This window comes from Paenibacillus sp. P5_B5 (assembly GCF_056400365.1).
In genome coordinates, this window is sequence record NZ_JBFULK010000006.1 from 173,015 (window position 1) to 261,683 (window position 88,669).

An 88,669-nucleotide genomic window follows, 5' to 3' on the forward strand; every position below is an offset into this window, starting at 1 on the left:
AGAAGGAATTGCTGCTAAATACCGGAAGCCAATTAACGATGCGATCGTGATGTCAGGTATTTCAGGCTATCTCAATATCTTAGATATTCCAACCTATTCGAAGGAATTAGCTATTCTAGGTTATCGTATAGCTAGGGTAGAATGCCCTCAAGCATTACTGGATAGCTTTAAGGAAGATGAAATCTACTTTGATTTTGAGTTGCCTGGATCAACGCATAATATGCGTGTATCTAATCCCTTTTTTTGCGAAATCAAGCATTCAACAGACCATGCTTATCAAGGATCAGGTTCACTCGAAGTGTTGTTTGATCGCATGACACGTGGTGAGCAATCCAAAATTTATTATAAGCCTTTCTATTCAAGAGATGAATTCAGTGATGAGCGATATTCACCAACGTTCGCACCTAAGGCATATTCTGGTCAGAAAGTTTCGATGAAAATCTATTTGGATCAGTGGAATGGTAATGAAACGATGGGCTTTGCCCCTTATGTACGACTAGCTAAAAGTAAAACAGATCTGCTGCAAGGCTATATCAAGCTTGTTAATAACGAATGGCTGGATGTGGAATTCGAGATTCCTGATTCAGAGGGTGCGTTAATTGATGAAGTCGGTATCGTGCTCGAATCCTATACGCCTGGCAAATTCAAAAGTCTGGGCAGAATCTTTATTGACGAATTTAGAATTCATGGTAAATCGGATTACGCGATCGATTTCAACAAACAAGCGATTAACTTTGGTTGTGTAACGCCTTTTGCTCACAATCATGGGGCATGGAGTCTTGTTGATGGATCGATGTATCTCATGACTGCTGAGCCTAGTGAAGCCTATACAGGTAACTATTTTGCCCGAGATTATACGGTTTCGCTCTCCATAAATCCTCAAAGTGGTGCTTCGCACATGGTTGCGGTTCGTGCACAAGGTGCGATGCGTGGCTACCATGTAGGATTCGACGGAGAAGATCAGATTTCTCTATATCTGAATGATCATGGCTACACGCGGTTAACTGGATGCCAATATGCGTGGAAATTTAATCAAGAATATGAGTTCAAGGTTACCGTGCAAGAAAATACAATTACACTGTGGATTAACGGTGAAGAGCTGCTCAAGTATGAGGATGATACGTTTACTTATGGGATGTATGGGGTGAGTACGATCACAGCGGCAAGAACCTACTACAGTAATATTAGATTGACAGAGATATAGTATGTTTCTTAGTGAAGCGAGAGGACACTTATGAAAATAATAGTTATTGGCAGCGCAAATATGGATATGGTTATGCAGACGAGTCGAGTTCCAGAGATTGGTGAGACGATTATGGGGAACGGATTCTTCCTCGCAAGCGGAGGTAAAGGAGCTAATCAAGCTGTTGCTTGCGCCAAAATGGGTGCAGATACTTGGTTCCTGTCCAAGGTTGGAGATGATGTGTTTGGTCAATCGCTGATGGATAGCCTTGCTGAATTTGGCGTTCACAAGGATTTCATTGCCGTTGAACCAGGCATTAATACGGGTGTTGCTGCGATTACTGTATGTGAGGGCAATAATAGTATAATTCTAGATAGTGGTGCAAATAACAGAGTAACTCCAGCTTATATTAATCACTACAAGGAAGAATTGTTATCTGCGTCAGCCATAATGCTACAACTTGAGATTCCAATGGAGTCTGTGTATGATGCCGTTAACTTGGTCAAAGGTAAAGTGCCAATCTTCTTTAACCCTGCTCCAGCAGTTCCGCTAGATGAAGCGATTCTGCAAGGTATCGACTATTTTACACCTAATGAAATCGAGTGCCGTTTGTATACGGATGTTGACATTCAAAGTGTCGACGATGCCTTTAAAGCACTTGATATATTGCGTGCGAAGGGGATTCGTTATCCTCTCATTACATTAGGGGAAAAGGGACTTGTGTATTATAACGGAACTGAGAATATGTATAAAGAAGGACGTAAAGTCAAAGCAGTAGATACGACGGCAGCAGGCGATACGTTCTCTGGTACACTAGCGGCGATGATCGTGGCAGGCAAAAGTATGGATGAAGCGGTAGATATCGCTCAGTTGGCATCTTCTATAGCGGTAACCCGTCTAGGTGCACAGAATTCCATTCCGTATATTGCCGAGCTTGTTTTCTAAACAAGCTAATGCTTAATTAATGCACAGATTCATGTTATTGAATAAGAAAAAATGAGGGCTATCCCAATGAGTTCATAACTCGAAGGATAGTCCTTTTGCTTTGTTCATGTATTATTTCCCAAAATACTTTACAAAATTCTGAAAATTAAGTATTATAAATATATCGAGTAGATATATCGAATAGATGCATTAGAGGTGATGACATGTTGGAGAATATTATTTTAGGCATTCTGATGGAAGGGGAATTAAGCGGATATGGCATTAAGAAAACGATAGACAGCTCTGTTGGCGTATTTTATACAGCAAGCTATGGTAGTTTGTATCCGGCTTTGGCTAGATTAACGAAAAAAGGCCTAGTCTCTGTGGTAGAAGTAGAAAGCAGTAAGAATAAGAAACTGTATACCATCCTTCCAAGCGGTCGAGCGATGTTCCTTGCATGGCTGGCTGAACCTTTGCATATCTCACTCAATGAGCATCTGCTTAGGATTTTCTTCTACGATTATTTGGATGAGGAGACAAGACGCGAGCGATTAACTGAGTACGAATATATATTAGAGGGTGAAATCAGACGATTGAAAGCAGTCGAGCAGATTGTGTCGGGAGAGCTTAAGCAGATCGAGAATCCTGAACAATATTATTACCGAGTATCGGTTCTATCTTATGGATTACGTCATTTTCAGATGAATAAGAAGTGGATTCAGAATATTAAAGAGAGAAAGGATTTGAATCATGACAACGAATAAGAAACTATCATTTTCAGCAAAAAATCCTATATGGACGGTTACAATTATTGAGGTGCTTGTCCTGCTTGCGATGACTGCAGCTGGAGCTTATGCGACAATCAAGGAGTTAAGCTATACAGCGCCAGTACTTATTGCATTTATACCTATCTCATTAGCAATCATTATCTATTTAACCTGGAAGAAGAAATGGCAATCGATCGGATTTCGCTCCTTAAGAAGTATTAACAAGAGCAATTGGTATTTCTACTTGCCTCTGATCGCAATTCTGATCTTACTTAGTACCAAGGGAATCAAGTCGGTTACCGGGACAGAAGTGATGTATTCCGTTTTTCTCACTTTGTTAGTAGGCTTTGTTGAGGAAACAATCTATCGTGGCCTTATTTTCCGTACCCTATTAAAGAAAAGCATAACAGCAGCAGTCGTAACATCGAGTATTTTGTTCTCTATAACGCATATGCTCAATATGTTATCGGGGCAGAATGCCGCTGATACGATTTTTCAATTGATCTATTCCTTGTTAATCGGTTTAGCTTTGGTTTTATTGGTTGTCAAAATGGATAATATTATCCCTGCTATTCTATTTCACTTTATCCATAATCTACTTCAAGATCAGTTCATAGGAAATCCAAGTACGACGATGCACAATAACATTATCATTTGTATAGTGGTGCTTCTATGTGTGTGGCTGATAATTGACTTAAAAAGAAATAATCAATTGAGGAAATTCAATAAAAATAATCTGAATGCTTAATCAATTATAAATAACTCATGCGATAAAATATCGAATTTGCAGTTTATTTTGTATCTAAGTTGTAGGTAAGTTACAATAGTGGGTAATGTGAATCGCTGTGTGATCAGGCAGTAGTTTTTCTAGAGGGAGAGGACGTACAAAGCATGTTGGAATGGTTTCAAAATATATGGATGATTATGAAAGATATAGATATTGCGCAAGTGGAGTCTTGGCTTCAGCAATATTCTAATTTAGGGCCACTCCCAGGAATTCTATTTCCGTTCATAGAAGCGTTCTTACCGGTATTACCACTAATCGTATTCGTGATGGGTAATGCAGCAGCTTACGGCTTATGGCTTGGATTCCTATATTCTTGGATCGGTGTATGTGCGGGTGCCATTCTGGTTTTCTGGATTGTTCGCTTATTCGGTAAACGATTAAGCATGTACATTCAGAAGCGCATGCCAGGATCGCAGAAATTCTTTCATTGGATAGAGAAGAAGGGCTTTACGCCAATGTTTCTCTTATTCTGTTTTCCCTTCACGCCTTCATCTCTAGTTACTGTCGCGGCTGCGATCAGCACAGTGGAATTTAGTACATTCATTGTTGCGGTCTTGACGGGTAAGTCGGTTATGATCTTCATGATGGCCTTCATTGGTCATGATTGGCAAGGATTTGTTCAGCAACCGTGGCGTATCTTGATTGTCATACTTGTATTTGTTTTACTATGGCTAGCAGGTAAGAAGCTAGAGAAGCGGTATCATCATGAGCCAGCTAATGAAGAGGAAGGTTAATCATAACTTTGTATTCAATTTAGCAGCCTTAGGAGGAGAACATTCAGATGAATTCTTTTGAGAAGAACATAGAAAAATATGCAGAGCTTGTTATAAAGGTAGGGGTGAATATTCAGCCAGGACAGGTCCTGCTAGTGGAATCACCACTCGAGACAGCTGAGTTAACGCGAAAAATCGTACAAAAGGCTTATGAAGCAGGCGCTAAGTATGTACAAGTAGAGTGGAATGATGAAGCAGTTACTAGAGCTCGCTTTGAATATGCACCGGATGATTCATTCGCTTATTATCCGGAGTGGAGCGCATCTATGATGGAGCAATTGGCTGAGTGCGGAGGAGCTTTGCTTAACATTAAGGTTCCAAATCCTGATTTATATGATGGTATTGATATGCACAAGGTTTCCACTGCGACCAAAGCAGCATCAATAGCAAGACAGAAGTTTCAAGGTTATGTTCGCACGAATAAGCTTAGCTGGTGTCTGGTGAAAGCTCCAACTAAGGCATGGGCAGCCAAAGTATTCCCAGAACTCCCTGAAGAAGAGCAGGTTCAAGCGATGTGGGATACCATTTTCAAAATTACGCGTGTAGATAATGATAATCCTATAGCTGCTTGGCATGATCATCTCGAGCAACTAAATAAAGTACAAGATATACTTAATCGCAAAAAATTCACGAAGCTTCATTATAAAGCACCAGGAACGGACTTAACTGTCGAGCTCCCTGAGGGTCATATATGGATGAGTGGCGGTGGTCATAATGAAGAGGGAACCTTCTTCGTAGCTAATATGCCAACGGAAGAAGTATTCACTATGCCGAAGCGGGATGGCGTGAACGGTACGGTTGCAAGTACGAAGCCACTTAATTTGAATGGACGGATCGTGGATAGATTCACACTAACGTTTGAAAATGGCAAAGTCGTTGATTATACAGCGGAAGTCGGTTATGAGCATTTGAAGGATCTTCTGGATACGGATGAAGGAGCTAAGCATCTTGGCGAGGTTGCCCTTGTACCACATGATTCACCGATTTCGAATTTGAATCGAATTTTCTATAATACGGGAGTGGACGAGAATGCTTCTTGCCATTTTGCAGTTGGGAGTGCGTATCCTTTTACCATTGAGAATGGGACTAAGATGTCGCAAGAAGAATTGCTCAGTCGCGGAGGTAATGTAAGCTTGACTCATGTGGACTTCATGATTGGATCGGCTGATTTAGACATTGACGGCGTGTTAGCGGATGGAACGGTTGAACAGGTATTCCGTAAAGGTAACTGGGTTTTCTAATGATATAGATGATAAAGCTAAAAGAAAAGGAACTGGTTTCGTCATTATAAACTGAGAGAAACTAATAAAAACTGCCTTCTGGCGCCAACTTTTATGTAGGTGTCAGGAGGCAGTTTTTTTGGATTAAAGAATTTATAATTTTTAAAGCTCTGTCTGTGGTCTATATACCTCCCCAACTTCGGTCTAGGATGAAATGTCGACCTAAGCCTATTTTGCACAAATAGGAAAGAGTCTAGAATAAGGACATAAGCAAACGACAAAGAAAGTGGTGAGGATAACATGCAAAAGAAAGGAAACACATTAGCAATCGTACTTATCGTACTCGGTGGTTTGTTCTTGTTAAGCAAAATGGGTTTCTTGCTTGGAGGACTGATCGGATATCTGGTGCCAATTGCACTGATCGCCCTAGGTTGTTATGGGATTAAGGTTGGAAACAAATTATTGGGCTCGGTATTTATCATTATTGGAGCACTCTCACTAATTGGCAAATTTTCATATCTGTTTGGCATTATAATCGCAGTATTGTTAATCCTATGGGGCGTGTCAATGTTATTAGGTAAACGCAATTATCACAATCGATATTAAAAAATATTAGAAGGAGGAAGACAACGCATGAATAACAAACTATATCGCTCAACTCGCGATTCGAAGCTAATGGGTCTATGCGCAGGGATTGGTGAATGGCTTAATATTGATGTTACGCTAATTCGGGTATTGTTCGTACTTGGCGTATTCTTTTCCGGATTCACTCTCTTAATACCTTACTTTATCGTAGCATTGGTCGTTCCAAAAGAACCTCTTACTCCATATGGAGCATTTAATTTTGGAGTTGGTCAAGGCCAAGGCTGCTTTGAGCAGAATCAATACAGTTTTAATAATGGCTATAACTCAAATAGTCATCATTCTAATACTAGTAATAAATCATCAGTTGACTCCGTAATGGAAGATGTCGAGAAGAAAGCAATGATAAATGAAATCCAACAACTTCGCGAGAGGCTCGCGAAAATCGAGAAAGGGGAATAATAAAATGGGAGTATTCAAACGTATTAATGATATGACAAAGGCATCGGTGCATGAATTGCTTGATAAGATGGAAAATCCAGTTGTTATGCTGAATCAATATTTGCGTGACATGGAGGAAGAAATTCACGAGGCAGAAGTTATTGTTGCCAAGCAAATGGCAGATGAACGCAATTTGAAACAGCGCTATGATGAAGCAATCCGTATTAGTGCAGAGCGTGAAACTCAGGCAGGACACGCAATTGTGGAAGGTCAAGAGGAATTAGCTCGTAAGCTGCTTGAAGAAAAATTGTACTTCGATCAAAAGATTACAGAGTATCTCGATCTGCATACACAATCGCAAGGCCATGCTCAAGAATTAATGCAACAATTACAAACAATGAAAAATGAGTTCGATCAGCTTTGCAATAAACGAAATGAACTTGCTTCTCGTGCAAAAATAGCTGAAGCACGTAAGCAAATGTCATCCATCCATTCTGTACATACGATTGAAAGCGGCAGTGCTTCTCACGGGTTCCATCGCATGGAAGAAAAGATCATGCAATTGGAAGCTGAAGCAGAAGTTATGCGTGCTCCTTATAGCGCAAGCACCACATCATTCCAACAACCGATTGATGCAGAAAAGCAATTGAAAGTAGACGAACAGTTGGCAGCTTTGAAAGAAAAGTTGAACAATGCCGAATAAAGAAATTGGGTGAAAGGCTCCAGAATACTGGAGTCTTTTTTTGTGATATAGAGCATTTGTTTAAATGAAGTTTACATTCATCCGTTATGCTTTTGTTCAGTGACGAACAAAATTATATTTTCAGATAAAAAGGAGTGGGATTTATGCGTACAGAAACGCCTAAGGGGTCAATTGGAAATTGGCGTAAGTTTGCACATTTAATTAATGAAACAAAGCCTTCTAAACTTATGTTAATAATTGCTTTATTGCTTAGTGTAGGTTCGACGGGGGTATCTCTTGTTATACCGATGTTTACGAAGGGGTTAGTTGATGGATTTACATTATCGAACCTAGAACCAATGCAGATTGTGTTAATAGCAGGGGCATTTATTATACAAGCGATTGCTTCAGGCTTATCGATTTATTTATTGAATGTCATTGGACAACGAGTTGTTGCGAATTTAAGGGATCGATTATGGAGTAAGCTCCTTGTTCTCCCGGTTTCGTATTATGATCAACATAAGACGGGGGAGACGGTCAGTCGTATTACGAATGATACCGGAATTGTGAAGGGATTTATTACGGAGCATCTTGCAAGCTTCTTTACGGGAATTCTATCCGTTGTGGGCTCTTTTATTGTGCTTCTCTATTTGGATTGGAAAATGACAATGATTATGCTCATCATTATTCCAGTTGCAGCGCTTGTGCTATATCCATTAGGTCGTCAAATGTTCAAAATTTCGAAAGGGTTACAAGACGAAACGGCTTCATTCACCTCGCTTCTAAGTCAGGTACTTTCTGAAATTCGATTAGTGAAAGCATCCAATGCAGAAACAAGAGAATATGAGAATGGTAAGCAAGGAATTATGAATTTACGTCGCTTTGGTATTAAAGAGGGTATTGTTCAATCTCTTATTTCTCCTATTATGTCATTTGTATTGATGGCTCTTCTCGTTATTATTATTGGTTATGGTGGATTAAGAGTATCGTCAGGTGCGTTATCAGCAGGTGATTTGGTAGCGTTCATTTTATATTTGATTCAAATTGTTATGCCAATGAGTATGTTGACGATGTTCTTTACCCAACTGCAGAAGGCGATTGGTGCGACCGATTATATGATATCCATTCTGCAAGAGGATGAGGAGGATCATCAAGAAGGTAAATCGGTTATTGATGCAAGTCAGACAATTAGCGTAGAGCATGTTCATTTTGCCTATAATGAAGAGGAGTATATTCTGCGGGACATTAGCTTTACGATAGATCCTGGTAAGGTGACGGCAATTGTAGGACCAAGTGGTGGCGGTAAGACGACGTTGTTCTCTATATTCGAACGCTTCTATGTGCCAACTTCGGGTATAATTAAGTTAGGTAATGAGCCTATTAATGAATTCTCTCTTCATTCTTGGCGTTCACAGATTGGCTATGTATCCCAAGAAAGTCCACTAATTGATGGAACAATTAGAGAAAATATTTGTTATGGTATGGATCGAGAGGTTACACAAGAAGAGCTAGAACATGCGGCAGAGATGGCATATGCTGATATGTTTATCCGCGACATGACAGATGGATATGAGACAGAAGTAGGCGAGCGTGGGGTGAAATTATCTGGTGGTCAACGTCAGCGAATTGCCATTGCAAGAGCACTACTTCGTAATCCACGAATTCTGATGCTGGATGAAGCAACTTCAAGTTTAGATAGCAAATCGGAGATTATTGTTCAGCAGGCACTCAATAACCTGATGAAGGGACGGACGACGATCGTCATTGCACATCGTCTGTCAACAGTAGTAGATGCAGATAAGATTCTATTTATTGAAAAAGGAAAGTTAACGGGCAGTGGATCGCATGAAGAACTATATGATAGCCATGCGATGTATCAAGAGTTTGCTAAGCAACAGCTTCGTATGTACGAGCAAATAAGTTCGTAATAATCCAGGCTGATAGGAAAGGCGGTTAATCTAGTGGTCACTATTCTAATCGTAGACGATGATCCTCATATTCGAGAATTAGTTCGCGTTTTTCTGCACAAGGAAGGTTATCAATCGGTTGAAGCTTCTGATGGTGTGAAAGCATTACAGATACTGGAGCGCACTAAGGCGGATCTAGTCATTCTCGATATAATGATGCCGAATATGGATGGATGGACGTTATGCCGTGAACTCAGGGATCAATACGACATTCCACTTCTGATGCTTACCGCCAAAGGCGAAACCTCACAGAAGATTAAGGGATTTAATCTGGGTACGGATGATTATTTGGTGAAGCCATTCGATCCGCTTGAGCTTGTCGTAAGAGTCAAAGCATTACTGAAGCGATATCAGATCGCGTCTTCCCAGACTGTAACGTTCGGTAATGTTGCAATGAATCGTCAGACTTATGAAGTAACGGTTGGGATGAAGAAATCGGCTTTACCCATGAAAGAGTTTGAACTGCTATTTAAGCTTGGAGGCTATCTGGGCAAAACATTTTCCCGTGAACAGCTGTTAGAGGATATATGGGGTTATGATTTTGAAGGTAATGAGCGAACTCTTGATGTTCATATCAATCGATTACGTGAACGATTCCCGGAAGATAGTAGTTCTTTCAAGATCAAAACCATACGAGGACTCGGGTATCGATTAGAGGTGAAAACATGAGCTTGTCCAAGCTGTGGGAAATCACCAAAATCATTTTTGGCATATTGGTTGCAGCAGGAAGTGCGCTACTAGCTTGGTCAATTGCTTATTGGATTAATCCCTATTTATTTGAAATACTAGGCTGGGAAATAACAGGTTACTGGGCATTCTTATTAGATGGCGTTGTAGCCATGATTCTACTAGCCATTGTAATAGCAATTATGATTCCATTTGCCAAAAACAAGCAGCTCGCTTTCACACAGAAGATCAACGATGCTCTGAGACGAATATCTAAGGGTGATTATGATATTAACATTCAGGCTGAGAAGGACTATGAGCAGGATTATCTTCCTATTATCGAGGGTATTCATGAGATGGCTGGTGAACTTGGGCAAATGGAAAAAATGCGACAGGAGTTCATCTCTAACGTATCCCATGAGATTCAGTCACCACTAACATCGATTCGTGGCTTTGCTCGTGCTTTACAAGAAAACGAGCTAACAGAAGAAGAGCGGAAGCATTATCTACACATCATCGAAATGGAAACAATGAGACTTTCGAAGCTAAGTGATAACTTGCTTAAGCTAACCTCCTTAGAGTCTGATCATCAGAAAGTGGAGCTAACGACATACAGCTTAGACAATCAGATTCGAGCACTCGTACTAGCTTGTGAACCTCAATGGTTGGACAAAAATCTAGAGATGGAATTGAATCTAGAGAAAACGTTGATTACTGCAGATGAGGAGATGCTGAGTCAAGTATGGGTGAATCTCATTCATAACGCTATTAAGTTTACGCCGGAGCGGGGATCAATTACGATTGATTTACGCAAGGAATCGAATTTGATTGAAGTTTGTATCACCGATACAGGGACTGGTATTGAAGAAGAACACATGCCTCATCTTTTCGAACGTTTCTTTAAGGCAGATGATTCAAGAAACAGAGCTCATGGTGGTAACGGGCTCGGATTATCTATTGTCCATAAAATCATTGAACTTCATCACGGATCTATACAAGTTCAAAGTGAACGTGGGTGCGGCACAACATTTAAGATTAAACTGCCTGTAAACTTTGATACCATCTCTTAGGAAGATTTCACTTAGGCGATATGATCTTGAGACTAATAAAACCTTAGCATGGCGAAGAGCTTTGCTAAGGTTTTAAATTGATTAGTAGTTTTCTTGTGCTTGATCCAGGTTAATCGGACCGTTAGGATTTGCTTTAATTTGTCGTAAGATAGCATCGCCTTGTGCTTGCCATGCTTTAAGTCCTTGCCTTGCTGACTGTTTGCCAAGCATGACCTTCTGCAATTCTCTACTACCAGGATTTATGGCGTAGGTTAGATTAGGATTGATTCGATCTAGATTGTAGTAATCATTTTCGAAGAAGCCTGAGGGCTTGATGTCATAAAAAGCTTTAACATTGAAATCAAGCTCATGCTTGTTATTAATTAAACTTTGATAAGCGGGCAATAGATTAGTCGTTCCTGATTTTAATTTAGCCCATTCGGGACCATTAATGAATTTAATGAAATTCCAGGCGTCTTCAGGGTTGGATGCTTTAGCATTGATTGCCATGAGACCAGTCATTTCAACAAAAGGAACAACACCAGGGTATTCTGGATGGCTCGGCATGGTCACAACACCCCAGTCAATTGGTGTATAGTTCGGAATTTGAGCTGCATGCTCATTTACATCCATTAATCGTCTGACTTGATCATAGCTCATAATTGTCATGGCAAGATTGCCTAATCTGAAATTATCATTTGGAAATGGACTTTCCTCATCTAAGTTATCTTGATACTTTCTAGGATTGCTGGGATCTTGAACAGTTGGTATGATTCCATCCTGTTGTAATTGGTACATCTTGCTCCAAGCTTGCTCCCAATTGTCCGAATCTACCGTCATGTGCTCAACTGCTTCATTAAAATAACGCAATTGTAACGGAGTTGTATATACCTCCAATAAATTGAAGGCATCCCGTCTCTTCTGTGTGTTAAATGAGAAACCATATATAGGCTTAGATTCACTGTGGTTGGATACACGTGAAGCTAGTGCGAAAACTTCTTCCCACATCATATGATCATGAGGGAATGGGGCACCAGCATTTGTGAAAATTTGCTTGTTATAAATAAGAGCTGATGAATTAAAGTAGGGTGCTAATGCATAGAATTGTCCATCTGAGTTTAAGCTCTTGATTCCTTCAGAAATAACAGGTACATAATCTGTTGTATCAAACTTATCCTTCTTTATTCGGCTATCGAGTGGTGCTAATAAGTTCTTCTCGAGTAGTTCGCCCAACTGGTTGTAATTCATCATGACGATATCTGGTGGGTTATCGCCTTCCATTAATTCTTGCATGGTGTCAAAAGGCTCTTTGAAATTCTGAATTTGTGAATTTTCATCACTGTTATAATACCTATATTGCTCTGTATCAGATCTAGTGTTTATGATTTCGATCCTCAAATTCGGGTGATTATATTCAAAAATATTCGTATATTGCATGCGGAAATACTCGTCATCTCCGCTAAAGCCATCGCTTGTTGCAATCCGTAGAACACGTTCTGTTGTCTTCTCCCCCGTATTCGCTCCTATGGAGCAAGCAGCGAGTAAGGGAACAACTAATGTACAAGCTAATACGATCGATGTTAATTTTCTCCCCTTCATTTACGCTACCCCTCCAATATATCTCTATTTATCTAAATTGTATTATATTCTAATTAGAAATCATTATCAGTGATTTAGCTAGCATATTAAGTTTCTATGAAATAAAAAACCACTGAAATTATTTTCAGTGGCCTTCTTAATTTATCTTGCAGGAATAGTTATTCCGCCTCCCATATTACCTTGATCTAAGTTAATAGGACCATTCGGATTGGCTTTAATCTGCTGCAAGATCGAGTCCCCTGCTGCTTGCCAAGCTTTGAGACCTTCTCTAGCTGTCTTTTTGCCAGACATGACCTCTTCAAGTTGACTTTGCCCAGGATTCATTGCCATGCGAAGATTTGGCTTTTCACGATAGAGTCTAAAATAATCATTCTCTGAGAAAGTAGATGGCTTAATATTGTAGAAAGCTTCGATATGGAAGTCTGTTCCATCCTTTGGTTTAATATAAGTTTTACGAGCAGGTAACTGATAGGAGCTACCAGATTTTAATTTAGCCCACTCCGGGCTATTAATAAATTTGATTAACTCCCATGCATCTTCTACATTAGTAGATTTGGCGTTGATGCCCATTAACCCGGAGATCGTTACACCTGGAACAACCCCAGGATATTCTGGATGACTGGGCATTGTAACTACATCCCAATCGATTGCGGTATAATTCTTAATTTGAGCGGCATTCTTATTGGCATCAATCAATTGTTCAAGTTGCCAATAGTTCATAACTGACATTCCTATACTACCATTCATGAATCGATCATGAGAGAATGGACCTTGTTCTTGTTGGTCTGGTTGATAATCCTCTCGTGTAGGTGGAGTGACCTTATCTTTCTGTAACTGATAGAGCTTATTCCATACTTTCTCCCACTCGTCAGTATCTACCGTCATCTTCTCTCCAGCGTCATCAAAGTAGCTCAACTGAAGTGGATTCGTATATATATTTAAATCATTAAAAGGATCACCCCATCTTTGTGAGCTGAAGGAAAATCCATATACAGGCTTCTTGCCTTCAGGTTTGGAAACACGTGCAGCTAGTGCAAAAACTTCATCCCATGTCATATTATCCGTAGGGGGCTCTACTCCAGCATCTGCAAAAATCTTCTTATTGTATATGAGTGCTGATGAAGTGAACAGAGGTGCTAATGCATAAATTTTGCCGTCTGGACTCAAGTTTTTGATTCCATCATAAATAACTGGAACATAGTCGGTTGTATCTAATTTATCTTCTGTCATTTTGCTATCAAGTGGAGCTAGTAGATTCTTCTCTAGCATCGCGCCCATTTGGTCATAATTCATTACAACAATATCAGGAGGCGTAGCGCCTTCCATTAACTCTTGCATCGTAACCAAAGGATCTTTGAATGTCTTAGCTTCCTGATCATTACCACCATAATACATGTTGAATTTCTCGTTATCATCCCTTGTAGAAACTATTTCTAGCTTAATGTTCGGATTGTTAAACTCAAAGATATTCGTGAATTGCTGGCGAAAGTATTCATCTTCCCCATTGTAGCCTTCACTTGTTGCAATCCGTAGAACACGTTCTTTCTTATCGTCACTATTAACACCCATCGAGCAAGCAGCAAGTAGTGGGACTACTAGTAAACCTGCCAATGCAATCGATATGAGTTTTCTACCCTTCATTGTCAATATCCTCCTATTAATTAGTATCTATATGAATTCTACACAAAATTACAATGATTCACAAATTTAAAGTTTTTATAAATTTTTTTTATCAAAAAAATACATTCGAAGAAAGAACGTTTGCTGCTGTCACAAGATTGTAAGAAGTGGACTTTATAATTTAATCTATCAAGTTCAAATTCAATTTGAGATGGAGATGCTGACATGTTCATACTGAAAACAGTAGGTCTCAAGAAATATTACAATAAAGACGCGAATCAAGTGAAAGCACTAGATGGAATTGATTTAGAAATCAATGAAGGTGAATTTATTGCGATCATTGGAACATCAGGTAGTGGAAAATCTACTTTATTACATATGTTAGGTGGACTCGACAGAGCGACAAGTGGACAAGTCATTGTTGGTAACAATGATATTTTCCAAATGAATGATGAAGCGCTGACGATTTTTAGAAGAAGAAATATTGGCTTTGTGTTTCAGAACTATAATCTTGTTCCCATTCTAAACGTTTATGAGAATATTGTTCTTCCAATAGAATTGGATGGAAATCAGGTCGATCAACAGTTTATCGAACATATCATTCAAACATTAGGACTTAAGGATAAGCTCAATAGTCTTCCAAATAACTTATCCGGAGGGCAGCAGCAGCGGGTCGCTATAGCTAGAGCGCTTGCCACTAAGCCTTCTATTATTCTAGCAGATGAACCGACAGGAAATCTGGATAGCAAAACAAGCCAGGAGGTTATTGGACTGCTCAAGGTGACTAGTCGTCAATTCAATCAGACGATCGTGATGATTACACATAATGAAGAGATTGCACAGCTTGCAGATCGCATTATTCGCATTGAGGATGGCAAAATAGTCGGAGGTCATGTTTCATGATGTTCCCTAATAACAACAAAAGGGTCATTGCCAAACTGACAAACAGGAGCTTGCAAGTCAACAAAACAAGAAATCGATTTGTTATCTTGGCGATCGTGCTTACGACGTTGCTCATTACGTCTGTTTTCAGCATTGGGATGAGCTATTTGAAGTCAATGGAAAATCAACAATTGAAAATGATGGGGACGCTAGCGCACTCAGCGTTGTCCCATCCAACGACAGAGCAGATTAAGCAGCTTAAACAGCTTGATTATGTCAAAGAGGTAGGGCTTGGGGCAAATGTTGCTCTTGTAGCAAATACACCGGAAATGGGAAATATTTCGTTAAGTTTACATTGGTTTGACCAGAATGAGTGGAACAAGTTTCGTTCACCGATATTAGATGAAATGACGGGGAAATATCCGGAAGCAAAGAACGAGATTCTGGCTCCAACCTGGATTCTGAAAGCAATGGGGATTGATGATCCGACGATCGGAATGGATATTCCTGTGACCTACTTCATGACAGACAAAGATGGTGTAAGGTCAGATGAAATAACTGAAACTTTTGTTCTTAGTGGTTGGTATACCGAATATATGAATATTCGTTCGGGAAATATTGGTGCCCTATTCGTTTCAACCCCGTTTGCTGAATCAAAGGGAGGATATCCCGTTAATTCCGGAGTTGCAGATGTTATTTTTAATAGTGACAAGGACGTACCGACTTTAGCACAGCGTCTTGAGCAGGACATGAAACCAAGTACGGAGCAGAAGGTTAAAGTCATTCCACTCTATGAACAAGATCAAATTGCTGATATGGCGACACTCACAGGGTATATAGGCGTCATTCTGTTTCTTGTGCTTAGCGGATATTTATTAATTTATAATGTGCTCTATATTTCCGTTTCTCGTGATACAAGATTCTATGGACTTCTCAAAACGATCGGTACAACGGCTAAACAAATTAGGAGAATGGTGATCGGTCAAGCTTTAAGACTAGCTTTCATTGGGTTACCCATTGGAATCGCATTAGGGATGCTATTATCATTTGTCATAGTTCCAATGACAATGAGCGTTTCGACATTGAATACCGATGTACAAATTTCATTCAGCCCTGTTATTTTTATTGGAGCTGCAGTATTTGCGTTGATTACCACACTGATTAGTTGCATTAAGCCGGCACGTGCAGCAGGTAAAGTTTCTCCGATTGAAGCGATTCGGTATACGGGTACTAGCATGAAAGCAAAGACAGCTCGAACTAGTTATGGCTCTAAGCTGAACCGAATGGCTTTGCGCAATATTTTTAGAGAAAAGAAACGGGCATTTGTTGTGTTCCTCTCCTTGTTTTTAGGACTTACGACATTTATGACAGTCAATACGCTTGTTCTTAGCATGGATACTGATAATTTTGTAAGCTATTATTTGGAGAATGACTTTGATCTGTATAACAATACGATGTCTTTGGGTTATAAGGGTGATTTCCAAGACAAGATTACAGAAGATCTGGTTAATCAAATCGGACAAATCAATGGTATCCATGATATTCGAAAAACGTATACCAAATCTAAAGTAATAAAATATGACCCTAAAGTATTTGGCAAGCATATTGATGCTTTTGTCAAGGAGACAAAAACAGAACGCCCAAGCGATGAGTTTTTACTTCAAGAGAAGGATATGTTCTATGCAAGGGTGAGCGGAATTGATACGAAGTATGTGGAGGAGTTGAACCAAAATCTAGAAGCTCCAATTGATCTCGAACGGTTCAATAAAGGTGAGATCGCTTTGCTTGGCGCGGATGCAGAAAATTTTAAGCTTGGAGATCGATTTGAGCTGGTCGAGCATTCGAATAGAAGCTTCGAAATTGGCGGATTTGTAGATATGATGTTTCAAGCACCAGGAGCTATGATGGCACCGAATATCTATATAAGTCATGAAGCATTTAAGCAAATAATCGAGAAGCCAGTCATTTATAAGTTGAATATTAGGGCTGAGAAGGACAAACAGTCAGAGATTCTGGATCAGTTAAAAGCGATGATTGCCGGAGATCGAGAATTCTATATGGAGTCAAGATTGGAGACAGCAGAAAGCATGCAATCTGCGAAAATAACGCTATATATCTTAGGCGGAGGAATTGCATTCATCCTTGCTTTTATCGGAATACTCAACTTCATCAATACGATGTATACCAGCGTTCGAGTTAGAAAGCTTGAGTTAGCAGTAATGGAGAGTATCGGCATGACTCGTAAACAATTAAGAAAAATGCTGCTTCTTGAAGGTACTGGTTATGCTGTCATCTCGACAGTGCTAATTGCAACCGTAGGAAGCTTAATCAGCTATGGAGCTTATAAATTGTTCAGCATGGAGGCAACTTATGCGATTTATACATTCCCACTTTTTCCTTTTATCATCGCAATCATTCTTATATTTGCAGTCTGTATGACAGTTCCACTGATCGCTTACAACATGACGAATAAGCTAAGCATCGTTGAACGCTTAAGAGAATCGGATTAATTAAGGAGGGGCATATTCAGATATGCCTCTTCTGCATGTATAATAATAGTGTGGATAAGGGGGAATAGAATGAACACCATCCTAATTGTTGAAGATGATCGGCTTATTAACGAAGGACTTTCATTCATGCTTCAGCAGAAAGACTACAACACGATATCGGCCTATTCCTATCACGAGGGCTGGTCTGCCTTTACCAATAACAAGATTGATCTTATCATCCTGGATATTAATTTACCAGATCAAAGCGGCACTGTACTATGTGAAGAAATTCGCGAATCCTCTCAAGTGCCGATCCTTTTCTTAACCGCTAATGATACTGAGCAGGACATGGTAAGAGGGTTCCGTATAGGTGCAGATGATTACATAGCGAAGCCGTTTAGTATGCTGGTCCTGTTCCAGCGCATCAAAGCGATTTTAAGAAGAAGCAGTACGAATGAGAGCGACAATCTTTATACTTATGCTAATCTAACGATTAATTATGATAAAATGCAAGTTTATAAAAATGGTCAAGAAGTTAAGCTAACAGCTAACGAATATAAGCTTATGGCTATTCTTGTACAGAATAGTGGACAAGTGTTAACCAGGCAAATGATCCTCGAGAAGCTTTGGGATGTGGATGGAAATTTTGTCGATGAGAATACACTGAGTGTGAATGTCAAAAGACTCAGAAATAAGCTTGAGGACGATCCTAAGAACCCTGTCATTATCAAAACGGTTTTTGGAATTGGCTACACTTGGGGTGATTGAACGAATGAAAATGACTTTTTCTAAAATAATGATCACTGCACTAATTGGATTTGTGCTGATGAGCGTAGGCTTTATCACATCCCTCGTCGTAACAAATGCCAATTATCCGATATTATTTGTTAGTATTTTATTTATCGTAATGCTTGCAGCACTATTCATTGGCTATACACTGGCTATTCGCAAGCAAATGAGCATGATATTGAATAAATTGTCTGAAACGATTCAATCCCTCATGAATATGCAAGATCATGTGGTTTTCTCCACATTAGAGGATACGATGCTATCTAAGCTGCAGACGCAGATTATTAAATTGTCGCGTACGCTTCAGGCTCAGAATCAGAGGCATCAAGAAGACAGCGAGGCTGTTAAATCATTGATATCGGATATTTCCCATCAGCTCAAAACACCACTTACAAATTTGAATATGTACTATAACATGCTGCTTGATTCCAAATTGCCTGACGACAAGCGGACTGAATTTACACAGATTGTGCAAACTGAGCTGATCCGTTTGAACTGGCTTATGGATAGTCTGATTAAAATGTCACGGCTCGAAACAGGAATCATCAAGCTGAATATGGAGAGTCAGCCGATAGACAACACAGTGCTTACTGCAATTAAGCAGATATTTCCAAAGGCAAATGATAAACAGATCGAGCTTAGGTTTCACTCTGATCAGACGATTGTAATGAAGCATGATGTTAGGTGGACAGGCGAAGCGATTGTTAATTTACTTGATAATGCGGTGAAATATACGCAGGCACATGGAACGATCGACATCACGATACAGAAATATGAAACGTTCGCACGTATCAATGTGAAGGATAATGGAGCGGGAATAACAGAGCAGGAGATTAACTCTATTTTCCAAAGATTTTATCGCGGTGAGAATGCGAAGCAGACAGAGGGTGTTGGCATCGGACTCTATCTCGTACGCAAAATTGTGACTCAGCAAGGAGGATATATGAAGGTATCCTCTGTGATCGGACATGGCAGCAGCTTTTCCATTTTTATGCCAATAAACTAGAAGTTATTTCACAACCTTACGAACTAACTGATTGAGCACCTCAGAGAGCACCAAGCCCATTGCAATTGAGCCTGAGATCAAGAAAGCTTGTGCGGCTAATTGTAGAGCGATGTTATAGTCGTTCTCGACGAATTTACGCATGGCATTATAAGCCATCCCACCGGGCACAAGTGGAATGATACCTGCAACGCTAAATATAATAACGGGTGTCTTATATATTTTGGCAGCAACCAGAGAAATCAGACCAATGACGAAGGTGGCCGTAAGTGTGGATAGCACTGTAGTGGAGCTGGTCATTTCAAGTAGTACATAGACAATCCAACCGATCATGCCAACGAATCCGCATAGCAGTAGTGATCGTCTAGGGGCACCGAATAGAATGCCGAAGGCTGCAGAAGCAATGAAGCTTGTCACGAGCTGCTCGATAATCATAAGTTGACCTCTTTCATATATCATAAAATGGTAAAAACAAGGGCAATACCGGTTCCAATGGCAAACGCGGTAAGGAATGCTTCTGCTCCTTTGGACAGGCCTGAAACAAGGTGCCCTGCCATTAGGTCTCTAACTGCGTTAGTAATTAGAAGTCCAGGTACGAGTGGCATAACGGAACCTATAATAATTTTGTCAGCATCATTACCTAATCCTACGAAGATAAAGATAAATGCCAATATTCCAATTATGAATGATGCAGATAATTCAGCAAATAGCTTGATTCCCACCCATCGATGAAAATACAGGAAAGCTGAGAAGCCTAAGCCCCCGCAAATCATGGCCGGAAGAAAATCAATCCAACCGCCTTTGAACATAATCGTAAAGCAACCACTTGATAACGCAGCTGCCGCAATTTGGAGCCATATGGGATAGGTGTGCTTAGCAGTCTCCAATTCCTTTAACAGCTGAAACGCCTCTGAAATATTTATTTTTCCGCTCGTTAAATCTCGTGAGATACTGTTGACGGTAGCGATCTTCTCTAAATCAGTTGTACGATCCGTAATCCTGATTAGCTTGGCAGAATCTTTGGCATCGGTGGTGAACATGATCACGGTTGGTGTTACATAGCTATGTGAATATGGTAAGCCAAGTGAGGCTGCAATACGTGTCATCGTATCTTCAACCCGATAAGTTTCTGCTCCGCTCTGTAGCATGACTTTACCAGCGAGGAGGCATATTTCTATCATTTCATATGACTCATTATCTATAGTTGTATCCATCGGAAGCTCCTTCACATTAATGAATATGATGATATCATTGACCTTGTAAATATAGCAATAATTTTGCAAATAGTTAACTCAGGTGTAACACTATTGTGCTACAATTATCTCATATTTAAAGAAGAAAGGCGTGAGATTTTGAAGACGATTATTAATTATGCACATAGAGGTGCTTCTGGTTATTGCCCGGAAAATACGATGGTTGCCTTCTCTAGAGGGCTTGAACTCGGCGCTACAGGAATCGAAACGGATGTTCAAGTTTCTAAAGATGGTCAGCTTGTACTTATTCATGATGAGCTGCTTATGCGGACAACAGGTTCACAGGGTTTAGTCAAAGATTTCGATTTAGATACACTGAGGAGTTTAGATGCAGGCTCTTGGTTTCATCCAGACTTTGCAGGTCAGACCATTCCTACACTGGAAGAATTGTTCGAGCTTGTTAAGCAGAAGGATACCATCCTTAACCTTGAACTTAAGAACGGCGTCATTCAATATCCTGGCATTGAAGAGAAAGTTATCGCAATGATTAGAGAATACGACATGGTGGAACGCATAATTATTTCTAGCTTTAATCACTATTCTTTAGTTCAGTGTAATCGTTTAGCACCAGAGATCCAAACAGGCATTTTATACATGGAAGGCTTATATGAGCCGTGGAAATATGCAGACCAAGTTGGAGCCACTGCATTACATGCGTACAAATACGCAGTTCAACCGGAATTCGTAGCTGAGGCAGCTAATCATGGCAAAATTTATAATCCGTTCACCGTGAACGAGCCGCAAGAAATGAAGCAGTTGATTGCAGCAGGTGTAGCTGGCATCATTACGGATCATCCAGATCGCCTTGCGAATTTGCTCATACCTGTTAAGGGAGTGTGATTTCTATTAAAAAGACATGGTTGCTCGGATTCGGTTTTTTTAGCATAAGCATCACATGGGCTTTATATAACGCGTTTATTCCTTTCTTTCTAGAGCCTTTCATTAAAAGTACAGCGATGATCGGGTTTATGATGACCATTGATAATTATTTTGCTCTATTCCTGCAGCCGTGGATTGGCAATCGAAGTGATCGAACAGATACCAAGTACGGTAGACGTATGCCATATTTATTAATTGGTATGCCGATTGCTGCCGTGTTTATCGCACTAATTCCTTTTCATACAGGGCTAATTACCTTAATCTTATTTATGGTATTGATGAATCTCAGCATGAGCATCTATCGTTCACCGACGATTGCATTAATGCCCGATATTACACCTGATTCACGTAGGACCAAAGCTAACGGAATAATCAATTTAATGGGTGGTTTAGGTTCAATTCTTGCCTTCGGAGTAGGTTCAATTCTATACAAATCGAATCAATCCTTCCCGTTCTTGCTCGCGTCTGTGATTACTTTGCTTTGTATGTTAATCCTGTATAAGAATATTAAAGAAAGACGTGACACGATCACGTACACCGTTTCGGAGAAGAACAAGATTCGTCTTCGTGGGGAGTTAGATCGAACAACGGTATTCCTGCTTGCAGCTGTGTTCTTCTGGTTCGTGGCCTATCAAGGGGTAGAAGCACTCTTTACACTCTATGGTAAGCATCAGCTTGGACTTGAAGAAAGCGTTGCTTCTTTTTCGCTTACATTCTATTCACTAGCTTTCCTTCTATTCGCTATTCCAAGTGGATGGCTCGGAAGTAAGTATGGTAAGAAGAAGATGATTCTTATTGGAGTAAGCGGTTTATTCCTTGTATTCGCTTCAATTCCTTTTGTTGAATCATTGCTGATGCTTAGAATTCTTCTTATTATTGGTGGCGGTTTCTGGGCTTGTATTAACATTAACTCCTATCCGTTTGTCATCTCGACAGGAAGAGAACAGAGTATTGGAACAAGGACGGGACTTTATTATCTGGTGTCTTCGCTAGCAGCGATTAGTTCACCGCCTCTAATTGGACTAATGGTTGATATCTTTGGTTATGCTTCCTTATTCTATTGCGCATCGTTTGGCATGCTGCTTGCACTTGGGTGTTTGTTAATGGTGAAGAACAGCGGCAAGTCCGTAAATACGACGTCGCCGCAGCAAGCTGTTAATCAGTAAATTTGTTTGATTATGAGAATATTCTACATGCCGTTGCCGGATTCTCTTGCTTAAGAGGATTCGGCTTTTGAGTTCTTAATTAAACCGTTTTGATCTATATATAGCCTTGATTAAAGCAGCTAAAGGTATTATGAAATTGATTCATGTTACAATAGGTTTATAAAATGACTGATGGAGGTTAACTATGATACGATTTGGCGTTATTGGAACGAACCGAATTACAGACGAATTCATTAAGGCTGCTCGTGAAATAGATGGGTTTGCTTTGACAGCTGTATACTCTAGGACGGAAGAACGCGGCAAGGAATTTCAAGCTAAGCATGATATTCCTAACCTCTTTATGGATCTGCAGAGTATGGCTAAGAGTGATCAGCTCGATGCTGTGTATATTGCTAGTCCTAATTCGTATCATGCTGAACATGCGATTCTCTGTATGAATCATGGGAAGCATGTGCTATGCGAGAAGCCGATTGCCTCTAACGTTAGAGAGCTTACAGCGATGATCGATGCAGCTAGAAACAATCAAGTCCTACTTATGGAGGCACTTAAATCTACGAAGCTTCCTAACTTCCAGACGATACAAGATAATTTACATAAAATTGGAACGGTTCGTCGTTATTTTGCAAGCTTCTGTCAATATTCATCCCGTTATGATACCTATAAAGAAGGCACTATATTGAATGCTTTTAATCCGATATTCTCTAATGGGTCATTAATGGACATTGGTGTGTATGGTATTTATCCCATGGTGGTTCTGTTCGGTAGACCTGATCAGGTACAAGCAACCGGTATTATGTTAGAGTCAGGCATTGATGGCGAAGGTTCTCTGCTTCTCAAGTATAAGGATATGGATGGGGTAATCATGCATTCCAAAATCGCTAATTCCTATCTTCCGTCTGAAATTCAAGGGGAGAACGGAAGCATCATCATCGATAAAATCAGTCATATGGATAAAATCGAGATTCGCTATAAAGATGGAACCATAGAAGATATTACGCAACCACAAAATCCGAATGGGATGTATCACGAGATCCAGGCATTCATTAACTTACTGGACAGTGGCAAAATAGAATCATCCGCGAATTCTCATGCGAATTCTATGACTACAATGGAAATCATGGATGAGGCAAGAAGACAGATTGGTCTTGTATACCCAGCTGATCGTAAGAAGTAAACTAACTAGTTGACTTTGCACATAAACAATGATGAAATGAAGGAAATAAGAAGGAGGAATATCATGCCAACTATTCAAGTTGAAGGAAAAGGCTCATTCCAAGTTGATGAAGGTACCAAACTTGTTCTTGCCCTTGAGGATCATGGGACAGATATCTTGCATCGTTGTGGTGGGAATGCTAGATGTACAACTTGTCGTGTGGAAATTCTGGAAGGTGATGCAGGTCCTATGGGTGAAGCGGAAGCAACTGTTCGTGAGGCTAAAGGAATAACAGAAGCGAACATAAGGCTTTCTTGCCAAATTCATGTGCATTCAGATCTAACAGTGAAGGCTGTTATGACTGTGTCTGAAAGTGGAATGGATGCAGGTAAGCGTCCAGTGGACTAATCCATATATACATATGGGTTACATAAAACGATCGCTTTTTCTGGAGAAAATCCAGAAAATACGGTCGTTTCTTTTGTCCCTGAGTATAAAGAGATATAATGAAGTAAAACAGCAGTGTGCTGCAGGTTTGAATATAAGAAAAGACGGAGTGATCATTTGAGTAAAAAAAGCGTATGGAACAGAGGGAAACATAATGGTGGAGGTTTAACATCCCCTAAGAAACAAGCTGATTCAGCTAGTTTAAACAAAGACCAAAGTGAAACCAATAATGAAATTAAGAATGAAAATTTAGATAGCCCCATTAATCGTGTCGGGCGGATGAATCGTGAGAATTGGGTTGTTAGACCCGTTCGTGATAAGCGAGATAATTAACGATCATGTAGGAGACTAAGCAATATAGAATTTAAATCTTACTCTATTTATTAAACTTCCTGTGCAAAATAGAAACGATGGTTTATCCACATTTTCAAACGAAAGCAGAACCGATAATGGTTTTGCTTTTTTTAATATATTCTTAACGAAATAGAGTCTTATATATTATCTACTATAAATTATGGTAAAATTAAGAAGATTGAATTATAAATTATGGGGGTTTAACAATTTGATTAGAAAATCGAGTGTTACCATATTAGCAGTTCTCCTGTTAGTTTTGCTCTATCCCTCTCAAATGTTTGCAGCACAGAAAAATCAGATTCAAGGCTATGAACAGGGACATATTACGATTAATTACTTAGGACCTAAAGGAGATATCAGGTCTGAGAAATTGAACACCCTTGTTGTTCGTTCGAATAATCAGATGATGGTCCCTCTAGTTAAAGCAATTTTCTACAAACCAGATAGTTCATTAAAGACAGATGCTCTTTATAAAGGAGAAACTGCAGCAATCCTAGTGACTAATCAATGGGATGATAACAAACTGTATGAATTTTCTTTAGGTATGAAAACAGGAACGATTAAAGATAAGTCTAATAAAAAAATAGGTACTGTAAATCTAAGCGTTGAACCATTTAATGTGACGACATTCGATATTACTTCCCCTCTTACGAATATCGAAGGTGCAACCGATGCGATGGAAGTACCCTTTGTACCACTCGATTTTTTTGACAAAATAGGATATTCTGCTAAATATTCAGGTAGCGGTGGGAATATCGAAGTGAATCTTATACCACCAGGCTATGAGAAAACAGTAGAACAGAATAAAGAGTCTAAACTTTATCCTGTTAGTTTTGGCAATAAGTATGGCTACATGAATGCGCAAGGTAAAGTAGTGATTAAACCACAATTTTATGTGGCACATGAGTTCTCAGAAGGTCTTGCCCCAGTGCAAATCAAGGATAAAATGGGTTATATCAATCAAGAAGGTAAAATAGTGATTGAGCCTCAATTCAATATAGCATTTGGATTTTCGGATGGACTAGCTCCTGTAGATCTCGGTGATCACATGGGTTATATCAATAAGAGTGGCAAGGTAGTTATTGAGCCTGAATTACCAATTGAGTATGCGACAAGTTTTACGAGTGGAGTTGCAGTCGTTACCTTTCACATGGATCAAAGTCATTCACTTATAGATAAGAGAGGAATTATTGTTGTACCACCTATTTTGGACGATATTGGATTCTTTTCGGAAGGAATAGCAAGGGCCGAGGAGAATGGAAGCTATGGATTCATAGACTCCAGTGGTGAATGGATCATTGAGCCGCAATATCAAGATGCACTTGATTTCTCAGAAGCGCTTGCTGCTGTTAAAATCAATGGCAAATGGGGATTTATCGACCGTAGTGCGAACAAGGTAATTGATGCTAAGTATGATGAGGTCTATAATTTCTCTGAAGGTTTAGCTCAAATCAAGTTAAATGGCAAAATTGGATTTATCGATAAGACGGGAAAGACGATTATTCAGCCTCAATTCGATGAAGGATATACCTTTAAAGAAGGACTAGCTTCTGTTAAAAAAGATGGTAAGTGGGGCTATATAGATAAAACAGGAACTATTGTCATTAAACCAGCTCATGAGTGGGCTGAACCGTTTGATGGGAATATTGCCGTGGTTCAGAATGCAGGAGTAAGAACGTATATTGATAAGAAAGGTAATCCTTTCTTACCTCTAAACGATAAGGGACAACCTTATACGTCTGTCTATGTTGCTGGTAATGTAATAGAGGTGAATGGCAAAGTAGTAGATTTACCTGCCGAGCCAATCATGGTGAATGGGAAAACACTTGCACCTGTTAGAGCAATAATGCAAAGTCTTGGCATGGAGCTGAAATGGGATAGTGCTACTAATACAATAACGGGTGTGAAGGGTCAGACGACTGTGATCATGAAGGTCGGAAGCAAGGAAGCGAAGGTTAATGGAAAAGTCGAGATGCTTGATGCTCCACCACAAATTGTTGGCGATAATACCTTTGTCCCTGTTAGTTTCCTTGCTAATAGTATTGGTGCTAACGAAGAGAACGTAGCCTATCCAACAAGTATACCTAGTGGACTTACAATCAAGAGTTTGCTTGGTAATGATTATGCTGTTTACGATAAATACATGGCAGCAAGTGAACGATTAAAGAAAGCACAACAAAAGTTTCCTGCATTCGAAATCACAGGCAGTATTGATCAACGTGATCCGTTCTATGTCTTTGGTGCAACATATAGTGAAACTGCAGACCCAAGCCATGAGGCATTTGTACCAAATTTCAATAACCTAAAGATTGAGAACCCTAATAAGGATCATATTGTTCGAGATAGTTATATTGGTGGAATACATTATTATAAAGGGAAAACCAAAGAAAAAGGTTTATATAAACCCCTGGTTGATGTATATATTTTCGGTGCCGCTCCAAAGGAGCTTGCAGGTGTAATAAATGAGGAAGCAGCGGCCAAAGCTAAATTGATTACTGCCAATGAAGTAAACATTGCTAAGGTCGCATCAAAATACGAAGGAATTATTCAGCAATCACCTAACGACCCAGCTTCATATTTGAATTATGCAACAGCACTTGTTGATCTAAGTGAAATACTGGATGATGCAGGGTATTTACAACAAGCGCAGACGCAAGTTGATAAGGCGACTACTTTGAGTGCAAAAAGTAAAGATATCTATGATTTGATTATCGCTGATCGATATTCTAATGAGCAGCAGCAAATTGAGACTTATAAACGAATTGCACAAATTGATCCTTATCTTATTCTGAGCTATGCTGCTACGAACAATCGCTATGGAATTGCTGCTAAGGCTTTTGAACAGGTTGAGTATTTAGTGGATTATGCAAAGTATTGTGCAAGTAAAGCGAATCAACAATAATAGCAGTATGAATAAGCAACAGTCTACTACAGACTGTTGCTTATTTAAATCTACCAATACTATGCGCATATTCAAGCATCCGAGCATACATGTCGGGTGCTATTGTTTTGAGTGGATAGAACTGGGGATGGCGCGAGTTGACTTCGAGGATCCAGAGATGACCACGCTCATCGTACGCGAAATCAATCCCGAGTTCATACATGTCTGATTTTTTTGAGCTTAGGAATTGAGCTACTTTATAAGCTACTCGATTGACATGTTGTAATCGGGAAATTCTAGTAGTAGTGGATAACCCCAGATGATTGAAGAGATTATTCATAAGCACAATTTTACCACCTTGGTAATAGTTGTTGACGATCATATTAGCTCTGCCTACTTTGGCAAAGGTTCCTGTTACGGTCCAATCTCCTGAAGGCTTACGCTGAATCATCGTACGTAAGTCATAAGTGCGCCCATTTACTTTATCTAATGAAATTCCTTGCTGGATAATGAGCTTTCTCCGAGAGAAGTGCATCAGGTAACGATACAGTTGATCAAAATTTGAGAAGGATTTAACTTGCTGTTTAGTTGTTTGAAGCATGTAGCCAGTTGAACTCTTTTTTACTCTAAAGATACCGATTCCTTGTGAGCCAACATTAGGCTTAATGTATAGCATGGGATAGCGTGCTGCCATTCGTTGTAGGTTGATTTTATTGAAAGAAGTGGTATGTGGAAGCATGGGTTTAATACTATTATTTGACGATAAATAATGATGTGCTAGTAATTTTCCCACAATACGACTACTTCGATAATTTTTATTACTCATTAGATTCACCTCAACATACTCTATGTCCTAATAAGGTGATAGGATTGTGCGGATGGTTATTTTTCTAAAAATGGCAGTGCTGGACAAATTATTTAAAGTGATAATAATTATGTTATGATAGATGTAACGTTTTTTTGGCAAATGAAATAGAATTCTTATCTAATAATTACTGGAGTGGAATCAGTTGGAGAAAGTAACTTTAAAAATCAGTCAAGGTGTATTAAGCGTAGAAGAAATACGAATAGATTCTGATCGTGAGAATGTGTATGTCATGTTCGCTGTGCTTGGGGCAAGTGGAGAATGGGAATTAAGTGTAGGGTCCGCAGAAACTGCATATAAAGACCGTGTATATGTGTCAGTAACGGATCAGTATACACAGCAAGCTGTGATAGCAGAAGCTATTCCTGTGTTGTTAAATGCTCTTGAGATCAAGATGGTCAAACCAGAAGATGCTGATGAACTGACCGCATATACCAACGCACATAGTAAGCTATCCGAAATGTTTGCTCGCTGAGAGAGTTAGGAGAGTAGATCAGGAATGAAGATCGGCTTAGTTCGACATTTTAAGGTCAAAAGAGGATTCCCAGAGAAGCGATTCATAACGGGTCATGAATTCATGCAGTGGGCAGATGAATATGATAAATCCGATATTGAAGTTGGTGAGTCTAACTTAGAAGGAATTAATTGGAATAGATGTCTATCAAGTAATCTACATCGAGCTTCCAAGACGGCTCAGCTCATTTATTCAGGAAAGATTTCGATTACAGATCAATTGAGAGAAATTCGTGTATATCCTATTTCTAAGCAGAAGATGAAGCTGCCCTTTATCGTTTGGATCTTGCTTGTAAGGGTAGCTTGGTTCTTTAATCATAAGTCTCAACTTGAAAGAAAAAGTGATGTTGAAGCGAGGATTAAGGGAATTGTAGATGAAATGTTATCTTACACAGGAGAAGATGTTCTCATTGTAAGTCATGGCGGATTAATGCTTTATTTAAGGAAAGAGCTTATCAAGAGAGGGTTCAGTGGACCCAAGTTAAATGGAACTCCTGTTAACGGCAAGCTATATGTATTTGAAAAATTATAAAACACGCCCATGACTTACGACATGGGCGTGTCTTTCTATTCCTTATTTCGACTGATCGTGAAATTCACAGTACCACCTTTAGCTATAGGGGTTCCGGCTGCAGGTTCTTGATTAATAATAGTTCCACTTGGCTGATCACTATTTTCTTTAGTAAAGTTAAAATGCAGTTTGTTCTCTAATGCTATACGTTTTGCTTCCTTCTCCGTTAATCCAATTAAGTTCGGAGTGGCTATAATCTCTTGATCGGACTCTGCAGTATCACCTACCGAATCATCCTTCGGTACCTCTTCAGATTGTGTACCATCTGATGGCTCGGTTGTTGGCTTCGTTGTCGGTTTTGATGTTTCTGTAGCATTCGGCTCTGTCGGTACTGGTGTAGACTTGTCGTTGGAAGACGGATTAGAAGTCGATTCCACTTTGGTTACTAGATTCTCATTCTTGTTAGGATTGGATGAGGTGAGCAAAGTAAATGTAAGAAATAGAATGCCAATGAAGACGATACCAGCTATCATGATACCTGCAATCAACTTCAATTTATTGCCCCAAGAACGGTTGGACGTTTCCTCATAGGAATCATCCTCGTCATACCCATCATACTGCACATCTTCTGCGAGATTCTTATTCTTGTATGCGTCATACTTGGACTGTGGCTCACGCTGCCTTGTTGATTGTTCATTAGCTCTAGTAGCTTGTTCGTATCTCTTGGGTACTTGTTCATGCTTAGTTACCTGTTCATTCCTCGTGGGTACCTGTTCATGCCTAGTAACTTGTTCGTTCCTCGGGAATACCTGCTCATGTCTAGTTACTTGTTCACGGGTAATTGGTGTTACCAGTGGTTTAATAGAATCAGGAACCTCTAATATATCACGTAAGCCCAAGATAAACGTTAATAAAGAATTATCCCCTCTAAATACGCGCCGAATGAGAGCAGCTAATGCCTCTTGTTGCTTCGCCGTTAAATCTTCAAATGAGCGTAACAATTGGTACTGTACTGACTCTAGTGTTTTGGGAATCACACAGGACTGCGAATGTAATTGATACATTAATAGGCATAGTCCCATAGAACTTGTTTGCTCAGTTTCAGCTTGCGTCCAGTAATTGATAATTTTAAGTTGGTTATCGTTAGTTAACCAGAGATTCTCACCGGTGACGGAGTAACCATATAAATTATCCTCCATTGCTGTGTGCATACTCAGACCAAGCTCATAAATCTTGGAGAGAATTTCCCGAGAGGTAAACGATTGGTGCTGGATGGATTGAATGAGCGGTTTACCCGAATAAGCAGTGAAAACAACATAGACATGACCGTCGATCACACCTGCATTAAGGACATGACAAAAGCTTGTATTATTAAGATGGGAGACTTGACCGATGATACGCTGCAAATCCTCGGTATTTCCATCCTTTTCTTTGTTGAAAATATAAATAATAACATCACGCTGTAAAGATAATTCTTTCCCTGCGTACAAGACTCCATCTAATAGAGTTTGAATCGCATAGGTGAGTTGATATCGATTCCCGATGAGTAATTCCATGCTTCAACTCCTCCTATCTTTTTTTACAATATGTCGTCTATTATGATGGAAAACTAGGTATTTTGCAAAACCTTGATAGAAGAATTGATGTTGAAATAAACGATTTCAATTAAATTGCATGAGAAAAGGGATGGTTATCCCATCCCCAAATCTTAACGTCGATACTGATGCAGTTTCGTTGCAATGTCCGATAAATTTACTTTATTTACTTCGTAAATTAAGTTGATGTAGGATTCAGGGAATCTCTCAATACCGCTGTAAGCACCGCATAATCCGCCTGCCATGGCCCCAATCGTATCGCAATCGCCACCAAGATTAGCAGCTAATAATGCGACACGTACAGGATCTCCTTTAGCATAATAGGAGAGTGCAATTGCGGTAGGGACAGCCTCTGTAGTGGCAACTCCTGCTCCGATTAAATGGTATATTTTCCATCATAAGCTGACTAGGTATTGCCTAGAATTTGCTGCCAGTCATACATAATTACTTTAATATCTGGGGTAGCTCAAATGTCCATAGTCCTGTCCCATTACCGTCAACAGGTCCCCCAGCTACACCAAAATCGTTATCATTGATGATGACGAGCTTATTACCACCAACTAATGTTATGCCTTCAATTTTCTCATATGGATATTGAAATTCTACAGCATCTAGAAGAGTGCGTTTGGTTGGAGTTACGATGTTCTTTGCTTTTAAATCAGCAACGGACATTTGTTCTAATGTTTGGCCTGCTTTAGCGTTGTCGTACTTGCCAGTAACGTTCGTTGATTTACTTAAGTCGATCATATAGATTTTTTTGAGCTGAGCATCTTTACCTGCATTTTTATCACGTTCGTCTACTAATAACATGTTTTCATTCACCACATAGATGTCTGAAATGACGATGTCTGATTGTTTAAGTTTATTGAAATTCTGGACATTTTCAGTGACATATGCGTACTCAGCTTCAACTTGAAGAGTGCTCAAGTTAATTTTGGCAATTCGCAGAACTCTCGAATTATCAACGGATTTATCAGGATTACGAAGTGGACTTTGAATAGCAGTGAACATCCATTTACCATCAGGTGTGATGCTAAGGGCTTCAAGTCCACGATTGGATCTACGCTCACCATAAACAGCAGGTAATGTTTCTTTGAGCGGAACAGCTGGAGATTCTATGCTTGCTGCTAAACCTTTAGGAACAATACGTTGAATTACTGTACCGTCACGCTTGATTTGAACAATCGAAGGGCCGTACTCTTCGGACATCCAGAACGTATCATCGGAAGGATTATAAGCTAGCCCTTCAAGATCAAGACCGTATGGATCAAAATTTAAAGTACTTGTGCCAGTTACATCGTAAGCAGGATCGTCATGGCCCTTCACATTCGGTAGTCCACTGATATATTCATTACCTGTAATAGGGTTAATGCCATTTATTTTGAGTGGAATAGTTTCTAGAATTGTAATTTTGCCGGATTCAATCGAGATTTTATAAATAGTTGGTGTGAATTTAGGTATTGGGAATGTTTTGATATCTTTACCATCGACAGTCATATCGCCGTTAGGACCACGATCAGTTGAAGAATAGAAGACATTGTCAGGATCACCTGGGATATGTAGGAGAGTTGAACCCATACCCATTTTAATACCAGGCTCTAGATCAGGGGCTTGCAATGTGTATTTGCCTGTTAATTGTGGTTTACCTGTAAATGAGATGGTGCTTGTGAATTCATTCCAATCCACATATTGATTGAACATGGAACCAATGGATGCTGCAGATATGTACGTGTGTCCATCTATGCTAACCGGAATGTCTTTGGACTGCTTTACATCACCATTCACATTAAATTGAATCGAACTTGTGTTTCCTGTTACAGTGCTCTGATTGGCTGCATAACTATTGGCTGGATTGATCAGTAAAGCTCCACTTAATATAGCTGCTATAGCAATTTTCTTATTCATATTCTAACGCACCCCTTAAATTGATTTGCCTACCCATCGATTATGTATGATGTAAGTAAACGGATGATTAACGGAGTGTAAAAGGAGTGTGAAATTTAAGATTTGATCCATAAATAAAACACCTCAACCCATAGATTGGGATTGAGGTGCTAGCATTTGTTTATAAAACTTATTCTACAATTAATTTACCAATCATTTTACCGTGATCAGCGCCACACATGATGCCGCATTTGTACTCGAATGTACCTGCTTTGCTTGCTACAAACTCGACAGGTGTATTTTGTTTATCAACAGATACTTTGAATTCTGGAATATCGACGCTATGTGTACCTTTATTATTCACATAGGACAGCTTCACTTTCTGTCCCTTCTTTACTCTAATTTCCTTTTGATCAAATTCGAACGATGTTGCTGTTAGTTTCACTTCGAGTGTAGGTTCGCTAGAAGTAGCAGTTGTATCTCCACCACCGCAAGCTGTAAGGCCCATAGCAACTGCTGCTAGTGAAGTGATAAGTAGGGTTGTTTTTAATTTTCTTGTGATTGAATTTCTCATGTATATAATCCTCCTAAATTTAGAAAATAATTCTAATTATTTATATTATTTAGTTATTTCAAAATAAGTTCGCAGAGTAGGAATAGCTGTCCCTGGGTGATCATCTAAGTAAGTTAACTGAGGTCTCAAATATAAGTTGGGTTGAATTTCTTGCCCTTTATATATACCTGGATAAATATCAATTAGCTGATAGCCTGGATCACCAGTAGCAATGAGTGGTAGCTTGATATTTCCTTGGCTATTAAATCCACAAATGTAACCAATATTCGCATTGTTATAAACAACGTTATACGTATTGTCGTATTCGGTCCAACCAGAGCCTTTGATTGTGATTGTAAATGGTGTACCTGCAGGGCCTGATTTTGGTGAGATATCAACAATAGAAGGTAGAATCTTCAGATAAGTTTGTCCATAAGTTTCTTCTTTGGCTTTAATTTCAATCAGGTGAGGCAATCCGCCTAAATCATCCGGTACAGCAAAATTATAAACAAACTCACCTTGATCGTTCGTTGTCATCTCGCCCGTTCCTAGAGGAAATATCTTCTCTCCAAATCCAGCTTTCGTGACGCGATTACCGACCATTGTATGCCAATTGAATGTAACCTTCTCATTCTTAGGTAGGCCTGTACCTTTCATGACAATCTGTTCGCCAACAATTCCCTCTGATTTATCTAATGTAATCGTAACACCAGATTTATTCACAGGATCAGGAAGCTTGATACCTCCACTTGCAGCTTTGGGTGGAGCTTCTACATAAGTCAGTGAACCTGAGCCGCCTACAGGATTACTATCGGTTACGTTAAAAGTAAAGTATTGTGTATGAATATAATTAATCGCTGATTGTGCTCGGTTTAAATACGGTAAGCCAGAAGAACCACCTTCGATGGTCATCGTATGCTCGCCAACCTTGCCAGTAGCACGCATCTTTCCTGTTGCTCTACCATTCGTTGATACCCCAGTGATCATGCCTGTGTAGGTATTATCATAATTAAGATGCCACAAGCTGCCATACATCTTGGCACTGAGTCCTTCACCATGGATTGTAATTTCTGTTCCAATTGGACCAGATGTAGGTGAAATGGAGAAGAAGGTTTCTACGAAATAGTTAGCTTGAGCTACCTTCTTACCGTCTTGCTGAATCATAACATCATGGTCATCCCCGAATCCTTCTGGAACGACGAACTCACCGTTCCATTTACCGGAAGCATCAGCTTGACCTGAAGCAATCTTCTTTTCTACAGGCTCGTACTTGGTGCCTATATAAGAATAATTGTTCTTGTCAATGTCATAAGAGCCTATCATATCAGACCAGATTAGGTCTAGTGGTTGATTCGGTATTAATCCTTCTGCTTCAATCTTAACCTTGCTTCCAATTCTTCCATTTACTTGATCTAGTTTCATTGTGCCTTGCTTTACTTCGGCAGCACTAGTAACTTCCTTGGTAGTCGAATCTACCTTGGCTGTTGAAGCAAACTCATCTGTACATCCTGATAATAATACGGAAGTTATTACGACCAGCGATAATCCAAAATTCTTATATCGTAATTTGATCTTATTCATAATAAATGATGAATCCTCCTAATGGTATTAGCAATCAATAGCCATGGGTTCGCATGACGAAACTCCGTGAAAGCTCATGCTAAAGTTATTTCTTAGTAGCAGCTTCTAGTGCTTTCTTAGCTTCATCGCCGCCAATAGGAGTACCTGGTGCAACAATGGTCACTTTGGATAGGGATACGTTAAATGGATTGTATTCTGCCTTTTTCTTACCATTCTCAGCGACAATCTTATAATCAAGTGTACCTGTCTGTGCATCCGCCGGAACGTCATAGCCAACAGACCATAGCTGTGTAGCTTCTTCTCCGTGTTTACCTAGAACCATTGGCATTTCCTGACCATTACCAAACACAAGCTTCACATTAGCACTATCCACTAGTTCATTGTTTGAACTATCGGTTACTAATGCACGGAATACGATGCGGTCTCCAGGATGGTAGCGGCTTTGGGCAACACATACGTGACTTAGAAGCGTATCCCCATTTACGACAAGATCACCTTTGACGCTCTTGACACCATCAGAAGCTGCATCTGAGCTACATCCAACTAAAGCACCAGCGAGTAATAATCCAGCAGTTAGATGTGAGATTTTCTTCCTTAACATTTGTACATTCCTCCAAATTAGTTTAATGGTAAATTATTTAATAATTATAATTAATCATTTAATTTTAAGCAATGTATTTATTTTCATTTAATAATTATTGTAATTTATTCAGATAGCTCAAGTGCTGCATCTTAAGGATTGCATAAAGAAAAGTCAGCAACCTGAACGACAGGCTGCTGACTTTTTGACTTTAATACATGCTCTTTATTTATATTCACCTAACAAGTAGTTGTAGAAAGGAGCATCTACCCAGAAATTATAGGATTCAACAGTTACTTTAGGATCAATTTTCTTGAGTCCAGCAACAACATCATCACTTAGCTCTTCTAATGAGAAGGACTGTGCATAGTAGTTTCCTTTGCTAATTTTGTTATTCGTGATCACTTTATACTCTTTTAACTCATTTTGAGAGTAATAGAGTGGTTGCCACCAAGAGGAGGCAATAAGTCCTTGCTCATCTTCGGCATCTTTCTTAGCGTAGGCAGAAATGATCGCATTAAAATCATCTTTCTGCTTAACAGTTTCAAATTCGAATGAAATATCATATTCCTTCGAATAAGCAATAAAGTTACCGTTCTCGATCTGAGTTACATGGTAATCATCAGTTGTAACGGGCTCTCCCCATGCTTTCAAGTAAGTGTAAGCAGATGTTTTAGGCTCTAATTGTACCTTAGCATTAACGCCTTCGCTTCTTAGTAAACCGATCAATTGAAGCGCATGGGTAATGTCAGAGTGACCATAAGTAATCGACAGCTTGGAATCAAAATTAGGCGTGAATCGTTTATCCTTAAGGTTATAGCCCGTGATGAGCTCTTGTTTCAATGCTGTATCGAAGATCTCTCTTAAATCATCAGCAGAGATAATATCTTGTGTGCGATAGGATTCATAGACTTTGGTATAAATATTATCATCTTGAACGAAACCAAGGTAATGCTTGTACTTACCATGGAAGTCTAAGACTTTGCCAAGTAGAGTAGAAGCAGCTTCTGAAGAAATAGGAGCATTTGCTTTAAAGTTAGTGAAGTCTTTGGAAGAAATAATGCTTGTATCTACAGCAACAGCGAGTAGTTGTGCAGCTTGATGACTAAACTGCTCGTAGCTCACATTAATTTTGCTTAATGCAGCACGAATTTTAGCTTCTGGGTATGTAAAGCCAAGCTCTTTGAAATTAGAAGCATTCACAGCAATGATAATAGCATCTAGTTGTGATAGTTTTTTATCCCCATTAAGAGTCGTCTCTGTTAGTATACCTCTAGCGAATAAAGCATTAGCTGCTGTATAGTAAGGGCTGTCTTCTGACAAATCGATTAATTTATTCTCTTTAACTTCTGCATCCAATGCTAGAATTTGATTCACAGCATTTACGAATTCACCTTTAGTTAGTGATTCTGAAAGCGTAAGTTTGTAGTTGTTTAGTAAGTATTGCTTAGATTCGCTTGTAGTTACAGCTTGCGGTGCACTCGTAACAACCTGCTGTGTTGTTTCTGCGAAAGCCTGTTGTGATAATACAGATACACCAGATAATAATAATGCGGATACTACGAGTGATTTTAAGGGTTTGTTCAAATGCTTCAATGTTACCTTCATATTATGTATACCCTCCTAATTTTCAATAATCAAATTGGAATACTTTGGATTAAATAATAATTAGAATATTATACGATTTTTAAGAGTTTGTCAAGAATATCGTAATATATTAGAATACTCGAAATAAGGAAATAAGGACTAGAATTAACTAGTCCTTAGAGTGTCGAGAAACCCTATGTTATTGGAGGGCTTCTTCTCTTTACGTATAAATAGATAAGCAGATTATTTAATTATTTGTTTAATTTACTTTTTTTAGATTTATTTTTTGATTTTGAATTAACGCGAGCAATTCTACCCTTTCTTCCAGAGCTGTTTCTAGGTGTACTCTGAGCGTTAACTTCACAAGATTCTTCTTCTACTTCTCTGACGACACGTACATGTTGAAAGACTGGTACACAGTGGTGCCTAGTAACGATTTCAATAGGATGAATAACGCGTATGATTTGTCGATGACACACATCACGAAAAACCCTCACAGGTGGATCTACAATTGTTTCAGTAGGGCAAATGGGATGACAATTAGACATTTAACAATCAACTCCTTTCTTCACTAAACTCCTCCATAGTATATGGGATATGCATCATTATGCTTGTTCATTTATCCTTGGTTATTGGTTGTTGAGCTCGTTATTTTTACAGATCCTAGATTTTTGGTACAATAGAGTTGCGCATAGCAATAATAAACAACATTGTAAAGGAAGAACATCACACCATGGTATTACTTGAAGATAAGTTAGATATGAAAGCTTGGGCAAGAATCAATAAAGATAAAGTCGGCAAGGGGATACACAAGCCTAGATTCCGAAAGCCCAAAAAATGGGTCGTTCAGAACCGAGTACTGATGTCTGTATTGATGGTTGAAGATGTGAAATTATCCGAATTAGCAACTGAAATGAAAGTATCCACACGTACAGTAGCTGCATGGATTTATCAAGGAATTAAACCAACTGAAGAATATAGAGCCTTTATTTCTTTTAAGTTCGGTTTGCCGCAATGGGTCTTGTTCTACGATGATCAGATGTACGATAGGGTTGCACCGATCACGGATAAGAAATTTAATAAAGGAGTTCTGCTAGGAACTAAGGTTAACCGAGTGCTTACAGGTCTCTTCGCTGTACATAATCTTTCTCCGTCAGAATTCAGTCGGTTAAAAGGAATCGCTCCTGCAACTACTCGAAAATATATGCATATAGGTGCTTATCCCGATTCGCAGTACAGACAAATTTATTGTGATTATTTTGGTTTACCAGAAGAAATCTTATTTTATGAATGTCTATAAAAATGTTAGTAGAAAGCCTTTGAAGCTTGATTTCAAAGGTTTTTTTGTTGTTCAAAATTTTGGTGAGCTTGTATCCATATTGTATAGGCTGTCTGCAAGCAGCGCACAATACGCTAGGCAGCACATCTTTTGGAGTTATGAAAGGAGTAACAGCTTGCCGAATTTGATTGCAATTGGTGTAAGTGTAGGTATTTTATCGGGTATTTGGGCATCTGGTAGCATGTCATTGGGATTGATTACATACGCTGGTTTTTTTGCTTGGTCAAGCTACTTTTCTGCTGGTGGAGGTAAGAAGGGGATGATGAACTCCTTGCCTACTAATCTAAGTGGAGTCGTTTGGGGATATTTAATGGTACAAATGTCAGCTTTATTCGCTATCTTATTTGGAGATACACTTGGTCTCGGAATAGCGGTAGCAATTGGTGCTTGTGGGATGTGCTTGCAATCTAGGTGGAAGGTGCTTGGGTTTATTCCAGGTACTTTTATCGGAAGCTCTACATATTTTGCGACAGGATATCAATTCGTAGGCAGTATCTCGGGACTCATTCTGGGCACAATTTTTGGTTATTTATCTGAAAAGGGTGTATCGCTATTAATTAAACGTCCATAGAAGGTTCTATCTATCTGAATTTAGGGTAATTAAATTAATTTTGGGAAACATTATTAGGTATCAATTAGTTCTATTTTCCATAAAAAGTCTTATTTAAACAAAAGTTCAATTATACATTTACATATGTTCAATGTAGAGGTATATTATTTTTGATACACATAATTTTACAGCATCATTTAATGACCATACCCATACATACATGCATTCATTTATTATTCTTTCCACATAACTAACAAGACTACATCACAAGCTGGAGGAAGAAACATGAATTTTATTTTTGTAATTGTTGGTATTATTTTTGTGTTTGCTGTAGGTTATCTACTTAGCTTAAACCGTAAGGGAATCAAATTTCGGCCGATTATTATGATGCTTATCGCCCAAATTGTTCTAAGCTTTATTATTATGAATACGACAATCGGGCTCACGATCATTAAGTTCATCTCGAATTTATTTGATGCTTTGATGAACTTTGGTATTGGTGGCGTTAATTTTGTGTTCGGTGATTTACAGAATGAAGGTGGAAGTACCTTCTTCTTAAATGTATTACTTCCGATTATTTTCATTTCGATTCTGATTGGGATTTTAAACTTTATTAAAGTACTTCCTTTTATCATTAAATATGTTGGAATCATACTTAGTAAGCTTAACGGTATGGGGAAGCTTGAGAATTATGTGGCGATCTCCGCTGCGTTACTCGGTCAATCCGAGGTATTCCTGACAACCAAAAAGCAGCTGGATGTGGTATCCAATAAGCGACTTTACACCTTATGTACATCAGCAATGAGCGCGGTAAGTGTTGCGATTGTTGGAGCGTACATGACCATGCTAGAGCCGAGGTATGTTGTTGTTGCGATCATATTAAATATTTTCTCTGCATTAATTATCGCAAATATCATTAATCCATATGAGCTCACATCCGAAGAGGATATGGCCGTCATTGATGAAGACAACAAGCATGAGAAAGAATCGTTCTTCCAAATGATTAGTGAAAGTATTATGGATGGCTTTAAGGTAGCGATCATCGTTGGAGCTATGCTAGTTGGCTTCATCGCTTTGATGAATATGATCAACTTTATTTTTGAAATGATCTTCAGTATCTCCTTTCAAGCATTTCTTGGCTACATATTTGCTCCAGTTGCATTTATTATGGGTGTGCCGTGGGGTGAAGCAGTCGAGGCTGGAGGAATTATGGCGACTAAGCTTGTTACGAATGAATTCGTAGCAATGCTTAACTTTCAAGATATTGCGAGCAATCTATCTGACAGAACCATTGCGATTGTATCTGTATTTTTAGTCAGCTTTGCAAACTTCAGTTCAATTGGCATTATTACAGGTGCTGTCAAAGCATTGAATGAGAAGCGAGGGGCCGAAGTAGCTCAGTTTGGTCTCAGACTATTATGCGGTTCTACGCTTGCTTCCGTTTTATCTGCTTCTTTAATTGGCTTGTTCTTATAAAATAAGCTCATGAAGCTCATATAAATTAAGGAGATGATTAAGATGAGAATGGTTGATCTTATTGAGAGCAAACGTGATGGTAGTGCACTTACCAAGCAAGAGATCGATTTTATTATTCAAGGCTATACGGATGGTTCGATTCCGGATTACCAAATGTCATCATTTCTTATGTCTGTATTCTTCCAAGGTATGACACCAGCTGAGACAGCTGATATGACAATGGCAATGGTGAACTCTGGGGATACAATCGATCTATCTGCTATTGAAGGAATTAAAGTGGATAAGCATAGTACTGGCGGTGTTGGTGATACGACAACGATCGTGCTAGCCCCTCTAGTCGCAGCTGTCGGTGTACCAGTAGCTAAACTGTCAGGTCGTGGACTCGGTCATACGGGTGGAACGGTTGATAAATTCGAGTCGATTCCAGGCTTTCAAGCGGAGATTGGGAACGAACAATTCATTAAACAGGTGAACGAAGTTAAGGTTGCTGTAACAGGTCCTACAGGGAACCTTACACCAGCTGATAAGAAAATATATGGTTTGCGAGATGTAACGGGTACGGTTAATTCGATTCCTCTTATGGCTAGCTCGATTATGAGTAAGAAAATCGCTTCTGGATCTGATGCTATCGTTCTGGATGTGAAGGTTGGCGCAGGCGCATTCATGAAGGATCTAGATAGCGCGAAGGATTTAGCTAAAGCGATGGTGGAAATCGGTAATAACGTTGGACGTAACACGATGGCGATTATTTCGGATATGAATCAACCACTTGGCTACGCGATCGGTAATGCACTTGAAGTAAAGGAAGCGATCGATACACTGCGTGGAGAGGGTCCTGAAGATCTGCATGAGTTATGTCTTACACTAGGAAGTCATATGGTCGTGCTAGCTAAGCATGCTGATAGTGTAGAAGCTGCTCGGAATATGCTTGAAGAAGCGATTACTAGTGGAAGCGCGCTACAGAAATTCAAAGATTTCATTCAAGCACAGGGCGGGGACGCATCGATTGTGGATGACCCTAGCAAACTTCCAGCTGCTAAATATCAGATTGAAGTGAAATCCCAAGAGGATGGCTATATCTCCGAGATTGAAGCAGATAGCATTGGTACTGCAGCGATGATCTTAGGTGCTGGTCGGGCGACGAAAGAATCGATCATTGATTTAAGTGTAGGCTTAATGCTGCATAAGAAAATTGGAGATCAAGTAAAGAAGGGTGATGCCCTTGTTACGATTCATAGCAATAGGGAATCTGTCGATGATGTGATCAACCGTATTTATGAATCGTATCGAATTTCGGCTAGTAAAATCGATTATCCGACACTGGTGCATGCAGAAATTCATGCAGAAGGATAGCAACAATATAATTGGAGGGCTTTAACATGAATAAACAACAAATAGCAGGAATGATTGATCATACTCTTCTAAAGGCTGATGCGAGTAAAGAGGCAGTTATTAAACTAGCTGAAGAAGCTAAACAATATCGTTTTGCATCGGTTTGTGTGAATCCAGCTCAAGTAGCAACTGCATATGAAGTGCTTAAAGATACACCTGAAGTTAAGGTGTGTACCGTAATTGGGTTTCCTCTTGGAGCGTCAACTCCTGAAACTAAAGCCTTTGAAACGACGGATGCAATTGCCAAAGGGGCAACGGAAGTCGATATGGTTATTAACATTGGAGCACTCAAAGATAAGGATGACGAGCTTGTAGAGCGTGATATTCGCGCGGTGGTTGAAGCGGCTAAAGGCAAAGCTTTAACCAAGGTCATTATTGAAACCTGTTTATTGACGGATGAAGAGAAGGTACGTGCATGTAAGATATCTGCTCATGCCGGAGCAGATTTTGTTAAGACTTCAACTGGGTTCTCAACAGGTGGTGCTACGAGTACAGATATCGCATTGATGCGTCGAACAGTAGGACCGAATATCGGTGTGAAGGCTTCAGGCGGTGTGCGTAGCTTTGAAGATGTGCAAGCAATGATTGAAGCAGGCGCTTCTCGGATTGGCGCTAGCTCCAGTATTGCGATCGTGAAGGGTGAACAATCGAATTCAAGCTACTAAGAATAGCTACTAAGAATAGATTATCGATAATGCCAAAACGACCCGGAATGGGTCGTTTTTGCTACTTCTTTTATAAGAGAAATTCATACAAATAAGCAATGGAAAACTAGGAGGTCAAGCATGCCTACATTGGATACAAATACACATGAATCTAAGAGAATTGTGTTAATAACTGGAACATCAAGTGGCTTCGGATTATTGACAGCACTAGAATTCGCTCAAAGTGGATTTCATGTGATTGCTACAATGCGTAATCTTGCCCAAAGTGATCGCTTATTGCAGCAAGCTCAGCAATTAGGCTTATCCGAACAGATTGAAGTCATGCAGCTCAATGTGACTGATCATCAGGCTATTCTACATATCGTTTCACAGATTATGGAGAAGCATCAACATATTGATGTGCTTGTTAATAATGCTGGAGTTGCCTATGGTGGATTTATTGAAGAAATACCGATGGAAGACTGGTCCATACAGCTAGAGACCAATTTCTTCGGTTTGGTTGCGGTGACACAAGCGGTTATACCGCATATGCGTGTAAGAAGAGAAGGTAGAATCATTAATATTAGTAGTGTAAGTGGTAGATTCGGATTCCCAGGCTATGCACCTTATGCGGCTTCTAAATTCGCTGTTGAAGGATTCAGTGAATCACTCCGTTTAGAGATGCTTCCATTTGGCATTTATACGGTATTAATTGAACCAGGGTCCTATAATACGGACATCTGGTCCAAAGGATTCGACCAAATCTCATCACGTGCTAGTGAGGAATCTCCTTATCGTCAGAGCCTCGAAGCGATTCTACAATTCTCTCGGCAATCGGCCGAAACCGCAGATGATCCTCGTAAAGTCGCGCAGAAGATTGTACAGGTAGCCAAGATGAAATCACCTAGATTAAGGTACATGCTAGGCAAAGGTTCTTCTCTATCTTTATTAGGCAAAACGCTATTACCATGGAAATGGTTCGAACGAATCGTACTTAAACAACTAAGTAAATAATTTTGGCTCTGAATCAAAATCTGTGCTTGCTAAAGACAGAACCATATGCAGAACGTAGAGGAGGGGACGGATTTGTCCTGGAGAAGCGAAGCGTTCGCCTTTGCCACCGGATTTCTACCGCTATAAGCGGTATACGATCAAGAAATCTGGGGGCAACAGTGATCGTAAGGACAATCCGTCCGCGCAGCGGTCATCTATCGGCATCTTACAATTTTTCAAGCACTGATTTTGGTGTTGAGCCATAATTTTACTGCACATCTATCTATTTTATTAACAAGCATCTGGCATAATTGTTTCTTAAATCAGGTATATATGGTACTAACTCTATTATTTGAGGAGATGGTAGCATGATTTATGAACAGCCAGGTTCAGTAAGCAGTAAAGTAAACTTTCGAAGTCGCTACAATAACTACATAGGAGGAGAATGGGTAGCACCAGTAAGGGGAGAATATTTCTCTAACCCATCACCTGTTAATGGCAAAGTGTTCTGCGAAATCGCTCGGTCAACAGAAGAGGATATTGAGAAGGCACTAGATGCTGCTCATGCTGCTAAGGGAGCGTGGGGGCGTACTTCGCCTGCAGAACGATCACAAATTCTGAATAAAATAGCAGACCGGATGGAAGCTAATTTAGAAATGCTTGCGGTTGCGGAAACTTGGGACAATGGCAAGCCAATTCGAGAATCGCTTGCTGCGGACTTACCACTAGCGATTGATCATTATCGGTATTTTGCCGGTGTAATAAGGGCGCAGGAAGGAACGCTTGCTGAACTGAATGAGAACACAGTTGCTTATCATTTCCATGAACCGCTCGGTGTTGTCGGACAGATTATTCCTTGGAACTTCCCCATCCTAATGTCTACTTGGAAGTTAGCTCCGGCTTTAGCTGCGGGTAACTGCGTTGTCATTAAGCCGGCAGAGCAGACTCCTGCTAGTATTATGGTCTTGATGGAACTCATCGGCGATTTATTGCCTCCAGGTGTAGTCAATGTTGTAAACGGCTTCGGACTTGAAGCGGGTAAGCCCCTTGCCTCAAGTAATAGAATATCCAAGATTGCATTCACTGGCGAGACGACAACAGGACGATTAATTATGCAATATGCTTCAGAGAATATTATTCCTGTGACACTGGAGCTTGGTGGTAAATCGCCAAACGTGTTCTTCGATGATGTGTTTGCTAAGAATGACCAGTTTGCCGATAAGGCACTTGAAGGCTTTACAATGTTTGCGCTCAATCAAGGAGAGGTATGTACTTGTCCGTCACGTGCACTAGTACAGCATAGCTTCTATAGTGATTTTATGGATGCTGCTGTGAAGAGAACAAGACAGGTGAAGCAAGGTAATCCACTGGATACCGATACAATGATTGGTGCTCAGGTATCAACGGACCAACTCGAGAAAATTATGTCCTATATCGATCTAGGTAAACGAGAAGGTGCTCAGCTGCTAACAGGCGGTGAGCGTAATGTATTAGCAGGTGATTTAGCTGAAGGCTATTATGTAACCCCAACCGTATTTGCTGGGAATAATAAGATGCGGATTTTCCAAGAAGAAATTTTCGGACCGGTTGTATCCGTTACTAGCTTTAATGATTATGATGATGCGCTAGCGATTGCCAATGATACTCTGTATGGGTTGGGTGCAGGAGTATGGACACGTGACATGAATACGGCTTATCGAATGGGAAGAGGTATTCAAGCTGGGCGCGTATGGGTTAACTGCTATCATGATTATCCAGCACATGCAGCCTTCGGTGGTTATAAGCAGTCCGGCATCGGACGGGAAAATCATAAAATGATGCTTGGTCATTACCAGCAAACCAAAAACCTGCTTATCAGCTACAGTCCTAATGCGCTTGGGTTCTTCTAAGGTAGCGAATGATAACGGAGCCGAAAGTAGTAGCAACAGAGGCGACGCTTGATCTGATCGAGCGACTTAAGACTAAGTATGGTCCCCTAATGTTTCACCAGTCTGGCGGGTGCTGTGATGGAAGTGCACCGATGTGCTTCATGGCTGGTGAGTTTAAGATAGGTGGTCAGGACGTATACCTCGGTGATATTGGCGCAATGCCATTCTATATGGGTGCTGCCCAATATGAATATTGGAAACATACGCAGCTTATTATCGACGTCGTACCTGGCCGTGGTGGTGGGTTTTCACTAGAAAGTCCAGAAGGAGTTCGATTTCTCACACGCTCGAGATTATTTAGTGAATAGTTTCAATTAAATGGTTTCAATGAGTTATGAAATTGATTCAATAAAATAAAGACGCTCTCAGTTTAATAAGGAGCGTTCTTTTTTTGTGAATAAGAAAGTATAAGTTTTACACCTATACTTTCTTATTTACCTTTAGAAACGCATCCGTTCTATTAGGAAGGCGAAGCCATTTCTTCTTGGACTGAGCGCAAACGAGAAGTGTGACTGGTAGATGTGATATAATAAGCATCGATTCTTCTAATATATATATGTTCAAAGGAGCAAGGCCTAATGAATATTGCTTTTTTTCTATTACCTAAACATGAAGTTGCTTATCTAACTCAACAATTTACACTGCGTCAAACGTTAGAGAAAATGGAGCATCATCGCTACACCTCCATCCCGATTCTGAGTAAAGACGGTAAATATATGGGGACGATTACTGAAGGTGATTTATTATGGTTCTTCAAAAATAATACAGAGCTTTCGCTTGAGAATGCACATCGCTTCCTAATATCTGAAGTTCCGATACAAAGGCCTAATCAATCCGTACGTATAGATGCGAATATGGATGACCTTATTAGTTTAGCTAAAGTTCAGAACTTTGTTCCTGTCGTAGATGATTCGGATATGTTTATCGGAATTGTTAGAAGAAGTGATATTATAGAATATTGTTCTAGCAAAATGTTTAGCTAAGGTTTCTTCTCTATCTTCCTAATTTCCAAATTGACATAATTATTCCAATATTGATAATATAGTTGTGTAGTGATTTGATTACTAGGAGGAAAAGTATTTGAAGAAGAAACTATTTTCTTTTCGCAAAATGCTAGTCACGTCAGTAGCATCTGCAATGTTAATTGCTCCAATGGCAACAGCTGCTGCCGCGGAAACAACGGGTCCTGATCTCAAATTACGGCTTATGGAGACGACTGACATTCATGTGAATGTAGTGAATTACGATTATTACAAAGACAACTTAACCGATGAGTTTGGTTTGGCCAAAACCGCGACTCTTATTAAAAAATACCGCGCAACAGCAAAGAACAGTATGCTCTTTGACAATGGAGACCTCATCCAAGGGAACCCACTCGGTGATGTAATGGCAAAGGTTAAACCACTTAAGGATGGAGAAACACATCCTGTTTTTAAAGCGATGAATCTATTAAATTACGATGTAGGAAATATTGGTAATCATGAATTCAACTACGGGTTAGATTTTCTGGAGCGCAGTCTCAAAGGCTCTAACTTCCCTTATGTGAACTCGAACGTCTATATCGATGATAAAGACACGAATGAGGGTAATGACAAGAACTACTTTGAGCCTTATACTATCCTGGATCGTACCTTTAAAGATGAGAAGGGTGTAGATCAGAAACTCAAAATTGGTGTCATCGGTTTTGTTCCACCCCAAATTTTGAACTGGGACAAGGCGAGTCTAGAAGGTAAAGTGACTACCAAAGGCATTATTGAATCCGCTAATAAATTTATTCCGCAGATGAAGAAGGAAGGCGCAGATTTAATTGTTGCGATTCCTCACTCTGGCTTCGGTCAGGTCGAGAGTGGTACTAGTGATGAGAATGCGGCTTATTTACTAAGTAAAGTACCTGGAATTGATGCAATCCTGTTCGGTCATTCGCATGTGGTGTTCCCGAATGAGAAATTCGTTGGTCCTCAAGGTGTAGATCTTGCCAAAGCAGGTGTGGATCTGAAGAAAGGAACGATTAATGGCGTTCCTGCTGTTGAGCCAGGCTTCTGGGGAGATAATCTTGGTGTCATTGATTTGAGCCTAAACAAGGTTGACGGTAAGTGGAAAGTGATTGATTCTCAATCAAGCGTTATTCCAATTTACGATAAAGCGAATAAGAAGTCACTTGTTGATGCTGATCAAGCAGTTTTAGATGCCGTGAAGTCGGAGCACGAAGCTGCGCTTGAGTATGTACGTGGAGCAGTAGGTAAATCAACCGCGCCGATTAATAGTTATTTTGCACTCATTCAAGATGATCCATCAATTCAGCTCGTCACTAACGCTCAGAAGTGGTACGTAGAGAAGAATATTAAAGGAACTGAACTCGATGGTGTTCCTGTATTATCTGCAGGTGCTCCATTTAAGGCAGGTGGCCGTAATGGTGTAAGTTATTATACGGATATTGCTGCTGGAGATTTAGCAGTTAAGAACATGGCTGACCTTTATGTTTATCCGAATACATTGTACGCGGTGTTGATTACAGGAGATTTGGTTAAAGATTGGCTTGAGCGTTCTGCAGGTCAGTTTAACCAAATTGATCCGAACAAAACAGAAGAGCAGCCTTTAATTAATGACAGCTTCCCAACGTATAACTTTGATGTAATTGATGGTGTGACTTATAAAATTGACGTCACTCAGCCTTCAAAGTTCGATACAGCAGGTAAACTGGTGAATAAAGATGCTAATCGTATTAAAGATCTACAGTATAATGGCAAGCCAATTAACACATCTGATAAATTTATCGTGGTAACGAATAATTATCGTGCAGGTGGTGGCGGTAAATTCCCAGGTGCTGTAGATAAGAATATTGTCATCAGTTCACCTGATGAGAATCGCCAAGTAGTTATCGACTACATAAGTGAGAATGGCACGATTAATCCAGCTGCTGATAATAACTGGTCGTTAGCACCGATTGATGGCAAAGTAAATGTAACTTTTGAAACTTCACCTAATGCCAAACAATATGCAGCTAATAACAGCGCCCTAACGTATATCGATACAAACAAAGAAACTGGATTTGCTAAGTATGCAATAAACACGGGTAAGGTGGAACCAACTAAGCCAACTACACCAGTAGATACCACTACAGATCCTTCAAAGCCTGCCAGTCCACAAGAAATCTATGTTGTTAAAGCCGGCGATGTTCTTTCCAAAATTGCTAAGGTGTATGGACTCGATTGGAGAGAGCTAGCTGAATACAATAAGCTCGCTAATCCTCATTTGATCTTCATTGGGCAACAAATTAAGATTCCAGCTACTAAATAGTTGGACATAAATCACAGCCCCCTAGAAGGATGATCTTCTAGGGGGCTGTTATGTGTTTATGGTTTATTATGGTACACGTATTGATTAAACCTAAATAAGCGTTTTAACTTATCCTGTTGTATAATAAGGAGCGTAGTAGTATTCGTGAAGTCTTGTTAGGAAAGTGAGGTTCCATCTGATATATGCTAAGAAACTTAACGGTATTTGATTTTGAGACAACTGGACTTGATCCACAGAAAGATAGAGTAATTGAAGTAGCAGCGATTCGAGTTATTGATGGAGTTGTAGCGAGTGAGTTTAGAACATTAATTCAATATGACGGTAAACTTGCTCCCAAAATAACGGAGATTACGGGGATTACGGATGAAGATCTACGTTATGGAATGGATGAAGTGACTGCCTTCAAAATATTGAATCGTTATCTCGGAGATAATATTCTAGTTGCACATAACGCAGCCTTTGATCTAGGGTTTCTACATTATACGCTTAAAAGATTAGCAGGCCGGTCATTTAATAATTCCTTTATTGACACGTTAACAATTAGCCGTGATCGCTCTATTTATCCCTATACATTAACTGAAATGTGCAATCGATATAACGTTCCTTTGGATGGTGCCCATCGAGCGCTCAATGATGTGAATGGTTGCTGGAAGCTATTAGAGGCTTTATATAACGAAGGACCAATTGATACATATGTCAATAAGCTCGGTTTCCTAAAGAAATATGGTCCGCCTAAATGGATGCCTGATTATGCAATACCTGTAGGACAAGTCAATGCATATGAGGATAAAATGAAGGGAAATGCATAAATCAAATCATAAGCCAACTATATAATTAGCGACTTTGGAGAGTAGTTCATCTTCAAGGTCGCTTTTTTGTATAGGTTGCATTAAATCTTATATACAGGGAAAACTGGAAAATAATATGAACTGGATAAACGGGAAGGAAAGCAAATATGGAGCTTAAATGGTATCAAAAGACATGGGTGATCGTGCTAATTATCATTTTATTTTTGCCTGCGGGTATCGTATTAGTTGTCATCAATAAGCGGTGGTCCGTTAACAGGCGCATTGTATGGATCGTAATTTCCACGTTAATTTACTTATGGTTGATCTATATAGCTTCACTCGACGGCATTAATATAGGATTTAAATAATCATATACCTCTATAAATTAAATAGCCTAACCGTATGTATCATACGATTAGGCTTCTTTAGGTGTAATGAATTAATTAGCGAAAGTCACGAACCTGTCAACAACACCATCAAGGAAGGTAAGTGTAGGCTCATCTGCAAGTCGACCATCTGAATCAATCTTGTTATGAACAGCTGAAATTAATACTTCATTTCCTCCAAGAGGCATCATTCTCACTGAAAACCCAGGGCTAGCTAGAATTTCGCGCAGATGAAGCTGAGCACGGATTGTTCCGAGCATTCCCATTGTAGCACCAATAATTAAGACGGGCTTACCAGTCATCACCTTATCTACACGTGAGAGCCAGTCAAGTGCATTCTTGAGTACGCTTGGAATGGACCAGTTATATTCAGGAGTAGCAATGAGGACAGCATCGCAACTCGCAATTTGCTTCTTAAAGGCTTGTACTGCTTCGGATGGATTTAATTCGTCATCTTGATTGTAATGTGGTAAGACAGCCAGATCAGCAAATTCAATTTCAAATTTATCTGCATAACGTTCTTGCATGGTTTTGACAATTTTTAAGTTGTATGAATCTTTACGTATACTTCCAACTAGCGCAACTATTCTCATAATATTCACTCCAATTCTTATATGTATCGTAGTAGTTTATTTACTTGTAGTAGTATACCCCTTCTTAATTCATTTGGCTATGTTATAACAATGGAACCATAATTACTATTTGACAATTCAAATGAAAAGACATAAGATAAAAATATACCCCCATGGGTATGTGATAAATTAATAACTACAAGTGTAAATAATAATTGAGCATAACGAAGGAGTGACTTGGAATGTCTGGTTTTAGAAGTCAAATGGCAGATGAAGTATTACAACGGATGTCTAAGGAAAATCTCAATATAGTGGATGTAAGAGAGCTTGATGAATGGGAAAGTGGACATATTCCAGGAGCCAAGCATGTACCGCTCAGCGAATTTGGTGATCATATTGATAAAATTGACGCAACTGTTGAAACGATTATCGTTTGTAGAAGTGGCGGACGAAGTGAAAGAGCTTGTGAGTATTTGGCCCAATCTGGGTACAATGTCGTTAATATGTTAGGTGGCATGAATGCATGGAGAGGCAACATTGTGGAAGGTGATTAATGATGAAGCAATATGAATATGACGTTAATATTAGTAAACGCCTGCGCCGAGTAGAAGGACAAGTACGTGGTGTTCTGCAAATGATGGATGATGGGAAGAATTGCAAAGAAGTTGTTAGTCAATTAACTGCGGTTCGTAATGCGGTGGATAAAGCTATTGCACATATTGTTGCTACGAATCTAAGTCAATGTATTATCGAAGAACAAGGTTCAGAAGAAGATATTAGTAAACTGGTTCAAGCAGCTGTTGAACTGATGATTAAGAGTAGGTGATCAAGAATGTCTTCTAATACCATCATATGGATTCTACTTGCGGTAGTTGTAGTTTTCTTCCTCTATACAAGATTTGGCTCTATTAGAGGCATGCGTAATATGAACGCAGTACAATTTCAAGAGGCATTGCAGAGTCAGCCTAATCGAATGCTGATTGATGTACGTGAGCCAAGTGAATTCAAAGGCGGGCATATTGCTGGTGCTGTTAATTTACCACTCTCTAAATTCGATCAATCCATTACAAATATTTCGCATGATAAGCAGCTCTTTATTTATTGCCAGAGCGGTATGCGTAGCCGGCAAGCGGGCCGGATTCTTAGTAAGAAGGGGTATACCAATCTTGTGAATCTCCAAGGTGGTTTCCTAAGCTGGAAAGGTAAGATAGCTAAATAGATCATTAAGAGAACAGTTTTCTATTCGTAGAAAGCTGTTTTTTATTTGTCATAGAATATTCAAAATTATCAAATAAAATAGTACAATAAGGTTATGGAATATGTTATAGGGAGTTGGACGTATGGTTAACCAGATGGTTTATATAAATATAGTCATTTCTATTTACCTTATCATTGGCATTATTCTAGCTGTTAGGGAGCAAAAGGAACTTAAAGATCTGCTAGAATCAGGTGATCTAGGTATCGATGATTTAAGTATGGAGAAGAATGTATTAAATGAAATGAGAGTTATGCTAGAAGATGTAACGATTCAGAACCACCCCAAGCTAGAAGATTATCGTAGGAAATTCAAGCAATTAGAAGATCGTGTACAGGAAGTAGAACTCAAACGCAATCGACTGAGAATTAGAAATTTACGTTTGGTCGAAAAACTCCGTAATCAGGAACGTGCCCTTGGAGATAAGTTCTGGCGCAGCTTATTTCTCAAAAGAGCGTTCTTATGGTTTCCACAAGGAATTCAAGATTACTATCGAAGAATGAAGAATTAAGAATAGTTGGCGGACGGTCATAAATGGATAACTGTTGAGGGATACCTCAACAGTTTTTTTATTCAGCACAACGAAGGGCAATAGCCGTCGCATGGAACATGCGATCATCATAATGTGCAAGAAGCTAATGTTTAATTTGTGAAGTTTATTTATGCTTCTTATGGAAGGCGGTTAGCTGCATGGCGTTAACAGAGCGGCAACTTATCATTCCAAACGATGGGCGCAGATTACTAGAGAAGGATATATGGAGTAATCAATTTGTGGATGCATTCCTGATTAAACGAGGTGTTAGAGTACCTATTAAGGTGAGATATCGTGGTGGACATACACGGGAATATCCGAAGCGATCTTATGAAATAGTGGATGGATCTACTACAGTTCATTTAAATGCAGAGTATGATGATCCTTCATTAATTCGTAACGCCTTGTCCTTTCAGTTTTTCAATTGGATTGGAGTTCCTTGTTCGAGAACTGCCCATTGTCATTTAATTCTAGATGGACGAAGTGCAGGAGTTTATTTGGAGCTTGAATCGGTTGATCCTAAATTTTTTGCTCACCGACGTATTTCAGTGCGATCTTTGTTTTATGCTGTAAATGACAGGGCAAATTTTAGCTTAATCAATCCGGATACAGGGAAACGCAAGGATACCTTATTTAAAGGGTACGCCCTTGAGATAGGTAATGATATAGATCGACGAAGGTTAATACAGTTCATTTCTAAGTTAAACAAACTAAAAGGCAAATCCTTGTACAATCATTTAACCTCAAGGCTTGATATTGATAACTATCTTCACTGGCTTGCAGGAGCTGTATTTACGGGTAATTATGATGGATTTGATCAGAATTATTCGTTGTATGAACATAGGAATCGTCATGTATTTCGAATTATTCCGTGGGATTATGAAGGTACTTGGGGTCGCAATTGCTTTGGAAAGGTAGTTAGTAGTGATTTGGTTCGAATAACGGGCTATAATCGATTAACCTCAAACCTGCTTAAATACGCAAGTATTCGCAGTAGATATAAAGTTATTCTGAAGGATATCCTGGATCATACATTTCTTGCCGATCGAATTGTGGATAAAGTCAACCAGATGTATGACCAAATTGCTTACTATGTATATAAAGATCGAGATCGTAAATGGTCGACACAAATATTTGCTAAGGAACCGCAGATAATTCGGAACTATATACGGGAGCGTAGAGAGATTATTGCAGAAGATCTTGAACGTTTATAGCTAAATAACAAATGATTTTCTAATTAGAGGTCGCATCTATGGTGCGATTTTCTTGTTTTGTATGATTTTGAAAGGTGATACATATCACCTAAACACACTCTTAATTGGCCTAATTAAGAACTTAATCTAAGAATTTCTGCAAACATACTTGAATTTGTGTTATGAAGGGAGTAATATTAAATTAAAATCTGAAATTTCAGTTTACAGATTACTTAACTACAAAAGCGAAGGGAGGAGAGAGCATGTATGAAATAGAGCATACCGAGCTTTCGGAAAAAGTATATAATTTGCTCAAAAAAATGATTTTAAACCGTGAATTTATTGGCGGGCAAAGGCTTGATCTGAATGACTTATCGCAAAAAATGAACATTAGCCGAACGCCTTTAAAGGATGCTGTTAACCGTTTAGTTCTTGAGGGTTTAATGGAAGTGAAACCTCGGTCGGGGACATTTGTCACGAGCTTGAAAATTTCGGACATCGAGGAAGTTTCTGAAATCCGCTTAATGATTGAGCAGTGGTGTGTATCTCATCTTACTGAGTTGAAAACACAAAAACTTGTTAAAACGCTAGAAGAAATCCTTGAAAAGTTTAAAGAGACATTGGGCGTAAAGCCATTCCCATTTGAGAGTTTTCTTGAACTTGATGTTAGGTTCCATCATGAAATTGTTCAGACTGGGGACAATCAACGTATGGTGGAGCAATATAGGTCAATAAACAGTTTTCTGCATGCGTCAAGAATCTACTTCTTTCAAAGCTATGAGAGGTCTTTTTCCGGTCATGACGAGCACATTGCGATTGTGCAAGCATTAAAGCGTTACGATTTGCAAGAAGCGAGTCAGAAGATAGAAGACCACATTACTACTAGTAAGATCAATATGATTGCTAACTTGCATGAAAATGGAGGGGTCTTATAAATGATTCCCTTTCTATTTTTTACTAAATCTGAAATTTCACATTATAGATTTTAATATTTTATAAAAAGGAGATTAAAACATGAACAATACAAAAGCTACTTCCATTGCAGGTTACGATTTCGATTTCTTGGAGCAGAAATTATATTCAGCCGTGATTGGCGATATTTTGGACGATCTTGGTTACCGGAATCAAACTTTCGGTGCGGGACTACGATTAATTGATCCGAATTTGAAAATAAGCGGGCGCTCTTTCACAGCCCAAGCAACAAAGGTATTTTCGATTCCAGCGGAGCCTTACAAGCTGCAAATGGAAGCCATCGACGCAGTTTCACCAGGTGAAGTATTTGTCGTTTCTACAGGGGCGCCTGATGAAGCTGCTTTCTGGGGTGAGTTGATCGCAACAGCATGTCGAGCACGCGGAGGCAGAGGCGCAATCGTTGATGGTTTAAACCGCGATACAGCCAAAATCATGGAAATGAAATTTCCTTTAGCTGCAAGAGGTCAAGTACCTACGGATTCGAAGGGTAGAGTTAATCTTATATTTTACCAACAGCCGATCGAAATCGATGGAGTAAGGATCCATCCTGGCGATTACGTGTTTGCGGATATCGACGGTATTGTGTTCGTTCCTCAGGATATTGAGGAGGAAGTGATTAAGAAGTCGCTGGAAAAGGTTGAAGGTGAGAATTTGGTAAGGAAGGCCTTACAGGACGGCATGCTATGCACGGAAGCTTTCAAAACCTTTGGAATTTTATAAAAAAATATAGGACTTATTTATTTTATTTTACATAGAGGAGCTGTTGTCATGAAGCTAGGTCTTGGACTATATCGTGATCGATTGACGAAAGACAATTTTCAGTTTGCCAAACAAGCCGGATGTACCCATATCGTTGCTCATTTGGTTGACTATTACAATGGTGTCGAAGGTTTGCCATCTACGGACAAAGACCGTAACATGGGAATTGCAAGGCCAAACGAAGATATATGGTCATATGAAAGCCTGCTAGCCTTAAAGAAATCGATGAATGATGAAGGTTTAGAATTCGAAGCCATCGAAAACTTTAGTCCTGCGGATTGGTACGATATCCTCATGGATGGCCCTAAGAAAAAGGAACAGATCGAGCACTTAAAGCAGATCGTTCGCAACGTTGGGAGAGCTGGAATTCCGATCATAGGGTACAATTTCAGCATTGCTGGAGTTTGGGGACATGTGAACCGGGCTGTCGCCCGTGGGGGAGCCGTCACTGCAACATTCAACCTCCAAGAAGGGCCGGAGCAAACACCAATTCCAAACGGGCAAATCTGGAATATGACATATGATTTTAACGCACCCAAAGGTTTCATCCCCCCGATTTCCTCGGCTGAGCTCTGGGAGAGACTTGATTATTTCCTGAAGGAGCTTGTTCCCGTTGCCGAAGAGGCTGGTGTAAGATTAGCCGCACACCCAGATGATCCACCGATGCCTACAATTCGTGGATATGGCCGTTTAGTGAACCAGCCTCATTTGTATCAGAGACTGCTTGATATCGTCCCAAGCCATAGCAACGCACTAGAGTTCTGCATGGGGACTTTGCAGGAAATGACGGAAGGTAACGTTTATGAAGCCATCGACCAGTACAGTAAGCAGCATGCAATCGGCTATGTGCACTTTCGCAATGTGATCGGCAAAGTGCCAAATTATCAGGAAGTGTTCGTTGACGAGGGAGATATTGATATGGTCAAGGCGCTTCGTATCTTTAAGAAAAATAATTTTGATGGCGTTTTCATTCCTGATCATACGCCACAAATGACGTGCAAAGCACCTTGGCATGCAGGAATGGCGTATGCACTAGGGTATATGAAGGCTGCACTATCAATCGTGAACAACGAATAGAGGATCGGAGGGGAGATCATATGTTTACGGATTTAAAAGGAAAAGTTGCGGTTATAACCGGTGCATCGAAAGGGATTGGGCGTGGGATTGCGCTTCGATTCGGGCAGGAGAAAATGAAGGTCGTTGTTAACTATCATCATGATTCTGAACAGGCCGATATTGTGGTGGAAGAGGTAAAGAAGGCTGGAGGCGACGCAATTTCTGTTCGCGCCGATGTAAGCAAAGAGGATGAGATCAAACGACTTATTATGATGGCTATAGATACATTCGGAAGTCTAGACGTCCTTGTCAATAATGCCGGGATTCAAACTACTTGTCCATCCCATGAATTAAGTCTGGATGATTGGCATAAAGTCATGGATACCAACTTAACCGGCGCCTTCGTTAGCTGTCGTGAAGCCATCAAGTACATGCTAGCGAATAACATTCAAGGGAATATTATTAATGTGTCGAGTGTCCATCAAAAAATTCCAAAGCCGTTCCATGCTCATTATGCTTCCAGCAAAGGCGGGTTAAGGTTGCTAACAGAGACGCTAGCTCTCGAATATGCGCCTCACGGTATCCGTGTGAATACGATCGCACCCGGTGCTATTGCAACGCCTATGAACGAACATATTCTCTCCGACCCGAAGCAAAATGAAGACGTACTTTCGCTGATCCCAATGAATCGAGTAGGCGAACCAAAGCAGATTGCATCTGCAGCAGCATGGTTAGCTTCTGAGGAAGCTAGTTATGTCACCGGAGTTACGCTCTTTGTCGATGGTGGAATGACACTGTACCCATTCTTTTTGAAAGGATAAAATGCAGATGGATTATTACCGTAAGCAAAGAAATTATGGCTGTCGCGTTCATGATCAGTATACCTATATGGGAATGAGGACCGTAGTTTTGGAAAATGAAAGAATACGTCTTTCAATCCTGGTAGATAAAGGGTCAGAGATTTTTGAGTTCTTATTGAAAAGCCGTGATTTGGATTTTATGTGGCTAACAGAAAATGGAGTAGATAATCCAAATAGGTATTTGCCGACATCCCCTGATTCCCAGTCCACTTATATTGACTATTACATGGGTGGATGGCAGGAGATATTTCCGAATGGCGGTGTCAGCAGTTCTTACCTTGGTGCTCAATTTGGTCAACATGGTGAAGTGGCTCATATGCCTTGGTCATACACGATTGAGATGGATACGCCGGATATCGTCTCCGTGACATTTTCAGTTAAAACAAAGAAAGTTCCTTTTAAACTGAGCAAGACGATTACTCTACACGCGAATTCGGCGAAAGTCGTCATTACGGAGGGAATTCAGAACTTAAGCGACGTACCTTTAAGGTATATGTGGGAACAGCATTTGGCTTTCGGTAAGCCTTTTTTAGAACCTGGGTGTAGTATCCGACTGCCCGAGGATATTAAAGTTATTGCTGACGAGCTGGATAATTCCCAGAAACAGACCGCACGAGTAAAACGTGGTATCCATCATGAATGGCCGTGGGTGGAGGAACCATCAGGAAATAGGATAGATCTGTCTATTCTTCCGCCAAAAGGCACCCCGTCAGATATTGTTTATCTGGAAGGATTTCGAGAAACGGGATGGTACCAAGTAGAAAATGCCCAGCTTGGTGCAGCTATTCGTGTGGAGTGGGATGCCAATACGATGCCGTACTTGTGGTATTGGCAGGAATTCGGAAGTATGACAGAATACCCTTGGTTTGGTAGGCATTATAATATTGGGTTAGAGCCCTTTTCGAGCTATCCGACTCATGGATTATCCGAGGCTGTACGCAATGGAACAGCGGGGTATATTCAAGGTGGAGAGACAAAGAAATTTTCGATGTCTGCAACTTTGTTTGAATTGTAGGACTTACGCATGCACTAATCCCTAAGCCGACATTTACATTTACAAATGAAATGTCGGCCAATTTGATTTATTACATATTGCTCATAACCCGCGATTTCATAGGCTGCCGTGAAGCGATCGGATTTATGTTAGAACATAACATAGAGCGTAGTATTATTATCCCGACCTGGACTATATTCTCTAATACGGTACATGTAAAATCCCCATCTTGAGGAAAGACGGGGATTGTTTCATTTACAAGACTGGTAAGTTAAAAATAATGATAACCAGTCCTTGATAGTTGGCTGTATGATCTAATACCTAATGTGTCGACATTCAGTAGTAATCGCTCTATTAAGCAAATAGGTAGATAACAGCTCTTTAAAGGCATTTTTGGAGGTATGTCGAAAATATAATAACTTATACTTTGTCATACTTTAATAAAATGAGGGGCGACTAGGAATGTATGAATATATAATTGATGAACAGTTAACTTTACAAATATTGCAGCCTTCCCATGTGAATGATTTATTTCATTTGACTGATACGAACCGAGAACATTTAAGACCATGGATGCCATGGGTTGATGGTACAAGAACCGTACAGGATTCGGAGGAATTCATCCGATTTACACTGAATAATCATGCGAATAATGCAGGGTTCACAACAGGTATTTTTAAAAATGGTCAATTATGTGGAGTAGTAGGTTTTCATCAACCTAACTTGATCGCACGCCATGTATCAATAGGGTATTGGCTTGGAGAAGATTTTCAGGGCAAGGGAATCATGACCAAAGCATGTCAGACCTTAATTTATTTTGCTTTTGAGGATTGGCATATGAATCGGATAGAAATACGTGTGGATGTTAAGAACGAACGCAGCAGGGCGATTGCGAATCGACTTGGTTTCACTCAAGAAGGTGTGCTAAGAATGATTGATTATGTAAATGAGAATTTTGTTGATATGGCTGTATACTCGCTACTGGCATCTGAGTGGTTAGCTGCTAATCAGGATGTTACAATAGACAACAGTTAACCTCTCGTAATAATTGGAATAAGTATATACATAAGAAGGAGTTTGGATAAATGCTGCTTGAAGTTATCGCAACGACAGTAGATGATGCAAGAATCGCCGCAGAGAGTGGGGCAGATCGGATTGAACTGATCACTGGGTTTATGGAAGGTGGCTTGACGCCAAGTATTGGTTTAATTGAGCAAACGGCACATTGTGTTAACATACCAGTACAAGTTATGGTGAGACCGCATAGTCGCTCATTTGTATATAGCGAAGCTGATTTACAGACAATGATTCGTGATATTAAAGCTATTCGTCAGTATGTCCGAGAAGGCGTAGGTATCGTACTAGGTGTGTTGACGAAGGAGCAGCAGGTTGATACAGCAGCACTTGAGCGCTTACTTGCTGCTGCAGAGGATATGGATGTAACCTTCCACCGTGCATTCGATGAAATTGCAGATCAAGAAGGGGCTTATGAACAATTGACGAACTATTCGCAAATTAAGCGTGTGCTGACATCAGGAGGCAAGCCTAGTGCGCTTCAAGCAATTGATCAGCTTAAACGACTTGAAGGATTGCGTAAGGACTCCCATATATCAATACTCGCTGGTGGAGGAATAAGTGTTGATTCGATTTTCTCATTTATCAGTGAAACAGGTGTACAAGAAATCCATTTGGGTACAGCAGTACGTGGACCACGGGGTGGATTAGATGAAGTAGAGGGTAGTAGAGTGCGCCAAGTGCGAGATCTTCTGGATGGAATTAAATGAACTCAGAACGATTAAAGTTGAAGGAACAAGGGATATTTAGGACAAGAGTGAGGTCAGAAAGACTTTCTGACTTCACGGCGTATTTGCTGAATGAAGGTATAACAAGCGATTCCCTCACATTCTTATGTGTTGGTACAGATCGATCTACAGGAGATGCGATAGGTCCAATTGTCGGTTCGCTGCTTGAGAAAGCGGGTTATTCGAATATCATTGGTACACTTGAGCAGCCATGCGACTCATCGAATCTAGCAGAACGTTTGACAGAGATTCGCCCTGGGCACAAAGTGCTTGCGATAGACGCTTGTTTAGGTCTTCCCTCTTCAGTGGGACAATTTCAAGTAGCAAATGGACCGCTTCTTCCAGGAAAGTCCCTAGGTAAAGGTCTCCCTCCTGTGGGCGATTATAGTATAGCGGCTATTGTTGGCATTGATGGCCCTAAAGCTTATGCTGTTCTACAAACGACCTCACTTTATCGCGTGATGATGATGGCTCAGGCTATTTCGAATGCGATTATTAATGTCATTCCGCCACTTATTGAAATGAAAGATTAATAGAATGATTGATAGCTTGCATTAATTTAGAGGGTGTGATTGCAACATGAGTTACGGTATGCGGGGTGGAGCCTTCAGAGGTCCTTCTGAGAAATTGACTCCTGCTTCAGTTAAAGATGTTTCTCTTAAACGAGTCTGGCGTATGTTTAAAGATTACAAGCGATCACTGTTATTTATTATATTTCTAGCTTTACTTGGTGCTGTTATCGGACTTCTTCCTCCTCTTGTTATGAAAGAAATTATTGATACGGCGATTGTGCAGAGTGACATGCGCTTACTTGCTTGGCTTGCCTTTCTGATGGTGTTTCTTCCTGTGCTTAGTGGTGTACTTGGCGTGTGGCAGAATTATTTAAATACGAAAGTAGCTCAAGCTGTTATGCGAGATCTCCGTATTAGCTTATTTCGTAATTTACAACGTCAGTCCATGGGCTTCTTCACCGCATCGCGTTCTGGTGAAGTGATTCAACGTGTAACTGATGATGTACAGGCAGTTCAAAGTGTTGTTACGAATGTGGTCGTATCTTCAATTACACAGCTAACCATCGTATTAACGACAATTGGCATTTTGTTTGCACTTGATTGGAGACTGGCTATTATCTCGGTCATTATCTTGCCGTTATTCATGTTACCCGTTCGTAAGGTGGCGGGGATTCGCAAGAAACTACGTAATGAAACACAGAAGATTAGGGCGACGATGTCCTCTCAGCTTGGAGAAATATTCGGTGTGTCTGGTGCACTATTAACCCGAATTTTTGGCCGTGAACAAAGTCAGGAACGTGAATTCAGTCAACTTAATGATAGTGTGATGAATCTAGAAGTGAAGTTGAGTCTGATGGGCAGATGGTTTCTCATGTTCGTGACGGTACTTGGACCATTAGGTACCGCACTGATTTATTTATATGGTGGCTACGCTGTTATACAGAAAACGATGACGATCGGTGAAATTGTAGCATTTACAGCGTATTTAGGTAGACTATATGGTCCTTTCGGAACATTGCTGAATCTCAATGTAGAGGTTGGAACATCACTTGGGGTGTTTAAACGTATTTTTGAATATGTGGATATGAAAGCGGATGTAGTTGAAAAGAATCATGCCAGCGATCTGCCTCCAGCGGAAGGCCGTATCACATACCGCAATGTGTCGTTTGCCTATGAGCAAGGCACTAACGTGCTTCATGATATTTCATTAGAAGCATTGCCTGGGGAGATGGTCGCACTCGTGGGCCCTAGTGGTGCAGGTAAATCGACCTTAATTGGGATGATTGCAAGATTATATGATCCAACTCAAGGCGTTGTTGAGATTGATGGTTATGATTTGAAAGGGTTGAAACTACAATCTCTTCGTAGTCAAGTTGCGTATGTTACACAGGAATCATTCCTATTCCATGCTTCAATCCGTGATAATCTAATATTCGCTAAGGAAGATGCAACGCAGGAACAATTGGAAGAGGCTTGCCGCAAAGCCTATATCCATGAACTAATTGCAAGTTTACCAGATGGGTACGATACGATGGTCGGTGAACGTGGTCACCGCATGTCTGGTGGTGAGCGTCAGCGTGTTGCTATAGCACGAGCGATTCTTAAGAATCCACGTGTACTTATCTTGGATGAAGCAACATCACATCTGGATTCAGAATCTGAATCTTATGTACAAGCTGCTCTTCAAGATTTGATGGTCGGACGAACAACACTAGTCATTGCACATCGTTTATCTACCATTTTGGCTGCTGATCAAATTCTAGTACTTGCAGATGGACAAATCGTTGAACAAGGAACACATTTGGGGCTGTTACAACAAGAAGGACTTTACGCTAGACTATTCCATACCCAGTTCGATGGAGGCATAGCAACTTGATCATCAGCCCAAATTCATATAGCATTTATAACGAATGTATGGTGCCCGTTTGTATATAGCATTGAATAAAATTGGAGTTGTTATAGATTGCAGAAGCTGCCTGTTGATTTGATTATAGATGAATTAAGAACCACACTTCGTTTACATGTCAATACGATTCTTGTAGCTCCTCCAGGAGCAGGCAAAACGACGCGAATTCCACTTGCCCTCCTGAATGAGCCGTGGTTGGAAGGTCGGCGTATACTTATGCTTGAGCCTCGTCGTCTAGCGGCAAGGGCTGCTGCTCGGTACATGGCTGTATCTTTAGGTGAAGAGGTAGGACGGACGGTCGGTTACCGGGTCAAGCATGATACGAAAGTGAGTCCGATGACACGAATTGAAGTGATTACTGAAGGGGTACTAACTCGTTTGCTTCAAGCCGACCCTTCATTAGAGGATGTTGGATTAGTTATTCTGGATGAATTCCATGAACGTAGTCTTCATGCGGACTTGGGGCTTGCGCTATGTTTACAATCACAAGCGGTTCTAAGAAACGATTTACGCTTACTTGTCATGTCCGCGACATTAGAAGCCAAATCGGTTGCTGCATTGCTGCATGATGCACCCATCGTAATAAGCGAGGGCCGTACATTTCCAGTGGAGACGAGATATTTGCAGCATCCTGTGAATGGACGGATCGAGACTTCGATTGTCCGTATCGTTCAAGATGCACTTGCTCAGGAACAAGGTGATTTGCTCGTATTCCTGCCCGGAGTAGCAGAGATTAGACGTGTGGAAGCCTTACTTAATCAACTAAGCTTGAAGCCTAATGTTCGTGTGGCTCCGCTGTTTGGAAGCTTATCACAAGAAGCGCAGGATGCTGCGATTGCTCCAGCTAAGCCTGGTGAACGCAAAATTGTCCTTGCGACTTCGATCGCTGAGACAAGCTTAACGGTTAATGGTGTAAGAATTGTAGTAGATAGTGGTCTTATGCGTGTATCGAGGTTCTCGCCTCGGACAGGAATGACTCGACTTGAGACGATTGCGGTATCGAAGGCTTCTGCCGATCAGCGCCGAGGTAGGGCAGGGCGCTTGGAATCAGGCATCTGTTACCGTCTATGGACGGAGCAAGAGGATCGGCAGCTCGTGCCTCATACAACACCTGAGATTAGAGAGGCAGACCTTGTGCCGCTCGCATTAGAGTTAGCAGTTTGGGGAGTTTCTGAGCCAGCTGAGCTAATGTGGCTCGATCCGCCGCCTCAAGCAGCATTCGCGCAAGCTCGTAACCTGCTGCAAGAGCTTGGTGCGCTGGATGGCGGCGGAGCGATTACGCCGCACGGGCGGCGTATGTCCGAGCTTGGCTTGCACCCAAGACTCGCGCATATGCTGCTCAAGGCCGATGAGTTCGGCCTTGGTAGACTTGCGTGCGAGCTCGCAGCGCTACTTAGCGAGCGCGATCTATTGCGCGGCGATGAAGCTGCTGCCGCGGGAGTCGACTTGCGCCTACGCGTCGAGGCGCTTCGTCGTCACCATCACGCTGCACTGAGCAGCGTCCGCGAAGATGCAGCTGTGAAGCGCATCTTCGCGGAGGCGGGTAACTTGCAGCGAGCGCTTGGGATCGCCCCTTCAAGGAGTGGCGATACACCGGATGATGCAGCAGCTTGCGGGCTGCTGCTTAGCTTAGCTTACCCAGATCGTATCGCTCAGCGCCGCACGAGTGGAAGGTTCCTGCTCACTAATGGCCGTGGTGCTGTTATCCCACAATTACAGCAACTCTCTAATGCTCCCTATCTTGTTGCGGCAGAGCTAGATGATCAAGGAGCTGAGAGCCGGATATACCTTGCTGCACCAGTCGATTTAGTTGATCTTAAGCAACAAGCAGACATACGGATTGAAGAACAGTCGATCACCCTGTGGGATCACGCTGCACAAGCTGTACGTGCACGCAAACAAATACGCTTAGGTGCACTTATATTAGAAGAGGTATCACTTAAAGACCCAGACCCTGATTTAGTTATGCATACACTTCTAGAAGGCATATCTGAAGAGGGGGTAGTATTGCTCCCATGGTCAAAGACATCTAACCAATTGAGGCAGCGGCTTCTTTTTATGCACCAACTTGACCAAACGGCTTGGCCAGATGTAACAGACGATGCTTTGCTTGCAACAATGGTTGATTGGCTTGCTCCACATTTGTATGGTTATCGAAGTAGTAATGATCTTAAACGCCTGAACATGGTAGCAATTTTAGAGTCGATGCTTTCGTGGGACCTAAGAAGACAACTAGATGAGTTAGCACCAACGCACATCACTGTGCCAAGTGGCTCGAGGATTGCTGTGGATTATACCGATGTTTCTGCCCCATTACTTGCAGTAAGATTACAGGAAATGTTCGGACTAGAGAAGACTCCTTGTCTTGGTGGAGGGAAGATCCCACTAACGATACATCTGCTATCACCCGCCCAAAGACCTGTACAAGTTACCCGGGATTTAGAGAGTTTCTGGCGAGACGCTTATTTTGAAGTGCGCAAAGATCTAAAAGGTCGTTACCCGAAGCATTATTGGCCGGATAACCCCCTCGAAGCGATACCAACCAATCGCATCCGCCCACGTTCATAGAAGATACATATAACCTATTAACTCCTATTAACTCTTATTATTTCATCACAACATCCCAAATCTGCTTCCCGATTAGTACGACAGTTATCATAATAAACAGCGGCTTCACGTAAGCCGCTCCACGTTTAATAGCTACTCTTGATCCCACAATTGCTCCAACAATCATAGAGAGTCCCATCGGTATTCCATAACTATAAGAGACTGAGCCAAGCATAGCGAACATGACTAATGCCGCAAGGTTCGAGGCAAAATTAAGTACCTTTGCATTGCCTGATGCCCCGACAAAATCGAAACCTAGCAATAGAAAAACAAATATAAGAAAAGAACCTGTACCTGGTCCAAAAAATCCGTCATAGAATCCAATCCCTGTTGATGCAATAACTAAGAGAACAATTTTCTTTGTCGTCACGCCCTCATAAGTTGACTTATTTCCCCAATTTTTCTTCATTAGCGTGTAGATCGTAACTGCAACTAATAGGACGACAACAAGAGGCTTAAGAAATTCAGAAGGAATAGCATTCACGCAAAGTGATCCTAGAGCTGCCCCAATAAAAGGTAATGGGAATAATCGGGCGACTAGACTCAGCTCAATTTTGCCAGATAATAAGAAAGAAGTTGTACTTGTTAGAGATGACATTGTGCTTGCTAGCTTATTGGTTCCTAGTACGAGATTTGGTGGTAACCCAATCGCAAGTAATGCAGGCACGGAAATAAGCCCTCCACCCCCAACCACTGAGTCAATAAAAGCTGCAATGAAGCCTGTTGCAATTAATAAAAGTAGAATTTCTAGAGAAGGTAGTTCCACGCATTGACAGCCTCCAGCCCATATAAGAAGGGTTCCCAAAAATAATAGTCTTCTTGGATTATCATAGGTTAACGCGTTCATGTCAGCAACACTTTTAAAAGCTGTAATCTTTTGCACTTAGTTAATCGACAGCAAGGGCTCTTTAGGCTAATATTTGGATTATAAAGAATGTAGATGGATAAAGGAGGCACTTTATGGGACTAACAGCTGTAGTTGCAGGTGCGACAGGGCTTGTCGGCAAGCAAATTGTTGACCTACTTCTAACGAATGATAAATATGTGAAAGTCATCACATTAGGCCGTAGAAAGCTTGATATACAGCATCCTAAGCTAGAGCAACGAATAGTTGATTTCAATAAACTAGAGGAGCATGCAGATTGCTTTCATGAAGCAGATGTATTCTGTACACTAGGTACGACGATCAAACAGGCAGGCTCCAAAGAAGCCTTCTATCAAGTGGATTATCAATATCCGCTGAAGCTTGGACAGCTAGCACGCGAGCAGGGAGCCAATCAATTTCTAATCGTCACAGCAACTGGAGCGAACGCCAAATCCAGGGTTTTCTATAGTCGTGTCAAAGGTGAAGTTGAACAAAGCCTAATGGATTTGAAGCTCTCCTCACTTCATATATTTCGGCCTTCCTTCTTGTTAGGTGATCGTGTAGAAGTGAGATTTGGTGAACGTGTGGCTCAAGCTGTCATTAATGTTATTTCCGTCATACTTCCCAAATTGATTCATAAACACTTAGCTATTCATGTGAGAACTGTAGCGCGAAGTATGATGAATGTAGCGATGAGCAGGACATCTGGTATTCATATGTATGATTCTAGTCAGATGGATGAAATAGCTACACGCCCCGAGTAGTGTTTTTGACTAGAATCCCAATCAAGAAACGTTTATTTGTTTTTCTTGTATGTTAATAACTCCGATACCGTAATAAACTCAAATCCTCTACGTTTTAGCTCGGGTAATATTTGTTTCAAAGCAGCTGGTGTGCTTGACTTGCCTTCAACATGATCATGAAAGAGAACAATATCCCCATTCCGAGCGTTATTCAGAACTTTATTGACTATTTTGGATACAGCAGGGCCCTTCCAGTCCTCTGTATCCTGATGCCAAGACCACAGAATGATCTGGTAACCCGCATTTCTGATCGTGTTTACCATGTTCTCATTATAATAGCCGCCTGGTGGACGGAACAGTGTAGGTCTAATTCCGGTAGCTCTGAATATGGCATCAGATGTTTTGGAGAGCTCCTGCTCAATAAAGGCCGGGGTCCGCTGTTTATTAAAATAGGTGTGATAATACGTATGATTGGCAATTTCATGCCCCGCCGTAAGAACTGTTTTGACAAGCTCAGGGTATTTATCTACACGATTTCCCACTACAAAAAAAGTCGACTTTGCATTATATTGTTCAAGCAACGCGAGAATTTCATTCGTTTCAATTGTATCAGGACCGTCGTCAAAGGTAAGTGCAATGACCTTGCTTTTCGTAGGAACTTCCCATACAATTTCGTTATTTGCTTCATAATAGTTTCGTCCTTTGGGTATGTTCATTGCATAAGACGGGTCAGATGTTCCCCATATTAAGCAGAGTGTAATGCATCCGATGACGAAGAATTTCATTCTTAAGGGCTCCTATTCCATGAGGTGATTCCTAATAGGTTGTACCCTCTATGCATAAAATATAAGGGGTGGAAAATTTATCCTCCATATGAATCGCGAAACGCACGTGTTAAGCGAGTTACGTCTACATTCCAGATGGATGCAATCCCAGGTGCAACATGCTCTTCCCACCAATTTGCTTGTATTTTGCGATTAGAGCTGTTATCTACAATGAATGTGAGATTTAGCAGTACCTGCTTATAATAGAGCTCTTCGGCTTCCTTAACTTGGTCAGAGGGAATCCATTGTTTGAGCTTCTTGATCGTCCGCTCCAATTCTCTACGGCAAGCTCTGCGTATGGATCTCAAATTAGGTGGTTTTTTCGTATGCTTTTGTGTCATGTCATTGAGCACATCAATCGTCTCCCTTCTATTGCTACATCTGTATGCAAGAAGGTATCTTTCAGCAACTAAATGTAATCGAAAATAAAATAAGTACTAGGACAAATAGCGAACTTGCATTGACGTAACAAGATACACTATATTATAATTTGTTTATATTATTTAGCGTGCGACTAATTACTAGGCATGAGCTAAGTGAGACAAGGTAGCAATTTTTTTGCTTTCTTTCTCCGTAGCTCGTGCTTTTTTTGTGTATAAAAGGGCATGCTTAAAACAATTAAATTTGGAGGTGGTTTTATGTTTTTCAAAAAGAAGAAGCTCGTCACATTAACAGCCCCGTTAAGCGGAACCGCCGTTGGTTTAGAAGAAGTACCGGATCCAGCATTTGCACAAGGATTTATTGGGGATGGTATTGCCATTAAACCGGATAAAGGTGTTCTCGTTTCACCTTGTGATGGTGAAGTTGCATATCTAATTGATACTTATCATTCCGTCATTATTTCACATGAATCAGGAATTGAAGTATTGATGCATATCGGTGTGAATACCGTTTCATTAAAAGGTGAGGGCTTTAAGCCTTTGATTAAGACAGGTGATACTGTTAAGCAAGGACAACCATTAATCGAATTTGATATTGCGGCAATTGAAGCTGCAGGATACCCAACAATCACACCTGTGATCATAGCAAATGCAGAGGTTGTTGCTAAACTTAGTAAATCATTTGGCTCAATGACTGCAGGTCAGGGAGTTGCCATGGAGGTACAGGTAAAGTAACTCAGCTAACATGAAGTAACTAACTCTAACTAACTAAATAAGTCATAACTCGGGTAGTATCGAAGACAGCTCAGATTTACATTAAAGGAAGGTGCTATCGTGTTAGGTTTTTTACAAAAAATCGGAAAATCTTTAATGCTTCCGGTTGCTGCATTACCTGCAGCTGCTATCTTACTCCGTTTTGGTAATATTGATTATGTAAAGGATTTTGGGTTTGGCGCTACAGGGGAGTTTATTAATCAATATATCGCCCCATTCTTAGCCGCAGGCGGTGCGGCAATTTTTGATAATTTACCGATCATATTTGCGATTGGTGTAGCGATTGGACTAGCTGGAGATGCAGTCGCGGCACTTGCGGCAGTAATTGCCCATTTAGTTCTCACTAATGTTCTAACTAAAGTACCGGAAGCATTTAGTTACATTGGCAGTGATGTTAAGCTAGATATGGGCGTACTCGGTGGTATTGTTGCAGGTAGCGTTGCAGCTGTCTTATATAATAAATACCATGACATACAGCTTCCAGATTGGTTAGGATTTTTCAGTGGTAAGCGGTTTGTCCCCATTATTACATCGATTATGATGGTTGTTATCGCATTAGCTTTTGGTTTAATTTGGGGTCCAGTACAAAATGGACTTGATGTTTTTGGTAACTGGGTTGTTTCATTAGGCGCATGGGGTTCAGGTATCTTTACAACAGCGAATCGCTTGCTTATTCCTTTTGGCTTACATCATGTTATTAATGCAATCGCTTGGTTCCAAATTGGTGACTTTACGGACGCTGCTGGAAACATCATTCATGGTGATCTACACCGATTCTTTGCAGGAGATAAAACGGCAGGTTTATTTATGACAGGTTTCTTCCCGATCATGATGTTCGCTCTGCCTGGTGCAGCGTTTGCCATCATTCATTCGGCAAGACCTGAGAAGCGCAAAACTGTTGCATCTGTATTTATTGGTTTGGCAATTGCATCGTTCTTAACGGGTATTACAGAACCTATTGAATTTGCATTTATGTTCGTAGCTCCATTGTTGTACGTATTCCATGCGATATTGTCAGGAGTATCAGCGTTTATTATGGTATCGCTCGGCGTTAGGCTTGGGTTCGGCTTCTCAGCAGGATTAATTGACTATGCTATTAACTACCCACTAGCAACTAAGCCATTGTTATTAATTCCAATCGGGCTTGTATTCTTCGTTGTTTATTATTTCTTATTCCGTTTCTTAATCGTAAAATTCAATTTGAAAACGCCTGGACGGGAAATCGATGATGTTGATGTTGAATCTAGTAAAGAAACAGGTGGTAAATCCTCCCTGCATGATAAAGCAGTGATGATAACTGAAATGCTTGGTGGTAAAGAGAATATTAAGAGTATTGATGCATGTATCACGCGACTTCGCCTGATCTTGCATGACGATAAAATAATTGACGAACCAGGCCTAAAGCGTATTGGTGCAGCGGGGATCATGAAGCTTGGGTCAGGTGTTGTACAGGTCATATTCGGAACACAGTCCGAATTAATTAAGGGAGAAATTAATAAACTATAGGCTAGATATAGTTTTGACTATAAAAGGAGTTGACTTCATGCAACAGCAAACTTTCACCGTGAAGAATCCAACAGGTATTCACGCAAGACCATCAGGGGCAATCTTAAAGAAGGCAAGTGTGTTTTCTTGTAAAGTAGAGTTACTCAAAGAAGATGGTACCAAAGCAAGTGCCAAAAGTATGGTTGGCGTTCTTAAATTAGGTTTGAAGCAAGGTGATCAAGTCACAGTTATTACTGAAGGTGACGGAGAAGCTGAAGCGCTGCAAGCAGTTGGCGAAATAATAGAAACTGTTTTTGAATAAGGTGGTGTGATTGGCTTGAGTAATTTAACAGGAATAGCTGCGGCACCAGGATATGCAATCGGACCTGTTTTCATTATGGGGGAAGATAAATTAGTTGCTGAACGTAAAAGCTTAACGATTTATGAAGCACAAGGTGAAGTCTCACGGTTTACAGATTGCGTGCAGGAAGCCATTACACAGCTCAAAGAACTAAAAGAACAAACCCGTGTGAAAATTGGCGAAGAGCAAGCTGAAATTTTTGAAACTCATATCCTTGTTCTGCATGATGATGAGTTTGTCGGTCGTGTGAAGGAAGTAATCGGGGAGCAATTAATTAACGCGGAAGCGGCATTGCAAGATGTGACAGAAGAGTTAGTTACGTTTTTTGAAGCAATGGATGATTCTTATCTGAAAGAACGTGCAGCAGATTTTCGTGATGTAAGCAAGCGTGTTATGAGTTTACTACTGGGCACTAAACAGAAATCATTAACCGATTTTGATCAGCCCGTAGTATTAATTGCGCATGATCTTACACCTTCTGATACGGCACAACTTGATCGTGACCGAGTGGCTGGCTTTGCCACGAATATTGGAGGTAAAACATCTCACTCCGCGATTATGGCGAGGTCAATGGAAATTCCAGCTGTTGTTGGGTTGAAGGATGTGACTAGTCATCTAACTGATAATGACTTCGTGATTATCGATGGTGGAGCGGGGACGATTATCATAAACCCTTCTCAGGATGTCATTCAGGCTTATCAAGAGAAGAAGCTGAAATATGAAGAACGTAAAGATGAATTTAAGAAATATTTGAATGCGCCGTCGGTAACAGCTGATGGTCACAAACTTGAGATTGTTTCGAACATTGGGAATCCAGGTGATGCACTTGGTGCTAAGCGTAATGGTGCAGAGGGGATTGGATTATTCCGTACGGAATTCTTATATATGGGACGAGCTAGCTTCCCAACTGAGGAAGAGCAGTTTAAAGCCTACAAAGAAGTAGCAGAAACATTTGGTAGCGGTAGTCCGATCATTATACGTACACTTGATATCGGTGGCGATAAGGAGCTTGATTATCTTGATTTACCGGATGAGATGAATCCTTTCCTTGGATATCGTGCGATTAGACTGTGTTTGGACGAGAAGGATATGTTCAAAACACAGCTTCGGGCAATCCTGCGTGCAAGTGCTTTTGGTAACGTGAAAATCATGTACCCGATGATTGCTACTTTACAAGAACTACGAGCAGCAAACGCGATACTTGAGGAAGTGAAGCAGGAACTTGATGCGGCAAGCATCGCTTATAATCATGAGCTAGAAGTAGGTATTATGATTGAGATTCCAGCAGCAGTTCTTGTATCGGACCAACTGGCTAAGGAAGTTGATTTCTTCAGTATTGGTACGAATGATCTAGTACAATATACGATGGCTGCTGACCGAATGAACGAGAAGGTATCCCATCTAACACAACCAATGAATCCTTCCGTATTAAGACTTATACGCATGACAATTGAGAATGCGCATAATGAAGGCAAATGGGTAGGCATGTGTGGTGAGATGGCAGGTAATTTAACCGCAATTCCATTATTACTTGGTTTTGGGCTTGATGAGTTCTCCATGAGTGCTGGGTCTGTTCTGCCCGCCCGTGTGCTTATGAGCAAGATTAACATGAATGAGGCTAAGCAAATTGCAGCTGAAGCGTTAAACATGCAATCTGCAGCAGAAATTGAAGCATATGTACGCAAAAGCTTACCAATTGTTTCAGAGATGACATAGGGATTTATTCAAGTATGAATCAATTTCATAACTTGCAAGGTATTATGAAATTGATTCGTATATATGATGATAAAATAGCCATCTTTCTGCGAATAGAAGCAGAAAGATGGCTATTTTAGTCAACTGTAATATAAGCAATCATTGGGCCTCCATTTGCAATGCTGGAATGTGTCTGACAGATCAATCGATAGGTACCTTCTTTAGTAGGTGTAAACGTAACAATCGTTTGTTTACCTTGCTTAACCTCGCCTTTAATGTCCATTCCCTCAATAATGAATGGATGACTAGTACCATTCACTCCATAAATACTAAGTCTAACAGGCTGGTCTTTTTCAACAATGATTGTGCCAGGGTCCCAGCGGTAGGTTTCGATCACCTTGCCATCAGCAGAAGTAGACTTAAATTCACCGGTTACCATTTCGATTGTGCGTTCTTGTATGGGTTTAGTGGTTACTTCGGTAGGTTTTTCCATTCGAACAAGCACAACAACAGCAAGTAGGGCGATTGCAACACATACAGTCAGGATTATTTGCCTTCTAGTAATAACAAAGCTCTTAAACATGCAGGTATGCCTCCTAATTATAGAATCTCTTACTGTAATATATGCGTAGGCTTGTCAACTATGCTAGAAGAGTTTATAAAGTAGATGAGATAATTGTATATATGGTAGAATAAACTTGGGAATAGGTAAACAACCTATAGAAGAAATTCAAGAAATTTCCGAGCCTAAAATACGAATAGAAGGTAGGAGAGTCATGCTAGGCGATTTAATTAGTTCGATATTACAATTTTTAGAAGGCTTAGGGTATTGGGGTGTCATGCTCGGGCTGATGATTGAAATTATTCCGAGTGAAATTGTTCTTTCCTACGCAGGCTATTTAGTGTCATCAGGGTCTATATCATTTTGGGGAGCTGTCGTTTTTGGCACAATAGGGGGTGTCTTCGCTCAACTGTTTATTTATTGGGTGAGCCGCTATGGAGGCAGACCAATCTTAGAAAAATTCGGTAAATATATTTTTATACATAAGAAGCACATTGATATCGCAGAAGCATGGTTCAATCGCTATGGGACCGGTATGATTTTTGGAGCAAGATTCATTCCGGTTGTTAGACATGCGATTTCGATTCCGGCAGGTTTGGCCAAGATGTCTCATGCTAAATTTATTACGCTAACAACACTTGCAGTTATACCATGGTCGATCCTATTTGTATATCTAGGCAAGTCACTTGGCGATAAATGGGAAGATATTGATCGTATCGCAGGACCTTACATCAAGTATTTTGCAGCAGGTGCTATCTGCTTAATAGGGATATACTTTATTATCAAAATAATAATGAAGAAGAAAGAAGGTAGGGAGTAATGAGTAAGAACGTTGCTCATAAGCTTGGACTAGGAATTTCTCCAGAGCAATTTATTGGGGGAATGACGAAAAATCAAGATCAATTTAATGATTATTATGCCAAGTTCGAATGGCCAAGTGAAGATGATCGTGATTTTTTTGATTCATTGAGCAATCGAGATGACTTACGTTGCATTATTCTTGCAGCTGACTGGTGTGGTGATGTGGTTCGTAATATTCCAGTTGTATTCCGCTCATTAGAGATTAGTGGTATTCAAGTAGAGGTTATGATTAAGGAACAACATGAAGATTTAATGGATGAATATCTGACGCTTGGAGGCAAGTCAATTCCTGTTGTTATATTTGCTGATACAGGCGGACATGTACTTGGACAGTGGGGACCGCGACCAGCCTATATTCAGGAGGTAATGGTGCAGTTCAAGCAGGATAATCCCGATCGTGAGAGTTCAACTTATGAAGAAAATTTGGGTGCAACACGCAAGGAAATCATGCATCGCTATGGTGAAGGCACCGAATATCAAGCAGCTGTGGTCAAAGAGCTACGCAAATTACTATCAACTTTTTAGAAATTAAAGGGGTTAAGGATAAAACATGATCAACATCCAGACATTTACACTCGGACCATTACAGACTAATTGTTATTTATTGACCAATGAGGAAGGTACCAAGGGGATTGTGATTGATCCAGGTATGAAGCCAGCTGCGCTTCTTAGACGGATTGAGAATATTGAGATTGAGGCCATACTACTAACGCATGCACACTTTGACCATATCGGTGGTGTAGATGCTGTCCGTAAAGCCAAAGGTTGTCCTGTCTACCTTCATCCACTCGAAGCGGACTGGTTAACGAATGCCCGTAAGAATGGATCGCTCAACTGGCCTGATCTAGGTGGTCCCATTACGACAGATGAAGCGGAGTATGATTTAGGGGAAGGTCAAGTACTGAACTTTCTAGGTATTGAGCTCAAGGTATTCCATACACCGGGTCATTCCCCAGGCAGTGTATCGTTCTTATGGAACGATCATTTATTTAGTGGAGATGTACTATTTAAACTTTCGGTTGGAAGAACGGATCTGTCAGGTGGGAACAATCGCGACTTAATGGATTCAATTCAAGGTAAACTGTTCGATCTAGCTGATCATGTCGTCGTTTATCCAGGACACGGTCCCAAAACAACGATAGGCTATGAGAAACTGAATAACCCACACGTTTAATCGTATGATGCGCACTTGTCCAGATTTGGATAGGTGCGTTTCTTATTATGTTTGTAGATTTGTCCATCCTTTACTAAATACAAGTAGAACTCATCTAAATTAATAGATGTTTGTCTATTTTATGATGTACTAGGTAAATACCGTGTTCTGATAGGATATACCCCCATAGACTGTTGGTAACTAGAAAGTTGCCCTGAAGTTCTAGATGGAGCTTAGAAACTTTGTAGGAAACTAGATGTACAGTTATGAATTCATGTAGAAGAATAATGTCTGATTCAATGTCCAGCCTGAGATAAAAGTTTAGAGGAGGTGTTTGCATTTGGAGCCAATGAAACCGTATATGCCTATGCCAGTTCAACAATTAAAAGTTCAACAAATGCCAGTTGTAGAGGAGAAGCCTATGGTATCGCCATTCATGATGCCATATCAACAGCCTATGTGGCAACAACCTGTATATCAGCAACCAGTTAGCTCGTATCATCCACCTAAATGTCCACCAGTTGTAGTCAAACCTGCTCCTTGTTCGTCCCCAGGTGAAATTCTAGTTTTGTTTGTCTTACTTGTTATCATTAGTCGTTGTTTTCTTAGCTGGAGATAAAGATAAATGTTTATCGCGCAAACCTCGCTTCATTAGAAGCGGGGTTTTGTTGTGTTGTAAGTCTTATAATTGTGGATAATATTGAACGAATGGGATCATAACATATAGTATAGTATTGAATAAATCGATGCAAAGCGTATAGTATGGTAGTGTAATCTTAAAGGATACCTACATACTATACGCTTTTTGGCTTGTATTGAGTAAAGCCTTAAGAAGAATGGGGAATTGATGACGTTGACTAAACCACATGACAACTTATATAGAGATCGTTTATATCGTTTGCAGAACGCCATGAAGAAGCAAGGAATAGATGGATTTATAGTGACACAGAACGTTGATTTGTACTATATGACAAGATCCATGCAAACAGGGAATTTATTCATACCCGTTGATGGAGAACCTCTATTCTTCGTTCGTCGTAGTGTTACGAGAGCTGAAATGGAGTCTGTATTCCAAGTAGAACCAATGAGTGGTTTCAAAGCCTTATATCATAAATTAATTTTAGCACGAGTAGATGATGATGCTACACCGCTTACACTTGCAACAGAATTTGATGTATTGCCAGTGGCTATGTTCCATAGACTGCAAACCGCCTTCCCAGGCGCGGCTTGGGTCGATGGCTCCCTCATGATTCGGGAGCTTAGGATGATCAAATCGCCGGATGAGATCGCGGCGATTAAGCATGCAGCCAGCGTCGTAGACGCTGCGCTGGCGTCAGGGCTCCGGCATGTCCGTGCCGGCATGCCGGAATTCGAGCTGATGGCTCATATTGAGCATCAGCTTAGACTACAAGCGCATGCGGGGCTCATGCGCATGCGTGCTTACAACGCCGAGCTCATCACCGGCGTTGTTGCTGCGGGGGACGCGGCGGCGGAGCCGACTTACTTCGATGGCCCTGCAGGTGGCCTAGGTTTAAGTAAGTCGTCGCCTCAAGGCGCGTCCCAGAGGCCGATCCAGCAGGACGAGCCGATTCTGCTGGATCTTGGGTGCATGATCGATGGCTATGTCATCGATCAGACGCGCACAGCTGTCATAGGTAAGCTGCCGGATGACCTGCAGCATGCCTATGAGCTTGCGGAGGCGGTATTACGCGCTACCGAAATGAAGCTCAAACCAGGTACAATTTGCGAAGAGTTGTACCTTGACGCACTTCATCAGGTGGAAGAAGCAGGCCTTGCTGAGTATTTTATGGGCTTTGGGGATAATCAGGTGAAATTTCTTGGCCACGGAATTGGCTTAGAAATTGATGAACTTCCGGTGCTTGCCAAAGGCTTTACATACCCACTCGAACCGGGAATGGTTATCGCTATAGAGCCTAAGTTTACATTTCCTAATCGAGGTGTTGTTGGGATTGAGAACACATATCTCATCACAGATGACGGGTTCGAGAAGCTAACTATTTCACCTGAAGGTGTTATTCATGCCTAAGTCATAGCATTAGTCATAGTAGAATGTGGACAGGGTTCTTTTTTTCTGCTATAAAGAATTTATAAGTTTTAGCTAAGAAGGAAATAGATACAAGAAAGTGAGTCACATGCGTGAGAGGTGTATAGCATGCTGCAACTAGGGGAAAAAGTATGCATTATTGGAGACAGTGTTGAACAAGATTTGCCAATCGGCGACTATGCTTATGTAATCGCTTATGATCGGAATGCGGACAATGTGTTCGACTATGTGGTCCGTGTACCCAGATTGAACAAGCATTTTTTTGTACCAGCAGAGGATATCGAAACTGAATCTGTGCTTCTGCAGGAAGAAGCTGATCGCATTGAGAGAGAAGCGCTGATTGATTTTGCACTAGCAACGCGTAATGAGCAATTGTTTTATCATATAATGAATGGCAATGAAGATGAGGAAGAAGAAGAAGAAACGAGCCACGAGGTTCAGTCTGTAGATAATTTTATTAAACAAATTAATTTGAGGGCTTGGATTTAATAAAGCTTGTATATTAAATGAGGCGTGAGTATGCGCTTCATTTTTTAGTGGTATAGAATTTATAACTTTCAGGTCATAAATTCTAAGTATCACCTTAAGAAACGCATCCGGCCTATTAGGACGGAGAAGTCGTTTCTTTTTGTAATACATGATTTATATCGCTTGGCTCATAAAACTTTGTTCAGATTTTGTCAATTCATTGAGTTGCTAAGCTTTGTAAGCTATAATGTATTAGCGCATTAAGGCGTATAGAACAAGTGTTTAAAGCAAGTAATAAGGTTGAAAAGAGGTGTCCTCTGATGAGTATCACGATTCAAAATGTTGAGCATGTAGCTAAGCTAGCTAGGCTTGAATTAAGTATGGATGAGAAACAGCAATTAACGGAGCAACTTAATGGTATTTTACAATATGCTGAGCAATTGAACGAGTTAAATACGGATGATGTAGTTCCAACCTCTCATTCAATGCCACTTGTAAATGTAATGCGTGAGGATGAAGTACGTCCTTCATTGCCAATTGAGAAAGTATTCCGAAATGCACCAGAAGTAGAAGATGGGCAATTTAAGGTACCAGCTGTTCTCGAATAGAAATATATAAAACCATAAAATGTATTACATAATTTTGGAAGGGGGAGCGTTACTTTGACTCTTTTCGATATGAGATTGCAGGAAATTCATAATCGTCTAAATGATAAAAGTTTAAGCGTTCAAGATCTAGTAGACCACTCGTATAAACGTATTGCTGAAGTAGATCCGAAGGTACAAGCTTTTCTACAGCTTGATGAAGCAGGTGCTCGTGCAGCTGCAGCTAAGCTAGATGAATTGCTGGCTAGTGGAAGCTCTGACCAAGGAATACTATTCGGTCTTCCTATCGGTATTAAAGACAATATTGTCACAGAAGGAATTACAACAACTTGTGCAAGCAAGTTTCTGGAGAATTACGATCCCATTTATGACGCAACTGTTGTCAAGAGACTAAAAGCCGCTAACAGCATTACGATTGGTAAGCTGAATATGGACGAGTTTGCCATGGGAGGATCTAACGAGAATTCTGCATTCCATCCAACCTATAACCCGTGGAATCTCGAATATGTACCTGGTGGTTCATCTGGTGGTTCAGCTGCTGCAGTTGCTGCAGGTGAGGTTTATTTTGCGCTAGGTTCGGATACTGGCGGCTCCATTCGTCAACCAGCCTCTTACTGCGGAATTGTCGGTATGAAGCCAACTTATGGTCTCGTATCTCGTTTTGGATTAGTGGCGTTTGCATCTTCACTTGATCAAATTGGCCCATTAACTAAGAACGTAGAGGATGCTGCCTATTTAATGCAAGCAATTGCTGGCCATGATGTTATGGATTCAACTTCAGCTAAAGTAGATATTCCTAATTATACAGCAGCACTAACTGGTGATATTCGTGGTTTACGAATTGCTGTACCTAAGGAATACATGGGCACAGGTATTGATCCAGAGGTCAAAGAGCGTATCCAAGAAGCCCTTCGTGTACTTGAAAGCCTTGGAGCTATATGCGAGGAAGTATCGTTGCCACATACCGAATATGCAGTAGCTGCCTATTACTTGCTTGCTTCTTCTGAAGCATCATCTAATCTAGCTCGCTTTGATGGTGTTCGTTATGGCAAACGTGCTGACAATCCAGAGAACTTACTTGATCTTTATCATCAGTCCCGTAGTAAAGGCTTTGGACCAGAAGTGAAGCGTCGTATTATGTTAGGAACCTATGCGTTATCTTCCGGCTATTATGATGCTTATTATTTGAAGGCTCAGAAGGTACGGACACTGATTAAACAAGATTTTGATCATGTATTTGCAAATTACGATATTGTAGTGGGTCCAACAGCTCCAACGACCGCATTCCGGATCGGCGAGCAGGTAGACAATCCGCTTACGATGTATTTGAACGATATTCTTACCATCCCTGTCAATCTTTCAGGCAATCCAGCGATCTCAGTTCCATGTGGAATGGTGAACGGCTTACCTGTTGGTTTACAAATGATTGGTAAAACACTTGATGATGCGATGGTACTTCGAGTTGCTCATGCATTTGAACAGCATACAGACCACCATAAGCAACGTCCACAACTATAAAAGAGGCATATGCTTTCGAAGTAGTTTTGCTTCGCAAAACTTTCACTCACAAAACTTGTAGGAGGATCAACCTGATGTCAGTGACTGACAAAAAATACGAAACGGTTATTGGACTTGAGGTTCACGTAGAGCTTCACACATCTTCCAAAATTTTCTGCGGATGCGCGACATCGTTTGGCGCACCGCCTAATACGAATACATGCCCGATCTGTCTAGGTCATCCGGGTGTATTGCCTGTGCTGAATCGCCAAGCTGTTGATTATGCAATGAAGGCTGCGATGGCACTCAATTGTGAGATTTCAAGGGATACGAAGTTTGATCGTAAGAACTACTTTTATCCTGATTCTCCAAAGGCGTACCAAATTTCACAGTATGATAAACCAATCGGTGAGAATGGTTGGATTGATATTGAGGTTGAAGGTAAAACAAAGCGTATTGGTATTACCCGCTTGCATCTTGAAGAAGATGCGGGCAAGCTGACTCACGTTGATGGTGGTTCTGCTTCGCTTGTTGACTTTAACCGTGTTGGAACACCGCTCATTGAAATCGTATCAGAGCCAGATATTCGCACACCTGAAGAAGCACGCGCTTATCTTGAGAAGCTAAGGGCGATTATGCTGTATTGTGATGTGTCTGACGTTAAGATGGAAGAAGGCTCTATGCGTTGTGATGCGAACATCTCGATTCGTCCTTGGGGACAAGAGGAATTCGGTACACGTGCTGAGCTTAAGAATATGAATTCCTTCCGCGGCGTTCAGCGCGGCCTTGAATATGAGGAATGGCGTCAAGCTGAAGTTTTAGATGATGGGGATAAGGTTGTGCAAGAAACAAGACGCTGGGATGAAGCTCAGAGTATAACTGTGTCCATGCGTTCCAAAGAAGAAGCACATGATTATCGCTACTTCCCAGATCCTGATCTAGTTTCTTTAGCTATTGATGAAGCTTGGATTGAACGTATCCGTGCGACGATACCTGAACTTCCTGATGCTCGTAAAGCTCGTTATACGACAGATTATGGATTACCAAGCTATGACGCTGAAGTAATTACAGCTTCTATGCAGCTTGCAGACTTGTTCGAGGAATCACTTTCGTATACGAAAGATGCTAAACAAGTTTCAAACTTCATAATGGGTGATTTACTCGGATATATGAACGCTGCTAATCTTGAGTTCCTGGATCTCAAAATTACTGGCAAAGGTCTAGGTGAGATGATCGGTCTCATTGAGAACGGTACGATCTCGAATAAGATTGCTAAGACTGTATTTAAATCTATGCTTGAAACGGGCAAAGGTCCTAAGGAAATTGTAGAAGAACAAGGTCTTGTTCAAATCAGCGATGAGGGTGCAATTAAAGCGATTGTTGCCAGCGTTGTCGAGAATAATCCGAAGTCAGTTGCAGATTACAAGGCTGGCAATGATAAAGCAATTGGCTTTATTGTTGGACAAGTTATGAAAGAAACTAAGGGAAAAGCTAATCCAGGGCTTGTTAATAAACTTATCGTTGAAGTATTGAATTCTTAATTTAATCAACGAACTGGTATTACCTTGGAATATCAATATATACTACTCTTTGAAGCGACATATCTTATGGTATGTCGTTTTTGTCTAATTGAAGTAGATGAAATTATCGTATATATAAGGAGATGTTATTCATGAATCCGTGGCATATTGATACTTTTGATTTGACAATAAGGTTGCTAATGGCAGTTGCATTTGGGGGATTAATTGGCTTTGAACGAGAAATGTCTAATAGTGCTGCAGGTCTTCGTACGCACATACTTGTATGTGTCGGCTCAACACTTGTGATGCTAATTTCTATTTATGGGTTCGCAGATTTTGTTGATCAGGCTAATGTTCGAATTGACCCGTCGCGGCTTGCTGCTCAAGTTATTACAGGTGTCGGCTTCCTTGGAGCCGGTACCATTATGACAACTGGTAATGTGATCAAAGGTCTGACGACAGCAGCATCTGTATGGGTAGTTGCTTCAATTGGTCTCGCAATTGGTGCAGGATTCTATTATCCGGCTGCAATTGCATTCATACTAGTTATTCTTTCGCTATGGGTGCTCAATAAAGTTGAGAAGAAATTCATCAATGTCAAAAAACAACAGATTCTTAAACTTCAAGTTATTGATCATATGGGGCTTCTAGCTCAGTTATCAAGTATTATCGCTACGAATAAAGGTGAGATTCGTAAAATGATTGTAGATACTGAACAGGAAGACGGGAAAATAATGCTGGTGTATACCGTTTTATTTCCAAGAGGAAGTGCTCCAAATATTGTGGAACAGATGGCAGCTGTCGATGGCGTTACAAGAATCAGCATTGAATAAATTATTTTACGGGAAAATGAAGTGATAAAAGGATTACAAGCGTCTAAGTTATAAATGAGTTTGAAGGGTGGGGAATTCGTGTGGAACAAATGACGGATGAACAAATACTAGAATTGATCCGTCAAGGTCAGATGGATGCTTATCGCATACTAATCGACCGCCACAAAAATTACATTTATACGTTGATTTATCAAATGGTTAATCACGCTGAAACTGCTGAAGATTTATCACAAGAAGTATTTGTTAAGCTGTTTCGAACCATCTCGCAGTTTCGTGGACAATCCAAATTTACAACTTGGTTATATCGTTTGACCGTCAATATTGTTCAAGACTATCGGAGGTCAATTAAGGGAAAGTCATTTCTAAATCTCATAGATAAAATGAAAGAATGGTTGCCAAGTTCAGATTCACTACCAGAACAGCAGATTATAGCCAAAGAGGAACGAGATCTAAAGTGGCAGCTAATCGGTGAGTTACCAGAGAAGTACAGGCTCATTCTGATTTTGCACTATCTAAAAGAGTTTAGCTATCAAGAAATCGCAGAAATAACAGAGCTCCCAACGAAAACAATTGAAACAAGACTATATCGTGCCAAGAAAATGTTAAAGGAACGTTGGATGGAGGTGGCCCGCAGTGATCAAACATCAAATGAACTACATAAAACCAAAGTCACGGGATAAGAATGATTTACATGATCAGTGGCTTAATACCCTACCACTTGATCACCCATCAGTGAACTTTACCGATCAGGTGATGGCCACACTAGAAGAAAGTCCTGCTAGGTCAGTAGTTCTTACACCAAATAACAAAACGACTATCTCCTATGTAAGACGTGAATTTCTACATGGTTTAACAGCTGCGCTTTCTACTTACTTATTCATTCAATCAGGTCTCATGAGTAAACTTATTACGCTGGATGTTATCATCTTCAAGATTGTTCATTTTATCGAGGGTATTTCACTGTAATCGTTATTTCAATCTAATTAATTGGAGGTTAAATGATGGATCATCACTATCATCAGGATCCTAATATGGACCCATATCGTAATTACCCACCACCTTATGAGCAAATATATAAGCCAAAGAAGAAGTGGTTTGCTTGTTTCTTATCTTTCATAATTCCTGGCTCAGGTCATATGTATTTAGGACTCATGCAACGGGGATTATTATTTATGCTTTTGATTGCGTTTAATATATCTCTGATTACTTTAATTGTTAGTTCGGGTAATCCAAATGTCGCTTTAGTAACAATTGTTTCCTTATGTATTCCAATTACTTATTTTTATACTATTTTTGACGCTTTACAGTATACAGATAAAGTGAATTACGTCATATCTTTGGGAGGGTCTGTTTCAGATGCAGCTAAGCAGCTCTCAAGTAACAATAATATGGGTTTTTTGCTAGTGGCAGTAGGTGGATGGTTCTTTCTATTGAGTGTGAATCCGAAATGGTTAACTCTGATCTTTGAATCAGCAATCAGTACCTACTTAGGAGGAATAATTCTCGTTGTAGCTGGCGTAATTATGATCCTATTCAATCAACGTAAACGATAGTCTAGGAGGTATAAGTCTGTGATTAAAGTTGGACGATATACATCTGCTCTCTTGTTGTTGACATTAGGGGGAGCCATTTTACTCGAACAAATCTTTGGTGGAGATAAACTAACTTGGTTGTTTACTTGGTGGCCGTTACTATTCATCGTTCTTGGATTAGAGTATTTGTACTATAGCACTCGGTATCGAAATGAAGAGAGAAGAATGAAACTTGATTTACTTGGGTTAATGCTCTCCATTATTATCTCGCTTGTCATAGTGGGTAGCGTTAAGGCTCCGATAGTCATCAATATGCTAAAAAATAATAGTATTATAGATATCGTATCGAACGAGATAGTAGGTATAGATAAGAAAGGATTTGCTTTTGATAAACTATACAAAGATATTCCCATAGATTCTAAAACGACTCAAATTAAGTTAAGTAACGTGATCGGTGATGTGATTGTTCGATCAGGTGAAGTGAATCAGCTAGCTATTCAAGCAACGGTATGGGTAGATTTGAAATCAGAAGCGGAAGCTCAGCGAATAGCTGGTGAGACACAGGTTCAATATACAAGTGGCAAAACACTAGAAATTAATGCTGAAGGTCCTGAATATTCACATGGGATGGGCGTAAAGTCTCCTCCGCGAATTGACCTAACAGTCACAGTTCCTGCAGAGTTACAATTGGACACTTTTAAACTAGAATTAGTTACGGGTACCTTGGATATTGCTGATCTGAAGAAAGTAGAGAATTTCGATATCGATGTAACTAATGGAGAAGTTAAATTATCTGATCTTCAATCTGTGCAAGCTAACTTGATTAATGGTGAGTTAAGTGCAGCACAAATTAATGGAGATTTACAAATTGATGTTAAGCGGGGATCGGTTAAAGTTGATCAAGTGTATGGTAACTTAGCTATTAGTACCAATCTTGCCGAAATCGATGTTGTTTCTAATCAAGTTGGGGGTAACTGGAATATAGAGAATACCTTGGGTGAACTTAAACTTGGATTACCAGTAGTTGGTGATTATTCAGTCGAGGCGAATGTACTTGGAGAAGCTACAACTGACCTTCCGTTTACATTAAATGACGATACAGTAACTGGTGTTGTTGGTAATGGTAAATATCAAGTGAAGACTGAAACGATAGGACAATTAGAGGTTTTCCAGAAATAATTATCAAATTAGCGCTTTGTTTCATTGACAAGAGAACATTTTCACAATTACAATAATGTATATACTACAAATAAGCAGAAAAGTAGGTGGTATGTACATGTCCAATCAACTTTCAGATGCCCTAGATAAATTAAAAAACAACGGAGTTCGCATGACGCCTCAGCGGCATGCCATTTTATCGTATCTTCTGCATTCTTTGAATCACCCGACTGCTGATGACATCTATAAAGCATTAGAGTCTAAATTCCCAAATATGAGTGTAGCTACCGTGTATAATAACCTGAAGGTTTTCATGGAAACTGGACTTGTACGCGAATTGTCATATGGAGATGATTCTTCACGTTTTGATGCAGATATGAGCGATCATTATCATGCTACATGTGTGAGTTGCGGTAAAATCGTCGATTTTGAAATATCACCATTCAAGGATGCTGAGCTTGCAGCTTGTCAGCAAACTAATTTTAATGTTCATGGCCATCGCTTCGAAGTGTATGGTACTTGTCCTGAATGTACAGTAACTAGAACACACTAAATCAGATTCAATCAAAAGCATGAACGTGTCCGCCTTAATCGTTTCCGGAGGCGTGATACGTTTTTCTTTTTGTGAACAAAGGAAGTGATAGGAATTAAAAAAATATTTAAATTACTAATATTGTTGATCCTGCTTGTAGGTACCGGCTATTATGCGTATTCGTTGACACAACGTGAGGTGCCGAGTAAAGAGCATGTTGGAATCGAGTATTATGGTAAGGACAAACCTCTCTTCTATAAAGGTGAGATGTTCGAGCAATCAGCTTTGGGTAAGGGAGAAGCTCTTAAGCTACCATTTGATTTTATTAGCACTCATATTGATTCATCAATAACTTATGATAAAGCAAGTCAATCTGTTATTGTAACAACACAGGATAAGGTAGTTCGACTTCGAACAGATGGACAAACATCGACGATTAATCAGAAACCAATTAAGCTCAGATTTCCAATTGAGAAGCAAGAGGATACAGTTTATATACCTGTAGATCCCATTATGGATTTGTTTGATCTGGAAATTAAGGAAGACGAGCAGACGGGTATTGTCACTGTTGCACATGCAGGAGATCCTCTTCAATGGGGGCTTGTGGAAGCTAAGAAGAAAGATAAATTAATTCCAATGCGTACAGGTCCATCGGTAACAGAGCCTATTCTAAGTGATTTGTCATCTGATACTACGATGATCATTTGGAATGAATCAAATGAATGGTATCATGTGCAATTAGAGAATGGACTCACTGGATATGTTCAGAAAATAAATGTACGTCTTGATCGCATTGAAACCGTACCACATAAGAAAAAACCAGTGGAGCCTTTTGTTCCATGGAAGCCAACAGGTGGCAAAATTAATATGACATGGGAGTATGTGACAGGGAAGAATCCAGACACGTCCCAAATCGGACCAATGCCTGGTCTTAATGTTATATCGCCTACGTGGTTTCATTTAGCAGATGCTGAAGGGAATTTGAAGAATAATGCTGACCCTGCATACGTAACATGGGCGCATAGTCGTAATTTACAAGTCTGGGGACTTGTAGATAATGCATTTGATCCCAAGCTTACTGCACAAGCTCTATCGACCTATGATCGTAGAATGACAACGATTAAACAGCTATTATCTTTTGCGAAATTATATAAGTTGCAAGGCATAAACATTGATTATGAGAATGTAAATACGAGTGATAAACAAAATATGATTCAATTTGTTCGTGAATTAACGCCATTAGCGCATGAGCAGAATTTGGTCGTATCCATGGATGTAACCCCTAAATCACAATCTGAGGGGTGGTCTTTATTCCTGGACCGTCGTGCATTAGCAGAATCACTAGACTATATGATTCTAATGGGATATGACGAGCACTGGGGATCAAGTCCTGTAGCTGGCTCAGTAGCTTCCTTACCATGGGTAGAGGCGGCTCTTACGCGAATTTTAGATGAAGATGATGTGCCTCCTTCTAAGTTCATACTAGCTGTACCTACCTTCACGAGAGAATGGACGGAAGAGCAAGTGAATGGCAAGACTAAAGTGTCATCTAAGGCTATTTATATGTCACGACAAGATAGAACGATTAAGGAACAGAAGCTTACGCCAACCTATCTAGAGGATATTGGACAGAATTATGTCGAGTATAAAGAAGGTTCATTGGTCAAAAAGATTTGGATGGAAGATAAAGTTTCGATGAAAAATAGAGTTGAGCTTGTCAAAAAGTATAACTTAGCAGGTGTAGCGACGTGGCGTAGAGGCTTTGAGGCGCCAGAAATCTGGGATGTAATCCAAGAAACCTTGACTACTCGTCCGTAACAATAATGAAGGAAGGCGCCATTTGATATGGCGCCTTCCTTCATTATTGTTAGAGAGTATAAACCGTCTGGCAAATAAGAGAATATATTACTTCGTATCAGCTGGTTTAAAACTAGGATCTACGGTTAATATAGTTTTACAGAACATACAGCGATCCGTTTTACCCAAAAGCTTCGTTTGTTTTCCGCATTCAGGACAATCAATCAATGTCGCTGAGGTGGATAACATACCAGCCCAGAAATAAACAATCATACTAAATAGCATACTAAGCATTCCAATAATTGCGAAAACAATTGCGATAATGCGGCCAATCTGTCCCCAATCGAATACAATTCCAGCTAGTCCTACAATCATTAGGAGCATTCCACCCATTGTCAGGAGCAGACCCCATAAGCGAAATTCATTCACTTTACTGGATTTAAAAAGGATTTTTTTGATGTCAGCCATAATAAGCACCTCTTTCCATTTTGATGTCATTTTACCAGTTTTGTCACATCATTTAGCAGGGAATTTTGACTAATTGAAGAATACTTAGTATCAATGCTTATTTGAATCCTGTGTAGTTACTGAATAAGAATGTATAAGTTAGTGAAACTGTTTCTTCTATGTAGTAATTCTTCTTGCTGGATTTATTATATTAAACTCTAAGTTTTCATACAAGCGTTCGACATGATTAACAGCTAGTGTTGATTGACTCTAAGGAGGAGAAAGAATAATGGAGCGAGATGAGTTTTCAGTGGGCTTGCGTTATAACTCAGTAGAGTTGTCGAATGACATTCGTAATCAAAGATTATTTACAGAATTCACGAAGCTGTTATACAAATGCTCAGAAAGCAAAAGATTAATAGATGCTGAACATTATATGGATGCTTATCGCTCCTGTCTTGAAGCATTAAGCCATTGGGCAAGAATTTGTGTATTGGAAGCTGGTCAATACCCTGAGGTATCCATAATGAAGCAAGTCAAAGGAATCAATTGTGGGGTATATAAATTATATGAAGAATTAACAGCAAGCTCAGAGTCCATCGAGCAACGTGTGCAGCTTGTTATACTTGCATGTGAGTTTGGTATTGTTTCTAAACTTGAGCAGTGTAGTATTCCTTTAATGGATGTACTTCGTAGTAGATCGGAGTATTGGAGCTTGGAAGAACTATTAGGAATGGATGCTTTTAAAGATATTAGTGAAGGGCTAGTACTTCTTCTCGACAGGCTTACTAAGAAAGCAATGATTAAAGTTGTATTCGTAGCACATGACAAGGATTTTAGTAATTTAGAAATGTCATTTACAGCATAGCTAGGATGCTTCGTCTGAGTGAAGATTTATGGAATAGAAGCGAATAAACGTTGACATATCAAGAGTTTATATGATCATAATAATCGCCGATGGTGTATAGTCTAGATGCCCATTTGGCGGCTTTTTTTGTCTCTATAAAAGTTGTAATTATTAGTTTCTTTAAAAGAGTTGACTTAGTGGCTTTCCCTGTGGTAAATTAAATCTCGCCCCTTCAAGTGGCAACATTCGACAAAGTTTTTACAAGCACCAAATCATACATCAGCGAAATGCTGAGTAAGGAATTGGAAGAAAAAAAAGCTTGCATCTAACATGATGAATGTGGTATATTATAAAAGTCGCCGCTGAACGAAACGGCAACGAAAACAAAACAAATTGTCCTTTGAAAACTGAACAACGAGTGAAGAAATACAAGAGGTTATTAACCTCAAAACGTTGAGAGAACGAGCGCTTCGGCGTRAGTGATCAAGACAAGCTAGCAAGAAATTTTGAGCAATCAGCTCTAATTATAGCAAGTCAACTTCGGTTGATGAGCACTTTAATGGAGAGTTTGATCCTGGCTCAGGACGAACGCTGGCGGCGTGCCTAATACATGCAAGTCGAGCGGAT

General features: G+C 40.2%; 92 protein-coding genes and 1 rRNA gene (1 of these 93 only partly in view). 75 read left to right on the top strand and 18 right to left on the bottom strand.

Annotated elements, in window-relative coordinates; all coding sequences use genetic code 11:
• From AC1DOK_RS10715 to AC1DOK_RS10770, 12 genes are all read left to right on the top strand, one after another.
• Positions 1–1,204 carry the 3' portion of an ADP-ribosylglycohydrolase family protein gene (locus tag AC1DOK_RS10715; RefSeq protein ID WP_477554258.1) on the top strand. The gene continues 902 nt to the left of window position 1, outside the view, so the window shows 1,204 of its 2,106 coding nt (coding positions 903–2,106); its start codon lies off the left edge, out of view; it ends in the stop codon at positions 1,202–1,204.
• Between the two features lie 30 nt (positions 1,205–1,234).
• Positions 1,235–2,128 (top strand): ribokinase, encoded by an 894-nt coding sequence (gene rbsK / locus AC1DOK_RS10720; RefSeq protein ID WP_477554259.1) that lies wholly within the window; start codon positions 1,235–1,237, stop codon positions 2,126–2,128.
• A 203-nt stretch (positions 2,129–2,331) separates the two neighbouring features.
• Positions 2,332–2,871 (top strand): PadR family transcriptional regulator, encoded by a 540-nt coding sequence (locus AC1DOK_RS10725; RefSeq protein WP_477554260.1) that lies wholly within the window; start codon positions 2,332–2,334, stop codon positions 2,869–2,871.
• Positions 2,858–3,622, top strand: a complete 765-nt coding sequence (locus AC1DOK_RS10730; protein ID WP_477554261.1) for a lysostaphin resistance A-like protein — start codon at positions 2,858–2,860, stop codon at positions 3,620–3,622. Before AC1DOK_RS10725 ends, AC1DOK_RS10730 begins: the two co-directional genes overlap by 14 nt.
• Before the next feature lie 143 nt (positions 3,623–3,765).
• Positions 3,766–4,395, top strand: coding sequence for a TVP38/TMEM64 family protein (locus AC1DOK_RS10735; protein ID WP_477554262.1), 630 nt, complete (start codon positions 3,766–3,768; stop codon positions 4,393–4,395).
• A gap of 47 nt (positions 4,396–4,442) precedes the next feature.
• Positions 4,443–5,675, top strand: coding sequence for an aminopeptidase (locus AC1DOK_RS10740; protein WP_477554263.1), 1,233 nt, complete (start codon positions 4,443–4,445; stop codon positions 5,673–5,675).
• A 279-nt stretch (positions 5,676–5,954) separates the two neighbouring features.
• A complete protein-coding gene (locus AC1DOK_RS10745; RefSeq protein ID WP_477554264.1) occupies positions 5,955–6,260 on the top strand; it encodes a LiaF transmembrane domain-containing protein in 306 nt (101 codons plus the stop codon).
• Between the two features lie 27 nt (positions 6,261–6,287).
• On the top strand, positions 6,288–6,698 hold the full coding sequence (locus AC1DOK_RS10750; RefSeq protein WP_477554265.1) for a PspC domain-containing protein: 411 nt from the start codon (positions 6,288–6,290) through the stop codon (positions 6,696–6,698).
• A 4-nt stretch (positions 6,699–6,702) separates the two neighbouring features.
• Positions 6,703–7,380 (top strand): PspA/IM30 family protein, encoded by a 678-nt coding sequence (locus tag AC1DOK_RS10755; protein WP_477554266.1) that lies wholly within the window; start codon positions 6,703–6,705, stop codon positions 7,378–7,380.
• A gap of 143 nt (positions 7,381–7,523) precedes the next feature.
• Positions 7,524–9,287: an ABC transporter ATP-binding protein gene (locus AC1DOK_RS10760; RefSeq protein ID WP_477554267.1), complete on the top strand. Its 1,764-nt coding sequence runs from the start codon at positions 7,524–7,526 to the stop codon at positions 9,285–9,287.
• 33 nt (positions 9,288–9,320) lie between these two features.
• Entirely contained in the window at positions 9,321–9,995 is a 675-nt protein-coding gene (locus AC1DOK_RS10765; protein WP_477554268.1) for a response regulator transcription factor, read from the top strand.
• Positions 9,992–11,062: a sensor histidine kinase gene (locus AC1DOK_RS10770; protein WP_477554269.1), complete on the top strand. Its 1,071-nt coding sequence runs from the start codon at positions 9,992–9,994 to the stop codon at positions 11,060–11,062. The genes AC1DOK_RS10765 and AC1DOK_RS10770 overlap by 4 nt, the downstream gene beginning before the upstream one ends.
• Before the next feature lie 81 nt (positions 11,063–11,143).
• Here AC1DOK_RS10770 and AC1DOK_RS10775 read toward each other — a convergent pair whose 3' ends face one another.
• Positions 11,144–12,640, bottom strand: coding sequence for an ABC transporter substrate-binding protein (locus tag AC1DOK_RS10775; RefSeq protein WP_477554270.1), 1,497 nt, complete (start codon positions 12,638–12,640; stop codon positions 11,144–11,146).
• 141 nt (positions 12,641–12,781) lie between these two features.
• Positions 12,782–14,281, bottom strand: coding sequence for an ABC transporter substrate-binding protein (locus AC1DOK_RS10780; protein ID WP_477554271.1), 1,500 nt, complete (start codon positions 14,279–14,281; stop codon positions 12,782–12,784).
• 204 nt (positions 14,282–14,485) lie between these two features.
• On the opposite strand from AC1DOK_RS10780, the gene AC1DOK_RS10785 reads away from it, so the two are divergent.
• From AC1DOK_RS10785 to AC1DOK_RS10800, 4 genes are all read left to right on the top strand, one after another.
• The gene (locus tag AC1DOK_RS10785; protein WP_477554272.1) at positions 14,486–15,163 is read left to right on the top strand and encodes an ABC transporter ATP-binding protein; all 678 of its coding nucleotides are present in this window, start codon (positions 14,486–14,488) and stop codon (positions 15,161–15,163) included.
• A complete protein-coding gene (locus tag AC1DOK_RS10790) occupies positions 15,160–17,652 on the top strand; it encodes an ABC transporter permease (RefSeq protein ID WP_477554273.1) in 2,493 nt (830 codons plus the stop codon). Before AC1DOK_RS10785 ends, AC1DOK_RS10790 begins: the two co-directional genes overlap by 4 nt.
• 69 nt (positions 17,653–17,721) lie before the next feature.
• Complete coding sequence (locus tag AC1DOK_RS10795; RefSeq protein WP_477554274.1) at positions 17,722–18,399, top strand: response regulator transcription factor; 678 nt, start codon at positions 17,722–17,724, stop codon at positions 18,397–18,399.
• Positions 18,400–18,403: 4 nt separating this feature from the next.
• Entirely contained in the window at positions 18,404–19,426 is a 1,023-nt protein-coding gene (locus tag AC1DOK_RS10800) for a sensor histidine kinase (protein WP_477554275.1), read from the top strand.
• A 3-nt stretch (positions 19,427–19,429) separates the two neighbouring features.
• Here the strand turns inward: AC1DOK_RS10800 and AC1DOK_RS10805 are convergent, their stop codons facing one another.
• Together AC1DOK_RS10805 and AC1DOK_RS10810 are read right to left on the bottom strand one after the other, a co-directional pair.
• Positions 19,430–19,858 carry a threonine/serine exporter family protein gene (locus AC1DOK_RS10805; protein ID WP_477554276.1) on the bottom strand — a complete coding sequence of 143 codons (429 nt, stop codon included), beginning with the start codon at positions 19,856–19,858 and terminating at the stop codon, positions 19,430–19,432.
• A 20-nt stretch (positions 19,859–19,878) separates the two neighbouring features.
• On the bottom strand, positions 19,879–20,637 hold the full coding sequence (locus AC1DOK_RS10810; RefSeq protein ID WP_477554277.1) for a threonine/serine exporter family protein: 759 nt from the start codon (positions 20,635–20,637) through the stop codon (positions 19,879–19,881).
• A 138-nt stretch (positions 20,638–20,775) separates the two neighbouring features.
• On the opposite strand from AC1DOK_RS10810, the gene AC1DOK_RS10815 reads away from it, so the two are divergent.
• The 6 genes from AC1DOK_RS10815 to AC1DOK_RS10840 all read left to right on the top strand — a co-directional run bounded on the left by AC1DOK_RS10815 (position 20,776) and on the right by AC1DOK_RS10840 (position 27,577).
• A complete protein-coding gene (locus AC1DOK_RS10815; RefSeq protein ID WP_477554278.1) occupies positions 20,776–21,516 on the top strand; it encodes a glycerophosphodiester phosphodiesterase in 741 nt (246 codons plus the stop codon).
• A 5-nt stretch (positions 21,517–21,521) separates the two neighbouring features.
• On the top strand, positions 21,522–22,721 hold the full coding sequence (locus AC1DOK_RS10820; protein WP_477554353.1) for an SLC45 family MFS transporter: 1,200 nt from the start codon (positions 21,522–21,524) through the stop codon (positions 22,719–22,721).
• A gap of 184 nt (positions 22,722–22,905) precedes the next feature.
• On the top strand, positions 22,906–23,895 hold the full coding sequence (locus AC1DOK_RS10825) for a Gfo/Idh/MocA family protein (protein WP_477554279.1): 990 nt from the start codon (positions 22,906–22,908) through the stop codon (positions 23,893–23,895).
• Positions 23,896–23,958: 63 nt separating this feature from the next.
• A complete protein-coding gene (locus tag AC1DOK_RS10830; protein WP_477554280.1) occupies positions 23,959–24,282 on the top strand; it encodes a 2Fe-2S iron-sulfur cluster-binding protein in 324 nt (107 codons plus the stop codon).
• Positions 24,283–24,438: 156 nt separating this feature from the next.
• Complete coding sequence (locus AC1DOK_RS10835; RefSeq protein WP_477554281.1) at positions 24,439–24,654, top strand: hypothetical protein; 216 nt, start codon at positions 24,439–24,441, stop codon at positions 24,652–24,654.
• A gap of 229 nt (positions 24,655–24,883) precedes the next feature.
• On the top strand, positions 24,884–27,577 hold the full coding sequence (locus AC1DOK_RS10840) for a WG repeat-containing protein (protein ID WP_477554282.1): 2,694 nt from the start codon (positions 24,884–24,886) through the stop codon (positions 27,575–27,577).
• A 40-nt stretch (positions 27,578–27,617) separates the two neighbouring features.
• Here AC1DOK_RS10840 and AC1DOK_RS10845 read toward each other — a convergent pair whose 3' ends face one another.
• Complete coding sequence (locus AC1DOK_RS10845) at positions 27,618–28,382, bottom strand: YheC/YheD family protein (protein ID WP_477554283.1); 765 nt, start codon at positions 28,380–28,382, stop codon at positions 27,618–27,620.
• Positions 28,383–28,566: 184 nt separating this feature from the next.
• Here AC1DOK_RS10845 and AC1DOK_RS10850 point away from each other — a divergent pair, with 184 nt between their 5' ends.
• Positions 28,567–28,896, top strand: a complete 330-nt coding sequence (locus tag AC1DOK_RS10850; protein ID WP_477554284.1) for a hypothetical protein — start codon at positions 28,567–28,569, stop codon at positions 28,894–28,896.
• Positions 28,897–28,920: 24 nt separating this feature from the next.
• A complete protein-coding gene (locus tag AC1DOK_RS10855; RefSeq protein WP_477554285.1) occupies positions 28,921–29,466 on the top strand; it encodes a histidine phosphatase family protein in 546 nt (181 codons plus the stop codon).
• A 35-nt stretch (positions 29,467–29,501) separates the two neighbouring features.
• Here AC1DOK_RS10855 and AC1DOK_RS10860 read toward each other — a convergent pair whose 3' ends face one another.
• From AC1DOK_RS10860 to AC1DOK_RS10890, 7 genes are all read right to left on the bottom strand, one after another.
• Positions 29,502–31,001 (bottom strand): PASTA domain-containing protein, encoded by a 1,500-nt coding sequence (locus AC1DOK_RS10860; protein ID WP_477554286.1) that lies wholly within the window; start codon positions 30,999–31,001, stop codon positions 29,502–29,504.
• A 152-nt stretch (positions 31,002–31,153) separates the two neighbouring features.
• Positions 31,154–31,429, bottom strand: a complete 276-nt coding sequence (locus tag AC1DOK_RS10865) for an ADP-ribosylglycohydrolase family protein (protein ID WP_477554354.1) — start codon at positions 31,427–31,429, stop codon at positions 31,154–31,156.
• A gap of 55 nt (positions 31,430–31,484) precedes the next feature.
• Positions 31,485–32,945, bottom strand: a complete 1,461-nt coding sequence (locus AC1DOK_RS10870; RefSeq protein WP_477554287.1) for an esterase-like activity of phytase family protein — start codon at positions 32,943–32,945, stop codon at positions 31,485–31,487.
• A gap of 169 nt (positions 32,946–33,114) precedes the next feature.
• On the bottom strand, positions 33,115–33,498 hold the full coding sequence (locus AC1DOK_RS10875) for a cupredoxin domain-containing protein (protein ID WP_477554288.1): 384 nt from the start codon (positions 33,496–33,498) through the stop codon (positions 33,115–33,117).
• A 45-nt stretch (positions 33,499–33,543) separates the two neighbouring features.
• Positions 33,544–35,058 (bottom strand): IPT/TIG domain-containing protein, encoded by a 1,515-nt coding sequence (locus tag AC1DOK_RS10880; RefSeq protein ID WP_477554289.1) that lies wholly within the window; start codon positions 35,056–35,058, stop codon positions 33,544–33,546.
• Between the two features lie 85 nt (positions 35,059–35,143).
• Positions 35,144–35,659: a hypothetical protein gene (locus tag AC1DOK_RS10885; RefSeq protein ID WP_477554290.1), complete on the bottom strand. Its 516-nt coding sequence runs from the start codon at positions 35,657–35,659 to the stop codon at positions 35,144–35,146.
• Between the two features lie 204 nt (positions 35,660–35,863).
• Positions 35,864–37,246, bottom strand: coding sequence for a hypothetical protein (locus tag AC1DOK_RS10890; RefSeq protein ID WP_477554291.1), 1,383 nt, complete (start codon positions 37,244–37,246; stop codon positions 35,864–35,866).
• 712 nt (positions 37,247–37,958) lie between these two features.
• On the opposite strand from AC1DOK_RS10890, the gene AC1DOK_RS10895 reads away from it, so the two are divergent.
• The 13 genes from AC1DOK_RS10895 (at position 37,959) to AC1DOK_RS10955 (ending at position 50,000) form a co-directional block, all read left to right on the top strand.
• Entirely contained in the window at positions 37,959–38,525 is a 567-nt protein-coding gene (locus AC1DOK_RS10895; RefSeq protein ID WP_477554292.1) for a hypothetical protein, read from the top strand.
• Positions 38,526–38,679: 154 nt separating this feature from the next.
• A complete protein-coding gene (locus AC1DOK_RS10900; RefSeq protein WP_477554293.1) occupies positions 38,680–39,135 on the top strand; it encodes a DUF1097 domain-containing protein in 456 nt (151 codons plus the stop codon).
• A 264-nt stretch (positions 39,136–39,399) separates the two neighbouring features.
• Positions 39,400–40,590, top strand: coding sequence for a NupC/NupG family nucleoside CNT transporter (locus AC1DOK_RS10905; protein WP_477554294.1), 1,191 nt, complete (start codon positions 39,400–39,402; stop codon positions 40,588–40,590).
• 42 nt (positions 40,591–40,632) lie between these two features.
• The gene (locus AC1DOK_RS10910) at positions 40,633–41,943 is read left to right on the top strand and encodes a pyrimidine-nucleoside phosphorylase (protein WP_477554295.1); all 1,311 of its coding nucleotides are present in this window, start codon (positions 40,633–40,635) and stop codon (positions 41,941–41,943) included.
• 26 nt (positions 41,944–41,969) lie between these two features.
• Entirely contained in the window at positions 41,970–42,647 is a 678-nt protein-coding gene (deoC, locus tag AC1DOK_RS10915; RefSeq protein WP_477554296.1) for a deoxyribose-phosphate aldolase, read from the top strand.
• A gap of 120 nt (positions 42,648–42,767) precedes the next feature.
• Positions 42,768–43,640, top strand: a complete 873-nt coding sequence (locus tag AC1DOK_RS10920; protein WP_477554297.1) for an SDR family oxidoreductase — start codon at positions 42,768–42,770, stop codon at positions 43,638–43,640.
• Positions 43,641–43,666: 26 nt separating this feature from the next.
• Positions 43,667–43,885, top strand: a complete 219-nt coding sequence (locus AC1DOK_RS10925; protein ID WP_477554298.1) for a hypothetical protein — start codon at positions 43,667–43,669, stop codon at positions 43,883–43,885.
• 102 nt (positions 43,886–43,987) lie between these two features.
• On the top strand, positions 43,988–45,508 hold the full coding sequence (gene adh, locus AC1DOK_RS10930; RefSeq protein WP_477554299.1) for an aldehyde dehydrogenase: 1,521 nt from the start codon (positions 43,988–43,990) through the stop codon (positions 45,506–45,508).
• Positions 45,509–45,516: 8 nt separating this feature from the next.
• Positions 45,517–45,855 carry a DUF779 domain-containing protein gene (locus AC1DOK_RS10935; RefSeq protein ID WP_477554300.1) on the top strand — a complete coding sequence of 113 codons (339 nt, stop codon included), beginning with the start codon at positions 45,517–45,519 and terminating at the stop codon, positions 45,853–45,855.
• A gap of 270 nt (positions 45,856–46,125) precedes the next feature.
• Entirely contained in the window at positions 46,126–46,530 is a 405-nt protein-coding gene (locus AC1DOK_RS10940; protein ID WP_477554301.1) for a CBS domain-containing protein, read from the top strand.
• A 127-nt stretch (positions 46,531–46,657) separates the two neighbouring features.
• Positions 46,658–48,844, top strand: a complete 2,187-nt coding sequence (locus AC1DOK_RS10945) for a bifunctional 2',3'-cyclic-nucleotide 2'-phosphodiesterase/3'-nucleotidase (protein ID WP_477554355.1) — start codon at positions 46,658–46,660, stop codon at positions 48,842–48,844.
• Positions 48,845–49,026: 182 nt separating this feature from the next.
• Complete coding sequence (locus AC1DOK_RS10950) at positions 49,027–49,653, top strand: 3'-5' exonuclease (protein ID WP_477554302.1); 627 nt, start codon at positions 49,027–49,029, stop codon at positions 49,651–49,653.
• Between the two features lie 146 nt (positions 49,654–49,799).
• A complete protein-coding gene (locus AC1DOK_RS10955; protein ID WP_477554303.1) occupies positions 49,800–50,000 on the top strand; it encodes a hypothetical protein in 201 nt (66 codons plus the stop codon).
• A 71-nt stretch (positions 50,001–50,071) separates the two neighbouring features.
• Here AC1DOK_RS10955 and AC1DOK_RS10960 read toward each other — a convergent pair whose 3' ends face one another.
• Positions 50,072–50,611 carry an NADPH-dependent FMN reductase gene (locus AC1DOK_RS10960; protein WP_477554304.1) on the bottom strand — a complete coding sequence of 180 codons (540 nt, stop codon included), beginning with the start codon at positions 50,609–50,611 and terminating at the stop codon, positions 50,072–50,074.
• Positions 50,612–50,832: 221 nt separating this feature from the next.
• On the opposite strand from AC1DOK_RS10960, the gene AC1DOK_RS10965 reads away from it, so the two are divergent.
• From AC1DOK_RS10965 to hrpB, 15 genes are all read left to right on the top strand, one after another.
• Positions 50,833–51,144 (top strand): rhodanese-like domain-containing protein, encoded by a 312-nt coding sequence (locus tag AC1DOK_RS10965; RefSeq protein WP_477554305.1) that lies wholly within the window; start codon positions 50,833–50,835, stop codon positions 51,142–51,144.
• A 2-nt stretch (positions 51,145–51,146) separates the two neighbouring features.
• A complete protein-coding gene (locus AC1DOK_RS10970; protein WP_477554306.1) occupies positions 51,147–51,416 on the top strand; it encodes a metal-sensing transcriptional repressor in 270 nt (89 codons plus the stop codon).
• Between the two features lie 6 nt (positions 51,417–51,422).
• Positions 51,423–51,809 (top strand): rhodanese-like domain-containing protein, encoded by a 387-nt coding sequence (locus AC1DOK_RS10975; protein WP_477554307.1) that lies wholly within the window; start codon positions 51,423–51,425, stop codon positions 51,807–51,809.
• A gap of 121 nt (positions 51,810–51,930) precedes the next feature.
• Positions 51,931–52,356, top strand: a complete 426-nt coding sequence (locus AC1DOK_RS10980; RefSeq protein WP_477554308.1) for a hypothetical protein — start codon at positions 51,931–51,933, stop codon at positions 52,354–52,356.
• A gap of 179 nt (positions 52,357–52,535) precedes the next feature.
• Positions 52,536–53,591 (top strand): CotH kinase family protein, encoded by a 1,056-nt coding sequence (locus AC1DOK_RS10985; RefSeq protein WP_477554309.1) that lies wholly within the window; start codon positions 52,536–52,538, stop codon positions 53,589–53,591.
• 242 nt (positions 53,592–53,833) lie between these two features.
• Positions 53,834–54,505, top strand: coding sequence for a GntR family transcriptional regulator (locus tag AC1DOK_RS10990; protein WP_477554310.1), 672 nt, complete (start codon positions 53,834–53,836; stop codon positions 54,503–54,505).
• Positions 54,506–54,584: 79 nt separating this feature from the next.
• Positions 54,585–55,262, top strand: a complete 678-nt coding sequence (locus tag AC1DOK_RS10995) for an RraA family protein (RefSeq protein WP_477554311.1) — start codon at positions 54,585–54,587, stop codon at positions 55,260–55,262.
• A 48-nt stretch (positions 55,263–55,310) separates the two neighbouring features.
• Positions 55,311–56,378, top strand: coding sequence for a mannonate dehydratase (locus AC1DOK_RS11000; RefSeq protein ID WP_477554312.1), 1,068 nt, complete (start codon positions 55,311–55,313; stop codon positions 56,376–56,378).
• Positions 56,379–56,398: 20 nt separating this feature from the next.
• Positions 56,399–57,178, top strand: a complete 780-nt coding sequence (locus AC1DOK_RS11005; RefSeq protein WP_477554313.1) for a glucose 1-dehydrogenase — start codon at positions 56,399–56,401, stop codon at positions 57,176–57,178.
• Positions 57,179–57,251: 73 nt separating this feature from the next.
• Positions 57,252–58,232, top strand: coding sequence for a DUF4432 family protein (locus tag AC1DOK_RS11010; protein ID WP_477554356.1), 981 nt, complete (start codon positions 57,252–57,254; stop codon positions 58,230–58,232).
• A gap of 441 nt (positions 58,233–58,673) precedes the next feature.
• Positions 58,674–59,246: a GNAT family N-acetyltransferase gene (locus AC1DOK_RS11015; RefSeq protein WP_477554314.1), complete on the top strand. Its 573-nt coding sequence runs from the start codon at positions 58,674–58,676 to the stop codon at positions 59,244–59,246.
• A gap of 50 nt (positions 59,247–59,296) precedes the next feature.
• Positions 59,297–59,995, top strand: coding sequence for a copper homeostasis protein CutC (locus tag AC1DOK_RS11020; protein ID WP_477554315.1), 699 nt, complete (start codon positions 59,297–59,299; stop codon positions 59,993–59,995).
• Positions 59,992–60,546, top strand: coding sequence for a spore protease YyaC (gene yyaC / locus AC1DOK_RS11025; RefSeq protein WP_477554316.1), 555 nt, complete (start codon positions 59,992–59,994; stop codon positions 60,544–60,546). The genes AC1DOK_RS11020 and yyaC overlap by 4 nt, the downstream gene beginning before the upstream one ends.
• Positions 60,547–60,592: 46 nt before the next feature.
• Positions 60,593–62,401 (top strand): ABC transporter ATP-binding protein, encoded by a 1,809-nt coding sequence (locus AC1DOK_RS11030; RefSeq protein ID WP_477554317.1) that lies wholly within the window; start codon positions 60,593–60,595, stop codon positions 62,399–62,401.
• An 87-nt stretch (positions 62,402–62,488) separates the two neighbouring features.
• Entirely contained in the window at positions 62,489–64,999 is a 2,511-nt protein-coding gene (gene hrpB / locus AC1DOK_RS11035) for an ATP-dependent helicase HrpB (RefSeq protein WP_477554318.1), read from the top strand.
• 37 nt (positions 65,000–65,036) lie between these two features.
• Here hrpB and AC1DOK_RS11040 read toward each other — a convergent pair whose 3' ends face one another.
• Positions 65,037–65,804, bottom strand: a complete 768-nt coding sequence (locus tag AC1DOK_RS11040; protein WP_477554357.1) for a TSUP family transporter — start codon at positions 65,802–65,804, stop codon at positions 65,037–65,039.
• Positions 65,805–65,998: 194 nt separating this feature from the next.
• On the opposite strand from AC1DOK_RS11040, the gene AC1DOK_RS11045 reads away from it, so the two are divergent.
• On the top strand, positions 65,999–66,667 hold the full coding sequence (locus tag AC1DOK_RS11045) for an oxidoreductase (protein WP_477554319.1): 669 nt from the start codon (positions 65,999–66,001) through the stop codon (positions 66,665–66,667).
• A gap of 32 nt (positions 66,668–66,699) precedes the next feature.
• Here the strand turns inward: AC1DOK_RS11045 and AC1DOK_RS11050 are convergent, their stop codons facing one another.
• Both AC1DOK_RS11050 and AC1DOK_RS11055 read right to left on the bottom strand, forming a co-directional pair.
• Entirely contained in the window at positions 66,700–67,431 is a 732-nt protein-coding gene (locus AC1DOK_RS11050; RefSeq protein ID WP_477554320.1) for a polysaccharide deacetylase family protein, read from the bottom strand.
• A 77-nt stretch (positions 67,432–67,508) separates the two neighbouring features.
• Positions 67,509–67,823, bottom strand: a complete 315-nt coding sequence (locus tag AC1DOK_RS11055) for a dehydrogenase (protein ID WP_477554321.1) — start codon at positions 67,821–67,823, stop codon at positions 67,509–67,511.
• 285 nt (positions 67,824–68,108) lie between these two features.
• Here AC1DOK_RS11055 and AC1DOK_RS11060 point away from each other — a divergent pair, with 285 nt between their 5' ends.
• The 4 genes from AC1DOK_RS11060 (at position 68,109) to ptsP (ending at position 72,186) form a co-directional block, all read left to right on the top strand.
• Positions 68,109–68,585 (top strand): PTS sugar transporter subunit IIA, encoded by a 477-nt coding sequence (locus AC1DOK_RS11060; RefSeq protein ID WP_477554322.1) that lies wholly within the window; start codon positions 68,109–68,111, stop codon positions 68,583–68,585.
• Positions 68,586–68,684: 99 nt separating this feature from the next.
• Positions 68,685–70,130: an N-acetylglucosamine-specific PTS transporter subunit IIBC gene (gene nagE / locus AC1DOK_RS11065; protein WP_477554323.1), complete on the top strand. Its 1,446-nt coding sequence runs from the start codon at positions 68,685–68,687 to the stop codon at positions 70,128–70,130.
• A 37-nt stretch (positions 70,131–70,167) separates the two neighbouring features.
• Positions 70,168–70,431: an HPr family phosphocarrier protein gene (locus tag AC1DOK_RS11070; protein ID WP_477554324.1), complete on the top strand. Its 264-nt coding sequence runs from the start codon at positions 70,168–70,170 to the stop codon at positions 70,429–70,431.
• Between the two features lie 15 nt (positions 70,432–70,446).
• Entirely contained in the window at positions 70,447–72,186 is a 1,740-nt protein-coding gene (gene ptsP / locus AC1DOK_RS11075; RefSeq protein ID WP_477554325.1) for a phosphoenolpyruvate--protein phosphotransferase, read from the top strand.
• Between the two features lie 115 nt (positions 72,187–72,301).
• Here the strand turns inward: ptsP and AC1DOK_RS11080 are convergent, their stop codons facing one another.
• Entirely contained in the window at positions 72,302–72,748 is a 447-nt protein-coding gene (locus AC1DOK_RS11080; RefSeq protein WP_477554326.1) for a cupredoxin domain-containing protein, read from the bottom strand.
• Positions 72,749–72,941: 193 nt separating this feature from the next.
• On the opposite strand from AC1DOK_RS11080, the gene uptA reads away from it, so the two are divergent.
• The 16 genes from uptA (at position 72,942) to AC1DOK_RS11160 (ending at position 86,769) form a co-directional block, all read left to right on the top strand.
• Positions 72,942–73,547: an undecaprenyl phosphate transporter UptA gene (uptA, locus tag AC1DOK_RS11085; protein WP_477554358.1), complete on the top strand. Its 606-nt coding sequence runs from the start codon at positions 72,942–72,944 to the stop codon at positions 73,545–73,547.
• On the top strand, positions 73,547–74,113 hold the full coding sequence (locus tag AC1DOK_RS11090; RefSeq protein ID WP_477554327.1) for a thioredoxin family protein: 567 nt from the start codon (positions 73,547–73,549) through the stop codon (positions 74,111–74,113). Before uptA ends, AC1DOK_RS11090 begins: the two co-directional genes overlap by 1 nt.
• Before the next feature lie 25 nt (positions 74,114–74,138).
• Positions 74,139–74,762 (top strand): MBL fold metallo-hydrolase, encoded by a 624-nt coding sequence (locus tag AC1DOK_RS11095; protein WP_477554328.1) that lies wholly within the window; start codon positions 74,139–74,141, stop codon positions 74,760–74,762.
• Positions 74,763–75,081: 319 nt separating this feature from the next.
• Positions 75,082–75,360 carry a hypothetical protein gene (locus AC1DOK_RS11100; RefSeq protein WP_477554329.1) on the top strand — a complete coding sequence of 93 codons (279 nt, stop codon included), beginning with the start codon at positions 75,082–75,084 and terminating at the stop codon, positions 75,358–75,360.
• Between the two features lie 234 nt (positions 75,361–75,594).
• A complete protein-coding gene (locus tag AC1DOK_RS11105; RefSeq protein WP_477554330.1) occupies positions 75,595–76,788 on the top strand; it encodes a M24 family metallopeptidase in 1,194 nt (397 codons plus the stop codon).
• A gap of 126 nt (positions 76,789–76,914) precedes the next feature.
• Positions 76,915–77,295, top strand: a complete 381-nt coding sequence (locus tag AC1DOK_RS11110; protein ID WP_477554331.1) for an ATPase — start codon at positions 76,915–76,917, stop codon at positions 77,293–77,295.
• 299 nt (positions 77,296–77,594) lie between these two features.
• Positions 77,595–77,882: an Asp-tRNA(Asn)/Glu-tRNA(Gln) amidotransferase subunit GatC gene (gatC, locus tag AC1DOK_RS11115; protein ID WP_477554332.1), complete on the top strand. Its 288-nt coding sequence runs from the start codon at positions 77,595–77,597 to the stop codon at positions 77,880–77,882.
• A 54-nt stretch (positions 77,883–77,936) separates the two neighbouring features.
• On the top strand, positions 77,937–79,397 hold the full coding sequence (gene gatA / locus AC1DOK_RS11120) for an Asp-tRNA(Asn)/Glu-tRNA(Gln) amidotransferase subunit GatA (protein ID WP_477554333.1): 1,461 nt from the start codon (positions 77,937–77,939) through the stop codon (positions 79,395–79,397).
• 74 nt (positions 79,398–79,471) lie between these two features.
• Complete coding sequence (gatB, locus tag AC1DOK_RS11125) at positions 79,472–80,917, top strand: Asp-tRNA(Asn)/Glu-tRNA(Gln) amidotransferase subunit GatB (RefSeq protein WP_477554334.1); 1,446 nt, start codon at positions 79,472–79,474, stop codon at positions 80,915–80,917.
• A 131-nt stretch (positions 80,918–81,048) separates the two neighbouring features.
• Positions 81,049–81,729, top strand: a complete 681-nt coding sequence (locus AC1DOK_RS11130) for an MgtC/SapB family protein (RefSeq protein WP_477554335.1) — start codon at positions 81,049–81,051, stop codon at positions 81,727–81,729.
• A gap of 89 nt (positions 81,730–81,818) precedes the next feature.
• Positions 81,819–82,409 (top strand): RNA polymerase sigma factor, encoded by a 591-nt coding sequence (locus tag AC1DOK_RS11135; RefSeq protein WP_477554359.1) that lies wholly within the window; start codon positions 81,819–81,821, stop codon positions 82,407–82,409.
• Positions 82,363–82,695, top strand: a complete 333-nt coding sequence (locus AC1DOK_RS11140) for a hypothetical protein (protein ID WP_477554336.1) — start codon at positions 82,363–82,365, stop codon at positions 82,693–82,695. Before AC1DOK_RS11135 ends, AC1DOK_RS11140 begins: the two co-directional genes overlap by 47 nt.
• A 35-nt stretch (positions 82,696–82,730) precedes the next feature.
• Positions 82,731–83,282, top strand: coding sequence for a hypothetical protein (locus tag AC1DOK_RS11145; RefSeq protein WP_477554337.1), 552 nt, complete (start codon positions 82,731–82,733; stop codon positions 83,280–83,282).
• Positions 83,283–83,300: 18 nt separating this feature from the next.
• Positions 83,301–84,440: a DUF4097 family beta strand repeat-containing protein gene (locus AC1DOK_RS11150; RefSeq protein WP_477554338.1), complete on the top strand. Its 1,140-nt coding sequence runs from the start codon at positions 83,301–83,303 to the stop codon at positions 84,438–84,440.
• 97 nt (positions 84,441–84,537) lie between these two features.
• Positions 84,538–84,972 carry a Fur family transcriptional regulator gene (locus AC1DOK_RS11155; RefSeq protein ID WP_477554339.1) on the top strand — a complete coding sequence of 145 codons (435 nt, stop codon included), beginning with the start codon at positions 84,538–84,540 and terminating at the stop codon, positions 84,970–84,972.
• An 84-nt stretch (positions 84,973–85,056) separates the two neighbouring features.
• The gene (locus AC1DOK_RS11160) at positions 85,057–86,769 is read left to right on the top strand and encodes a glycosyl hydrolase family 18 protein (RefSeq protein ID WP_477554340.1); all 1,713 of its coding nucleotides are present in this window, start codon (positions 85,057–85,059) and stop codon (positions 86,767–86,769) included.
• Positions 86,770–86,856: 87 nt separating this feature from the next.
• On the opposite strand, the gene AC1DOK_RS11165 is transcribed toward AC1DOK_RS11160, so the two are convergent.
• Positions 86,857–87,198 (bottom strand): DUF2614 family zinc ribbon-containing protein, encoded by a 342-nt coding sequence (locus AC1DOK_RS11165; protein ID WP_477554360.1) that lies wholly within the window; start codon positions 87,196–87,198, stop codon positions 86,857–86,859.
• A 286-nt stretch (positions 87,199–87,484) separates the two neighbouring features.
• Here AC1DOK_RS11165 and AC1DOK_RS11170 point away from each other — a divergent pair, with 286 nt between their 5' ends.
• Together AC1DOK_RS11170 and AC1DOK_RS11175 are read left to right on the top strand one after the other, a co-directional pair.
• The gene (locus AC1DOK_RS11170) at positions 87,485–88,063 is read left to right on the top strand and encodes a hypothetical protein (RefSeq protein WP_477554341.1); all 579 of its coding nucleotides are present in this window, start codon (positions 87,485–87,487) and stop codon (positions 88,061–88,063) included.
• Positions 88,064–88,598: 535 nt separating this feature from the next.
• A 16S ribosomal RNA gene (locus tag AC1DOK_RS11175) occupies positions 88,599–88,669 on the top strand; the annotation flags it as partial.

Bases quoted from the DNA above. Each gene is read 5' to 3' on its own strand.
- AC1DOK_RS10825 (WP_477554279.1), top strand. From the start codon at position 22,906: ATGATACGATTTGGCGTTATTGGAACGAACCGAATTACAGACGAATTC.
- AC1DOK_RS10795 (WP_477554274.1), top strand. From the start codon at position 17,722: ATGAACACCATCCTAATTGTTGAAGATGATCGGCTTATTAACGAAGGA.
- AC1DOK_RS10910 (WP_477554295.1), top strand. From the start codon at position 40,633: ATGAGAATGGTTGATCTTATTGAGAGCAAACGTGATGGTAGTGCACTT.
- AC1DOK_RS11170 (WP_477554341.1), top strand. From the start codon at position 87,485: ATGGAGCGAGATGAGTTTTCAGTGGGCTTGCGTTATAACTCAGTAGAG.
- AC1DOK_RS11000 (WP_477554312.1), top strand. From the start codon at position 55,311: ATGAAGCTAGGTCTTGGACTATATCGTGATCGATTGACGAAAGACAAT.
- AC1DOK_RS10770 (WP_477554269.1), top strand. From the start codon at position 9,992: ATGAGCTTGTCCAAGCTGTGGGAAATCACCAAAATCATTTTTGGCATA.
- AC1DOK_RS11070 (WP_477554324.1), top strand. From the start codon at position 70,168: ATGCAACAGCAAACTTTCACCGTGAAGAATCCAACAGGTATTCACGCA.
- AC1DOK_RS10725 (WP_477554260.1), top strand. From the start codon at position 2,332: ATGTTGGAGAATATTATTTTAGGCATTCTGATGGAAGGGGAATTAAGC.
- AC1DOK_RS10975 (WP_477554307.1), top strand. From the start codon at position 51,423: ATGTCTTCTAATACCATCATATGGATTCTACTTGCGGTAGTTGTAGTT.
- AC1DOK_RS10935 (WP_477554300.1), top strand. From the start codon at position 45,517: ATGATAACGGAGCCGAAAGTAGTAGCAACAGAGGCGACGCTTGATCTG.
- AC1DOK_RS10970 (WP_477554306.1), top strand. From the start codon at position 51,147: ATGAAGCAATATGAATATGACGTTAATATTAGTAAACGCCTGCGCCGA.
- AC1DOK_RS10800 (WP_477554275.1), top strand. From the start codon at position 18,404: ATGAAAATGACTTTTTCTAAAATAATGATCACTGCACTAATTGGATTT.
- adh (WP_477554299.1), top strand. From the start codon at position 43,988: ATGATTTATGAACAGCCAGGTTCAGTAAGCAGTAAAGTAAACTTTCGA.
- AC1DOK_RS10730 (WP_477554261.1), top strand. From the start codon at position 2,858: ATGACAACGAATAAGAAACTATCATTTTCAGCAAAAAATCCTATATGG.
- AC1DOK_RS10885 (WP_477554290.1), bottom strand. From the start codon at position 35,659: ATGTTAAGGAAGAAAATCTCACATCTAACTGCTGGATTATTACTCGCT.
- AC1DOK_RS10985 (WP_477554309.1), top strand. From the start codon at position 52,536: ATGGCGTTAACAGAGCGGCAACTTATCATTCCAAACGATGGGCGCAGA.
- AC1DOK_RS10905 (WP_477554294.1), top strand. From the start codon at position 39,400: ATGAATTTTATTTTTGTAATTGTTGGTATTATTTTTGTGTTTGCTGTA.
- AC1DOK_RS11010 (WP_477554356.1), top strand. From the start codon at position 57,252: ATGAGGACCGTAGTTTTGGAAAATGAAAGAATACGTCTTTCAATCCTG.
- AC1DOK_RS10945 (WP_477554355.1), top strand. From the start codon at position 46,658: ATGCTAGTCACGTCAGTAGCATCTGCAATGTTAATTGCTCCAATGGCA.
- AC1DOK_RS10940 (WP_477554301.1), top strand. From the start codon at position 46,126: ATGAATATTGCTTTTTTTCTATTACCTAAACATGAAGTTGCTTATCTA.
- AC1DOK_RS10845 (WP_477554283.1), bottom strand. From the start codon at position 28,382: ATGAGTAATAAAAATTATCGAAGTAGTCGTATTGTGGGAAAATTACTA.
- AC1DOK_RS10950 (WP_477554302.1), top strand. From the start codon at position 49,027: ATGCTAAGAAACTTAACGGTATTTGATTTTGAGACAACTGGACTTGAT.
- AC1DOK_RS11155 (WP_477554339.1), top strand. From the start codon at position 84,538: ATGTCCAATCAACTTTCAGATGCCCTAGATAAATTAAAAAACAACGGA.
- AC1DOK_RS10895 (WP_477554292.1), top strand. From the start codon at position 37,959: ATGGTATTACTTGAAGATAAGTTAGATATGAAAGCTTGGGCAAGAATC.
- AC1DOK_RS10965 (WP_477554305.1), top strand. From the start codon at position 50,833: ATGTCTGGTTTTAGAAGTCAAATGGCAGATGAAGTATTACAACGGATG.
- AC1DOK_RS10960 (WP_477554304.1), bottom strand. From the start codon at position 50,611: ATGAGAATAGTTGCGCTAGTTGGAAGTATACGTAAAGATTCATACAAC.
- AC1DOK_RS10855 (WP_477554285.1), top strand. From the start codon at position 28,921: ATGAAGATCGGCTTAGTTCGACATTTTAAGGTCAAAAGAGGATTCCCA.
- AC1DOK_RS10980 (WP_477554308.1), top strand. From the start codon at position 51,931: ATGGTTAACCAGATGGTTTATATAAATATAGTCATTTCTATTTACCTT.
- AC1DOK_RS11045 (WP_477554319.1), top strand. From the start codon at position 65,999: ATGGGACTAACAGCTGTAGTTGCAGGTGCGACAGGGCTTGTCGGCAAG.
- AC1DOK_RS10875 (WP_477554288.1), bottom strand. From the start codon at position 33,498: ATGAGAAATTCAATCACAAGAAAATTAAAAACAACCCTACTTATCACT.
- AC1DOK_RS11145 (WP_477554337.1), top strand. From the start codon at position 82,731: ATGGATCATCACTATCATCAGGATCCTAATATGGACCCATATCGTAAT.
- AC1DOK_RS10995 (WP_477554311.1), top strand. From the start codon at position 54,585: ATGAACAATACAAAAGCTACTTCCATTGCAGGTTACGATTTCGATTTC.
- AC1DOK_RS11005 (WP_477554313.1), top strand. From the start codon at position 56,399: ATGTTTACGGATTTAAAAGGAAAAGTTGCGGTTATAACCGGTGCATCG.
- AC1DOK_RS11095 (WP_477554328.1), top strand. From the start codon at position 74,139: ATGATCAACATCCAGACATTTACACTCGGACCATTACAGACTAATTGT.
- AC1DOK_RS10785 (WP_477554272.1), top strand. From the start codon at position 14,486: ATGTTCATACTGAAAACAGTAGGTCTCAAGAAATATTACAATAAAGAC.
- AC1DOK_RS11090 (WP_477554327.1), top strand. From the start codon at position 73,547: ATGAGTAAGAACGTTGCTCATAAGCTTGGACTAGGAATTTCTCCAGAG.
- AC1DOK_RS11060 (WP_477554322.1), top strand. From the start codon at position 68,109: ATGTTTTTCAAAAAGAAGAAGCTCGTCACATTAACAGCCCCGTTAAGC.
- AC1DOK_RS10740 (WP_477554263.1), top strand. From the start codon at position 4,443: ATGAATTCTTTTGAGAAGAACATAGAAAAATATGCAGAGCTTGTTATA.
- AC1DOK_RS10780 (WP_477554271.1), bottom strand. From the start codon at position 14,281: ATGAAGGGTAGAAAACTCATATCGATTGCATTGGCAGGTTTACTAGTA.
- AC1DOK_RS11020 (WP_477554315.1), top strand. From the start codon at position 59,297: ATGCTGCTTGAAGTTATCGCAACGACAGTAGATGATGCAAGAATCGCC.
- AC1DOK_RS10870 (WP_477554287.1), bottom strand. From the start codon at position 32,945: ATGAATAAGAAAATTGCTATAGCAGCTATATTAAGTGGAGCTTTACTG.
- gatC (WP_477554332.1), top strand. From the start codon at position 77,595: ATGAGTATCACGATTCAAAATGTTGAGCATGTAGCTAAGCTAGCTAGG.
- AC1DOK_RS10775 (WP_477554270.1), bottom strand. From the start codon at position 12,640: ATGAAGGGGAGAAAATTAACATCGATCGTATTAGCTTGTACATTAGTT.
- AC1DOK_RS10955 (WP_477554303.1), top strand. From the start codon at position 49,800: ATGGAGCTTAAATGGTATCAAAAGACATGGGTGATCGTGCTAATTATC.
- AC1DOK_RS10790 (WP_477554273.1), top strand. From the start codon at position 15,160: ATGATGTTCCCTAATAACAACAAAAGGGTCATTGCCAAACTGACAAAC.
- AC1DOK_RS11130 (WP_477554335.1), top strand. From the start codon at position 81,049: ATGAATCCGTGGCATATTGATACTTTTGATTTGACAATAAGGTTGCTA.
- AC1DOK_RS10810 (WP_477554277.1), bottom strand. From the start codon at position 20,637: ATGGATACAACTATAGATAATGAGTCATATGAAATGATAGAAATATGC.
- AC1DOK_RS10890 (WP_477554291.1), bottom strand. From the start codon at position 37,246: ATGAAGGTAACATTGAAGCATTTGAACAAACCCTTAAAATCACTCGTA.
- AC1DOK_RS10805 (WP_477554276.1), bottom strand. From the start codon at position 19,858: ATGATTATCGAGCAGCTCGTGACAAGCTTCATTGCTTCTGCAGCCTTC.
- AC1DOK_RS11030 (WP_477554317.1), top strand. From the start codon at position 60,593: ATGAGTTACGGTATGCGGGGTGGAGCCTTCAGAGGTCCTTCTGAGAAA.
- uptA (WP_477554358.1), top strand. From the start codon at position 72,942: ATGCTAGGCGATTTAATTAGTTCGATATTACAATTTTTAGAAGGCTTA.
- AC1DOK_RS11110 (WP_477554331.1), top strand. From the start codon at position 76,915: ATGCTGCAACTAGGGGAAAAAGTATGCATTATTGGAGACAGTGTTGAA.
- AC1DOK_RS11080 (WP_477554326.1), bottom strand. From the start codon at position 72,748: ATGTTTAAGAGCTTTGTTATTACTAGAAGGCAAATAATCCTGACTGTA.
- gatB (WP_477554334.1), top strand. From the start codon at position 79,472: ATGTCAGTGACTGACAAAAAATACGAAACGGTTATTGGACTTGAGGTT.
- AC1DOK_RS10760 (WP_477554267.1), top strand. From the start codon at position 7,524: ATGCGTACAGAAACGCCTAAGGGGTCAATTGGAAATTGGCGTAAGTTT.
- yyaC (WP_477554316.1), top strand. From the start codon at position 59,992: ATGAACTCAGAACGATTAAAGTTGAAGGAACAAGGGATATTTAGGACA.
- AC1DOK_RS10990 (WP_477554310.1), top strand. From the start codon at position 53,834: ATGTATGAAATAGAGCATACCGAGCTTTCGGAAAAAGTATATAATTTG.
- AC1DOK_RS11050 (WP_477554320.1), bottom strand. From the start codon at position 67,431: ATGAAATTCTTCGTCATCGGATGCATTACACTCTGCTTAATATGGGGA.
- AC1DOK_RS10830 (WP_477554280.1), top strand. From the start codon at position 23,959: ATGCCAACTATTCAAGTTGAAGGAAAAGGCTCATTCCAAGTTGATGAA.
- AC1DOK_RS10735 (WP_477554262.1), top strand. From the start codon at position 3,766: ATGTTGGAATGGTTTCAAAATATATGGATGATTATGAAAGATATAGAT.
- deoC (WP_477554296.1), top strand. From the start codon at position 41,970: ATGAATAAACAACAAATAGCAGGAATGATTGATCATACTCTTCTAAAG.
- AC1DOK_RS11135 (WP_477554359.1), top strand. From the start codon at position 81,819: ATGACGGATGAACAAATACTAGAATTGATCCGTCAAGGTCAGATGGAT.
- AC1DOK_RS11015 (WP_477554314.1), top strand. From the start codon at position 58,674: ATGTATGAATATATAATTGATGAACAGTTAACTTTACAAATATTGCAG.
- AC1DOK_RS10745 (WP_477554264.1), top strand. From the start codon at position 5,955: ATGCAAAAGAAAGGAAACACATTAGCAATCGTACTTATCGTACTCGGT.
- AC1DOK_RS10860 (WP_477554286.1), bottom strand. From the start codon at position 31,001: ATGGAATTACTCATCGGGAATCGATATCAACTCACCTATGCGATTCAA.
- AC1DOK_RS10920 (WP_477554297.1), top strand. From the start codon at position 42,768: ATGCCTACATTGGATACAAATACACATGAATCTAAGAGAATTGTGTTA.
- AC1DOK_RS10880 (WP_477554289.1), bottom strand. From the start codon at position 35,058: ATGAATAAGATCAAATTACGATATAAGAATTTTGGATTATCGCTGGTC.
- AC1DOK_RS10750 (WP_477554265.1), top strand. From the start codon at position 6,288: ATGAATAACAAACTATATCGCTCAACTCGCGATTCGAAGCTAATGGGT.
- AC1DOK_RS10755 (WP_477554266.1), top strand. From the start codon at position 6,703: ATGGGAGTATTCAAACGTATTAATGATATGACAAAGGCATCGGTGCAT.
- rbsK (WP_477554259.1), top strand. From the start codon at position 1,235: ATGAAAATAATAGTTATTGGCAGCGCAAATATGGATATGGTTATGCAG.